Origin of the sequence: Mesorhizobium sp. WSM3879, from assembly GCF_002294915.1 — a bacterium.
In the GTDB taxonomy this organism is placed as follows: Bacteria; Pseudomonadota; Alphaproteobacteria; order Rhizobiales; family Rhizobiaceae; genus Mesorhizobium.
In genome coordinates this window covers 228,408-317,341 of sequence record NZ_NSFZ01000008.1, presented here as the reverse complement: position 1 = coordinate 317,341, position 88,934 = coordinate 228,408, and the positions used below count along the sequence as shown (strand labels likewise).

The following is an 88,934-nucleotide window of genomic DNA, read 5'->3' as shown; positions in this document are numbered from 1 at the left end:
GCACGGTGACGGTGACCATCACCGGCACCAACGACGCGGCGACGGTGAGCTCGGACTCGAAGTCCGTGACCGAGGGCAACACGGCAGCGGCGCTGAACGCCAGCGGCCAGCTGACGATCACCGACCCCGACACGGGTGAAGCGCATGTGGTGGCGCAGACCAACGCGGCCGGCACCTATGGCGACTTCTCGATCGACGCCGACGGCGCCTGGACCTACACCGGCAACGGCGCGCACAACGAGCTGACCGCCGGCCAGGTGGTGAGCGACACCTTCACGGTGACGAGCCAGGACGGCACGGCGACGGGCACGGTGACGGTGACCATCACCGGCACCAACGACAACCCCGATATTCATCTTGTGGGAACCGGAACTCCCGATACTGCGTCGGCTACTTTGACGGAGACAAACGCCGGCCTGACGGCCAACGGTACCTTGACGGTAACCGACGCTGATGTTGCAGACACGGTCAATTCCTCGGTCACGGCTGTCGTGGCCTCGGGAACGACGGCCGGTCTCGGCCTGACCAACGCCCAGCTTCTGGCAATGCTGGCAGTCTCGCCAACATCAGGCTTGGCCGCCAACCCGACAGACATCCACAACCTCAGCTGGACTTTCAATTCTGGCACGCAGGCTTTCGATTACCTTGCTGCCGGCCAGTCCCTAACACTTACCTATACGGTCCAAAGCACGGACAACCACGGCGCATCGGACACTCAAACCGTCACGATTACGGTGAATGGCACCGCCGAGGTCAGCTCAACGCTGATCTCCTCTGTCGTAGATGGCAAGCAGGGAAACAACTCAACGCCAAGTACCGTCACGATAACGTTCACCTCGGCAGTCAACGCAAATTTCGTGAACCTCTCCGACGTGATGCACGTTTCCGGCCTGGCCAATGTCAGCGTCATAGCCGGGTCGGGAAGCTTCAATGCAGCCCATACTCAATACACGTTCCAGGTGGACAAAGGCGCCGGGAGTAACAACGGCTCATCCTATACTCTTTTGATCGACAGCGGGGCTTTCTCGGATTCGGCTGGTAACACAAACGCCTCGACAACCAAAACCGGCCTCAAGCCCGCCGGCACCGCCGGCGAGCCGATCAACCTTGCACTCACCGACCCGTCGGATGGTCAGGCCGTCACTGTCATAGTGAAGGATCTGCCTTCCGGCTGGACCATCGACGGGGCCACGCAGAATGCCGACGGCTCCTGGACGGTGCAGTCCTCCGCGGTGCACGAGCTGACGGTAACAACGCCGGCCGATTTCGTGGGCGCGGCGGTGCTCGACGTCCAGATGACCTGGACCAATGCCGACGGCACCACGGGCACCAAGTTCATCGCCGACAACGTCGAGGCCTACGCGCCGGTTTCGCCGATCTTTGCCTGGTCGGGCGACGACGTGCTCACCGGCTCGAGCAGCAACGATCTCTTCGTCTTCTCGCAGCCGATTGGCAACGATACCGTGCACAGCTTCGATGCTGCCGCCGACCAGATCGACCTCATCGGCTACTCCGGCTTCCAGAGCTTCGCCGACGTCCAGGCGCATACCGCGGACAACGCCAGCGGCAATGCGGTGATCACGCTCGCCGACGGCCAGTCGATCACGCTGGAAGGCGTGCACTCCTCCGCGCTCGGCGCCGGCAATTTCGTCTTCGACCAGACTCCGGTAGTCAACAACGCCGGCACCATGACGATTGGCGACGGCGCCCTGCTGCCGCTGAGCGGCACGGTCAACAACAGCGGCATCATTGCGCTGAACTCGACCGGCGCCGAGACCCTGCTGCAGATCATCCAGCATGGCGTGACCCTTGAGGGCGGCGGGCAGGTCGTCCTGTCCGACAGCGCGGCCAACGTCATCTCCGGCACCGGTCCGGACGTCACGCTGGTCAATGTCGACAACACGATCTCGGGCGCCGGCCAACTGGGCGATGGCATGCTCGGCCTCGACAACAGGGGCACGATCATCGCCTCTGGCAGCAATGCCCTGGTCATCGAGACCGGCGGCAGCGTCGTCACCAACTCCGGCATGCTGGAAGCGACCGGTTCGGGCGGCCTGGTCGTCGCCGGCGGGCTGGCGAATTCCGGCATGCTCTCGGCCAATGGCGGCAACATTGTCATCCACGGCGAAGTCACCGGTGACGGCGATGCCACGATCGGCAACCTGTCGAAGCTGGAATTCGGCGCAGCCTCGTCGACGGATGTCACCTTTGCGCAGAATGCGGCCGGCACGCTGGAGCTCGACGACTCCTTCGACTACAGCGGACGGATCGGCGGTATCACCAACGACGACAAGCTGGACCTCAATGACATCCTGTTCGGTGTCGGAACGACGGTCGTCTATCAGGCGAGCCAGGATGGCAGTGGCGGCACGTTGACCGTCTCGGACGGCGCGCACAATGCCACGCTGCATTTGCTCGGCACTTACGATGCGAGCGGCTTCAAGCTCGCCGATGACGGCGAGGGCCATACGGTCGTGACCTACAATCCGGCGGAGTTCACCCTGACGGGAATCGGCAGCGGGACGAGCGAGCTGGTGTGAACCGACAGGCGGGCTGCCGGCAGCGGCGGCTCGCCCCTCTGAAAACTCGGCCTGACGTGTATCGAGTGGGGTTCTGGAATTGAACGGCAAGCCTAAAATCGTCAGGGAAGCGCTTGGCGCCTGCCGCCGCTATTTCCTGTTTGCGGCGGTGTTCAGCCTGGCCATCAACCTGCTCTACCTCGCGTCGCCGCTCTACATGCTGCAGATCTACGACCGGGTGGTCACCAGCGGCAGCGAGACGACGCTGGTGATGCTGACGCTGGTGCTGCTTGCGGCGTTCCTGGCGCTCGCCGGTCTGGACCTCGTGCGCGCCGCGATCCTGACGCGCGCCAGCGCGCGGCTCGACCGGCTGCTTTCGGCCAGGATCCTGGCGGCTTCCGTCGAGACCCCGTCGCAGGGTGCCTCGCCAAGCCAGCCGATCCGCGATTTCGACACCTTCCGGCAGGTGATCACCGGCAGCGGCATCCATGCCCTGTTCGACCTGCCCTGGTCGCCGATCTATATCGGCATCATCTTCCTCCTGCATCCCTGGCTCGGCTTCTTCGCGCTGGGCTGCTCGCTGCTCCTCATCGCCATGGCGGTGCTCAACGAATATATCGTGCGGGCGCCGCTGAAGCAGGCCAACGACCTTGCCACGGCCAACTACAATTTCACCGAAATGAGCCTCAGGAACGCGGAAGTCATCCGCGCCATGGGCATGATCGACGGCCTCGTCCGGCGCTGGGGGCGCGATCGCGGCCTGGCGCTCGGCCAGCAGGGGCGGGCGAGCGACCGGGCAGCGGTCATGTCCGGGCTGATCCGCTTCCTGCGCCTCACCATGCAGTCGCTGATCCTCGGCCTCGGCGCCTATCTGGTGATCGAGCGGCAGATCACCGGCGGCTCGATGTTTGCGGCCAGCCTGCTGCTGGGCAGGGGGCTGCAGCCGGTCGAGCAGATCGTCGGCCTCTGGCGCAGCCTGATCCTGGCGCGGGCCGCCCTTGGCAGGGTCGAGAGGCTGCTGGACGGCGGCGCGCAGGGCGAACGCTCGTTCAACCTGCCGAAGCCCACCGGCAAGGTCGCCGTCGAGCAGTTGAGCTTCGCCATTCCCAGCCTGCAGAAGGTGCTCCTGCGCGATGTGTCGTTCCGGCTCGAGGCAGGCGAGGCGCTCGGCATCGTCGGCCCTTCCGGCGCCGGCAAGTCGACGCTGGCGCGTCACCTCGCCGGCATCATGCAGCCGAGCCGCGGCACGGTCAGGCTCGATGGCGCCGACATGACGCAGTGGGGAAGGGAGGCGCTCGGCGACCATATCGGCTACCTGCCGCAGGACATCGAGCTGTTTTCAGACACGGTGGCCGCCAATATCGGCCGCTTCAAGACCGATGTCGACCGCGAGGTGATCGAGGCGGCACGGCTCGCCGGCGTGCATGAGATGATCATCCGGCTGCCGCAAGGCTACGAGACGCAGATCGGCGAGGGCGGGGCGGTGCTGTCCGGTGGCTACCGGCAGCGCATCGCGCTTGCCCGCGCCGTCTTCGGCATGCCGAACCTCATCGTGCTCGACGAGCCGAGCTCCAATCTCGATGCCGACGGCGATCGCGCCCTGGCCGACTGCGCGCTGGAGCTGAAGCGTCGCGGCAGCACGGTGATCATCGTCTCGCACCGGCCCTCGACTTTGGCCAATGTCGACAAGATCCTGCTCTTGCGGGATGGCGCGGTCGAAGCCTTCGGCATGAGAAACGAAATCGTGGCGCTGCTCAACCAGCGCGCGGCACCGATTACGATGGCGGCCCAATGACCGATATCGCCGCTTCCTATAGCAACCTCTCCGGCACCGAAGATGCGGGCGCCAATGCGGATTCGATCCGGGCACCGGTGTGGATCGGCCTGCTCATCATCACCGCCTTCTTCGGCGTGTTCGGCGGCTGGGCCGCGGTCGCGCCGCTCAATGGCGCGGTGCTTGCCGATGCGGTGGTGAAGGTCGAGGGCAACCGCAAGAGCGTCCAGCATTTCGACGGCGGCACGGTGAAGGAAATCCGGGTCAAGGACGGGGACATCGTCAAGGCCGGCGATGTGCTGGTGCTGCTCGACGACACCCGCGCCCGGTCGGAATTCAACCTCTATTCCCAGCAATATGCGCTGCTGCGCGCCACCGATGCCCGCATCCGCGCCGAGCTCGACGGCCATGAGGCGGTTGCCTTCCCGAACGACATCACCGCCGAGCACCAGGCCTATCTGCAGGACGCCATGGCCAACCAGATTGCCGACCTCGAGAGCCAGCGCGCCTCGATGGCCGGCGCCAGGCAGATCCTGCAGAAGCGCATCGCCGAACTCGACGAGCAGATCGATGGCAAGCAGGCGCGCGTCGAGTCCTTCCGCGCGCAGCTCAAGTCGACGATCGACGAAAAGGCGAGCCTCAACAAGCTGCTGAAGGCGGGGCTGACGACGAAGCCGCGCATCCTGGAGCTCGACCGCTCGGCCTCCGACCTGCAGGGCCTGATCGACCAGGCGCTCGGCGAGATCGCCGGAAATCGCCAGAGCAAGGCCGAACTCGAAAGCCAGATCGCGCAGCTCACCAACGAGCGTCGCGCAAAACTTTCGGCCATGCTGATCGACACCCAGTCGAACCTTGCCGATCTGGTGCCGAAGATGTTTGCCGCACAGGCCACGGTGGACCGCGCCGAAGTGCGCGCGCCCTATGACGGCCAGGTGATGGACTTGACCGTCTTTTCGACCGGCGCGATCGTCGCGCCCGGCCAGACCATTTTGGATATCGTGCCGACCAGGAATTCGCTGATCGTTCAAGCGCAGGTCAAGGTCGAGGACATATCCAGCCTGCGCGCCGACATGACGGCCGAGGTCCGCTTCACCTCGTACAAGCAGCGCACGACGCCGGTCATCCACGGCCGCGTCAGCCGCGTCTCGGCGGACCGCGTCACCGATGCCAAGACCGGCTTTCCCTATTACGTTGCCGACGTGGCGGTGGATCAGCAGGAACTCGCCGCCGCGCCGCAGATCCAGCTCTATCCCGGCATGCCGGCGCAGGTCATGATCGTCACCGAGGAACGCACCGCGCTGGACTACATTCTGGGGCCGCTGACCACGTCCCTGCATACGGCCTTCCGGCAGAAGTGAGGGAACTGCCCGTCAATGGGTAGCGCAAGCATTGGACGGCTGCAGTCCAAGCATTGCGGCGGTGCCGGCGGTCGATTCCCATTTCCCCACTAGCCCTACCTTGGCTGCTCAGCATAATCTCGCGCCCGTTTCCAACCCCCGAGTCCGCATGAGCAATCTCCTCTTCACCCGCGTTCCCTTCAACCCGGTCTCGCTCGGGCTTGTCTGCAACTTCATCGCTCACTATCCGCCATTCGACGGCTATGAATTCGGCCAGATGGTGAAGTCGCTTCGTTACCAGCTCGAGCAGCAGACGCATCTGATCGGCTCGATCGACGATGCCATCGTTGCCTATGTCGGCTGGATCGTGACCAGCAGCGAAATTGCTGAGGCGTGGGTCGCGAACAACGGTCCGCTCAATTCCGATCCCAGTGGCAACTCCGTTGCCGCTACGATAATGGTGACGCGCTCATCCTCGCACATCCTGCCCTTGATCAAAGAGGCGAAGCTGCTCAACCCCGACAAATCCGTCTACTGGAAGCGCGACTTCATCGATGCGCGCGGCTCCATGAAGCGCGCCGTCCGCAAGCGGGACGCGTGATGGACAAGGTAGTGTCCATTGAGGCGCTGACCCAGGAAATCCTCATCCGCCTTGGCGACCGCTATGCGTCGATGTTCGTGCGCATCTGGCAGCCGGCAGCCCAGCCGCGCGGCACCGTTTTTTGTCTGCACGGGTTCACCGGCAATGGAGCCGATTTCGACTATCTGGCGGCCTTCCTCTGCCGCAACGGCTATTTGGTAATTTGCCCTGACCTGCTCGGCCGTGGGCGCAGCGCCTATCTGGGGTCGGGTTACGACATCGAAGTCTATTCGAGGTGCTTGCGGGCGCTCGGTCAATTTGCCGGCAAGGAGAACCATTTCGTCGGCACATCGTGGGGCGGTTTGATCCTGATTCTGTTCCTGTACGCGAACCGGGGCCGCGTCGATAAGATTGTCCTCAATGATGTCCCAATGATCGGCGGACCGAGAGTCGACGCGCTGCGGCGAGAGGTGATCCAGGAAAGCACGCTCATTTTCGAGACGCGCGCTGCAGCGAGGGAATATCTTAGCGCCTCAAAGCCGAGCATGGTGCAGGTCGAACAGCCGTTTTTGGACCGTTTCATCGACAATAGAATTGCTGCAGGTCCGGGCGGCTTTCGATTTGGGTTCGATCCCGCCACGACCGGAAATTTCGAGGCGATGACCGGGCGCGAGTATGACCTGTTCCCAATGATGGCCAAGCTCGACGCCCGCGTGATGCTCATGTACAGCCGCGAGAGTGAGTTCGTTGAGAGGAAGGCCTTGGAACGAGTTCGTCGCGCCCGCCCTGATCTCTGTCTCGTCGACAATATTGATGCCGGCAACTCCCCGTCGCTGATGACGCCTGATCAGCTTTACCTGATCCTCGGCTTTCTCTCGGCAGCTTGAGCGAGGTCTACCCTGGCGAAACCACAAATGCACTTCGAGGAGGCGTATAGCAGGCTCCTTTCGACAGCTTTCGACCGACATGGTTCGTCGAGCAATCCGGCCAGGGTCTTGATCTGCACAACGCCGCGGACAGCCGGCCATACCTATTGTATGGTCATGCGGCATCTCGGGCTCGGCCTGCCGACCGAATACTTCCAGTGGCAATTTGCGGTGCCGCTCATGCGTCGTTGGACTGATGACGATACGATCGACGTCCTGGCACTTGATCGCCTGGCGGCCTCATACGGAAGGCAGCTTCTGGACAAGCGCTCGGTGAACGGCGTGTTTGCAGCCAAGCTGTTTGTCGGGAACCTGAATTTTGCCCGCCGCGCGGTCGGCGATGACGATGCCAACTCGTTTTATGTCTTCCTGAGCCGGCGGAACAAGTTTGATCAGACCGTCAGCCTGCTTTCGTTGCTCTATACCGGGCAACCATTCGATGGCGGAGAAACGCTGCCAGGAATCCCGGCGTTGAAAACCATAAGCCAGAAGGCCGTCCTCGACACAGTGCGACACATTGCGGACTGCGAGGTAAGGTGGCGGAGCTACCTTTCGAGGATCGATGCGGCGAGGATAGTCCATGTCGCCTATGAGGACTTTGTCGCCAGTCCATATGACAATGTCCGGGCGACAATGCGAAACTGGTTTCCGGCCCACGACCTGGATATCGCTCCCGTGGCCGAAAGTCGGCGCTATGGCAATGATGCGGCCGTAAAAACAATCATCGCAAGGCAATTCGGAGGCTTGATCCGGGAGCTTTGGCGCGACATGCCTGTCGGGGCGGATCAGAGCCCCTCAGCGCCTTGATACCGTTACCGACATGCCGCTCGCCGGGCGCAGCGCCAGTGCATAGTCGAAGCGGATAATATCGTCGGCACGGGCGAATTCGAATTGCCGCACCGCCGCGCGAACCGCCTGCTCCACTTCAAGGCGGCCGAGGCGCGCGCCTCCGCACATGCGCGGTCCGGTCAGAAAGGGGATGAAGGCGCGCCGGTCGAAACTGTTGTCGATGAACTCCTTGCGACTGGCATCGAAGGTCCGCGGATTTTCCCAGAAATCGGGATGCTGGTGCACGCCGACGACAGAAAGCATGACAAGCTGTCCGGCGCGCAATGCCGTGCCATCCAGAATGGTGTCGGAGCTCACTTCGCGCGTCAGGAATGGAATGGGCGGAAAATACCGCATCGTCTCATTGATGAAGCAGTCGGTAAATGGCGTCTGCGGCCCGTCGCCCAAGATTTCATCATGGATGCGCTCCTGCACTTTCTGGTTTACGCCGAGCCTGTCGACCACCCACAGCACCGTCGTCACGGTGGTCTCGACGCCGGCGAAGAGGTTCATTACGAACTCCTCGATCGGGGAAAAGCTTTCGATCCCTCGGGCTTTCTCGGCGAAGCGCCCCATCTCGGCCGCCGCCCGAGGCTCTGCCATCAGTTGCGAGCCGAAATCCGCAATGACGGCGCGGGCATCCTGGATGGCACTGTTTCGTTCGTCATTGCTCGGCGTGACCCAGGAATAGTACTGGAGACGACGCAGTACCTCACGCACCCGGTCAAGCAGCACCGCCGTGGGGCGGGCATCAGCAGCAAGCCCGAACGCTTGGTAGAAGATTTTCATGGCGCCCGCGAAGAGGGCTTGTTGGATGCCGACAAGCGAGGGCTCGGAGCCGGCAAGACAGTCGCTGAAGATCTCGTATACGCCTGCCTCGTGGGCGGGCTTGGCGGCAGTGAGATAGCGGTCCTGCGTGATCGCGCGCCTTGTCGCCCACTCCTCGTCATTAGTGTTGAAGCGGCTGAAGCCGAGCGCCGAGATCAGCGAGAAGTTCTTGCGGAACAGGGTTGCGGCTTTGACGATCTTGTCGACGCTGTCCGGATGGTCGAATATGACGAGGTTGCCGATCTCCTTGGGACCAGCACCTTCCCGGTCATCTTGTCCGCTTTGTGCGAACAGATTGTAGACGAGACTGTTGAGCATGCCTTCGATTTGCGTGGGATTGCTCACTCTACCTCCATGCCGGAACGCCCCACGACTGCGGCGTCCCTCCCAACCGGGCGATGTGCGCTATTGTTGCAAAGACGTGACAGTGACGCCGTAAAGTTGTTGGCGTCCCGCAGCGGGAATATGCCTTTATGAACTTGTCTGCAATAACACGCGGGCTGGATTCTGGGTGGGGATTGAAATGCATTCGCAGGGCAAGGGTAAACTATTGGCGACGATGGCGGCATCGGCCGCCTCGGCGACAACTATGGGCATGGCCACGGCTCACGCTACAGAGACGCAGCCGTCGGACCAGACCGTCATCGATTCGCGCATCAAGATGTCGTTCGAAGGTTCGTACTTCTGGAACAATGTCCATAAGGACGACAAGCTCAGCAGCGACAAGCTCGGCAACAGCAACGGCGACATCTCCGGGTCGGTCTCATTAACCAAGCAGATTTCCTCGGACTTGGATTGGCGTCTTGCCGGCGCTTTCCATATCGGCAAGGACCGGTCGGTCATCCTTGGTGAAGGACCAGTGACTGATCCAGACGGTATTTTGAGCCTTGGCTACGGCGACGGTTACACTTTCCAGGCTTTCGATTTCGACGTCGGCAAGCACGTGAAGGTTCAGCAAGCCGATATCCGCTTCTTCGGCGGCCTGCGGCTCGTGCATTCCGACGAAACGGTATTCGACGTGTCCAGCACATTCACGCCGACCAATCCTGCCGACAAGGGGGGCTCCGCCGACAAGATGGGCACGTCCGAATACTGGGGCATCGGTCCCCGGGCCGGTGCGGAGGCTTACTACCCTGTCGGCGAGAACTGGGGCCTGACGGGTGCCGTTTCGGGTGCCATCATGTGGGGCCGCCGCATCGACCGCGTCGGTCTCAATCTCTCGCAAACAAATCCGGACGCGCACGCTTCCGAGACGCTGTTCAGTCAGGGTTCGAGCGAAACGGTCTCGAACCTGGATGCATCGCTCGGTTTGAGCTGGACGCCGATAGTAAACACCACATTCACCGCAGGCTACAAGATCGAAGCGTGGCACAACCTGCTTGTGAACGCAGACCACGACAATCAGGTTTTCCAAGGCCCGTTCCTGCGCCTCGAAGTAAAGATGTGATCGTAGTCGGTTGACTAAGGTGACTTCGGACACAGGTTTTGAGTCGAAGTTCGCATCGAACGGCAAAATAAAGCTACATTACGTTGCGGCGGGCTCAGGCCCGCCGATCGTTTTTCTACATGGGTTTCCCGATCATGGTCTCGGTTGGCGCAGGCAACTGGAAGCTCTGTGCGGCAACTTCAGGGTGCTGGCGCCGGATTTGCGCGGCTTTGGGCGAAGCGACGCTCCGCGGGGACACGCCCACTACGCCCTGCTGCCGAACCTTGTGGAGGACGTCCTGTCCGTGCTCGTGGCGGAGCAACTTTCCCAAGCCTCGATCGTCGGTCATGACTGGGGTGGAACCATAGCATGGTGGCTGGCCATGCGTGTTCCGCAGGCTGTACGCCATCTGGTTGTTCTGGCTACGCCTCACCCCCGGAATTATCTTCGTGCCATCGTCGATCCGGCCAACGCCCGATATTTCGCCTATATGCGTCTCTTCCAGGAAGTTGGTGCGGCCGCCTTGCCGGCGCCTGACGAGCTTGCCGCATGGGTTGCCGACGAGAGCGACCGGCAGGCGCTCTCGGCGTCGCTCCGACATTCCGATCCCGAGGCTATGCTGGGCTACTACAGGGCCAATATTCCACTCGGCAGGGTGCCGGATATTGGCCAGTTGCCATTAGTCAAGGCGCCGACGTTGGTGATGTTCGGCGCCCAAGACCCCTATGTTCCTGCCAGCGCCTTCGATGGTACGTTCCGCGAGGTCGACAACGTCACATCGCTGCTGGCGCTACCTGGTGCGGGGCATTTCATCCATCACCAGGCCGCTGCCTTCGTCACCCGCGAGATCGAGGGCTGGGTGTCGCGGCCACCGTCGAGCTTCCGCAGTCTGGCTTAGAGCCACTCGCCGCCGAGCTCCTCGACATATCCCGGCATGATCACGTCGGTCCGACGGGATCTTGGCGCCATGTCTCGTATTCGGCGTGTCACTCCGAATCAGCCTACTCCGGCGCTCTTTAGACCTCGGATAGGTTTTGCCGGTATTTGTCGGAAAAAACGGAGCCGGAAAATCATGACCGAGATCTGGCACTCACTGCTGGCCAATCTTGCCCTGGTCTCCATCCTTATCGTCGCCTGGGACCTTGTGGCGGATTTCACCGGGCGTCTCTCGCGGCGGGCACAGTCGCTGCTTTTGGGCGTGGTCATGTGCGCGGGCGCGGTCATTTCCATGGCGACGGCCTTGTCCGTTTCTGGCTTCATCGTCGACCTGCGTGCCGCGTTTATCGGCGCGGCCGCGTTCTTCGGCGGATGGCCGGCGATGTTCATCGCCGCTGCCGGCTCCATCGCCTATCGTCTTCACCTGGGCGGTCAGGGCGCCGAAGTCGGCGTCATGAGCATCCTGATCACCGCCGTCGTCGGTCTGGCCTGGCACCACATCGTCGCGGTCCGCTCGCGCACCATGTTCGACATACTCGGCCTCGGCCTGTCGGTCGCGCTGGCCGGGCTGATCACGCTTCTGGTCATTCCCTCGCAGGTCGTGACCGGCTTCGTGCAGCAGAGCACGTTGCCGTCGCTCCTGTTCCGCTTCCTGAGCACCTTCATCATTGCCGTGCTGCTCGACCGGCAGCAGCGGCGACGCGATCTGGCCATGTCCAACATGATATTCCGTGCCATGGTTCGCGAGCTGCCGGACAGTCTCAACGTGAAGGATGCTCAGGGGCGCTTCATCGCGGCCAATCCAGCCACCGCCGAACTGGTGCGCGCCGCCTCCGTCGAGGACCTCATCGGAAAGACGGATTTCGATTTCTATCCCAAGGACGTGGCCGAGCGCTTCAGGCAGGATGAAATGGGCGCGCTGGAGGCCGGGCAGACGTTGCGCATCGATCAGCCCGCGCTCCTGCCTGACGGCAGGCAGGGCTGGCTTTACACGCTGAAGGCGCCGTTCCGCGACGAGGCCGGCAAGATCGTCGGCGTCATCACCTACAATCGCGACATCACCGAGCAGAAGCGAAACACCCAGCTCAAGAACGACTTCATTTCCACGGTCAGCCACGAATTGCGAACGCCGCTGACATCCATCCGCGGCTCGCTTGGCCTGATCGCAGCCGGCGTCGCGGGCGAGCTGCCGCCCAAGGCCGCCAACCTCGTCAACATCGCCCACAACAACAGCGAAAGGCTGGTTCTTCTCATCAACGACATTCTCGACATGGAGAAGATCGAGTCGGGCGTCATCACCTTCAAGATCAAGCAGATGCCCGTGCGTGCGGTGCTGGAGCAGGCCATCGCCGCCAGTTCCAATTACATGGCCGAGAGCGGGATACGCATCGTCCTGGTCGACGATGCCCCGCGCGCCGAAGCCAATATCGACCCCGATCGCCTGCACCAGGTGATGGCGAACCTGCTGTCGAATGCGATCAAGTTCTCCGATCCCGGCGGCACTGTCATGGTGAAGCTCCAGCGTCGCGAGCGCGACATGCTGCGCATCTCCATTATCGATGAAGGCGCCGGCATCCCGGAAGCGTTCCGCAGCCGCATATTCGGCAAGTTCGAGCAGGCCGATGCCTCCAGCACCCGCAAGAAGGGGGGCACCGGACTGGGCCTGAGCATCGTCAAGACCATCGTCGAAAAGCTCGGCGGCGCCGTGTCCTTCGAAAGCGAGGAAGGCAAGGGAACCTCGTTTCACGTCGATCTTGCCGAAGCGCAGAGACAGGCCGAGAAGCCGGTTTTGGTCGAGCGCCGGTTGCGAAAGCGCGATGGCCGCCTGCGCGTCCTCATCTGCGAGGACGAGCCCGACATCGCTGCGGTGATCGCAGCGCTTCTCGACGCCGACGGCTTTTCCAGCGATGTCGCCCCCGATATCGGTACCGCAAAAGCGCTCCTGAACTCCCGCGACTATGTGGCGATGACGCTCGACATCAAGCTGGCCGGAGAATCCGGCATCAAGCTCTTCCACGACATCAGGGTCTCACCGGTGAATTCCGAGATTTCGGTCATCGTCATCTCCGCCATCGCCGACGAAGCCAGGCGCTCGCTGAACGGAACCGCCATCGGCATCGTCGACTGGCTGGAGAAGCCGGTGGATTCGGCGCGCCTTCACGCCGCTCTCGCCAAGATCCTCGCCAGCAAGGTCGAGCGGAGGCCGAGAATCCTCCACGTCGAGGACGACGAGGGCGTCCTTGCCGTGATGTCAGCGGGGCTCGGTCCAGGCGTCTTGATCGCTTCCGCCAAAACGCTGCAGGAGGCGCGGAAGGCGGTGGCAAAGCATCGCTTCGACCTGGTCATCCTGGACATACTGCTTCCCGACGGATCGGGACTGGATCTGCTCATCGATCTGCCGCTGGAAACCCAAGTCATCGTGTTCTCGGCGGCCGAGCTGGATCAGAACCTCGGTGACCGGGTGCAGGCGATGATGACCAAGACCAAGGCGTCGGAGATCGATGTCGCCAGGCTGGTCAGGAGCATGTTGGTCTCATCGCTCGATAGCGCCAGACCCGCCTCCAGTGCCAAGGAGTGATGATTATGCCGGCAAGGATCCTCTATGTGGATGACGAGGACGACATCCGCGAAATCGCCCAGATGTCGCTGGAACTCGAGCCGGAATTCGAGGTGCGGTCCAGCGCCTCGGGCATCGCAGCGCTGACCGATGCCGCCGATTGGCGCCCTGACCTCATCCTGCTCGACGTGATGATGCCGGACATGGACGGGCCGGAAACACTGAGGCGCCTGGCCGATTCGCCGCTGACGGCCGCGATTCCGGTGGCGTTCATCACGGCGCGCACCCAGACGCATGAGGTGGAGCGTTATCTCGCCATGGGAGCCGTGGGAGTGATCGCCAAGCCGTTCGACCCGCTGGCGCTTGCGGGCGAGGTGAGAAGGCTGCTTTCCGGGCGTTCCGGCCCGGTTTAGCCGGCGAGAAAGCCGCGCAAAAGATGCCTGTCGGCAAAGTCGGTTTTGCGTTTGCCGCTCCTATACCATGGCCCAATATTCATCTAGTGATTGTGTCGAAATGCGGCCGCCGCGAATCGGCTTTATCTAAGATCGCGCGGCGTCATCACTCCGGGGGGCGACGGAACCGGAGCAGGACTGGTGGTGGATGGAGCGAAGGCAAGAGTTCTGATCTGCGATGATGATCCCTTGTTGCTCGAGCTGATGGAATTCAGGCTGAGGGCGAAGGGATACGAGGTCATCAAAGCGGTGGACGGCGCCGAGGCGCTGGCGAAGGCGGAGCAGGACGGCCCCGACATCATCGTGCTCGACGCGATGATGCCCAAGGCCGACGGCATCGAGGTGCTGGCGCGCATCAAGGGCGACCCGGTGCTGTCGAAGACTCCGGTGGTGATGCTGACCGCGCGCAAGGCCGAGAAGGACATCGTTTCGGCGCTTGAGAAGGGCGCCGACGATTATCTGGTGAAGCCGTTCATTCCCGAGGAGCTACTGGCCCGGCTGGCGCGTCTCATCGCCCGCAAGGGCGGGAAGCGCTGATGCGGCGCGGCCGGCACTCAGCCTTTGCCGCATGCCTGATCCTGGCGATCGCCGCCGCTCCCGGCGCGGCGCTGGCGCAGACTGTCGACGAGCTCTACGCATCCGGCGTCAAGGCCAGGCAGGCGCAGCATTTCGACGAGGCCGCCGATCTTTTCCGGCGCGCGCTGGCGTTGAAAGCTGACAATGCCGACGCTCTTGTGCAGCTTGGCTTCGCCGAGCTCGGCCGCAACGATCTGCCGGCGGCGCGCGACGCCTTTTCCACGGCGCTTTCCCTTGCCCCGGCCTATCGCGATGCGAGCTTCGGCATGGCCCAGGTCGAATTCCGCTCCGGCAATCTGGATGCGGCGCTGCCGCTCGCCGAGAAGGTCGCTGAGGCAGAGCCCGGCAATGCCGACGCGGCAGCGCTTCTAGAGAACATCCGCAAGGCCAAGCGGGCCAGCCAGGCGAAGCCGGTTCCGGCTGCCGCGGCGCCGGCGAAGAAGCCGCCCCACCGGCGGCCCGATCCCGTCGCCATCCAGTTGGAGCAGGGCAGGCGGTTGCGGGCGGCGGGAAAGCTGCCCGAGGCCGAGACCGCCTATCGCCGCGCGCTCAAGCTGTCGCCCAGGAACACCGACACCCTGGTCGCGCTCGGCCTCGTCGTGGGCTCCAGCCAGCGCTTCGACGAGGCCGGGCGGTTCTTCGACCGGGCGCTTGCGATCAGGCCCGGCCTTCTCGACGCGCGGCTGGGCAAGGTCCGCCTGGCGATCTGGCAGGGCGACGCGCCGCCGCGCGCCCGCGCCCTGGTCCACGATGTGCTGGCCTCGGCGCCGGACAATGTCGAGGCCCTCAACCTTGATGCCAGAATCGCCTTGCTCGAGGCCGACTACAAGCGGGCCGGGCAATCGTTGCAGCGCGCGCTGGCGCTCGATCCGCGCAATGCCGAGGCGCTGGTCGGGCTCGGCGATGTGCGCCGTGCCGAGGGCGACGACGAGGCCGCGCGGCAGGCCTACGGCCTGGCGCTCGCCATCGAGCCCGGTTCCGCCGATATCGAGCAAAGGCTGGCCGTGCCGCCGCCGCGCAAATGGCGGCTCGACCTCGGCAGCGAGGTGAGCGATCTCACCGACGGGCTTGGCGACTGGACCGACAGTTCGGCCGGCCTTTCCTATCGGCTATCGCCCCAAACGACGATCTCCGGCCGCACGCGGCTCGCCACCCGCTTCGGCAACACCGACGTCCAGATCGAGGGCCGCGTCGACCAGGCCTTCTCGCCGGCCTTCTCCGCCTATGCGCTGGCCGCGGCGACGCCGGATGCCGACTTTCTGGCGCGCTATTCGATCGGGGCCGGCGCTTCGTGGCAGGTCGTGGCGCCGGCGAAGGTCTTCGGCCCGCTTTCGCTCAACGTCGACGCCCGCTACGACAATTTCGCCGACGCCGACGTCACCAGCATCCAGCCCTGGCTGCAGGGCTATCTCCTCGACGGCCGTCTGGGGCTTTCCGCCCGCTGGGTGCATGCCGAGGACGATATCGGGACGCGCGCGGACGGCTATGTGCTTCGCGCCGACCTCGCGGTGACGCCGCATGTCAATCTCTTCGGCGGCTATGCCGACGCCCCCGAAATCTCCGACGGCACGCTGGTGCCGACGCGCACCGTCTTTGGCGGCATCTCCTTCGACGTCAGCGATCCGCTGACGCTGCGCGCCAGCATCGCGCATGAACAACGCCCGACATTCGACCGAAGCATATTCGGGCTCGGGCTGACCGCGCGGTTCTGACCATGTGGTACGTCTGGAATCTCTCCATACTGCTCAGCGCGCTCTCCCTGGTGATCATGCTGTTTTTGATCGCGCGCCGTTTGCTGCGGGAGCGCCGGGACGCCGCCAGAGCCGGACAGCGGCGGCAGCTTCTGACGGCGCTGATCGCCTTCACCGAAGACCGCGACCGCCAGACGCTGAAAACGGCCATTCTTTCGGTGCCGCCGGGCGTGGCGATCGAGGCCGGCTTCGAGTTCGTTTCGCTGCTGCGCGGCGAGGAGCGTGACGATGTCCTTGTCGCCTTCAACGAATGCGGCCTGCCGGCCCTCGTCGGCAGGCAGCTGGAACGGGGCAATGTGGCCGAACGCATCCACGCGGCCGAGATGCTGGCGGCGCTGGGGTCGCAGAATGCGACGGCAAGCCTGCTTTCGGCGCTGGACCAGGACCGCTCGCGCGAAGTCAGGATCGCCGCCGCCATCGCGCTCTGCGATCTCGGCAGCCTGCCCCTGCTCGGCGTCGCGCTGGACAAGATAGGCGTGGCGGGACAGCGCTCGCGACGCCTGATCGAACTGTTCAGGCGCTTTCCGCGCACGCGCTTCAACGAGCTTGCGATCCATGCATCGCGCGTCGACGCGGTGCCCTTCGTCAGGGCGGCCGCGATCGACGCGCTCGCCCGCGCCGGCGGCTTCGGCTTTGCCGCCTTCTTCGCCGGCTTGGTCGGCGATGCCTCGCCCGAGGTTGTCGCCGCGGCGCTGCGCGCGCTGGGCCTCACCGGACACGCCGATGCGCCGGCGATCCTGACGAGCGCGATGGCAAACGACGACTGGGACGTGCGCGCCGCCGCCGCCGAGTCCGCGGGACGCCTCGGCCTTCCCGAACTTGCCGCGCCGCTGTCCAGGCTGCTGGACGACGAGGTCTGGAACGTGCGCTATGCCGCCGCCAACGCGCTGCGCTCCTTTGGCCAGCCGGGCGAGCGGCTGCTGCGCCAGATCGCCGACAGCGAGGTCTCGCGCAGCCAGCGCACCGCCTCGCTCATTCTTGCCGAGGGGCCGGCCGCATGATTGCCGACTGGAGCGACGAGATCGTCCTTGCCGCCACCATCCTGTCCTGGTTCATCATCGCGGCGGGGCTGGCGCAGACGACAATCTATCTGCTGCAGCTCGTCCTCGCCGGCTATGCGCTGTCCAAGCGCCCGCCGGTGGCGCGCTCGGCGCTGCTCTGGCAGCGCTACGGCGAGGTCGCGCCGCCGATCGCGCTTCTGGTGCCGGCCTATAATGAGGAAGTGAATGTGGTGGAGAGCGTCCATTCCATGCTGGCGCTCGAATATCCGAATTTCGAGGTCATCGTCATCAATGACGGCTCGAAGGACCAGACCTTGCAGCGCCTGATCGAGGGCTTCAAGCTGGTGAAGTTCCACCGTCCCTACGAGGACGCGCTGGCGCACAAGCCGATCCGCGGCCTCTATTCCTCGCCGATGACCGAGCGGCTGTTCGTGATCGACAAGGAGAATGGCGGCAAGGCGGACGCGCAGAATGCCGGCATCAATGTCTGCCGCGCGCCGCTCTTTTGTGTGATCGACGGCGATTCCATCCTCGAGCCCGATGCGCTGATGCGCGCCGCCCAGCCCTTCATCGACGATCCCGAGCGCACCATCGCGGTGGGCGGCACGATCCGCATCGCCAACGGCTCGAAGATCGAGGCCGGCAGGGTGCGCGAGGTGCATCTGCCGCGCCGCCTGCTGCCGCTCTTCCAGGTGGTCGAATATCTGCGCGCCTTCCTGATGGCCAGGCTTGCCTGGAGCAGCGTCAACACGCTGATGCTGGTTTCCGGCGCCTTCGGCATGTTCCGCCGTGCCGAAGTGGTGGAGGTGGGCGGCTTCACCAAGGGCTCGATGGGCGAGGATCTCGACCTTGTGATCAAGCTGCACCGCCACATGCGCGACAAGAAGCGCAAATACCGCGTTCAGTTCATTCCCGAGCCGGTGTGCTGGACCGAGGCGCCGGAAACGCTGAGCGTTCTGGCGAGGCAGCGCACGCGCTGGCAGCGCGGAGCGCTCGAATGCTTCTTCCGCTACCGCGCCATGTTCCTCAACCCGCGTTATGGCCGCGTCGGCTTCCTCGGCTTCGGCCACATCTTCATCGTCGACGTTTTGGGGCCGGTGGCGGAGGTGCTGGGCTATATCCTGATCCCCGCCTTCTGGCTGCTCGGCATCCTGTCGGCCGAATATCTCCTGGCCTTCACCTCGCTGATCTTCACCTATGGCGTCTGCGTCAGCGTCTGCTCGCTCATCCTGGAGGAGGCCGAGCTGCAGCGCTTTCCGCGCGCCAGGGATCTCGCCGTGCTGACGGCGGCCGCCGTGATCGAGAATTTCGGCTACCGCCAGCTCAACAATTTCTGGCGCGTGAAGGGCTGCTGGCAGTTCTTGCGCGGCGACCAGGGCTGGGGCGAGATGACCAGGACCGGCCTCGGCGCCGCGAAGAAGTGAGCCGGGCTGGCGGCGTCAGGCCAGCGTCCGCTCGATCTCCGCGATTAAGGCATCGAGCGCCGCGCGGACATCGACGCCATCCGCCTGCTCGATGAGCAGCGTCTCCAGCTCTGACGCGCGCACGCTGATCTCCGCAAAGCCGAAAGTGCCGGCCGCGCCGGCGAGCGAATGGGCAAGCTTGGTCAGGTCGGAGCCGGGCAGCGTCTCGCGCGCCGCCTGCAGCTCCGCGAGCTGACCGGCGCAGCGGGTGAGGAAACGTTGGCGCAGGGGGGCGAAGGGATCGGTTGAGATGGAGATTCTCCCGAGAATGAGGAGATATTGAAACAGAAAGCGGGGCGAAGCGGAATGGCGAATGGGGCTACTTATCGCTCATCTGTCGCCTTGCTTGGCTGCGTCACCGGCCCCGCCGGTTACGCTGCGTTTAGCGCCGCCGTATAAGGAAGGGGATCCGGAGGGCAGCACGCCGATGTTGGACAATTACGAGGTGGACCGATTTGGCGTGATCCACCAGATCGACTTCACGCCGATCAAATACGACAAGCAATATATTTCCTATTACGAGGACCTGAGCGACCGGACGATCAAGCTCGGATATCAGCGGCTTGGCTGGGTGCTGGGATTGACCGGCGCGATCCCCCGCTCGGTGCTGGAAATTGGATACGGCACCGGCACGTTCATCGAAGCCGCGAAGATAACCGGGGTCGCCGATTGCGCCGGCTACGATATCGCCGAGTTCCCGCTCCCCGCGGGGGTCCGCTTTGTCGGTTGGGACGAGGCGCTGGCCAGTTCCTGGGATCTGGTCGCCATGTTCGACGTGCTCGAACACATCCCGGATCTGGGTTTCCTCGACCGCCTGCAGACCCGGCACCTGGCCGTCGCCGTCCCGTACTGCCGCTGGCGCGAGCTCGGCGCCGACGGCGACGCCTGGTTCCGAAGCTGGCGTATGCGTCTCCCCAACGAGCATTTGCACCACTTCGACCGCGACTCGCTGGTCACACTGCTCGCCCACAGCGGCTTCGACTGCGTGACGCTGAACTGCTTCGAGGACGGCATCAGGCTGCGGCCCGGCGAAGCCGGCCCGAACATTCTGTCCGGCTTCTTCAGCAAGCGATAGGGCAATTTCGCCCGCGCGCGAGGGCAGGGCCGGGCGAGGGGGCCGCGCTCATGCGCGATGGCCTTCAGCTCCGCCAACAGCCCAAGACCGTCGGACCAAAGCAACAAAGGAGCAGTCTGGGCGTTCTGATCAGCCGCTTGCGGAGCAGCCGAAGACATGACCATGCCGCAAATCCTATCGTTCGCCATCACCTTCGTGATGATGGCAGCGTTCGTATGGGGTCGCTATCGCTATGATCTCGTCGCTGCCGCGGCGCTGTTGCTCGCTCTCGCCGTTGGGATTGTGCCGTTTGACAAAGCCTTCAGCGGGTTTAGCGACGATATCGTGATCATTGTCGGCAGTGCCCTGCTGGTGAGCGCAGGCATAGCCCGATCGGGCATCATGGAACTCGCCATCGCCCGCTTTGCCCCGAAATTGTCGGGAGTTCGCTCGCAACTGGCGCTGCTGGTGATCGTGGTGACGTGCCTTTCTGCCTTCGTCAAGAATATCGGCGCGCTGGCGATCATGATCCCGATCGCCTTTCAGTTCGCGCGCCGGTCCGGCACCTCGCCATCGATATTTCTGATGCCCATGGCGTTCGGGTCATTGCTCGGCGGTCTCATGACGCAGGTGGGCACGTCCCCGAACATCGTTGTCTCCCGGGTGCGAGAGCAGCTGACCGGAACGGCGTTCACAATGTTCGACTTCGCGCCCGTTGGGGCTGCTGTCGCCGCCGCCGGAATGATCTTCCTGCTGTCTTTCTATTGGCTGTTGCCGGTGCGCGAAAAGCTCGGCGGGGCGCTGAATGAAGCGCTCGACATCAAGGACTACCTTACAGAGGCGCGAGTTGTCGGCGATTCCACCGTGCTTGGGAAAACCGTCGCCGACGTCATGAAGCTTGCCGGAGGCGATGCCGTCGTGACGTCGATCCTGCGCAATCGGACGATGCGGATGACGCCGCTGCCCGATGCTGTCCTGAAGGTGAACGACATCCTGTTGCTCGAAGGCGACCCGGCGGCGCTCGATCGCCTTGTCTCGCAAGGCAAGCTCAGCGTCACGGGCGATCGGGTGAATGAAGAGGTCACCACCAGCGAGATGGTAGCGATCGAGGCCGTGATTGGCGAAAGCTCGCCCTTGATCGGCTGGACCGCCCAGCGACTTGCCCTCTACGATCGCTTCAACGTCAACCTCCTGGCTGTCAGCCGTCGCGGCCAGCGCCTCGACCGCAGGCTCGCCAAGGTCGAGCTAAGGCTAGGCGACGTCGTCGTGCTGCAGGGCAATGCAACCACAATGCCCGAGACACTGCGCGGACTAGGCTGCCTGCCGCTGGCGGAAAGGCCCATCCTTCTTGGCAGCGTTCGCAAGGGTATCGTGCCCGTGGTCATCCTCGCCCTTGCCATGCTCACGACTGCCGTTGGTCTGCTCCCGGTTCCCGTCGCTTTCTTTGCGGCCGCGGTCGGGATAGTGCTTTTCAAGGTCATACCGCTCCGCGACGTCTACCAATCGCTGGATGGCCCAATCCTCGTGATGCTCGCCGTTCTTATCCCGGTGAGCGATTCGCTGCGCACGACGGGGGCGACCGCATTGGTCGCCGCGGAGCTTGCCAGGTTCGGGACCATTCTTCCGGCGCCCGGCGCACTGACGCTCATCCTCGTTGCCGCCATGGCCGTGACGCCGTTCCTCAACAATGCCGCCACCGTGCTTGTCATGGCGCCCGTCGCGTCGGAATTCGCCGCCGATCTGGGCTACAGGCCGGAAGCCTTTCTGATGGCTGTCGCCATCGGCGCCGGCTGCGACTTCCTCACGCCGATCGGGCACCAATGCAACACCCTTGTCATGGGGCCGGGAGGCTATCGTTTCAGCGACTATCCGCGTCTGGGGCTGCCGCTGTCGTTCCTTGTCGTCGTTGTTGCCGTGCCGATGCTGGCGATCGTCTGGCCAATGAACTGACAGGCCATGGACGGATACGAACGACTTGGCTGTACAAAAGCCAAAAAGTTCACCGCAAATTGCTCTTCGGAAACAGCACGCGATCGGGTTCTGCATTCATTCGCGCCAGCATTTCCTTGATCAAGCGTGTCTTGGTGCGGCCCGCTTCCTTCGGCGGCACGAGGTAGCGCACGATGGCTTCGAGCCAGGTATTTTCGCTGACGCGAAAATGAACCACCGGATGCTCCTTCACTTGCAGCTCGTCCACCGGCGTTTTCGACAGGATGTCCTTATAGACCTTCACCTTCTGGCTCATGATGTCGCCGATCTGCTCGTCCACGACCTCTCGCATGGTTTTCGCCACGAATTCCAGGTCGCTGTCGTAGGCGAGCTGGAACTTGATTTCGTTCCAGACATAGGGAAACAGCGGCCAGGAATAGTTGAAGACCGGCGTGTCGAACACCGTGGAGTTGGGGAACTTGATGACGCGTCCGCTCGGATGATCGGTCCAAAGATGTTCGCCGCCGAATTCCCATAACGTCGTGTCGAGATAGCTGACGTCGATGACGTCGCCATGGGCATCGCCGATGCGGATCCGGTCGCCGACGCGATAGGGCGCCCTGGCCAGAATATAGATCCAGGCGATGAAGCTGGAGATCGGCATTTGCAGCGCGAAGCCGAGTGTCAGTGAGATCAGCCCGAGCGAAACGACGGCGGCGTACCAGTTCACGAACAGCACCGAGATGGCCACGAAGACGACGGCGACCACGACGATCAATCGAAAAATTCGTTTCAGGTTGAAACGCGAAACGCGATTGGGAATTCGGCCGATGAGAAAGACTTCGACGATGTTCGCTATCGTCAGCATGACGAAAATGAGAAGGCCGCCCCAGACATAGTTCAGCACGCGGGCGCGCAAAGGCGCCTCAAACCATTCCACGCGCCAGTTGATGAGAAGTTGGACGGCAAAGAGCAGCAAGGCAGCGGTCGCGAAACCAGCCGTCCACCAGAGGTCTTCTTTCCGAAAGCTGAAGCGGAACTTTTCCTCGGGCTTTTTCGCCTGCTGCTGGATCGTTTTCGGATCGGCAGTCTGCTGCGCGGCCCGTTCCAGCCGGGAAAGATTCTCCTGTTCCTTGTCGCGCCGTTCCATGGATTCGCCATCCGATGTCGCATCAACATCGAGCAGCGGCTAATCGTTCCGCGACAGTGGCGTTCGATGAGGCGCTCGCGGCGCGTGAGACCGCGTCGCCATGCTCGACGTGCTCGAACCGGATCTGAGTGTCCTCGGCCGCCTTAAGACCCGTCACCTGGCCGCCGCCGTCCCTTGTTGCCGCTGGCGCGAGCTTGGCGCCGACGGCGACGCGTGGGCGGCCCGGCGGAGCGGGCCCGGCCATTCTGTTTAGGAAGCGATAGGCGAGTCTATGTTCGCCTGAGGCCGGGCGAGGGGCGGCTTATCTGCGATGGTCTTTATTCCGCGAATTGGATCCGACGCGCCAAATGTAAGCTGTTCCTGCAGATTTTTCTCGCAACCAATTTGATCTATCTTGACACCGGTTGCGATACCAATGTCATATTGGTCCTAAGAATCCCGAGATTGGTTTCAAATAGTTGCTAGAGGCAGCGAGCCGATGAACGTGACTGACAGCAAGGGATATCGAACCGTTTCGAGGAGGAGCGCCATAGACGGCGCCGTCACCGACGAAAGTGGGAGCGATGGTCACAGTCGCCTAACACTTAACGAACTCGCGCAGACGATGGACAGCCGGGGCCAGCCCCATGTTGAGAAGGTGCGATCTGAATGGAACCGAAGACGCCATGACATGGCCCCGGTTCTAAAGGTCCATGAACTCAGTAAGAATTTCGGCGCGGTCAGGATCCTTAACGACGTCACTTTCCAGATGGCGGAAGGGGAGGTCATATCCCTTATCGGCGCGTCTGGCTCGGGAAAGAGCACGTTGTTGCGCTGCATAAATTTTCTGGAGACGCCGACCTCAGGGAGGATCGAGGTGATGGGCGACGCAATCTCCATCACCACCAATCGACCGGGCAAGAGCGAAATCACCAACCGCGCGAAGATCCGGCTCTTTCGCCAGCGGACTGGCATGGTGTTCCAGAACTTCAATCTCTGGCCGCACCGGACCGTGATCGGCAACGTGACAGAGGCGCTCGTCTACGTGCTCGGGAAAGGAAGGCGGGAGGCCGAGGATATGGCGCTTTCGGCGCTTTCCAAGGTGGGGATGGCCGAATTCCGCGACCGCTATCCCAGTCAGCTTTCAGGCGGTCAACAACAGCGCGTGGCGATCGCACGGGTGCTGGCGATGCGACCAAAGATCATGCTTTTTGACGAGCCCACATCCGCGCTCGATCCGGAACTCGTGGGCGAGGTGCTGAAGGTGATCCGCACGCTGGCCGAAGAGGGGGCGACCATCCTTCTCGTCACCCATGAAATGCGGTTTGCGCGCGACGTGTCGAGCCGAATGATATTCCTGCGCAAAGGTATCCTTGAGCAGGACGATGCGCCGGAAGAGTTGTTTCGCAACCCTGCCTCGGAGGCGGTGAAACGGTTTCTCTCCAGCGTCATGCCAGCCGCCGCGTGATCGCGGTTTTCTTCAGCAGAACAAGAAAAGGGGTAACACTCATGCTTTCAGTTCAAACGTTTCGTTCGATTTTCGTATCCGGTTTCATGCTCGCCGCCGCAGTCGGTGCCGCGCGCGCCGAGGAAGGCGTCCTACGCGTCGGCACGGAAGGGGACGCGCCGCTGTTCAGCATGGCCGACGCCAACGGAAACGTCACCGGCTTCGACGCCGACGTTGCCAACGGTATCTGCGCCGAACTCAAGTTGAAGTGCAAATTCGTGGTGCAGGCTTTCAGTTCGCTGGTTCCCTCCATGGATAGCGACCGCTTCGACGTGATCATTTCCGGCCTTGGCATCACTGCCGAGCGCCAGAAGAAGATCGACTACTCCATCCCGTACGCCACCACGCCGCTCTATTTCGTGGTCCCCAAAGATTCCGCTCTTGCCGGGCTCAAGAGTCTCGAGGAGATCGAAAAGGCGCTCGCGGGAAAGAGTGTCGGCGTCGTGACAGGCACGACCTATGCCAAATTCATCGGCAAGCGGGCGACCAGCGCCGATCTCAAGACTTATGATGCCACCACTCAGCAGACCGCTGATCTTGCGGCTGGCCGCCTGGATGCCGCTTTCGGCGACTCCCCGACCTGGATGGATTTCCTCGCTACACCGGACGGCGCCAACTTCACGAAGATCGATGTGAAGATTACGGCGATGAGCGATCCTCAAACCCTCGGCCACGGCATGGGTGTCGGCATGCGCAAGGGGAATGCCGAACTCAAGGCTAAGGTAGATGCCGCGCTCTGCAACATGATCGATGGAGGTAAGATCAAGGAGTCTTCCCTCAAGTGGTTCAAGGACGACTACACCATTCCGTGCAAGAAGTGATCCTCTCGCAACAACTGGCCGTCGCAGCCCGCGGCGGCCCGACGGGTGTCATCCATGTTTGAAACTATCTGGTTGCTGGTTGTGGAGCAGGGCTGGGGACTCGCTTTGCTGCGCGGCGCCTTCGTGACGATCTGCATCGGGCTGGTCGGCATGATGATCGGGTTGATCGCAGCCGTCCCGTTTGCCATAGCGCGCTGGCAGCGGGTCCCGGTGCTGTCCCAGATGATCGATGTCTACAGCATCGTCGTCCGCGGCGTGCCGGGTCTTCTTGTGATCTATCTCCTGTTCTTTGGCTCTGTCGACTGGGTGCAGAAGATAGCCGTTGCCTTCGGCTACCGAGACACGGCTGAAAGTGCCTACCCGTCCATTATCGGCATCCTCGCCATCGCGACCATTTCCTGCGCCTATTCGATCGAGGTGATGCGAGGCGCTTTGGAAGCCGTTCCCAACGGTCTTCTTGAAGCCGCGAAATCTTTGGCGTTGCCTCGATCGGTCGCCTTTTTCAGAATCACGTTGCCGCTCGCGTTGAGGCTTGCTCTCGGCGGGATCAACAATGTCTGGCAGATGACGATCAAGGATACTTCACTCGTTTCCATCGTCGGCATGCAGGAACTCATGCGTATGGCGGCTATCGCGGCGGGCATCACGCGCTCGCCACTTCTCTTTTACTGCATCGCTGCCTCGCTGTTCTTCGCCATGACAGCAGTCAGCCAGACCCTGTTCGGCCTGGCTGAGCGCCATATCAATCGCGGCTTCAGCGGAGGTTAGAATGGATTTCACCATTATTGCCTATGCGATTCCGTTCCTTCTCACCGGCGCAAAGACAACGCTTCTGATCTCGGTGTTCGGCGTGGGCTTAGGACTGCCATTCGGCATCCTGGTGGCGCTCGCGCGCACTTCGCGCAATCGCTTGGTTTGCACGGCGGCCGACGCCTATTGCGCCGTCTTTCGCGGCACGCCCATGCTAGTGCAGATATTCGTGATCTACTACGGATTAGGGCAGGTCGGGTTCTTTCGCTCCAACCCGGTGATTTGGTGGCTGATCGGCGACGGCCTGCACGCAGCCATTCTCGCGGTCCTGTTGAACACCGGTGCCTACACAGCCGAAATCTTTCGAACCGCGTTTTTATCCCTGCCGCGCGGGCTGATCGAGGCGGCGGAAGCCTGCGGCATGTCGCCTTGGATTATCTTGCGCCGGATCAAGTTCCCGCTGGCTTTGCGACAAGCGCTGCCATCCTACAGCAGTGAGGTTGCCATCATCGTCAAAGAATCCAGCCTCGCTTCGACCATCGCTGTGCTCGAAATCACCGGTTGGGCCAAACGCCTGATGAGCGAAACCTTCGCCATTATGGACATCTTCATCATCACCTCCGTCTTCTACCTCACCCTCAATGTCGTCGGACTGACTGCCTTGAAGCTTTTGGAGCGGCAACTTTGGTTCGAACGGCGTTCAACGCGCAGAAAGGCCACATCCCTATGTCCAAGTTGACGTTCATCGACCAGAATGTGCTTCCGCGCCCACGCGAAGGGCAGCCTCTGCCCGACCGCCTTGTGGAGGGCGATCCACGTTTTCTGAGCTGGGATATCGCCCAGACCGCAGACGGCGCCGTGAAGGCGGGGGTCTGGGAGGTCACGCCTGGCGCCTATCGTTCGATTAAGGGCGAGACTTTCGAGTTCTGCTACATCCTTTCGGGTGTCTCCGAACTCACTGAGGATGGCTGCCCGCCGCGCCGCATCGCGGCTGGCGACGCCTTCGTCATGCATCCGGGATTCACCGGCGTATGGCGTGCTATCGAAACCACGCGCAAACTCTGGGTCTCACGTGATTGACCGGTTTGCGCTTGCCCGCCGATCCGACCAAAAGCTGGTATGTTCCCATGACCGCCGATTCCGCTGGCCCCTTCAAATCCACGCCCTATTGGTGGGAGGATTGCACCTTCTCTCCCCTCCCAGTCCGCCGGGTCGCCTCCAAATGCGACGTGGCGATCGTTGGGGGAGGCTATGCAGGACTTTCGGCGGCCATCGAGCTTGCTCGTCCCGGTCGCAGTGTTCAGCTTTTCGATCGCCAGTCGCTGGGGCAGGCGGCTTCCAGTCGTAATGGCGGCATGGCGAGCGGGAGCATTCGACCCGGGCGCAAGGAATTGATCAGAAGATTCGGCGAGGCCCGCGCCACCGAGATCCTGATGGAGGGAAAGGCCGCACGGGAAGACCTGTGGGCCTTTCTGAAGGAGGAGAAGGTGGAGTGTGACTTCCATCTCTCCGGCCTGTTCGTGGGCGCGATCAACGCTGATGAATGCGACGAACTCAGCCGCTCCGCCGATCTACTGCGGCGCTTTCTGGGCATCGAGGCTCATCCCGTTGGCCGGTTGGACGTGCCGACCTATATCGGGACGGATTTCTACACGGGTGGATTCGTGCGGATGGATACCGGTGGCCTGCATCCGGCCAAGCTGCTTGCGGGTATTATACGGGTGGCAATGGCAACCGGAGCGGTAATCCATGAGAACACAGCCGTTACGGGAACCATCGCCGAGGCCGGCGGGGTCCGTGTGAGAACGTCGCGCGGTGACGTTCTCGCCAGGAAGGTGCTGATCTGCACGGATGCCTATACCGACGGCTTCGATCCTTGGCTGCGACGCCGTATTGTGCCGGTGCGCAGCCGCATAATCGCTACCGAGCCATTGGCAGAAGGCGTGATGGACCGGTTGATGCCGAAGCGCATGATGTATGGCGATATGCGCCAGCTCAGCTATTACTATCGCCCTTCGGCGGACGGATCGCGCATCCTCTTCGGCGGCAGGGACGGCACCACGGCGGGTGACGCGCTGGCGCCGACCACCCATTTGCGCAGCGAACTTGGCCGAATTTTCCCCGAACTGAGGGGCGTCGGCCTGACGCATAGTTGGTTTGGCCAGGTCGCCATGCATCGCGACATGGTGCCTCGGATTTTCACCTCGGGCGATACGGTTTACGCCACCGGCTTCTGCGGCTCCGGAGTGGTCTGGGCCCGCTGGCTGGGCAAGAAGGCCGCCTTCAAGATCCTCGGCGAAACCGAAAAGGCGCAGTCCGCCTTCGATTTCGACCCCGCTCCGAAGGCCGTGCCGTTTTACCGCGGCAAGCCATGGTTCATCCCGCTTGTCTATTCCCTTTACGAATGGCGGGATAAACGTGCGATGCGCCGTCGCCAGCCCGAAGCAAAGAGGCGATAACCTTGCTCTTCCTTGGCGACGGGCCCGCCGCGTACAGGAACCTCATCTTGTCTGGATGGCGCGCACCGCGTCCGTCTTGAAAACAGTGTCAGATGCCCCGCCTTGAATAGAACGACAAGCGATTAGCGTTCGAACGCGCCATTCTGCTCGGTTCGGCAATCTCAAAATTTTGGCGATGAGGCCTACTCACCCCATTGTCTCCGATCCGAGTATGTTGGCTCTCGCGGTCAAGATATGGCTATGCATTCTTTGTTCGGCCTGCCCACCATCGCGGTCAGTGATCGCCTGTAAGATCGCGCGATGATGAGCCGTATACTCCTGCATACGCTCTTTCGTCAGAGACAGCTCTTTCATGCGCCCCCAAAGACGCCCCGCCCGAAGCGAGTGAATACCTTCGTAGAGCGAGGCCAGCAATCCATTGCGGGCCGCCACCACTACCAGTTGATGGAACGCGGCGTCCCAACGCTCGAACTCCGCCAGCGTCGCGGCGGTACTGCCATGCTGGATGACCTTGTGCATCTCTTCAGTTTCATAGGGGGTCGCCCGCAACGCCGCGAGCGCCGCCACCTTCGGCTCGATGATTAATCGTGCTTCGAAGACCTCAGCGGGATAGGTCCACAGTTCTTTCCGAGAGGCATCGTGTGCGCGATACGGAGCGCTCGCGGTTGCCCCTCGCTCGGCGACGAAAGTGCCACGCCCGACATGGCGAAGCAGGCGCCCCTCTTGCTCCATCTCGGCCAGCATGCGCCGGAGGGCCGTGCGGGGTAAACCTAGCTTGAGCGCGAGATCGCGCTCGGGTGGCAGCCGGTCGCCTGGCTGCAATCCAGCCGCCTCGATGAAATCCCTCAAAACGACGGTCATGCGGCCACTCCACTAAGAAACGGGCGGATTTCTCTGCAACCAATTTGATCTATATTGACACCGGTTGCAATACCAATTTCATATTGGTTCCAGCAATCGACAGACTGGTTGCGCATGTTTTCTAAAGCCGCGAGAGGATGGGTGTGAGTCAGACAGCAAGGGATATCGAATCGTTTTGCGCGGATGCTGCGGCTATCATTGCAAGCGCTCCTGTGGATCTGCTGGTGGGCGGCAAATGGACAAGTGCAACCGGCGGCAATCGGTTTGATGTCGCCGATCCATCCAACGGGCTCACGATCGCGTCTGTCGCAGACGGCGCAGTCGCCGACGCAATCCGGGCGATCGATGCTGCGGAGGCTTCTGCGACTATGTGGAGGCAAACCCCCTCACGCCGGCGATCGGACATGCTGATGCGCTGCCATCGGCTCATGCTCGATCGTGCCGAATGGCTGGCGCAACTGATATCTCTGGAGAACGGCAAGGCCCTCCCAGACGCTCGCGCAGAGGTAACGTATGCCGCGGAGTTCTTCCGATGGTACGCCGAGGAGGGGGTGCGTACTCTCGGCGACATCGGCCACGCGCCGGGCGGTGCAAACCGAATCGTGGTTCAATACCAGCCGATTGGCATCGCCGTTCTCGTCACACCCTGGAATTTCCCGGCGGCCATGGCGACCCGCAAGATCGCCCCGGCGCTCGCGGCGGGTTGCACGTGCGTACTGAAGCCGGCGGCTGAGACTCCACTGACCGCGTTGGCGATCGGTGCGATCCTCATGGAAGCCGGTTTGCCCGAAGGTGCCGTCAACATCGTGACGACCACGGCCGCGGGGCCTGTGGTGAGCGCGATGCTGCACGACAGTCGGGTGCGCAAACTGTCATTCACGGGTTCGACGGCCGTTGGGCGCATCCTGTTGCGTGAGGCCGCCAACCGGGTCATCAGCTGTTCCATGGAACTCGGCGGCAACGCTCCTTTCATCGTGTTCGATGATGCGGATCTGGACGATGCCGTGGCCGGCGCCATGGTCGCCAAGATGCGCAACGGCGGAGAAGCCTGCACTGCGGCGAATCGCTTCTATGTGCAGCGCGGCATTTACGACGCTTTTGTCCGCCGGCTTACCCAGGAAATGTCGTCGCTTTCAGTGGGGCCGGGTCTTCAAGCGACGACCCAGCTCGGGCCCCTTATTACCGCGACGGCCGTGGAGAAGGTTGATCGCTTGCTGAAGGATGCCGTTGCCCGTGGGGCGCGTATCGAAACGGGCGGCAAACCGCGGCCTGGCGAGGGCTTCTTCTATCCTCCGACAGTCCTAGCTGACGTTTCTCCCGATTCCGACATCGCGAAGGAAGAGATCTTTGGGCCGGTCGCAGCGGTCACGCCCTTCGATACGGAAGACGAGGCTGTCCGGCTGGCGAACGACACGGAGTATGGCCTCATATCCTACGTCTACAGTAGTGATCTCAGACGCGCCCTGAGGGTCGCCGAACGCATCGAAAGTGGAATGGTCGGCGTCAATCGTGGCCTGGTTTCGGACCCGGCAGCGCCCTTCGGGGGGATGAAGCAAAGCGGGCTCGGCCGCGAGGGAGGGCATCACGGCCTGCTCGAATATCTCCAACCAAAATACATCGCGACCAACTGGTAAAACCGCAAAATCGCTTCTCCGCCGAGTTGCGCCACATATCGGTCGTGCAGGTTTACGCTAGTTACTTCTGGGAAACCGACAAGTCTGCTTGCGGGCCCTTCCGGTTCATCGAGACTGGAACTTATGATAGCCCACGCACGTCAACGATTGGGCGAGCAGCCGCGTCGAGTCCTTTCCCCTTGCCAACGCCGCCACCTTCGCCTAATCTCCCTTCTGAGAAAACCTTTTCCCAACTGGCCTCGCGTGCGCTGACCTCACCCGTCATCTTCGCGCAGGGCGATAAGGGAAAACCTTTTCCCAACTCAGGGATGCGCCTCGAACTATGTCTTCCGACGCCGAGCCAGCGCCAGTTTCCGCCAAGCCGCCGGTCACGCTGCGCGAGGTGGCGGCTGCGGCCGGGGTCAGCGTGGCGACGGCGTCCAAGGCGCTGAACGGGCAGGGGCGCATGACCGCCGAGACGCGCGAGCGCATCCGTGCGGTGGCGCAGCGTCTCGGCTTCCGGCCGAACCATTTGGCGCAGAGCCTACTGCGCAAGCGTTCCTTCACCGTCGGCCTGCTCACCAATGATACCTATGGCCGCTTCTCGCTGCCGCTGATGGCCGGCGTTTCGGATGCGCTGGTCGACAATGGCGTCTCGGTGTTCCTGTGCAATGTCGAGGACGACACAAGGCTCGGCCAGCTGCATGTCGAGGCCATGCTCGACAAGCGCGTCGACGGCATCATCGCCACGGGAAAGCGCATCGACCGCCATCTGCCGATCGATCTCTCGAATCTGCGCATTCCCGTCGTCTATGCCTTCACCCAGCCGGATCCCGGCGCGGTCGGCCTGGTTTCGGACGACGCCGGCGGCGCGCGGCTGGCGGTCGAGCATTTTTTGCGGCTCGGGCGCCGCCGCATCGCCCATGTCACCGGACCGGCGGGCTTTGCCGTGGTGCACGCGCGGGCTGAGGCTTATCGGGAAGTGCTCGCGGCGCACGGCCTGCCGATCGGCGAGCCGCTGCTCGGCGCCTGGTCGGAAGGCTGGGGCCACGATGCGGTGGCGAAACTGTTCGGCAACGGCCGGGGCAGGGAAGGCTGGCCCGACGCCGTCTTCTGCGGCAACGACCAGATCGCGCGCGGCGTCATCGACGCGCTGCGCGAGCGCGGCATCCGCGTGCCCGACGATGTCGGCGTCATCGGCTTCGACAATTGGGAGATCGTGGCTGAGGCGACGCGCCCGCCGCTGACCTCGATCGACATGAATCTTTCGACGCTCGGCCGCGAGGCCGGGCTCGCTCTGCTTTCGCTCGTGGGCGGCCAGCCGGCCGCGCCGGGCATCAGGAAACTGCCGTGCCGGCTGGTGGTGCGTCAGTCATGCGGCCGTCCGCCGGACGGCTGAGGCATCGAACGAAACGGCCGTCGCGCAACGGCCAAATTGGGAGGAGAACAATGAGGAGGAATACCGTGAAAACCATGTTTGCCAAGCTGGCCTTGGCCGCAGCCGTGATCGGCGGCGGCCTGCAGGCGGCGTCCGCCGAGACCGCCAACATCTGGGTGCGCGCCGACGGCTCGAATTTCATGCCGCGCATCGTCGACGCCTTCAACAAGGCGCATAAGGACCAGATCAAGCTCGACATCATCCCGAACGCCGAGATCATCCCGAAATATGGCGCGGCCGCCGCCGGCGGCACCGCGCCCGATGCGCTGTCGCTCGACCTCATCTACACCCCGTCCTTCGCTGCCGCCGGCCAGCTGGAGGACATCACCGACTGGGCGAAATCCTTGCCCTATTTTTCGAGCCTCTCGCCGGCGCATGTGAAGACCGGCACCTATAAGGGCCGTATCTACGGCCTGCCGTTCTCGGCCGATTCTTCGGTGCTGATCTGGAACAAGAAGCTGTTCAAGCAGGCCGGGCTCGACCCGGAAAAAGGGCCGAAGACCTGGGCCGAGATCGAGGCCGACGCCGAGAAGGTCAATGCGCTCGGCGGCGACATCAAGGGCTTCTACTTCTCCGGCAATTGCGGCGGCTGCAACATCTTCACCTTCACGCCGCTGATCTGGGCCTCGGGCGGCGACATCCTCTCCGAGGACGGCTCCAAGGCGACGCTGGACAGCCCGCAGCTGCGCGGCGCGATCGACCTCTACCGCTCGATGGTCAAGAAGGGGCTGGTGCCCGAGGGTGCGCAGACCGACACCGGCGCCAACTTCTTCGCCGCCTTTGCCGGCGGCAAGATCGGCCTTTCGCCGTCCGGCGCCTTCGCCATCGGCGCGCTCAACACGCAATATCCTGATATCGACTACGGCATCACCTTCCTGCCGGGCAAGGATGGCGGCTGGTCGTCCTTCGCCGGCGGCGACAATTTCGTCGTCACCAAGGGCACCAAGAAGATCGCCGTGGTGAAGGAGTTTTTGGACTTCGCCTACTCGCTCGAGGGCCAGACCATCCTCGCCAAATATGGTAGCCTTCCGGTGCGCGGCGACATCGCCAAGGAGGCGCTGAAGGACCTCGATCCGCGCTACCAGGTGGCGGCCGAGGCGATGGCCAAGGGCCGCACGCCCTATTCGGTGGTGTTCAACGACCTGATCAACTCCGCCAACGGGCCGTGGACGCAGATGGTCAACGAGGTCTTCTTCGGCGACGATGTCGACGGCGCCATCGCCAATGCCCAGGAGACCATGCAGTCGATCATCGACCAGGCGCCGCAGAAGTAAAGCGCGGCCCTAAACCTCCCCTCGAGGGGAGGTCGGACCGCAGGTCCGGGTGGGGTCGCCCGCGAAGTACGCCGACGCTATCTCCCCGTAGGCGCACTTCACAGCGGACCCCACCCACGGCCTTCGGCCGGACCCTCCCCTCAAGGGGGAGGGGGACGCCGCGCTAAATGGCAGGATTATCGCGTTGAGAAAGCTCACTCATCATCATCGCCAAGTTGAGGCGCCGCGAGGTTCGCTCCCGCTTCTCCCCTTGTGGGGTGAGAAGCGGTCCGCGCAGCGGACGAAAAGCCAATTGCTTGGCTTTTCGAGCTTCGAACGCCCTGAGCCTGCGAAGGGCCGGGCGGTGGCCGATCCACCCCCGGCCGGGTCCCCGCTGCTTCGCAGCGTCCCGGCGTTCGCCGGCCTTTCATCGTGCCACTGGCACGATGAATTCACCTTCGGTGAACCGGCTGCTCACCCCACAAGGGGAGAAGGGGGAGCTCAGCCATGACCACCCTCACTGCAACCTCCGCGCCCGCCCGCGCCAGACGCATCGGCGTCAGCCGCCGGCAATGGGTGGGCCTGCTCTATGTCCTGCCAGCCGTCGCTTTCGTCACTGTCTTCTTCGTCATCCCGCTCGGCATGACGGCGTGGATGTCGCTGCACAACTGGCCGCTGATGGGCGAGCACGCTTTCATCGGCCTCGATAACTATGTCGCCATCCTGCGCGACACCCGGTTCTGGAACGCGCTCAAATTCACCTTCTACTACACGCTGATCGTCACCATCGCGATCTTCGCCGTCGCCTTCCCGCTGGCGATCTTCATTGAGCGGCCGCGCCCGCTCACCAATCTCTACCGCACGGCCTTCTTCATGCCGGCGGTGGTGGGCTTTGCTTCCGCAAGCCTGCTCTGGTCGTGGCTGTTGAATGTCGATTCCGGCCTGTTCAGCCCGGCCGCTTACGACCTTGGCCTGACCGAGAGGAAGGTCAATCTTCTGGCCACCTTCCAGCCGGCCTTCTGGTCGATCATCGCCATGGTGGTCTGGAAGGTCGCCGGCTTCACCATGATCATCCTGATGACCGGTCTGCAGTCGATCCCGCAGGATCTGCAGGAGGCGGCCGTGATCGATGGGGCAGGGCCGTTCGCGCGCTTCAGGGCCATCACCCTGCCGCTGATGCGCCGCACTTTGGCGCTGGCGCTGATCCTGTCGGTCGCGGGCTCGATCCTCGCCTTCGACCAGTTCTACATCATCCTGCGCGGCGGCCCGCGCAACCAGACGCTGACGGCGGTCTACTGGATCTTCAACCAGTCCTTCGTATCGTTCAAGCTCGGCTACGGCGCGGCACTTTCCATGGTGCTGCTGGTCATCCTGGTGGCGCTCAGCCTCATCCAGCTCTGGCTGCTGCGCAAGCCCGAGGGGCTCGACTGATGGCCGAGGCGATGTCGCAGCACCGCAAGGCGGCCTTTAGCCTCGCCAGGCATTCCACCGGCATCATCGCCTCGGTGCTGTTTTTGGCGCCGATCGTGTGGACGGTGCTCTCCACCTTCAAGCCGGCGCAGGAAGCGCGCCAGCCGCCGCTGCCGCCCTGGCCGACCACCGGCTTCTCGGTCGAGAACTATCAGACGCTGAACACCTTCGGCGACGGGCTTTGGGCCTCGGCGCAGAACAGCATCTATGTCTCGGTGATGACGGTGTTGCTCTCCGTGCTGGTCAGCGTGCTCGCCGGCTACGGCTTTTCGCGTTTCCGCTTCCCGTTCCGGGACTTCTTCTTCATCCTCATCCTGTCGACGATCATGATCCCGTTCCAGTCGATCCTGACGCCGATCTTCCTGGTGCTGACGAAACTCGGTCTGCACAACACGCTGACCGGCCTGGTCTGCGTCTATGTCACGCTGCAGCTGCCGTTCTCGATCTTCATGATGCGCAACGCCTTCGACGCGGTGCCGCGCGAGATCGAGGAGGCGGCGCGCATGGATGGCGCCAACAATGTCACCATGCTGGTCAAGGTGATGCTGCCTTTGGTCTGGCCGGGCGTCGTCACCATCGCGCTCTTCGCCTTCCTCGGCGCCTGGAACGAGTTCCTGGCCGCGCTGGTGCTGATGACCGACCAGTCGAAATTCACCCTGCCGGTGATGATGACCGCGCTTCAGTCCGGCCGCTTCGGCGCCATCGATTGGGGCGCGGTGCAGGCGGGCGTCACGGTGATGATGGTGCCCTGCCTGATCCTGTTCCTGGCGCTGCAGCGCTTCTACATCCGCGGCCTGATGGCCGGGGCCGTCAAATGATTTTCCCGCATTCGAATGGAGTGACGTTATGACCGCAGCACAATCCGCAACCGCAGCCCAGGCAGCCGCGACCGCGAAGCCGAAGCTTGCCTTCCGGCCGCTGCCCGTGCCGCAGGTCGATGTCCGCGGCTTCTGGGGCGACCGGGTCGACGCGGTCGCCGCCAAGACCGCCGGCATCCTCTACGACCGCTGCGTCGAGGCGCGCATGCTGGAGCAGATCGATCCCGACCGGCCGTCGCCGGGCGTCGTCATTCCGTTCCATTCGCCGTCGCCCGACGAGGCCGACGCGCAGGGCGCCGAGTTCACCGGCTCGACGGTGACGACCCAGATGTTCTGGGATTCCGACTGGGGCAAGACCATCGAGACCGCCGCCTATTCGCTTTACCGGCGCCGCAATCCGGAGCTGGAGAAGAAGATCGATGCCGTCATCGACATGTACGGCAAGCTGCAGCAGGAGGACGGCTATCTCTCCAGCTGGTACCAGCGCATCCAGCCGGGTCTCCGCTGGACCAACCTGCGCGACTGCCACGAACTCTACTGCGCCGGCCATCTGATCGAGGGCGCCGTCGCCTACTTTCAGGCGACGGGAAAGCGCAAGCTGCTCGACATCATGAGCCGTTACGCCGACCACATCGCCTCGATGTTCGGCCCGGAGCCCGGCAAGAAAAAGGGCTATTGCGGCCATGAGGAGATCGAGCTGGCGCTGGTGAAGCTCGCGCGGGCGACGGGCGAGAAGAAGTACATGGATCTGGCGAAGTACTTCATCGACCAGCGCGGCCAGCAGCCGCATTATTTCGACGAGGAGGCGCGCGCCCGCGGCGCCGACCCGAAGGCCTATCATTTCAAGACCTACGAATACAATCAGTCGCACAAGCCGGTGCGCGAGCAGGACAAGGTCGTCGGCCACGCTGTGCGGGCGATGTACCTCTTCTCCGGCATGGCCGACATCGCCACCGAATATGGCGACGACAGCTTGCGCGCTGCGCTCGACAGGCTGTGGGACGATCTGACCACCAAGAGCCTCTATGTCACCGGCGGCCTCGGGCCGTCGGCTCACAATGAGGGTTTCACCAGCGACTACGACCTGCCCAACGAAACCGCCTATGCCGAGACCTGCGCCTCGGTCGGCCTGGTGTTCTGGGCGAGCCGGATGCTGGGCATGGGGCCGAACCGCCGCTATGCCGACATGATGGAGCGGGCGCTCTACAACGGCTCGATCTCGGGCCTGTCGCTCGACGGCTCGCTGTTCTTCTACGAGAACCCGCTGGAAAGCCGCGGCGGCCACCACCGCTGGAAATGGCACCGCTGCCCCTGCTGCCCGCCCAATATCGGCCGCATGGTGGCTTCGATCGGCAGCTATTTCTACGGCCTCGCCGACGACGCGCTGGCCGTGCACCTCTATGGCGACTCCACCGCACGCTTCGAGATCGCCGGCCGGTCGGTCAGCCTGGTCCAGACCAGCAACTATCCCTGGGACGGCGCGGTCTCGATCGAGATCGGGGCACAGACACCGGTGGAATTCACGCTTTACCTGCGCGTGCCCGCCTGGTGCCGCAACGCGGCGCTGAAGGTGAACGGCAATATGCTCGATCTCGATGCGGTCACGGTCGACGGCTATGCCGCGATCCGCCGCGAATGGCAAAAGGGCGACCGCGTCGAGCTCGACCTCGAAATGTCGATGGCGCGCCTCTTCGCGAATCCGGAGGTGCGGCAGGACATCGGCCGCGTCGCGCTGTCGCGCGGCCCGCTGCTCTACTGCGTCGAGGAAACCGACAATGGCGGTGGCCTGCACCGCATTGCGCTGCCGCGCACGGCCAGGCTGGAGGCGCACAAAGAGCCGAACCTGCTCGGCGGTATCGTCACGCTTTCGGCGATCGGCAGCCGGGCCGAGGCGAAGAACTGGGGCGGCGATCTCTACCGCCCCGAGCCGCCGGAAACCGAAGAGACGACGCTCAAGGCAATTCCTTACTTCGCCTGGGACAACCGCGATCCCGGCGAGATGCTGGTCTGGCTCAGGGAAGGGTAGGGCGATCGCTCGATCTACAGATGCACGAAGGCGGTCAGCGGCAGGTGGTCGGACGCCACGCGCGACAGCGGCGTGTCATGCGCTTCCACCGCCGACACCATGCCGTCGCGGTTGCCCATGATCCGGTCGAGCGCCAGCACCGGGAGGCCCGACGGAAAGGTGGGCACAGCGGGCAGCGAGGGGCCGAAGGTGGTGTGCAGCGTGTTGAGCGCGGAGCGGTTGCCCAGCCGCCATTCGTTGAGGTCGCCGAGCAGGAGCGTCGGCCTTTCGTCGGCGCTGCTCATGATATCGAGCACGACGCGGGCCTGTTCCGAGCGCGAGCGGCGCAACAGGCCGAGATGCGCGGCGATCACGCGCAGCGTCCGGTTCTCGTCGAGGTCGATCTCGGCGACCAGCGCCCCGCGCGGCTCCAGGCCGGGCAGCTTGATCTGGTGCACGTCGCGCACCGTGCCCCGCTTGAACAGAAGCACGTTGCCGCGCCAGCCATGTGCCTTGCCGTTTCCGGTGACCGGCACCGGCACCAGCCCCGTTTCGATTTCGAGGCGGTTGAGGTCGAGCAGTCCGGCGCGGTCGCCGAAGCGGTTGTCGGCCTCCTGCAGCGCGATCACATCGGGGCTGATCTCGCGGATGACGCGCGCGGTCCGCTCGGGGTCGAACTTGCGGTCGGTGCCGATGCATTTGTGGACGTTGTAGGAGGCGACCACCATCTCGGCGCCGCCGACCCGTTTGGGCGCCGTGGCTTTCGCTTTCCGCATCTTTCTGCCGCGGATCGACAGGAGCACGGTTTCGGGGAGGGTGCGTCCGTTTCTCTCCATGGTTCCTGCTGCTCGTCTTCCTTGCCTACAGATAGGGCGATCCCAGCCACAGCAATCGGTCGAGGACACGAATGACGAAGGCTCTGGCCCGCAGCATCTCGAGTGTCACCGGTTTCGCCGACGCGATCGCCGCGTCGATACGCGCCTCGATCGCCCGGGCGAAGTTGGCATCCAGGACCTCCATGTCGATCTCGAAATTCAGCCTGAGCGACCGGGCGTCGAGATTGGACGAGCCGACATAAGCCCATGCGCCGTCGATTGCCATAAGTTTCGAATGATCGAAGGGGCCTTGGTGGCGCCACACCCGGCAATAATGCTTCAGCACCTGGTCGAACTGTGCCGTCATGGCGCGGTCGACGAGGAAAAGATTGTTCACTGCCGGCACCACGATGTCGATCTCGACGCCGCGCGCGCCGGCCGTGGTCAGCGCGCTGATCAGCTCGCGGTCCGGCAGGAAATAGGGCGACATGATGCGGATCGATTTGCGGGCGACCGAAAACGCCCCCATCAGCAGCTTGTGGTTGGTTTCGTTCGCGGCATCCGGTCCTGTCGCCACGGCTCTGACCAGCATCGGCTGGCCGGGCGGCGGGGCGGCTCGCTCGACTTGCCAGGCGTCGCCCTTCAGCGCCTCGTTGCTGGCGAAGCGCCAGTCCTCGGCGGCGACTGAGAACAGGTCGACCACCACCGGCCCGGTGACCTCGAAATGCGTGTCCCTGGAGCTGTCGGAACCGGCGAATTCGGCCGAGAACCCCTTGCGGATGTTCATGCCTCCGGTAAACGCCACCGTCGCGTCGATGACCAGGACCTTCCTGTGGGTTCTGAGATTCGCATAAGGAAGTCTCAAGCCCATGACGATGTTGCCGTTGAAGAGATCGACGGCGACGTTGGCCTCCCTGAGCTGCTTCAGGATGCTGGGTACCGAATAGCGCACGCCGACGGCGTCGATCAGCACGCGCACGGCAACGCCGCGTTCGACCGCGGCGGAGAGCGACTGCACGAACATCTGTCCGACGGCGTCGTTGTCGAAGATGTAAGTTTCGAGAAGCACGCTCTTTTGCGCGCTGTCGATCGCCCGGCACATCGCCGTATAGGCCTCGTCGCCGGTCTCGAGCACGGCGATCGTGTTTCCCGAAGTCAGCGGACGCCGCGCCACCCTGTCGCCCAGCGTCTTCAATCCGACGAAGCGCTGGCCGAATTGGGCCTCGATCAAGGCTTCGACGGCGACGTCGCGATTGTGCCCCTCATCCGCCGAACCGGCGCTGGGCCGCATGGCGCTGATCGTCGCGCGGCGGATGCGGTTGATGCCGGCGATGGCGTAGATGATCGCGCCGAGGAAGGGCGACAGAAGCATCACGCCGACCCACCCCGTGGCGGCGCGCACGTCTTCCTTCGTCATGATGGCATGGACGATGCCGGCCGCCGCCATCGCCAACGACAGGAGAAGGATGAGCGTCGACCAGTGACTCGCTATCGCCTGGAACATCGGCCCGACTATTGTGCGAGCCGGCGCGGAAGGCAATCCGCCAGGTCAAGGCGATGCGGACTCGCATGCAGCTCTTCCAGAGGCACGGCGAAATAGCTGTTATGTCCGCACCCGCCTCGATGCCGAAGTGTCGGAGCTCACGCGGGAACATTCGGCGATCCGATGCGTTTGGTTTTTCGTTGCCGAGCGGGAATGGGAGATGCGCATCGAAAGCCTTCAAGGAACCGAGGGGTTTATCCGTACCCCGCAGGACGCCGTCGCCCTGCAAATTCCGCCTGACTTCATCGAGACGCTGCCCATTGCGATCTACGCTTGCGACGCGCAAGGCCGATTGCTTTGGTTCAACAAGCGCGCCGCCGACTTGTGGGGGCGAACGCCCTTGCTTGGCTCGGATTCCGATCTTTATTGCGGATCCCACAGGCTCTATCTCGATGGACGCGAGATCGCGCGCGCCGAAACCCCGATGGCCGCGGTGCTGCGAACCGGCATTCCCGTCAGGGGGGTTGAAGGCAAGCTCGAGCGCCCCGACGGGACGGCGATATGGGTAATGGTCCACATCGAGCCGATCGAAGACGAGGACGGTCGGGTCGTCGGAGCCATCAACTGTTTCCATGACGTCACGGACCGGCGTCTGAGCGATGAGATCATTGGGCAACAGGAACAGCGGCTCGCTGCGACTTACCAGCATGCGGCGATTGGCATCGCTGAAGTCAACGCCAAGGGCGAACTTGGGCGCGTCAACGGCTACCTGGCCGACCTGCTCGGCTATTCGGCCGATGAACTTGTGGGTAGGTCGGTGTTCGATGCCACTCTGGCGGAGAATGTCGACACGGACCAGCGTCAGTTCGAGCGTCAGGTGCGAGGCGAGATCGACAGCTACCGGCACGAGAAGCGCTTCATCCGCAAGGACGGAGCAAGAGTCTGGGTCGCGGTCACGTCCTCGAGCGTAAGGGACTCCGAAGGCCGCTTCTTGTATGCGGTGCGCGTCCAGCAGGATATCACCGCGCGCAAGAAGGCCGAGGCCGCGCTCGTCCGGCATCTGGAGCAGCAGGCGGCGCTTTACGAATTCACGGACAGCCTTCAGCGCGCGGCGAATCTCGGCGAGGTTCGCGAGATAGCCCTTAGCACCATCATTCGAGCATTGGGTGCGGACCGGGCGTCCATACTTTTTTTCGACAACACCGGCTTCCTCAGATTTGCTGCCTCGCGAGGCCTGTCGCAAGCTTACAGAAAGGCCGTCGAAGGCCATTCCCCCTGGTCGCGAGACACACGCGATCCCGAACCAATCGCTATTGCAGACGTCGAGCAAAGCGGGTTGCCGGACGACCTCAAGGCGGCTGTGCGGGACGAAGGCATTGCAGCGCTGGCTTTCATTCCGATCTCGGTGCGCGGTCAGTTGCTCGGCAAGTTCATGACCTATTACGATCATCCGCACGATTTCGCGGAGTCCGAGCTTCGTTTTGCGCTGACGGTGGCCGGACAACTCGGCTTCGCGGTCGACCGCGTGCGGCTCGAGACCGCCCGCCAGACGACGGAGCGCGCCGCAAATCAGCTGGTGGCCATTGTCGAATCCTCTCACGACGCGATCATCAGCAAGGATCTCAACGGCATTATCGCCTCATGGAATGCCAGCGCGGAGCGCCTGTTCGGCTTCACGGCCGACGAGGCGATCGGCAGGCACATCACGATGATCATCCCCGATGACCGGCTGGGCGAGGAGCCGGAAATCATCAGGCGATCAGCAGCGGCAAAAGCGTCGATCACTTCGAAACGGTGCGTCGCCGCAAGGACGGCAGTCTCGTCGATATTTCCCTGACGATTTCGCCCATCCGCAACAGCCAGGGCCGCATCATCGGCGCCTCGAAGATTGCGCGCGACATTACCGACCAAAAGATGGCGGAAGCCAAGCTGCGGGCGAGCGAGCGTCAGCTGCGCGACCTTCTGGCGGCAATTCCGGCCGCGATCTACACGACGGACGCCGACGGCACGATAACCTTTTTCAACGAGGCGGCCGTCGAGCTTTCCGGGCGCGTTCCGCAGATCGGCAAGGATAAGTGGTGCGTGACGTGGAAACTGTTCTGGCCGGACGGAACCCCGCTTCCTCACGACCAGTGCCCGATGGCGGTCTCCCTGAAGGAGGGGCGTCCGATACGCAACGCTGAAGCCGTCGCCGAGCGCCCGGACGGCGTGCGCATTCCCTTCATCCCGTATCCGACGCCGCTGCGCGATGAAGATGGCAAGATCGTCGGCGGCATCAACATGCTGGTCGATATCAGCGAACGCAAACAGGCCGAAACACAGCAGCGGCTGCTCTTCAATGAGCTGAATCATCGTGTGAAGAACAACATGCAGATGCTGCAGTCGCTGCTGAGCTTGGCCGGTCAACGAGCAGCGAACCCGCAAGCGCGAGAAATCCTGCGTGAAGCCGGCAACCGCGTCGCGGCCATGGCCGCTGCTCAGCAGGTCCTGTACGAGACGGTCGATTCGACGCAGTTCAACGCGAAGGGTTTCTTGCTTGCGGTCTGCGGGACAATAAAACAGACCTTCCCGAAGGAACTCGCGGTTGAGTTCGAGGCTGACGATTCAAAGCTTTCGAATGACGTTGCAATGCCGCTGGCGCTGATCCTGAACGAGCTTCTGACCAACGCCATAAAATATGGAACTCCCGACGGAGTCGGCACAATCCGGGTCGGGCTTCGGCGCGATGCGGACGGCTTCCAGGTATTCGTCGAAGACAGCGGTCCCGGCTTTGACCTGGCTTCGGTCCGCGACCGTTCGTCCGGATTGAAGCTGGTTCAGGGCTTGGCGCGGCAGCTGCACGGCAAGCTTGTCGTTACCAAGGAACCGAAGACGCGCTGCAGCATTCGGTTCTCATGAAGCTCTCGCCGGCACTTCTTCACTTCCTGGATCGCTCTCGATGACCGAGCTTGCTGCTCCACACGGTCGCCGTCGGCCAATCCCAACGAAAGCCGCGTCGGCCGAGCCTGTGGCGGCCGCATTGCCCACGCGGATCTTGGTCGTCGAGGATGATTTTCTCATCTCCCTCGAGATGGAGAGCACTCTGACCGCGGCCGGTTTCGAGGTCCTAGTCGTCGGCTCGGGCGAGGAAGCGCTCGATAGCGCAGCTGCGGACCGGCCTGATCTGGTTGTGATGGATATCCGGCTGTCCGGCGCCATGGATGGAATTCAAACTGCCCTGGAGTTGTTTCGAATTTACGGTTTGCGGTCGGTTTTTGCGACGGCGCATTCCGATTCCGACGTCCGCGCCCGGGCAGCGCCAGCGGAGCCGCTGGGCTGGCTGGTAAAGCCCTACACGCCGGCATCCCTGCTCTCAGCCATCCGCTCCGCGCTTAAGTCCGGCAGCTCGTCGGCAGGTTGAAGCGCCGAATCCGCCGCCCCTCTGGCGAGCAGCCGCAGCCAGGGCGCGAGGTGGAAGGCAGCCATCAGGAAATACATCGGCGCCATGCCGCTGAGCACGGAGGCTCCGGGTCCGGACATGCACATCGCGTCCGGTCCGCTATCGGCGGCCGTGAGCAACGCCATGACGGCAAAGGTCGGCGCCGCCGCGAGACACAACCAGTCGGCCAGGCCGAATCCGCTCAGGCCTGCCGGGCGAGGGGCGGGATTGTCGATGCTCATGATCTCCACCTTCCAACTGCTTTCAGGAAAGTTCGGCTCTGGCGGCGGGGCGACGCCGCCAGAGTCGCTTCGCGCTCAGGCGTTCTTGTTGCGAAACGCCGCTTCGCCGGCATCCGACACCTCGACCCATCGCTGGTCGGGCGCGGCGCCTTCCTCATAGTTGTCGTGCCAGTTCCACCACTTGTAGGTCTGGGTCTGCGGATAGCCCTCGGGCGAATCCTCCCACACCTCCTGGCGGCCGAGCGGGGTGACGTCGAGATAGCTCCACACCGTGCCGAACGCCTCGTCACCGCGGTTGTTGACGAAATAGGTGCGGAAGATGCGGTTGCCGTCATGGATGAAGACGTTGTGGCCGTGCCATTCGTCGACGCCGAAATCCTTATCCCAGCTGTCGGTGATGGTGTACCAGGGCATCTTCCAGTCCATCCGCTGCTTCAGACGCTGAATGTCGGCCTGCGGCGCGCGGGACGCATAGGCAAGCGTGGTGTCGCGGGCGTTGAGATGGGCGAGGTTGCCGACCATGTCGGCGCCGAGCGAGCAGCCGCGGCAAGCGTGCTCCGGCCAGCCATAGACGCCGGGCTCGAAGAAGGCGCGGTAGATGACGAGTTGCCGGCGGCCTTCGAAGAGGTCGAGCAGGCTTGCCTTGCCGTTTGGGCCTTCGAAGACATAGTTCTTCTCGACAGGCATCCACGGCATGCGGCGGCGTTCCGCAGCCAGCGCGTCGCGGGCGCGGGTGAGCGCCTTTTCCTTCACTAGCATTTCTTCATACGCGCCTTCCCAGGCTTCCGGCGAAACGACCGGTGGTGTCTTCATGTGTTGGGTCATTGCTCTTGTCCCGTTCTTGCGTTTGGTTGGGGTGACAAGGGAAACTTAGAGCCGGACGGCGCGATGGTGAGAGTTACAAGTGTGACGCGATTTGATCCGGCAGACCCGGAAGGGGGCATCGGGGCGGGCATTGCATGGACTCGATGATCAATGCCGCCGGCCGCGCGCTCGCGACCGGTGATCCGCTGGGCGCCCTGAAGCGCGTCGCGCTGCGCGACGATGCCCCGGCGCTGGCGCTGCGCGGCATCGCGATGGCGCAGCTCGGCGATTTCGCCAAGGCCAAGGCGCTGCTGAAGAGCGCCGCCCGCGCCTTCAGCCCGAAAGAGGCGGTTGCGCGCGCCCGCTGCGTCGTCGCCGAGGCCGAGATCGCGCTGGTGTCGCGCGATCTCGGCTGGCCGGACAAGGCATTGCGAGCCGCCCGCACGACACTTCAAGCGCATGGCGATCGGGTGAACGCCGCTTATGCCGGCAGTCTCGAAGCGCGTCGCCTTATCCTGATCGGCCGGCTCGACGAAGCCGAGCGGCTGCTTGCCAGCTTCGATCCGGGGCCGTTGCCGCCGGTCGCGCGCGTCGCGCACGAGCTCGCGGCCGCGGGCATCGCGGTCAGGCGCCTGCGGACGAAGGCCGCGCGCGCCGCGCTTGGCCGGGCCGCGCTCGCAGCCTACGAAGCCAATATCCCGGCGCTGAAGGCGGAGGTCGAAAGCGCATCGCACGTGCTGAACATGCCCGTCGCGCGGCTCGTGTCGAACGGTTTGGAGACTCCGCTGCAGCTCGACGAGGTTGAGGCGCTGCTCACCTCAGGCGCCCTCGTCGTCGATGCCTGCCGCAATGTCGTGCGGATAGCCGACATGGTGGTCTCGCTGGCGACGCGGCCGGTGCTGTTTGCGCTGGCGCGCACGCTGGCCGAGGCCTGGCCCGCGGATGCGTCGCGGGAGGCGCTGCTGAAGCGCGCCTTCCGCGCCAGGCACGCCGATGAATCGCATCGTGCGCGGCTCAGGGTTGAGATGGGCCGGCTGCGCGCCGAAATGAACGCGCTGGCGGAAATCAACGCGACGGCCGCCGGTTTTGCGTTAACGCCGCTGACCGCAGCCGAGGTCGTGGTGCTGGCGCCGCCTGTCGAGGAGGAGCATGGCGCAGTGCTCGCCTTCCTCGCCGACGGCGAGTCCTGGTCGAGCTCGGCGCTGGCAATCGCGCTCGGCGCCAGCCCGCGCACCGTGCAGCGGGCGCTGGAAGCGCTTTCGGCCGACAACAAGGTGCAGGCGGTCGGCCGCGGCAGGGCGCGCCGCTGGATGACGCCGCCGGTGACCGGATTCCCGACTGTCTTGTTACTTCCGGGTCCGCTGCCGAGCGACTAGTCTGCGGCCATTGTTCGAATGGAGATCGAAAATGAAACGAGCCGCTGCCGAGATCCTGCGCGAATACGGCCCCTTTCCGGATGCCGAGCGCATCAATGGCGTCACCTATGACGGCAAGAATGTCTGGTTCGCCACCGGCGACAAGCTGAAGGCGCTTGACCCGGAGAGCGGCGCGATCGTGCGGTCGATCGACGTTGCCTCCGATGCCGGGACCGCCTTCGACGGCGAGCATCTCTACCAGATCGGCGAGGACCGCATCCACAAGGTCGACCCTAGTACAGGCAAGGTCGTGGCCACCATTCCCGCCCCCGGCAATGGCGGCGACTCCGGGCTGACCTGGGCCGAGGGGTCGCTCTGGGTCGGCGAATACAGGGCCCACAAGATCCATCAGATCGATCCTGAAACGGGCAAGGTGATCCGCACCATCGAGTCGAAGCGCGTCGTCACCGGCGTCACCTGGGTCGATGGCGAGCTCTGGCATGCCACCTGGGAAGGCGATGAGGGCGATCTCTTGCGCATCGACCCCCAGACGGGCGATGTGCTGCAGGAGCTGGCGATGCCCTCCGGCGTGTCGGGATTGGAATCCGACGGTGGCGGCTGCTTCTTCTGCGGAGGCGGCAGCAGCGGCAAGATCAAGGCCGTGCGCCGTCCTGGGTACAACCATGACAAGGACACGACAGTCGGCAGATAGCCGGCCCTAGCCAGGCTTTGCACGGCGGTGGTCTTCAGTCTAAGACCAGTCCATTGACAAAGGTCTCGCCCCATCGCTCCATTAGGCGTTCCTAAAAAGGGAGGCAGCGATGGCGTATACGTATCGGTGCAAGGACTATCCGGGAATGGAAGCCTGTCCCGGGAGCTTCACGGCAGAAAACGCGGAAGAGGTGATGAAGCACGTTGAGCTTCATGCCCGGTCCGCGCATGGTGAAGACCCGAGCCAATGGTCCCAAGAGGACCGGAAGCAGCTACAGGCGATGATAATCGGAAGCTAGGCGCGCTTCTGCATCAAGCCGCCTCGCGCGCCGGCCGGGCAACGCCCTTGTTTGAGATCTGGCCGGCAGTCGGCCTGTCGACATGCGCCCAGGCCGGTCGCTCGAACAGGAAGGTTCCGAAGCCGGTGCGCTTGACGATGAAGTAGAGAACGACCGGGCTGATGACCGAGACGAGCAGCACCGCGAGGCTGAGCATGCCGGTATCGGTCAGAAGGCCGCTTGCCAGCATGGTCCCGCGGAAGATCGACATCGGGATGGTGAAGGCGACATAGACGACCAGCGAATGCTCGCCGAGCCAACGCAGCCATTCCATCGCGGCGAATTTCGACAGGAAGCCGCCGGCGACGCAGAGCGCCACCGCGCCGGCGACGGCCAGCGCAAGATGCAGCGGCGGCCATGCCGCCAGGCCCATCTGCATGCCGACCGGCTCGACGGCGTAGCCCGGCGAGTAGACGAGCAGGCCGTTGACGATGGCCCACACGATCAGCCCGGCAGCGGCGATCGCCGGACGAGCTTGCGTCCACGCCACCAGCCGGAACACCAGCGGCGCCATGACGAAGCCGAGATAGAAGAACACGAAATAGGCGGCGAATTGCGTGAGCGCATAGCTGTCCGAATGCGGCGCCCACATCTGCAGCGCGGCGGCAGCCGAGATGACGATCCAGTGCGGCACGCCTAGCTCGCGCAGGATGCGCGCCACGAGGCCGAACACGGCCAGCATGTAGATGAACCACAGCACGCCATAGGGCTGGACGACAGCCACGGCGAGGTCGTGCAGCATGCCGGCGGGATCGCGGCTGAAGATGCCGATCTTCAGCCCGATCGAGATGACCGCCCACAGGACATAGAAATAGAGGTAGTGGACGACGCGCCGGTCGATATAGCGCCGCCAAGGCCGGTCGATCACCTGCGACAGGAACAGCCCCGAGATCAGGAAGAATTCCGGCATCCGGAACGGGGTCGCGAAGCCGATGACATAATGCAGGAAGCCGACGCCGCCGGTATATTCGCCGGTGTTGTAGGCGGAATACATCATCACCACCAGGATGATCGAAAGACCTTTTGCCGTGTCCACCCACGGCATGCGCGTCGAATTGTTCATGAAAAACCCCGCAAAGGCACCCAGCGCCATAGTACCGGACAGGCGCGTCTCTAGCAGCATGAAGCTTCGGATATCGTAAACGCGGCGCTGTCGGGCTGGAGCTCGGAGCCGGGTCAGCGGCTGGTCTCTCGCATCGCCACCGCCACGATTACACCCGAGAGGAAGGTCAGCGCCGCGATCGCCGCGATCGCCGCGGCGAAGCCGAAGAAGTCGGCGATGAGGCCCGCCGACAGCGCTCCGATTGCGTAGCCGAGATCGCGCCAGAAGCGATAGACGCTGAGCGAACGCGCCCGCCACGACGGATGCGATGCGTCCGACACCGCCGCGATCAGGCTCGGATAGACCATCGCCGTGCCAAGGCCGAGCAGGACGCTCGCCAGCAGCCACCAGCCGAAGTCGCGCGTCATGGCGGTGAGCAGAAGGCCGGCAGCCTGCACCCACATGCCGGCGACGATCAGGCCCTTGCGGCCCCAACGGTCGCTCAATGGCCCGGTTGCGACCTGTAAGACGCCCCAGACGGCGGGATAGACCGCCTTGAGGATGCCGATGCGCTCGACGCCGAGCCGGTTGGCGACGAAGAAGAGCGGAAACAGCCCCCAGCTCATGCCGTCGTTCAGATTGTTGACCAGGCCCGCCTGCGAGGCCGCGAACAAATTGCGGTCCCGGAAAGAGGTCAGCATGAAGATCTCGCGAAAGCCGAGCGGGGAGACAGCTTTCTGATGGTTGGCCAGTTCCAGCCGCACATGCTCGCGCGTGTCGCGCACCAGAAGGATCGACAGCGCGGCACCCAGGATCGCATAGCCGATGCCGAGATAGATCGGCACCGGGCGCAGCCCGTAGCGGCTGGCCAGATAGCCGGTGAAAAATGCGGTGACGCCGACGGCGAGGTAGCCGGCGAACTCGTTGAGGCCGACGGCGAGCCCGCGCGATTTCGGCCCGACCAGATCGACCTTCATGATGACGGTCATCGACCATGCAAGTCCCTGATTGATGCCGAGCAGCGCGTTGGCGGCAATGATCCACCCCCAACTCGGCGCCCAGATGATCATGAAGGGCACCGGGAGGCCGAACAGCCAGCCGAGGATCAGCACGCGCTTGCGCCCCCATGTGTCGGCAAGCTGGCCGGAGACGAGATTGGCGCAGGCCTTGACCACGCCGAAGCTGACGATGAAGGAGGTGACGAGCGTCGTGGAAGCAACATGGAATTCCTCCGCGCCGATAAGCGGCACGACGGTTCGCTCGATGCCGACCATGCCGCCGACAAAGGCGTTGATCAGCACCAGCAGCGCGAACTGTTTCCAGTTGACCTTGAGGCCGAGCGCGACGGCAGGCGCCGCTGCGCTCACGATCGCGATCCGGCGTTGGCGGCGCGGTTCCGGGCCGCGTCCGGCGGCGGGGGAGGGATGTCGGCGGTCATGGCGGCGATGAACTGGCCCTCGTCCTCGATGCGGAAGGCCTTGTTGAAGCGCCGCTCGAAGCCGATGGTCGATGTCGGCTTGCCGCTGAGCGAGCGGCCGCACACCGAGCCGGAATAGGCGCCCGGCAGCACCTCGATGTGATCGGGCAATTCTTTCAGCCGGCGCACGCTGGCATAGAGCGCGCGGGCTCCGTCCTCGGCGCTCGAAGCAAGCTCGGTGCGACCGAGATCGCCAACCATCAGCGTGTGACCGGTGAGTACGAACCAGGGTTCGGTCGATCGCGTTCGGTCGGTGACTAAAAGGCTCAGATGCTCCGGCGTGTGGCCGGGCGTGTGCATGACGGTCGCCGTCACATTGCCGAGCTCCAGCACCTCGCCATCCTTCACGGGACGGAACGGGAAGCCCGCCTCGGCGCCTTCGAACAGCACGTATTCGGCGCCCGTCGCTTCGGCGAGCGCACGGCCTGCCGAGATATGGTCGGCGTGGATATGCGTATCGACGACATAGAGGATGCGCATGCCTGTCGCGCGCGCCGCCTCGATATAGGGCGCGATCTCGCCGACCGGATCGACCACGGCAGCAGACGCCTTGCCGCCGCAGCCGAACAAATAGGAGGCGGCGACCGGGTCGGTGTGCAGGAGCTGTCTGAGGATCATCGCTTTTCTCCCAAGGCAACTGCGAGCCGCTTGGCTTGACGGCAGGTCGAAACCATCATTCAATAATTACATTGAATGACGATGGGTCGCAGAAAGGTCGATGTCAATCCGCAATCCGAAGCAGGCGCTGTACGAACAGTTCGCGATCGTCGCCAAGGCGCTCGGGCACCCACTGCGCTTGGAAATGATCGAGCATCTGGCGCAAGGCTCGCGCAGCGTCGAGGCGCTTGCTGCGAAGCTCGGCCAGCCGATCGCCAACATCTCCCAGCATCTGCAGGCGCTGCGCCGCGCCGGCATCGTCTCGGCCGAGCGCGACGGCAAATACGTGCGCTATTCGTTGAGCGATGCGAGCGTGCTGTCAGCCTTTGCCGCGGTGCGCGGCGTTGCCGAGCGGCAGCTTGCTGAGGTCGATCGCATTGTGCGCGACTGTTTCGAGGCACGTGACGACATACAGCCGGTCACGCGCGGCGAGCTTCAGGCGCTGATGCGCGACGGGCTGGTGACGCTGATCGACGTGCGCCCGCCGGACGAGTTCGCGCTTGGCCACGTGCCCGGCGCGGTCAATGTTCCCCTCGGAGAAGTCAAGGCCTGGTCCCAGGGTGCCGACCCCGGACGGGAAATCGTCGCCTACTGCCGCGGCCCATGGTGCGTGATGTCCTTCGAGGCGGTGGCCGCGCTGCGCTCGCTTGGCCATTCCGTGCGCCGCCTCGAGGACGGCATGCCGGAATGGAAAGCCGCTGGCCTGCCGGTGGAAATGGCGGCCTGACGGTGTCGCTAACAAATGCATGTCGCCCAAAAATGGGCAGCGGTTCCGGGGCAAGAGGCGCGAGCAAGTTTTGGGCTCGCAGCCGACGCAAATTGGGCGTATCGTGACATATCGTCGGTTGCTAATAAATGAGCCGGCGACTGAGAGCGCAAGACTCCCGCACCGGACTGGGCGCTAGCATCCACACCACTCGTCGCGCCCACAAGACCACCTGCCTCTGTCGAAACCTCTTTTGCTCGGTTCCGGCCAGAATTGCCCTTCGCAATTCGGAATGGGAGCGTTCCGATGCAGCAGATCACGCAAACCCGCCGACGATTCCTAGCCGGTGCTGCCCTGGCAGGCGCTGCCGGTGTCGTCGTCCTTCCGAGGTCACTCCATGCGGAACCGCCGCTGGAGCGAGAGCTGAAGATGTGAGCAAGCGGCAAGCCCAGAGCCCGCCATGCAGGTACGGCCGACTGTGCACAACACAGCATCCACGGGTCAGCGTTCTCAGTGTCGCACTGGCCACCATCTGGAAAGGAGGTTCCCATGCATACCGTATATCCCGGACGGTTCAGTCGACGGAGGTTCCTGCGTGGGATTGCGCTGGCGGGGACGGCGGGGCTTCTGGGCTGGCACCCCAGGCGCGCCGCTGCGGAGCCACCGCCTGAGACGAGGCGGATCCGGCTCGTCCGGATTCCCAGCATCTGTCAGGCCCCCCAGTATGTAGCCGAAGAACTGTTGCGCAGCGAAGGGTTCACCGAGGTGCACTACCTCCAAAGAGAGGGGACGGCAGACATCGCGCCGGCCCTCGCCTCCGGTGAAGCCGACCTCAGTGCGCATTTCGCCGCCCCGCTCCTTCTCCGCCTGGAGGCGGGGGATCCCATCGTCATCCTGGCAGGTCTCCACGTCGGCTGCTTTGAACTGTTCGGGACCGATCGCATCCAGTCGATCCGCGATCTCAAGGGGAAGACCGTGGCCGTGCCAGCGCTAGATTCCAGCCGATACGTCTTTCTCGCCACTATGACGGCGTATGTCGGCCTGGACCTCCATAAGGACATTCACTTCGTCATGCATCCGGGACCCGAGTCCATCCGGCTCCTGAGTGAGGGGAAGATCGATGCCTATTTGGGCTTTCCCCCCGAACCGCAGGAGATGCGGGAGCAGCAGATCGGCCATGTGGTGATCAGCAGCACCGTGGACCGGCCCTGGTCGCAATACTTCTGTTGTATGTTGGCTGGGGAGCGGGAGTTCGTCCGTACGCATCCGGTGGCCACCAAACGCGCCCTCCGCGCCATCTTGAAAGCGGCAGATTTCTGCGCCAGCGAGCCCGAGCAGTCCGCCCAGTTCTTGGTGCAGCAGGGTTATACTAAGCGCTATGACCATGCCCTCCAGGTCATGAAGGCGATCCCCTACGGTTGGCGTGAGTATAGCGCTGAGGACACCCTGCGCTTCTACGCCCTGCGTCTCCACGAGGTCGGGATGCTGAAGAGCACCCCCCAGAAGCTGTTGGCCCAAGGCACCGACTGGCGTTTCTTCAACGAACTGAAGCACGAGCTGAAGACCTGACTAGGCGGCCAGCCGCGTGCCCATTTACCACGCGAGGGAGAACCCCATGCAAATCATCCAGAACCGTCGCCACTTCATGGCCGGAGCTGCGGCAGCAGGCGCTTCAGCTCTCATCGGCACAACGACTGACGCTTGGGCCGAGGCACTCCCTGAAACGACCTCCGTTCGCTTGCCGCGGTGGATCGATGGTGCCTACTGCTGGGCAGGCATGTACCTGGCCGGAGAGTTCCTCAAAGCGGAGGGCTTCACCGACATCCGCTACGTGCAGGGCGACGAAAAAGTCGATCAGGCGGTGTGGATTGCGCGCGGCGACACGGATTTCAGCATGAACTACGCGCCGGTCCATGTCGCGTCGATCGACGCGGGCGTGCCAATCAGGGTGCTTGGCGGTCTGCATTCCGGGTGCCTCGAGCTGATCGCCAACGACAGCATCCAAGGCATCCCGGACCTCAAGGGCAAACGGGTAGGCATGCATGACATCCATGCGCCGTCGCGCGTGCTGGTCGCCCTGATGGCCGCCTATATTGGCCTGGATCCCGTCAACGACATCGAATGGGTCGAGGAAAGCAAGCCGGTGGAAGCCTTCGCCGACGGAAAGTTCGATGCATATCTCTTCACGCCTCCGGAGACGCAGCAACTGCGCGCCAAGAAAATCGGCCACACGATCCTCAACACGACCCTGGATCGCCCTTGGTCGCAGCACTTCTGCTGCATGACCTCGGCCGCTGCGGACTACGTGAGCAGATACCCGGTGGCGACCAAGCGCGTGCTCAGGGCCATCCTCAAGGGCGCCGACCTATGCATTTCGGACCCCGCATGGAGTGCAGCGCAAATGGTCGATCGAGGTTTCGTCCCCAGCTACGAAATCGCCCTGCAAACGCTGAGCGACACGCGGTACGACGTATGGCGGGACTACGATGCCGAAGCCTCGATGCGCTTCTACGCGTTGCGCATGCAGGAGACGGGCATGATCAAGTCGAGCCCACAGCAGATCATCGCCGAGGGAACAGACTGGCGATTCCTGGAGCAGCTGAAGCGCGAGCTCAAGACGTGAGCGTATTGGCGGCCCGTATCTTGCTGCTGGCGCTGATGGCCGGGCCAGCGCAGGCGCATGATGCGCAGCACGATGAGCGATTGCCGGCAATCGGACCGGCTCCAGACTTTACGCTGACGTCGCAGGACCGGGAGCGCGTCTCGCTGCACGACTTTCGCGGCAGGGTGATCGCCATTGCATTCATCTATACGCACTGTACCGACGTCTGTTCCATGCTGACCGCCCAGATGGCCAGCGTGCAGGAAAAGTTGGGCAGTGCGTTCGGACCCAAGATCGCCTTCATTTCGATCACGGTCGACCCGGAGCGCGATACGTCCGATGTTTTGAAGCAATATGCGCAGAATTTTGGCGCCGATCTGAAGGGCTGGTCGTTTCTTACCGGCGATCCGGCGACTGTCCATGAGGTTGGACGGAAATATGGGGTCTTCGCGAAGCAGGCGGCGAACGGTGATGTCGACCATACCTTGTTGACCTCGCTCGTAGACCCGAATGGCATCTTGCGAGTACAATATCTTGGCGTCCGGTTCGACTTGGAGGAGTTCCGGGGTGACCTTCTCGGCCTCTTGGACGAAACCAAATAGCATAACGAACTGGCTCGTTGGCTGGGTTGCCCGGCTGCCGGCGCGCGTCCAGACCAAGCTCTTGATCGCGTTCCTGTCGATCGTCGGCCTGCTCATCGTGCTCGGTGCCGTCGGGTTGCAGGTGCTGAGTGGGGTCAACGATCAGACCAACGAGCTGATCAAGCTGCAGCGCAGGATCGCGGCCTACCGCCAAGTACAGCACGATACGACCACCCAGCTCTACGGTATCTCCACCGCCTTGTTGCTACAGGATAACCGGATGCTGGATACGGCGCTGCGCCAGCTCAATCAGTTCGGCTACGACCTCGAGCGCATGGAGTTCGTCGCCAAAGCCGAGGTGGAAGTGCTTGGCCAGGTCAGGCAAGAGTACGAAAAACTGACGGCCGGGGTGACGCACGTGGCAGAGCTTGTCCGCGCGGGCCGTACCGAGGAGGCGCGCAAGGTTCAGCTTGATGAAATCATACCGTCGGCTGATCGCCTCGAGCGGCTGACAAACCAGCTGGTCAACATGGCCGAAGCCGACATGGTGGCGGCCATCGAAACGACCGAGGGTGCGTACGGCACGTCCAGACTGATCGTGGTTTCGTTTGCCGTCGGCAGTATCCTGCTGGCGTTGGGGCTCGGTTACATCATCTCCTGGTCCTTGATCGAACCGGTCAAGAAGATCGAGACGCGTCTCAGCCAGATAGCGGCCGGCGACTTCGCGCAACGGGTTGCCGTCGTCAATCGCGACGAACTTGGAGTGCTCGCCGCTAACGTCAACCAGACCTCCGACCAACTGGGGCGCCTGTATCAGGAGATTGAGACACGCACCCAGCAGCTCGACGAAGCCCTTCAGCAGCAGACAGCCACTGCAGACGTTCTGAAGGTCATCAGCCGCTCTACCTTCGATTTACAGGTGGTGCTCGATACGTTGGTGGAATCGGCTGTCAGGCTCTGTCGCGCCGACAAGGGTGGCATCGTGCAGTTGCTTGATGGCGTATTCCGCTATGTGTCGACGCTTGGCTACCCCCCCAGTTTCCGTGCCTATGTCGACGCCAACCCACTTCCAGCGCTTGCCGCTGGGCGAGGCTCCGCCGTAGGGCGCGTAATCGAAGAACGGCGGATCGTGCAAATCGAAGACGTGACCGCTGATCCGGACTACCGCGTCGCCTTGATCGCTGAGGCAGGCGGATTCCGCACCGTCCTCGCTGCCCCGCTGTTGCGGGAAGGTGATCTCGTTGGCGTATTCGTCATGACGAGGGCTGAACCGCAACCGTTCAGTCCCAAAGAGATCGCGCTCGTCGAGACATTCGCCGACCAGGCCGTGATCGCCATCGAAAATGCGCGGCTCTTCGAGGCGGTGCAGGCACGGACGCGCGAGCTTGCGGCGTCGGTCGGTGAGCTCGAGGCGCTTGGCGAAGTGAGCAAGGCGGTCAATTCGACGCTGGATCTCGACACGGTGCTGAAGACGATCGTCGCCAAGGCGGTCCAGTTGTCGGCGACGGATGCTGGCACCATCTACGTGTTCAGCAGCACGCGGCAGCAATTCCGTCCGCGCGCAAACTTTGGGATGAGCGATGAGCTTATCGCCGCAGTCTCGCAGCAGACGATCGGGCTGGCCGATATGGGTATTGGCGACGCGCCTGGACGGTGCATGCCGGTGCAGTTTCCCGACCTCAGCAAGGAAACCTCATCCTTCCTTGTGAGAAAGACGATCCTCGACGCCGGATATCGCGGCATCCTGATCGTTCCGCTGCTGAGGCCCAACAAGATCGTCGGTGCATTGGTCGTCAGGCGCCACAAGCCAGGCGCCTTCGATGAGCAAGTTGTTCACCTGTTGGAGACCTTCGCAGCCCAATCGGTGGTCGCGATCCAGAATGCCAAGCTGTTCCGCGAGATCGAGGAGAAAGGGGAGGAGCTGGAAGCAGCCAGCCGCCACAAGTCCCAGTTCCTGGCGAATATGAGCCACGAACTCAGGACGCCGCTCAATTCGGTTCTGGGCTTCACAGAACTGCTGGTCGACGGCATCTATGGCGAACTCCCGGACAAGGCAAAGGCGACCGTCGCGCGAGTGCAGGCAAACGGCCGTCACCTCCTCGGGCTCATCAACGACGTGCTCGACCTGTCCAAGATCGAAGCCGGCCAGCTCACGCTGGCGATCGAGGACTACTCCGTCGCGCAGATTGTCCGATCGACCCTTACGGCGGTCGAGCCGCTGGCACGGGCGAAGGGTCTTGAGCTTTCAGCGACTGTTGCCGAGAACCTTCCAATCGGCCGTGGGGACGAACGCCGTTTGACGCAGATTCTGCTCAATCTCGCAGGCAATGCCGTCAAGTTCACCGAAACGGGTGCGGTAGATATTCTTGCCGATGCAGTCGATGGGCGCTTCGAGATCGCCGTCCGAGACACCGGTCCCGGAATTGCGTCCAAAGACCAGGCTCTTATCTTCGAAGAATTCCAGCAAGTCGACAACAGCAGCACCAGGCAGAAGGGTGGCACAGGTCTTGGCCTGGCGATCTCGAAGCGCATCGCCGAAATGCATGGCGGAACCTTAGACGTCGAGTCCGTGATCGGGTCAGGGTCGACATTCCGTCTGAAGGTCCCGATCCGGATGAATGAGGACGTGAGGGCCGCATGAGCAAACGAATCCTGATGGTCGAAGACACCGAGGACAACCGCCAAATCATCCGCGATCTCATTGCCACCACCGAATACGAACTGATCGAGGCGGCGGACGGCGCCGCCGGCATCGCTGCAGCCGGAGCACACAGGCCAGACCTGATCCTTATGGACATTCAGCTCCCGGTGATCGACGGGTATGAAGCGGCCCGCCGCATCAAGGCCGACCCGGCGCTCCGGCACATTCCGATTATCGCCGTCACCTCCTACGCGTTGTCGGGCGACAAGGCGAAAGCCCTTGCTGCTGGGTGCGATGGTTACATTGCCAAGCCATTCAGCCCACGCCAGCTGCTTTCCGAGATTCGCGGTTTCCTTTCTTGAGGGAGGCAACACCTTGCACGATCCGCCTCGCATTCTCGCGGTCGACGATACTCCGGAAAACCTCGAGATCCTGCGCATGCGTCTCGAAGCGAATGGCTATGAAGTTGTAACCGCCGCCGATGGTGAAGAGGGGCTTGCGAAAGCCCGCGAACTCACGCCGGATCTGATCCTGCTCGACATCATGATGCCGAAGCTCGACGGCATCAGTGTGGTCCGCATGCTCAAGCAGGATCACTCGCTGCGATCGATCCCCGTCATTCTGGTCACCGCGAAAGCCGACACGCGCGACGTGGTCGAGGGGCTGGACGCCGGTGGCGACGACTATCTGACAAAGCCCTTCGAGCACAGGGCGCTGCTGGCGCGGGTGCGCTCGATGTTGCGCCAGAAGGCGCTTCACGACACTGTCGCGAGCCAAGCCAAGCGCCTTGAGGACCAAGCCGCGCAACTTTCCGACTGGAACCGCTCGCTCGAGGAAACCGTCGCCGGCCAGGTGACGGAGCTCGAGCGAATGGCGCGGCTCAGGCGGTTCCTGCCCGAACAGGTCGCCGACCTCATCGTTGCGGCGGGCAATGGAGATGCGCTCTTGCAGAGCCACCGCCGCGAGGTGACGGTTGTCTTTTGCGATTTGCGCGGCTTCACGGCGTTCGCAGAGACCGCCGAACCCGAAGAAGTCATGACAGTTCTGGCCGAGTATCATTCCTGTCTCGGCGAACAAATCGTCCGTCACGAGGGGACGCTCGAGCGGTTCGTGGGCGACGGAATCGTCGTGGTTTTCAACGATCCAATGCCATGTGCCGACCACAGCGAGAGAGCTGTCTCGATGGCTGCCGCAATGCGCGAAGCGATTGACGAGCATTCCGAGCGATGGCGCAAGCGGGACTATTTGCTTGGCTTTGGGATCGGCATTGCCAGGGGCCACGCAACCATCGGGCGCATCGGTTTTGATCAGCGCTCGGATTATGCCGTCATCGGCACTGTGTCGAACCATGCCGCCCGTTTATGCGAGGAGGCCAAATCGCGCCAGATTCTTGTTAGCCAACGGGTCCTCGGAGCTGTCGAGTCGCTGGTCGAATCCGTTCCTGTTGGCGAACTGACGCTGAAGGGCTTTCGCCGCCCGATGCCTGCCTATGAAATCGTGCGGTGGATCGGTCGGCCAATCTAGCGTTGAGCGCACTCCGGCTTCGTTCGAGGGATGTGGTGCGTCGAACCACCGGCGCCGCGGCGCGGATCTGCCGTTCACGTCGCGGCAACCGCAAATCCGCTTCGGGTCAGAGCCTCACGCCCAGACGGCGGACAAACCGTGCTGACGATAGGCCCGCCTGGCCGCAGGCGAGCTGTGATAGTTGACTGCTGTACCCTCAGTCCTTGGCGCGCTCGACATAGGAGCCGTCGGCGGTCATCACCACCACGCGCGTGCCGGTCGTGATGTGCGGCGGCACGGCCGTGCGCACGCCGTTGGAAAGCACCGCAGGCTTGTAGGACGAAGACGCCGTCTGGCCCTTGGTGACCGGCTCGGTATCGACCACCTCGAAGACGGCGCGCTGCGGCAGCGTCAGCGAGATCGGCGCGCCGTTGAACTGCGCCAGCTGCACCGCCATGCCTTCCTGCAGGTAGGGCGCCATGTCGCCGACCACGCTTTCGGAGGCTACGACCTGGTCGTAGCTTTCCGGGTTCATGAAATGGAAGCCTTCGCCGTCGGAATAGAGGAAGGTGTGCTCGCGCTCCTCGACATAGGCGCGCTCGACCATCTCGGTCGTGCGGTAGCGCTCCGAGATCTTCACCCCGTCGCCGATGCGGCGCATGTCGAGCTGGGTCACCGGCGTGCCCTTGCCAGGGTGGATGTTTTCGGCAAAGAGGATGACATAGAGCTTGCCGTCCTTATCGACGACGTTGCCTTTGCGTAAGGAACTGGCGATGACCTTGACCACGATATTCAATCCCAATCGAGTTTTTCGGCCTGCAAGCGTCTTTGCCCACGAAGCGGCGACGGCGGCCATCGCGTGCGCCGTAGCGCATCTTGCGACGAACCGCCAGCCTCATCGGCGATTTTCCCGCCCATGACCGCCGCTTCGCCCTGGTGGAGGCCGCATGTACACGCCGATCGCCGGCCAAGGCTGATGGCGCGCAACGCTATTGCCGCCGCCCTGCGCGGCTGGTTCGCGGAGCGCAATTTCGTTGAGGTGACGACGGCCGCGCTGCAGGTTTCGCCCGGCAACGAAGCGCATCTTGCGGCCTTCGCCACCGAGGCGATCGCGCCGGACGCATCGCGCCAGCCGCTCTACCTTCACACCTCGCCGGAATTCGCCTGCAAGAAGCTGCTTGCCGCCGGCGAGAAGCGCATCTTCAGCCTGGGCTCCGTTTACCGAAACCGCGAGCGCGGGCCGCTGCATCATCCCGAATTCACCATGCTCGAATGGTACCGCGTCGGCGAGGCCTATGAGCGCCTGATGGCCGACTGCGCCGAATTTCTTGCGCTCGCCGCGGAAAAGGCCGGGGCCAAAAGCTTTCGTTTCCGTGGCCGCGAGGCCGATCCCTTCGCCGAGCCGGAGCGGCTGAGCGTGGCGGAAGCATTCATGCGCCATGCCGGCATCGACCTGCTGGCGACCGTCGGCGCCGACGGAAGCACCGACCGCGAAGCGCTCCACCAGGGCCTGGTCCGCGCCGGCCTGCGCACCGCGCCCGACGACAATTGGGCCGACCTGTTCAGCCGGGTGATGGTGGAAAAGGTCGAGCCGGCGCTGGGGCAGGGACGGGCGACAATCCTCTACGGCTACCCAGTCTCCGAGGCGGCTTTGGCACGGCCGAGCGCGGAGGACCCGCGCGTCGCCGAACGCTTCGAGCTTTATTGCTGCGGCGTCGAGCTTGCCAATGCGTTTGGCGAGCTCACCGATCCGGCCGAGCAGCGCCGCCGCTTCGTCGCCGAGATGGACGAGAAGGAGCGCATCTATGGCGAGCGCTATCCGCTGGACGAGGATTTCCTCGCCGCGCTTGCCATCATGCCGCAGGCGAGCGGCTCGGCCCTCGGCTTCGACCGGCTGGTGATGCTGGCAACCGGCGCCGCCAGGATCGAAGATGTGATCTGGGCGCCGGTGGCCGGCTAATTCGCACTGTTCATGCGGTTGCGGCGGGGCAGTGCGCTGCGAAGGGCCGCGATTGCCTTGAGATTGCCGCATCCGCCATTGCACAAGCGGTGGTGGAACAATAGATGGTGCAGCAGCATCCAAGACGATTGTGCGGGCTTCCAGAGATGGCGGCCCGGCATCCATGGATGTGCGGTAGCATCTGCCCTCCCGCACAGCTTGAACAAACAGGACCAACCGCATGACCGACACGCTCGACGCAGGGAAACTGACCGACCGCGTCGCGGCGCTCGTCGAGGCGGCCAAGCGCGCCGGGGCGGACGCCGCCGACGCGGTCGCCGTGCGCGGCCGTTCGGCCGGCGTGTCGGTGCGGCTGGGCAAGGTCGAAGGCACCGAATCGTCGGAAAGCGAGGACGTGTCGCTGCGCGTCTTCGTCGGCCAGCGCGTGGCGAGCGTCTCGGCCACCGCCGCCTCCGACCCGAAGGCGCTTGCCGAGCGCGCCGTCGCCATGGCGAGAGTCTCCCCCGAGGATCCGTTCCAGGGCCTTGCCGACCCAGCGCTGCTCGCCCGCAATTTGCGTGATCTCGACCTCTTCGATCCGACTGAAGTGTCGGCCGATCAGCTCAAGGAGGCGGCGCTGGCAGCGGAAGCGGCGGCCCTTGCCGTCAATGGCGTCACCAATTCCTCCGGCAGCAGCGCCAGCGCCGGCCTTGGCGGCCTGGTACTTGCGACCTCGCATGGCTTTGTCGGCCAATATGTCGCGTCGCGCTTTTCACGTTCGACCAGCGTCATTGCAGGCCAAGGCACGGCGATGGAACGCGACTATGAATTCTCCTCGCGCCAGCATTTCGCCGATCTCGACGCGCCGGAGGAGATCGGCCGCAAGGCCGGCGAACGCGCCGTGCGCCGCCTCGGCGCCCGCAAGGCGGCGACCGGCCCGGTCGACGTCGTGTTCGACCCGCGTGTTGCGCGCGGCATTGCCGGCCATCTCGCCGGCGCCATCAACGGCGCCGCGGTGGCGCGCAAGACCAGCTTCCTGCGCGACATGATGGGAAAGCAGGTAGCCTCAAGCGCGATCATCGTCACCGACGAGCCGCTGCGGCGTCGCGGCCAGGCGTCGCGGCCGTTCGACGGCGAAGGCGTCGAGGGCGACAAGCTGTTGATGGTCGACAAAGGCGTGCTCAACCATTGGTTCCTGTCGACCTCGGCCGCGCGCGAGCTTGGTCTCGTCACCAACGGCCGTGGCTCGCGCAGCGGCTCTTCGGTTTCGCCGTCCTCCACCAATCTGGCCATCGAGCCCGGCGATCGCGCGCCGGAGGAGCTGATCGCCTCGCTGCAGCGCGGCTTCTACGTCACCGAGGTCTTCGGCCAGGGCGTCGACATGGTGACCGGCGAATACAGCCGTGGCGCCTCCGGCTTCTGGATCGAGAACGGCGCGCTTGCCTATCCGGTGGCCGAGGTGACGATCGCCTCCAATTTGAAGACCATGTTCCTCAACATGGTGCCGGCGAGCGATCTCGACCGCAATTTCGGCACTGCCGCGCCGACGCTGCTGATCGAGGGGATGACCCTTGCCGGTGCCTGACATGGTCATCCCAGCCGAGACGCACGAAGACCTCGCTCTGCTGCGCGACGCCGCCCGCGAGGCGGGCACCATTGCCATGCGCTATTTCGGCCAAAACCCCCAGGTGTGGATGAAGGGCGGGACCTCGCCGGTCAGCGAGGCCGACCATGCGGCCGACGCCTATCTGCGCGAGACCCTGCTCAAGGCGCGGCCGAATTATGGCTGGCTGTCCGAAGAAACCGCCGACGATCATGCCAGGCTGTCGGCCCGCCGCACTTTCGTCGTCGACCCTATCGATGGCACGCGCGGCTTTCTCGATGGCCTGCATTCCTGGTGCGTCAGCGTCGCCGTGGTCGAGGATGGCCGCTCGCTGGCCGGCGTGCTCGAATGTCCGGCCAAGCGCGAGACCTATTGGGCGCTGCCGGGCGAGGGCGCGTTCCTCAACGGCAAGCGCATCCAGGTCCGCCAACTCGGCGATACCGTCGAGATCGGCGGGCCGAAGCCGCTGGTCGAGCGCATGCCCGCTTCCTGGCAAGCCCGGATGCGCCGCGTCGCTTACATACCCTCGCTCGCCTATCGGCTGGCGATGATCGCCAACGGCAAGCTCGACGCGACCTTCGTCAAGCCCAACGCGCATGACTGGGACATCGCCGCCGCCGACCTTGTCCTCCGCGAAGCGGGCGGCGCCTTGCTCGACCGTACCGGCAAGCCGCCGCGCTATGCCGGCGAGGTGATCAACCATGGCGCGCTCGCCGCCGGCAGCGGCGAACTGCTGGGCGTCCTGGCCGGCGTCATTGCCGGAGCTGACCAAGGGTGAGTCGGCCCACGGTTTCAAAATCGGCGGCTTTGGTCTAAACGTTTCACAAAATTCATGAATCTGCGAAGGATCGGCATGGCCGTGGAAGACGGAAAGAAACAGCTTTTGCACCTGGTGTTCGGCGGCGAGCTGAAAAAGCTGGGTGGAACCGAGTTCCGTGATCTGGATGCGCTCGACATCGTCGGCATCTACCCCGACTATCAATCGGCGCACGCCGCGTGGAAGGCGAAGGCGCAGGCCAGCGTCGACAATGCCCATATGCGCTATTTCGTCGTTCACCTGCACCGGTTGCTTGACCCGGATACAAAGGCAGCCGGTTGACATCGATGGAACATGAAGCGGTGAAAGGAGCGACGGGGCGCGCCGCCGGGCGGGGCGGGACTCGCACGCTGTGGCGCCGCATCCGAGAGCCGCTCGCCCAGTCGCGATTCGTCAAGAATTTCATCGCCAGCCTGTTCGCCTGGTTCGTGCGGCTGATTCGCATCACCAGCCCGCTGGTCAAAGGGTCGACGCAGGTCGCCGGCGGCGCCTATGCGCATCTCGAACCAGGCATCATCGCGCTGTGGCATGGCCAGCATCTCTTGACGCCGGCTTATTATCCCAAGGGCCGGCCGCTGGTCGCCATGGTCTCGCGCAGTGCCGACGCCGAGCTCAACGCGCTGATGCTGAACAGATTCGGCATCGAGGCGGTGCGCGGCTCGGGTGGCCGCGACAGTTCGAGGCATCTCGACAAAGGCGGCGCCAAAGCCTTGATCGCGCTCAAGAAAGCGCTCGTGGCCGGCAAGAATGTCGCGATGATCGCCGACATTCCGCACGGCACGCCGCGCGATGCGGGGCTGGGCATCGTGCTTTTGGCCAGGCTTTCCGGGCGCCCGATCCTGCCTTCGGCGATCGCCACCAGCCGCCGCAAGGTGCTGGAAAAGAGCTGGGACAAGACCACCATCAACCTGCCGTTCGGCCGCTCCGCCGTTGTCGTCGGGCAGCCGGTGTTCGTGCCGTCCAACGCCGACGACGCCGAGATGGAGCGAAAGCGCCAGGAGGTCACCGCCTCGCTCAACGCCGCAACCGCCGAGGCCTACCGCCTCGTGGACGGCGACGAATGAGCGAGCGCTGGGCGCGCGCGGCCCTGACCGCCTACCGTTACGCCGGGGCCGTCGCCTATCCGCTGATCGGACCCTATGTCGCCTGGCGCGCCTCGCGCGGCAAGGAAGACCGCGTTCGCCGTCGCGAGCGCTACGGCGTCGCCGGCCGTCCGCGTCCGGAAGGACCGGTCATCTGGATCCACGCCGCGAGCGTCGGCGAGACGATCGCCGTCGTGCCGCTGGTCGAAAGCATCCTCGATTACGGCGTCAACATCGTGCTGACGACCGGCACCGTGACCTCGGCCAAGGTCGCCGACGAGCGGCTTGGCAGCCGCATCATCCACCAATATGTGCCGCTCGACCTCAAGCCCGCTGTAAGCCGCTTCCTCGATCACTGGCTGCCGGAGCTGGCCATCATAGCCGAATCGGAGATCTGGCCGATGACCATCCTGGAACTCGGCGCGCGCAACGTGCCGCAGGTTCTGGTCAACGGGCGGCTGTCGGACCGTTCGTTCCGGTCGTGGAAGAAGCGCGCCGGCGTCGCCGAGGCGCTGTTCGAGAATCTTGCCCACGTCGTTGCCCAGTCGGATGTCGACGGCGAGCGGTTCCGCGTCCTCGGCGCCCGGCCGGTGACCGTTTCCGGCAACCTCAAGGTGGACACCAACCCGCCGCCGGTCGACGAGCGGGCGCTGGCGATCCTGCAGCGCCAGATCGGCTTACGCCCGACCTGGGCGGCGATCTCGACCCATGACGGGGAGGAGGTCGCCGCGGCGGAAGTCCATGCGACCCTGCACAAGCGCCACCCTGGACTGTTGACCATCGTCGTGCCCCGCCATCCCGACCGCGCGGACGCGCTGGCCGCGCAGATATCCGGCATGGGGCTGAAAGTCGCGCGCCGCAGCAAGGGCGACCGCATCACGTCCGACACCGATATCCTGCTCGGCGACACGATCGGCGAGATGGGACTTTATCTAAGGCTGACCGAGATCGCCTTCGTCGGCCGCTCGCTGACCTCCGAGGGCGGCCAGAATCCGCTCGAGCCGGCGATGCTCGACACGGCGGTGCTGGCCGGCCGCAACGTGCAGAATTTCCGCGAAGCCTATCAGCGCCTGCTCGATCGCGGCGGCGCCAAGCTGGTGCGCGACCGCGACATGCTGGCCGGCGCCGTCAATTTCCTTTTGACCAACGAGGCGGTGCGCCACGAGATGATGGCGGCGGGCGCGGCGACCGTCGACGAGATGCGCGGCGCGCTTCAGCGCACGCTGAAGTCGCTCGAACCCTACATCCAGCCGCTGGTCGTCAAGGCGCGCCTGAAAGGCGCCAACGGGCGCTAGCGCATGGCCCAAAAATTCGGATCCGATCTTTGGAAAGGGTCATGCGCCATGGAAGTCGCGCCATGACCAGCGAAGCGCCGCCCTTCTGGTGGGAAAAGCCGGACTGGCGCGTGCTGGCGCTTTCGCCGGTATCCGCGATTTATGGAATGGTGGCTGGGCGCCGCATGCGGCACGCGCCGCGCGAGAAGGTCGCGGCACCTGTGCTGTGCGTCGGCAACTTTACCGTCGGCGGCAGCGGCAAGACGCCGGTCGCCATCGCGCTGGCGAAACAGGCAAAGCGCATGCAGCTCACGCCCGGCTTCCTGTCGCGCGGCCATGGCGGATCCTTCGCCAAGCCGCATGTCGTCGATGCGCATCACGACGCGGCCAAGCATGTCGGCGACGAGCCGCTGCTGCTTGCCGAACATGCGCCGGTCGCGGTGACGGCCAACCGCGCCGCCGGCGCCAAACTGCTGATGGCAGAGCATGGCTGCGACTTCCTGATCATGGATGACGGTTTCCAGTCGGCGCGCATCCACATCGACTACGCGCTGGTCGTGGTCGACGCGCGTTTCGGCATCGGCAATGGCCGAGTCATTCCGGGCGGCCCGCTCCGGGCCAAGATCGTCGATCAGCTGGTCTTCACCGGCGGCTTGCTGAAGATGGGCGAGGGGAGCGCCGCCGATACGGTGGTGCGCCAGGCGGCGCGCGCCGGCCGGCCGATCTTTTTGGCCCATGTCGAGCCGGCGAACCCGGCGCGCTTTGCCGGCGGGCGCTTCCTTGCCTTTGCCGGCATCGGCCATCCGGAAAAATTCTTTGATACGCTGCGCGGCGTCGGCGGCGAGGTCGCGCTGTCGCGCGCTTTTCCCGATCATCATTTCTACGCCGCGGACGAGCTTGCCGATCTGGCGGCGCTTGCCAAGCGCGAGGGGCTTCGGCTTGTCACCACGGCAAAGGATGCCGCGCGGCTTCGCCACGGCGCCGCACCCGCCGGCTTCCTGGAGCAGCTCGACGTGCTTGAGATCGACGCCGTGTTCGAGATCGACCACGTGCCGGAGCGCATCATCAATGAGACGCTGGATGCATGGCGGCAGCGCAAGATGACCGTCCTTAGCCTAGGGCGACGCGAAGCGGAGCGCAGGCCATAGGATCCAAGCCGCACGTCGGCGAAGTGCAGCAAAGCCAAGAGGTACGCGATCGCGGTAAGCTATTCTCAGCCGTCGGAGCACTGCTGCGCGCTCACGGCCCATGATCTCCGCGACGCCGCTTCGCTCCTGCTCCGACCTGGGATGACGAAGTGGGGGTTCTACCCCCGCTTGCGCAGTTCCGGATGCGCCTCGATCTCACGCCGCAGCGACGCTGCCGCGTTCACATATGGCTCCTGCCTGGCGACGCTCCAGTATTTGAGCTCGTCCAGCGGGATGCTCTCGCCGGTCACCGCGCAGCGCACGAACGCGCCGGGGCTCGTCACCTGGAAGTCGCCGTCGAGATAGCGGATGCGCGCTTCCTTGCCGCCGGGGCCTTCAAAACGGTTCATCATGGAATGGCGCATAGGTTCATAGGGGTTCAATCGCCACAAATCGAAGGCAAGGTCAAGCTTGGCGCAATGCTCATGTAGTATGCCGGTTGGCACAATGGTTGTCGGGAAGCGCCATGGACATCACCAACGCCAGCGTGACGTCGCTGCTGAAAGAGGCGCTGGCGCCGCAGCCGGTGCCGTCGCCCAAGGCCGAACCTGCGACCGCGGCGCTGGTCAAGGCGCTCGTCCAGCCGCCGGCGCCGTCCGTCGTGTCCTCCGCACAGGTGGCCGCGCATGCGCTGAACGGCACGTTGCCGGCCGCTCAACCAACTCAGCGTCTGTCCTCGGCCGAGATCGAGAACGCCTACAGAGCCGTCCTGGAATCCGATGCCGGCACTAATGGCGCCTCGACGAAGTCTCCGGCTGGCAGGTCGGCGGCTGACGCCGATCAGCCTTCGCGGGCGCTGCCCCAGGTTCCACCGCCGGCCGCCGATGGCACCGCAAGGGTCGTGGCGGCGCCCTCTTCGTTCTCGCCGGTGCTTGCGTCCGGAGTGCTGGTAGCGGCCAACGCCAATGCGCCGCCGCGCGGCGGCGTTCGCAGACCCGGCCATGCCCCGCGATCCGAACCCGGCCAGACGCCGCTGTGGATGATATCGATCGTGACGGCCGTCGTCTCGGCTGCGACCACCACGATCGTGCTGATGCTGCTTCGCTGATCCGGGCGATCTAGTCCTCGTCCTGCAGGAAGGCTTCGAGCTTCTCCGGCGCCAGCCCCGCCTGTTCGGCGATGCGTCGGGCGAGATCGGCGGCGGCCGCGCGCGGCCGTCCGATCGGACGGTCGAGCCAATAGGACACCGGATTGAGCGCGACCCGCTCGTCAACGGGAACAATCCGGCCCGACTTCAACTGGTCTGCCGTCAGCGGCGGCCGCGCCAGCGCGATGCCGAGGCCGTGCGCCGCCGCGTCGAGCACCAGATTGTAGTCCTCGAAGCGCCGGTCCTGCGGGCGCGGGCGATAGTCGACTTCCTGTGCCGCGAACCAAGCGCGCCAAGCGGACGCGTCGGAATCGTTGATCAGCGGGAATTTGAGCAGCCGAGCCGGGTCGCCGTGCCCGATCTCCTTCGCCAGTTCCGGCGAGGCGATCGGGAAAATGTGCTCCTCGAAAAGCTGCACCGAGACGCGGCCCGGAATGCGGCCGCGCCCGCAGCGCACCGAAAGGTCGATGCCTTCGTCGGCAAGGTCGGCCTGGCGGTTGTCGACGTCGAGCACGATGCGCAGCCGGGTCGGGTTGTTTTCGAGCGCCGCCATGCGCGGCATCAGCCAAAGGCCGCTGACCGAAGGGATCGAAGCCAGCCGCACCACCGCGGTGCCGCGCGGCTCGACCCAGCGATCGGAATTGACCGAGATCAGCGCGAAGGCCTCGGTGGTGCGCAGGTGCAGCCGGTTGCCCTCATTGGTCAGCGTGACGCCGCGCGCGTTGCGCTCGAACACCTTGAGCCCGAGCCAGTCCTCCAGCTTGGCGATCTGACGGCTGATCGCGCCATGGGTGAGGTTGAGCCTTTCGGCCGCTGCGGAAAAGCTTCCCGTCCGCGCCGCCGCGTCGAAGGCGCGCAAAGTCTCGAGCGGCAATAGCTGGTCAGAGCTGTGAGGCATGCTCACAGCTGACCCTCGAATTGCTCGTTTGTCAATCGGCGGGCAATGACGTTTTCTCTCTCTATGGCACTGAGAGACGAGGATTCGGCAATGAGCGCTTACACCGGCACGTTGAATGAGACACAGCGCATGGACACCACGGCCGCGATCGCGGTGGCGCTGACGGTGGTCGGCTGGGCGTCTGCCTTCCCGGCGATCCGCGCCGGCCTTGCCGCCTTCCAGCCGCTGGAGCTCGGGGCGCTGCGCTTCGCCATCGCGGCCGTGCCGGCGGCGATCTTCCTTGCGGTCAAGCGTCCGGCGCTGCCGAGGATCGATGAGCTGTGGCGTTTCGGCTTCGGCGGTGCCATCTTCGTCGCGCTCTACACCGCCATGCTCAATTTCGGCGAGCTCACCGTCTCGGCGGGCGCCGCCGGCTTCATCATCAATGTCAGCCCGATCTTCACGGCCATCATGGCCATGGCGTTGCTCGGCGAGCGCTTTTCCGGCATGGCCTGGCTCGGCACGGTGATCTCGTTTGCCGGCATCGGCATCATCGCGGTGGCGGACGGCCATGGCCTTCATTTCAACACCGGCGCCTTGCTGGTGCTGGGCTCCGCCCTTTGCTCGGCCGTCAACACCATCGTCCAGAAGCCGCTCTTTGCGCGCCATCATCCGCTGACGATCGCCGCTTCCAACATGGTGCTCGGCGCGCTCTGCCTGTCGCCCTTCCTGGCGGAAGCGTTTGTGCAGGCCGCGGTCGCCGACATGGCCGGCCTCGGCGCCGTCATCTATCTGGGCATCGTGCCCAGCCTGATCGCCTATGCCGCCTGGGCCACCGCGCTGTCGCGCCTGCCGGCCGCGCGCGCCTCGAACTTCCTCTATCTGGTCTCGCCGACCTCCGCCCTGATCGGTTTCTTCTGGCTCGGCGAAGTGCCGACACTCTTCGGCATCCTCGGCGGCGCACTGGCGCTCGGCGGTGTGATCGTGGTGAATTTGAAGCGGTAAGTCAGAGGGTCGAGGCCGGTTCCTGACTCAAGAAAAGCGCCGCCTCGAGCGGACCTTTATCTGGCCGCTACGCGGCCACGAGAACAGGTTGGTGCTGGCGCTGAAGGTCTCCTCTCCCCATCGGGAGAAGTCAGCGGAAGTGAAGCGGAGGCTGGGTGAGGGCTTTGGTGCGCTCACCTTCGCCCGAACAATCTTTCAATGTCGGCGAGTTTCAGCTCGATATAGGTCGGCCTGCCATGGTTGCAGGTGCCGGAGCCGGGCGTCGCCTCCATTTGGCGCAGCAGCGCGTTCATCTCCTCGGCCTTGAGCAGGCGGCCCGAGCGCACCGAGCCGTGACAAGCCATGGTCGCGGCTATTCTGTCCAGCCGTTCCTTCAGCGTCTCGACCGTGTCGTTGTCGGCGATCTCGTCGGCGAGGTCACGCACCAGTTGCTGCACATTGGTTTCGCCGAGCATCGACGGCGTCTCGCGCACCGCCACCGCGCCCGGGCCGAAGCGCTCCAGGCCGAGGCCGAATTTGGCGAGCGTCTCGGAATGCATCGCCAGCCGCTCGGCATCCTCTTCCGGGAGGTCGACGATCTCGGGCAAAAGCAGCATCTGCGAAGGCACGGCGCGAGAGTGCAGCGCGTTCTTCAAGGCCTCGTAGACGAGGCGCTCATGTGCGGCATGCTGGTCGACGATGATCAGCGAATCCCGGGTCTGGGCGACGATATAGTTCTCATGCACCTGAGCGCGCGCCGCGCCCAGCACAGTGCCGTGCAGCGCCTCGGCCGGCTCGGCGATGCCCGCCCGCGCGTCGGCGCTTGCCAGCGGCCCGGTGTCGAAGGCAGCCTGATCGTTCTCGGCGAAGCCGCCTCGCGCCGGCCGCGCTTCGCCCATGTCGAGCGGCCGCTGCGGCGAGCGCGCCAAAGTCGAACCATGATCAAAGCTGGAGCCGGAGGCGCGAAAAGCGGCCTCATAGCTGCGGTGGCCATTGGCCGGCCCGGGATGCGAATAGGACGCCGCGCCGGGCCGGAAAGCCGCCATCATGCCGGCCGCGCCGGTGGTCGCGGCGCGGATGCCGGCGTCGGCCATCGCCTCGCGGATGGCGCCGACAATCAACCCGCGCACCAGGCCGGGATCGCGGAAACGGACATCGGCCTTGGCCGGATGGACATTGACGTCGACGGTCGCCGGATCGAGCGAAAGGAACAGCACGGTCACCGCATGCCGGTCGCGCGGCAGCACATCGGCGAAGGCGCCGCGGATGGCGCCGGCGATCAGCTTGTCGCGCACCGGCCGGCCGTTGACATAGGCATATTGCTGCAGCGCATTCGCCCGCGTGAAGGATGGAATGGAGACGTGGCCGGCAAGATGCACGCCATCGCGCGTGGCATCGATGGGGATGGCATTGTCGGGGAAGTCGGCGCCCATCACTTGCGCGACGCGTTGCAGCCGGCCTTCCGGACCATCGCCGGTCGCCGGCAGTTCCATCGTGGCGCGGTCCGTGCCGGCAAGCGTGAAGCGCACGGCGGGGAAGGCGATGGCGATGCGCTTGACCACATCACTGGTCGCCGAGCTTTCGGCCCGCTCGCCCTTCATGAATTTGAGCCTTGCCGGCGTGGCGAAGAACAGATCCCGTACCTCGACCGTGGTGCCGCGGTTTGCGGCCGCCGGCTTGACGGCCGAGACGCGACCACCCTCGATGCCGATCTCTGCGGCGCTGTCGCCGGATGCCGTGCGCGAGCGGATCGACAGCCTGGCCACCGAGCCGATCGACGGCAGCGCCTCGCCACGAAAGCCGAGCGAGCGGATGTCATGGATGTCATCCGAAAGCTTGGACGTGCAGTGGCGGGCGATCGCCAGCGCCAGTTCGCGCTCCGGGATGCCGGAGCCGTCGTCGGTGACCCGGATCAGGGTCAGCCCGCCGCCGGCGGTGACAATCTCCACGCGCGACGCGCCGGCATCGAGCGCATTCTCGACCAGTTCCTTCACCACGCTCGCCGGACGCTCGATGACCTCGCCGGCGGCGATCTGGTTGATCATCGTTTCGGATAGCTGGCGGATGGGCATCCGGAGATTATAGTCGGATTCGACAGCGTTGGGGGAGGGGCAGGATGAGGTTGGCAACAACTGATGGGATTGTGCTGCCCGGGTATGGCAATGGCCGGATATTGCACTGACTTGGGTCAACTCCCATGTTGATTGTGCGGTTATCGCCTTGATTTAGTGGCTTTGTAGCCTGCAATGAGAGGGCTTTGTCGTGGACGTAATTTTAGATTTCATGATGGTAAAATGGGCGGAGTGGATAAAAAAGAGAAGGAATAGAACGGTTCGGATAGCGCTATTTTCGGTCTGGGTTGCGGTTTCCGCCTGCCTAACTGCAATGTTGTTTTACATTTTGTACGTGAAAGGTCTGACCATATAGACGCCCGGTTGTTCCGTTCGTTAAACTCACGCCTGCGCCACCAGCCAGTCCCTGACCCTTCTCGCATTGTCACGCAGTTCGCGGTTCTTCGGCCAGATGACGTGGAAGCCGATGCCGGTTCGCATCACGTGATCGGTCACCGGCACCAGCAGCCCGGAAGCCACTAGGCGCTCGACCAGATGCCGCCAACCGAGCGAGATGCCCTGGCCTTCCATCACCGCCTGGATCACCAGCGCATAGTCGTTGATGCGCAGTCCGTGTTCGGCGTTGCGCAGGCTGGTTCCGGCTGACGCGAACCATTCGTCCCAGTTCGGGGCCTCGCGGTAGGGCTCCTCCAGATGGATGAGCCGGTGCGTGGCGAGTTCCTCGACCGTTTTCGGCTTGCCGAATTTGGCGAGGTAGTTGGGTCCCGCGACCGGGAAGATCTCTTCCTCGGACAGCGGCAGCGAATGATAGTCCGGCCAGTCGCGCGGCATGCCGCCGCGCACGCCGAGCGGAATGCCTTCGGCGATGATGTCGAGGTCGCGGTCGGCGGTCTGGATGCGCAGATCGACGCCCGGCAGCTCGTCGCGGAATTGCTGCAGCCGCGGCATCATCCAGAACGAGCCGAAGGCGGTTGAGGCGGCCAGCGTGACATGGCCGCCCGTCGCCTGCAGGCGCAGGTCCTCCGCCGATTTGCGGATATGCGAGAGGCCGAGCGAGACGTCGGCGTGGAAGCGCTCGCCGGCCTCCGTCAGGAGCACCTGGCGATGGCGGCGCTGGAACAGCTTGGCGCCGAGCTGCTCCTCCAGCCCGCGCACGGCGTAGGACACGGCCGCCTGCGTCATGCCGAGCTCGCGCCCGGCGGCGGTGAAGCTCGACAGCCGGCCGGCCGCCTCGAAGACGATCAGGCTGCCCGCGGAGGGCAGGAGGTGGCGCAGGCTTCGCATAAGCAGAGTTTATACAAGCGATCAGGATTTTCCAGCGTCACAGCCATATCCCCTGTCGCTAAGTTGGCGGGCTATCGGAGGATGAGTTTGCCATGAATGGACCGGCCGTTGCAGTGACCGAACATGCCAATCGCAGAAGCGGTGGTCGACTGGGGCGCAAGGCGATACGGGGCGCTCCCATAGCCTCGTTTCCGACGCTGGTGCGTCAGATCCCCGCCTATCAGTTGGTCCCCGACGAGGCGGTGGAGCTGATCCACCAGGAATCGCTCTCGATCCTCGAAGAGGTGGGTTGCGAGTTCCGCGACGACGAGGCGATCGCCCTGTGGAAGGCCGCCGGAGCCGATGTCTCAGAGACGCGCGTCCGCATCGACCGTGCGCTGTTGATGGAGCTGGTTTCCAAGGTCCCATCGGAATTCACCCTCAATGCCCGCAACCCCGAGCGCACCGTTCGCGTCGGCGGCAAGAACTCCATCTTCGTGCCGATGTATGGCGCGCCCTATGTGCGCGACCTCGACAACAACAGGCGCTACGGCTCGCTCGCCGATCTCAACAATTTCCACAAGCTCGCCTACATGGCGCCGGCGCTGCACTCGTCGAGCTCGGTCATCTGCGAGCCGATGGAAATTGCCGTCCCGAAGCGGCACCTGCACATCATCCATTCGGCGCTGAAGCACTCCGACAAGCCGTTCATGGGCATCGTGACGTCGAAAGAGCGCGCCGAAGACACGATGGCAATGGCCGGCATCGTGTTTGGCGAGCAGTTTGTCCGCGACAATTCGGTTCTGGTGTCGATCACCAACTGCAACTCGCCGCTGGTGTGGGACGCCACCATGCTGGACGCCATGAAGGTCTATGCGCGCAGCAACCAGCCGCTGATCCTGGCGCCCTTCGCGCTCTGCGGCGCCTCGACCTCGGCCTCCGCCGTTGGCGCAGTCGCGCAGGTCAATGCGGAAGCGCTTGCGGGTGTGGCGTTCACGCAGCTCCTGCGTCCCGGCTCGCCGCAGATCTACGGCCAGTTCATGGTCACCGTCGACATGAAGACCGGGGCGCCGATGGGCGGCACGCCGGAGGCGGCGCAGATGATGTATCTGATGGGCGCGCTGGCCAGGAAATACAAATTGCCCTGGCGCACGTCGGGCTTCCACGTCGGCTCCAAGCTCAACGATGCCCAGGCCGGCTACGAGGCGAACATGCTGATGCATGCCGCCATCCTCGCCGGCGCCAACTACATCTGGCACTCGGCCGGATGGCTTGAGGCGGGGCTGACCTGCGGCTATTCGAAATTCGCCACCGACTGCGAGCAGCTTGTCGGCTGGTACAAATATGCCGGCGGCCTTCCCTTCGACGACTTCAAGGAGGCGATGGCGGCGATCCGCGAGGTCGGGCCGCAGGGCCATTTCCTCGGCACCCAGCACACGCTCGAACATTTCGAGTCCGCCTTCTTCATGCCCTCGATCATGGACTTCAATTCGTACGAGCAGTGGAACGCCGAAGGCGCGAAGGATCACGACACGCGCGGCCGCGAAAGGGCGCGCAACATGCTCGCCGACTACCAGGAGCCGAAGCTCGACGAGGACATTGCCGAAGGTCTCAAGGATTTGATCGCGCGGCGCGAGGAAAAGCTGCCTGATACCGTTAGTTGACAAAAATGGGCAAAGGCCGTCGGCAATCGTGACTGACAGCAAGCCAATGGCTCAGCCAGCGCGCACCTTGCCGTTCGCTAGGTGTTTCTGAAGCGATTGACAGGCGTTCATAATATGATCGTAGACCAACTTTGCGGCCTGTTCGGTCTCGCCAGCGCGACAGGCGGCCAGGATTTCGCGATGTTCTCGATCCGCAAGCTCATGACCGCCGGAAATCGTCAGCTGAACTCGCAGATAGCGTTCGATGCGATCGTTAACCGACCGGATCATGCGGAGCAGATATGGTCGCCCGGCGTCTAGATAAAGACTGGAATGGAACTCCCAATTTAGTTCCGCCCAGCGGCCGACGTCGGTTTCCTTCGCAAAGGAGTCGCAACTTGCTTGCGCTTTATCGAAGGTCTTCTCGTTCATGTGGGGGAGGGAAAGCCGAATTGCGTTCGATTCCAGCATGGCTCGGACCTCGAAAATCTGCACGATCTCCGGTTCCGACATGCTGGCGACAATTGCGCCCTTGTTTCGCTGAAATGCCACGAATCCCTCTGCCTCGAGCCGCTTCAAAGCTTCGCGCACCGGAATCTTGCTGATGTTGAACATGCGGGCGACGTCGTCTTGCCTGATCGGTTCGCCCTCATCAAGCGACCCGGATATGATTGCTCCGCGGATGAACTTCAAAACCACGTCGGAAGCGGTGGGGGCGGCACCCAAATCGGGAATGTCGGCAAATGCAAATGGCACGTGTAGAGTCTCCGCACGGAGCGTCAGATCTGCAAACATAGATATCGTAGACGATGTTCGCGATCAAATACGCTCGCGATTCTGCTCAACCCGAGTGTCTGCATGGCCTGAGCCGGCGTGGGCTCTTTTGAGCCCGGCCGATCAGCAGCGACTGGCGCATTTCCCTTCAATCGAGCCTTGACGAGAGCCGAAGATCGTATACGATATTCAATCGGCAGCCGCGGCTCTGGGGACTCCCGAATGCGAAGCACGAAAGTCATCCATGTTGTTTCCTGCCACGCGGAGGGCGAAGTCGGGGATGTCATCGTTGGCGGGGTGTCTCCTCCGCCGGGAGACACCGTCTGGGACCAGCGCAAATGGATCGCAGAAGACAACGGACTTCGTAACTTCGTTCTCAATGAACCGCGCGGCGGCGTCTTCCGGCACGTCAACCTTCTGGTCCCTCCCAAGCATCCCGACGCGCAGATGGCTTGGATCATAATGGAGCCGGAGGATACGCCCCCGATGTCCGGCTCCAATTCGATTTGCGTCTCCACGGTAATTCTGGACACCGGGATCATCCCCATGCAGGAGCCGGTAACCGAAATGGTGCTCGAGGCGCCGGGCGGTCTGGTACGCGTGCGGGCCGAGTGTGCCGGAGGAAAGGCCCAGCGCATCACCGTCGAAAACGTACCATCATTCGCCAGCAGGGTCGGTGTGCCGCTTGAGGTCGATGGCCTCGGTACCATCACGGTCGACACGGCCTATGGAGGCGACAGTTTCGTCGTCGTCGACGCACCTACCCTTGGGTTAGCGCTTGAAACCGACGAGGCTCGTGATCTCGCCGAACTTGGGGTGCGCATTACCGATGCGGCCAATCGACAAATGGCGTTCTTCCACCCTGAGCGTCCCGATTGGCGCCACCATTCGTTCTGTCTTTTTGCCGGCGCCATCACCCAGGATGGCAACCGCCTCCGCGCAAAATCGGTCGTTTCGATAAAACCTGGCAAGCTCGACCGATCGCCGACCGGAACGGCGGTGTCGGCCCGCATGGCGCTCTTGCACGCGAAGGGTCAAATGACAGCCGAGGATTGGTTCACCGGTGTGTCCATCATCGGGTCAGAATTTCACGGCAAGATTCTCGGCACCACGCAGGTTGGCGGTATGCCCGCCATACGCCCTCAGATCAGCGGTCGCGGTTGGATCACCGGCATCCATCAGCACATGCTGGATCCTGAAGATCCTTGGCCGGCGGGCTATCGCGTGGCGGACACCTGGCCGATGAAGCGTGCGAAGGTGTGAAGGTGGTTCTTCGCCCGGCATCTTTCTCCAGCTCATGCCCCAAGAAGCTTGACGCTCAACAAGGCTCGTATACGATATTCGAAATGCCGCAGGATGGAGCGAGTTCTCACTATCTCAGGCAAGGCAGCGTCTCGACGCACGCTCACGCTGCAGGCGCCATCTACAGCTGAAAAAAGTGCACCAGGATGGCCAATGTTTCGCAACATGGGAGGAAAAAATGACAATCTTCAAAAGCAACGGTGATCGCGTTCCTGCCGCCATCGAGGCGATGGCTAAAGAAGCGCGCGCGGGCCGCGTGGACCGGCGCGAATTCCTGGCGCTGGCAAGCGCCTTCGGCGCCTCGACGGCTTTCGCCTATGGCATGATCGGCCTTGCCGCACCGACAAAAGCCCTGGCGCAAGAGCCGAAGAAAGGCGGAACGCTGCATGTCGCGATGTCGGTCAAGGCGCAGAAGGACCCGCGCACCTATGACTGGACCGAGATGGCGAACGTCACCCGCACCTGGCTGGAGCCGCTCGTGCGCTACACGCACCAGTTCACTTTCGAGCCGGTGCTGCTCGAAAGCTGGGACGTCAACGACGACGCCACCGAATACACGCTGCATCTGCGCAAAGGCGTCACCTGGAACAACGGCGATGCCTTCAACGCCGATGACGTGGTCTTCAACCTCAATCGCTGGTGCGAGAAGGGGGCTTCCGGCAATTCCATGGCCGCCCGCGTCGGCGCGCTGGTCGATGCCAAGACCGGCAAGGCAAGGGATGGCGCGATCACCAAGGTCGATGACCATACGGTCAAGCTGAAGCTGTCCGAGGCCGATATCGCGATCATTCCGGGTTTCACGGACTATCCGGCGCTGGTCGTGCATCGCAACTTCGACAAGGACGGCGCCGATCCGATCAAGAAGCCGATCGGCACCGGGGCTTTCGAGCTGGTGTCTTACGATGTCGGCCAGAAAGCCGTGGTCAAGCGCCGCGAGAACGGCAAGTGGTGGGGTGGCGAAGCGCCGCTCGACGGGGTCGAGTTCATCGACTACGGCACCGACTTCAACGCCACGCTGAATGCCTTCGATTCGGGCGAGATCGACCTCGATTTCGAAACGCCGGCCGACTTCATCGACCCCCTCGACAAGATGGATCTGGTGAAATCGGAAGTCGCGACGGCGACCACGCTCGTGGCGCGCACCAACATCACGCACAAGCCTTACGATGACAAACGGGTGCGCAACGCGCTGCAGATGGCCGTCGACAATAACCAGGTCATGCAGCTCGGCTACGCGGGCCGCGGCACGGTCGGCGAGAACCACCATGTCAGCCCTATCCATCCGGAATACTATCCGCTGCCGAAGAAGGAACGGGACGCGGCGGGCGCCAAGAAGCTGATGGCCGACGCCGGGCAGGCCGACTTCGAGCACGAGCTGATCACGGTCGAGGACGAATGGCAGAAGAACACCGGCGACGCGATCGCCGGCCAGTTGCGCGATGCCGGCATCAAGGTGAAGCGCACGGTGCTGCCCGGTTCGACCTTCTGGAACGACTGGACGAAATATCCTTATTCCATGACCATCTGGTACATGCGCCCGCTCGGCGTGCAGGTGCTGGCGCTGGGCTATCGCACCGGCGAGGCCTGGAACGAGACCGCGTTCTCGAACCCGGATTTCGACGCCAAGCTCACGGAGGCGCTGTCGCAGATCGACGTCGCCAAGCGCAAGGAGGTGATGAAGGACGTCGAGCAGATCCTGCAGGACTCCGGCGTCATCATCCAGCCGTTCTGGCAGAAGCTCTACTGCCACATGAACAAGAAGGTGAAGAACTACGCCATGCACCAGACCTATCAAATGGACTTCCAGAACGTCTGGCTGGAAGCTTAAGCCGCGCAGCGCAAGGACTTCATGCGCCGTGAAAAAGCCGATATGCAGGATGCGTGGTGGTGATCGTGCCACCACGCCGCCGACCATCCGGAGATCCTGCATGAGACCGATGATGCTGGCAGTTGCCATCTCGATCGCCTTGCCTGCCGCGGCGCTCGCCGGGCCGGCTTCAAACGCCGTGAAGTTCTTCTATGTGCCTGAAGTGAAGTTCGAGGCGGACGCGAAATACCGCGACCGCTTCACCGAGCCGGTCACCAAGCTCTTCGAAGCCAACGACAAGGCGCGCAAGGAGAAGCCCGACGAGGTATCCTGCATCGACTTCGACCCAGGCCTCGACGCCCAGGATTTCGACCAGAAGACCGTGTCGAAGACGCTGAAGCTTGCCGAGGCCGTCAATGGCGACACCGCCGAGGTGACGGCAAGCTTCAATCTTTTCCCGGAAGGCGATGACTCCAAACGCGAAATGGTGTGGTCGCTGAAGAAAGTGGACGGCAAGTGGAAGATCGCCGACATCACCTCCAAAACCAGCGACTGGACGCTCAGCGCGCTGGAATGCGGCTCCTCGACGGAGTGACGCCGTGCTTCGGCGTCTGGTCCTCGCGCTGTCGAGCTTGTCGATGCTGACCGCGGGGCTGAACGGCGGCGCCTACGGGCAAGGACTGTTCGGCTCGCCGCCGCCGAACGCGTCCTCAGGCGACAATGCGCCTGCGATCGAGAAGTCGGCGCCGGCCACATCGCCTGAAAGCAAGCCGGCCGAACCGGCGCCAGCTGCGCCCGTCCTGCCCGGATCGCCGACGGCGGTGGTGAAGCCCTTCTACGAGCATCTCGGGCTGGAATTGGACCCCGGCCAGCGCAAGAACTTCAGCGATCCGGCGAAGAGCGTGCTCGACAAAGCCGACGCGCTGCGCGCCTCGGGTCAGGGCGAGTGCCTCGATCCCAACATGGCGCTCGACAATGCCGATTACGACAAGCTCGCCATCGACAAGAGCCTGCGCACCATCGAAGCGATCAATGGTGACGAGGCCAAGGTGGTGGTCGTCTTCGTCGTCGAAGGCCACCAGCACCGTCTCGAATGGAAGCTGAAGAAGGTCGGCGGCGACTGGAAGATCTCCGACCTCCTGTCGGTCACCGGCGAATGGGCGCTCAGCCAGTACCAGTGCGAATGAATATGATTGAACTTCGGCGCCGGCGATCCTTCGCGCCCCCCTCTGGCCTGCCGGCCATCTCCCCCACAAGGGGGGAGATTGGCAGCTTCGGCGACCCGCCTACTTTGCCACGATGGAGATTGGCGAAAGCCGGGGTGACGTCCGATCTCCCTCCAAGTGGGGGAGATGTCCGGCAGGACAGAGGGGGGCGCTGTCCCGCCAGCCTTTCGCAACAAATTTCACCCGCGCCCGCGATATGGCGGCACCCCGGTGTCGGGCAGCCAGGCGCCTTCAGGCGGCGCGCCGGTCTGCCAGAAGACGTCGATGGGAATGCCGCCCCGCGGGAACCAGTAGCCGCCGACGCGCAGCCAGAGCGGCTTGGTCGCTTCGACGATGCGGCGGCCGATCATGACGGTGCATTCCTCGTGAAAGGCGCCATGGTTGCGGAACGAGGTCATGAACAGCTTCAGCGACTTCGATTCCACCAGCGTCTTGTCGGGCGCGTAGTCGATGACGATGTGGGCGAAGTCGGGCTGGCCGGTGACCGGGCAGAGCGAGGTGAATTCCGGGCAGGTGAAGCGCACGATCGCGGGCGGGCCGTCGCCTCGCTCGAACGGCACGGTCTCCAGGACTGCCTGTTCGGGACTCTGGGGCGTCTCGACGTGTTTGCCGAGCTGGGTCAGGTTTTTTGCGTCGGTCATCGATGGCTCCTCGCTGCCGCCGATGATTGCAAGGGCGGCAGGTGCAATCAGTTGAAAGTGCGCCGCGATCGAACGGACGCGGCGTGTTTGGCGGCTCATTAGCATTGGAGCGAAAGCCGCGCAGCGGTTTTCGGATGAATCCGATGCGTGAAATGGAAGCGGGAGCAGCTCCCGCGCAATTTGATACGGCAGGAAGACGATGACCAGCAACGACCCGCTTCTCCAACCTTATCAGCTCAAGCACCTGACGCTGAAGAACCGGGTGATGTCGACCAGCCATGAGCCGGCTTATTCCGAGGACGGCATGCCGAAGGAGCGCTACCGGCTCTACCACGCCGAGAAGGCCAAGGGCGGCATGGCGCTGACGATGACGGCGGGCTCTGCCATCGTGTCACGCGACAGCCCGGCCGCCTTCGGCAACCTGCATGTCTATGACGACGCCATCGTGCCGTGGCTCGCCGAGCTTGCGGATGCCTGTCATGAGCATGACTGCAAGGTCATGATCCAGATCACCCATCTCGGTCGCCGCACCGGCTGGAACAAGGCCGACTGGCTGCCGGTGCTTTCCGCCTCGCCGGTGCGCGAGCCGGCGCATCGCGCCTTTCCCAAGACCATCGAGGACTGGGACATCGAGCGCATCGTTGCCGATTATGCTTCCGCCGCCCAGCGCTGCCAGGCGGCCGGCCTCGACGGCATCGAATTCGAATCCTACGGCCATCTGATGGACGGCTTCTGGTCGCCCGCCACCAACCATCGCGACGATGATTTCGGCGGCTCGCTCGACAACCGGCTGCGCTTCACCAACATGGTGCTGGATGCGGTTCGCGCCGCGGTCGGCGAGAAATTCGTCGTCGGCATCCGCATGGTCGCCGACGAGGATTTCGAAAAAGGCCTGTCGAAGGAGGAGGGCGTCGAGATCGCGAAACGTCTGGCTGGCTCCGGCAAGGTCGATTTCCTCAACATCATCCGCGGCTCGATCGAGACCGACGCGGCGCTGACCAAGGTCATCCCGGTGGCCGGCATGCGCTCGTCGCCGCATCTCGATTTCGCCGGCGAGGTGAGGGCGGCGACGAAATTCCCGACTTTCCACGCGGCGCGGATATCCGATGTCGCGACCGCGCGTCATGCGATCGCCTCCGGCAAGCTCGACATGGTCGGCATGACGCGCGCCCATATCGCCGATCCGCATATCATCAGGAAAGTGATGGAAGGGCGCGAGCACGAGATCCGGCCTTGCGTCGGCGCCACCTACTGCCTCGATCGCATCTATGAAGGCGGTGAGGCGCTCTGCGTCCACAACGCCGCCACCGGCCGCGAAGCGACGATCCCGCATGTCATCGCGAAAAGCGAAGGGCCGAAGAGGCGGGTGGTGGTCGTCGGCGCCGGGGCGGGCGGTCTGGAAGCTGCGCGTGTCGCCGCCGAACGGGGCCATCAGGTGACGGTCCTCGAAGCGTCCAGCCAGGCCGGCGGCCAGGTGCGGCTCGCGACGCAAAATCCGCGCCGCAAGGAGCTGATCGGCATCATCGACTGGCGGCTTGCCGAGCTCGATCGCCTCGGCGTCGAGATCCGCTACGACACATGGGCCGAAAAAGACGATGTCCTCGCACTTTCGCCGGATGTGGTGATTGTCGCCACCGGCGGCCTGCCGCAGAACCCGCCGCTGGCAGCGGGCGACAATCTCGTCACCTCGAGCTGGGACATCATGGCCGGCAGCGTCAAGCCGGCCGAGAGCGTGCTGCTCTATGACGACAATGGCGGCCATCAGGGCATGGGCGCGGCGGAATTGATAGCCAACAGCGGCTCGAAGCTGGAGCTGGTCTCACCGGAGCGCTTCTTCGCGCCGGAAATGGGCGGCCTGAACCACGTGCCCTATATGCGCGCTTTTCACGAGAAAGGCGTCACCGTCACCATCAACGCCCGTCTGCGCTCCGTGCGACGCGAGGGCAACCAGCTCATCGCCGAGCTGGCGTCGGACTTCGCCGATGGCTGGCGCGGCGAGCGGCGCGTCGACCAGGTGGTGGTCGAGCATGGCACCGCGCCGCTCGACGATCTCTACCTCGCGCTGAAGCCGCTGTCGAAGAATGGCGGCGCGGTCGACTACGAGCGGCTGGTAAGCGGCGGCGACATTTTTCCGCCGCGCAATCCGGAAGGCGGCTTTGTTCTGTTCCGCATCGGCGACGCAGTCGCCTCGCGCAACATCCACGCGGCCATCTATGACGGCATCAGGTTCGGCATCCGGATCTGAAGCTGGGTCGTCCATTGGCCAGGCTAGACCTGACAGATCTTATTTGCAATTTTCGGGCGCGGATTCCGAGGGCTGCAATTCGGGTCGCATAGTCGGGGGCTTGCTTGACCGGAAAAGACCTGTTCGTTCCGCGCCAGACCAATACGGCGCTCTATATCCAATTGCACGAGGCCGGGCACGCATTGGACGATATCGTACGCGTGCAGAAGGCCTATCGGGTGGCGTGCGCGATGTTCAACGGCCGCTACCGAAAGTCGGGACGGCCCTTTATCTGCCATGCGGTAGGCGCCGCCTCGTCGGTGGCGCATTTCGAAAGGGATATCGATTTCGTCGTCGCGGCGATGTTCCACGCTGCCTATGACAGCGGCCAGTATCCGGACGGCAGGTCCAGTCGGCGCAGCGAGGCGCACCGGAAATGGCTGGAGGCGCGGATCGGGCCGAGGACTGAAGGCCTCGTCGCTCGCGTCGGCGCCATGAAATTCGACACCGGCGACCCCGAGCGCCTTCTGCAGGAGGGCGTGCCGGCCGGCGATGAGGACATCCTGTTCCTGCAGCTTGCGCACGAGGTCGACGACCTCGCCGACGGCGGCTTGGCATTCGCACCCAAATATGGCCGCTCGATCGAAACGCGGGTCGCGGCCTGCGCCATCCTGGCCAGGCAACTTGGCCGCGAGGATCTCGCCGCGACGATCGAAACATATGGCGGCTGTTATGAAGCGCTTGGCTGGGCGGCAGCGCTTCAGGACGTCAGGCTGGAAGGTTTTCGCATCGCGCCCAACATGCGCACCTACATAAAGCTGCGACGGGAAAAATTACGCGGCGGTTCCGTTGAGGTGATCTGATGCACCGGTCACGGCCGCACCGAGGAAACGCACCGGACCTTCACAAGGAGAGCCACCTGCCGCGTTGGTCCGGTGCGCCGCGCGCGGCCGCCGGCCTGCACCGGTACCGCGCGAGCCGTTGACGGGTCAGAACATCCTGGCCGTGGCCATGCACAACACGGTGATGACCAGCAGCCCGCCGGCGAGGCGTTCGCCTTTGGTCATTTTCGCGCGCAACTGCGTTTGCGTCGCCGCATCGGCGCCCGCCAATCGCCCGCTGGAAGAGGCGACAAGGGCGCCCTGCACGCCGGCGGCGATCAGCGCCGTCGCAATCCCCAACGCCAGCACCATCTCCATCGAGCCGAAAGCGCCTTCGTGGAAGAAATACCAGAGCAGCAGACCGGTCAAAAAGACCATGCCGGAGGCGCCGAGTTGCGGCCGGATAAAGCGCTCCGCCTTGATCTCCGGATCACGGGCAACCGCAATGGTCGTGCCGGCCCAGAAGACGCCGGCCATAACATGCAGGCCGATGACGACGATGTAGACATATTGCATGACTGCATTCCTCTCGTTCGCCCCGCCACCGGTGTGACGCTTTGCCTGTCGGTTTTGCCTATCGGCTGGGTCCGACAACGTTAATAAGACAAAGTTAGATATCTAACAGTTAGATGTCAATGCTTCATGCGAAGTTTCGCCAACCCGTTGCTTGTTCTAGTGTCCGGCCATGACGCCATTTGATCGCCCGCCCATCGGCATGAATCTCGCTCGCACCGCCAAACTGGTGGCGCAGGCCTTTGACGCTGCCTTGGTGGAGGCTGGCGGAACGCTGCCGGTCTGGGTGACCTTGCTCTCGGTCAAGTCGAAGGATCTGGCCAACCAGCGCGAGCTTGCCGGCATGATCGGCATCCAGGGCGCGACGCTGACGCATCACCTCAACGCCATGGAGGCGCAAGGGCTGCTGACGCGCCGCCGCGATCCGCAGAACCGCAGGGTGCATCGGGTGGCGCTGACCGAAACCGGTGAAGCGCTGTTCGAGAAGTTGCGCCTCGCGGCCGTCGCCTTCGACAAAAGGCTGAGAGCCGGGCTGCCGGACGAACGACTTGCGGAATTCGCTGAGGTGCTGGCGGCGCTTCGGGCGAATGTGGGCGGTTAGGCCCGGCTGCCCTGCAGCACCTTGAGCTTCGCCTTCTTCGGGCTGCGCGCCGTAAGCCATTCGCGCGCCTTGTCCTGAGGCATCGGGAAGGCGATTGAATAGCCCTGCACCTGGTCGCAGCCGATCGCCATAAGCGAGTCGAGCTCGGCCTCGGTTTCCGCGCCCTCGGCGACGATCGAGATGCCGAGCCCGCGGGCAAGCTCGGTGATGGCGCGCACGATCTTGGTGTTGTCGCCGTTCTCGTTGATGTTCTGGACGAAGCGGCGGTCGATCTTCAGCCGATCGATCTCGTTCGGGTTGACATGGCTGAGTGAAGCATAGCCCGTGCCGAAATCGTCGAGCTCGAGATGGACGCCCGCCGCGCGGATATGCCTGAGCTTGGCGGCGATGCCGGTCTTCTCGTCGTCGAGGATGACGGATTCAACGATTTCCAGCGACAGCTTCTGCGGCGCAAGCCCTGCCCGCTCCAGCGTTCCGAACAGGAAATTGTCGAAATCCGGCTCGCGCAGCTCGGTGCCCGAGACATTGACGGCGATGCGTCCGAAATCGATGCCGGCGCGATCCCATTCGGCGGCTTCGTTGATCGCCTTGCTGATGACGATGCGACCGATATCCGGCATGAAGCCGCACTTCTCCGCCACCGGGATGAATTCGCCGGGCGAGATCATGCCGCGCGTGGCGTGCTTCCAGCGCACCAGTGCTTCGATACCGCTGATCTTGCCGCTGGTGAGCGACACTTGAGGCTGGAAATAGACCTCGAAGGTCTTTTCCGCGATCGCCGTGCGGATGTCCTGCTCGAGCTGCTTGCGGTAGTCGAGCTCGCGCCGCAGCTCTTCGGAGAAGAAGGAGAAGCTGCCGCCGCCGAGCTTCTTGGCCGAATAGAGGGCGAGATCGGCATGGACGAGCAGGTCCTGCGCGTTGTCGGCGTCGACTGGATAGACGGCGATGCCGGCGCTGGCGCCAGGCATTATGGTCGTGCCCTGGAAGGTGATCGGCTCGTTGATGTTGGCGATGATGCGCTTGGCCAGTGCATGGATGTCCTCGGTGCTGCCGGCGCCGTTGAGGATCATCACGAACTCGTCGCCGCCCAGACGGGCGCAAAGATCCGATGCGCGGCAGGAATCGCGCATGCGTTGCGCGGTGACGACAAGCACATAGTCGCCGGCCGCATGCCCCAGCGTGTCGTTGATCTGCTTGAAGCGGTCGAGGTCGAGTTGGATCACCGCCAGCCGCTCGCGGCGACGATGCGCGCCCTTGATCAGCGTGTCGAAATGATCGGTGAGGAAGGTGCGGTTGTGCAAGCCGGTCAGGCCGTCATGCACGGCGATGAAGGCCATCGAATTGCGGGCGTCGACCAACTCATGCGTCTTGCGCAGGATGGCCTTGGACATCGGCCGGAAGATGAATAGCGCGACCAGCACGATGACGCCGATGGTGCCAAAGAACAGCGTGCGGTGCAGGCTGAGCATCTCATCCGACCGCTCGGTGGCGAAGGCGCTGATGCGCTGGCCGAGCGCGGCATAGCCGGACAAAGTCGCATTGGCGACGGAGGCGTCGAGGCCGACGCGCTCGCCGCCGCCCTTATAGCCGTCGCTTTGCATGCCGAGCTGGGATGCAAATGATGAAACCAGTCGATCGCCGTTGGCGATAAGCCCGACGGAGAAATAGTCGAGATGGAACGGCTTGCTGAACAGCACATATTCGATCGATTGCGGATCGTTGCGCGCCGGCGATAGCGGATCGGCGCCGGTCTCCTTGAGCAGCCGGTCGTAGTTGGTCTCGAACTCGCCCGTTGCCTGCTTGAGCGCGGTGACCAGCGCCGGCTGCTTGTCGCGCGGGGCCGCACCGGTCGCGCTGGCCAAGAAGACGATGCGCTGCGACAGCGCCTTCTGCGTGGAGACGATGTTGAGCAGTGCGTCATTGTGCTGCTGCTGCGCCATCAACTGCTGCAGCAGGATGAAGGAAGCCATCACCATGGCGGCGATGATCAGCAAGGCCAGCCAGTAGCCGCTCTTGATCAGCAGAATCAGCTTGCGCGAAACGCTGTGCACCGGCTGCTGCGACATAACTGAGTGACCCCTCCCGATCGACGGATTCCTGCCATGAATATGCGGCGCCAGAACCCTTGACGTGAAAGGGTTAACAGCTCGGCAAACCGGCACGGTGCCGGAGCCGGCGGCGCGACAAAGCTGACAGGATGGTTATTATGTCCTTTCGCAGATCGTCGCATTTGAACACATCCTTGTCCGGCTGCGCTGAAGGAGCTGCGGCGCGGCTTGCGCAACGCCACCGAAGCGGTCGTTTTTGCGATGGATTTTTCTTGTCCGCAGCGCGACAGTCCGCATCAAACAAACAGGGCCAGACCATGAGCGCAGCGTTTCTCTCCCACATCGACAACGAGCTTGAAGGCCTGAAATCGGCCGGGCTCTACAAGTCCGAGCGGGTGATTTCCTCCACGCAGTCGGCCCTGATCGAGGTCGCCGGCCAGAAGGTGCTGAATTTCTGCGCCAACAACTATCTCGGCCTCGCCGACAGCCCCGAGCTGCGCGATGCGGCGAAGCAGGCGCTCGACCGCTACGGCTACGGCATGGCGTCGGTACGCTTCATCTGCGGCACCCAGGAAGAACACAAAGAGCTCGAAGCCACCATCTCATCCTTCCTCGGCATGGACGACACCATTCTCTACGGCTCCTGCTTCGATGCCAATGGCGGCCTGTTCGAGACGCTGCTCGGCGAGGAGGACGCCGTCATCTCGGACGCGCTGAACCACGCCTCGATCATCGACGGGGTGAGGCTCTCCAAGGCCAAGCGCTTCCGCTACGCCAACAACGACATGGCCGACCTCGAGGCGCGGCTGAAGGAGGCGAAGGACTGCCGCTTCCGGCTGATCGTCACCGACGGCGTGTTCTCGATGGACGGCATCATCGCCAACCTGCGAGGAGTCTGCGACCTCGCCGAGAAATACGACGCCATGGTCATGGTCGACGACAGCCATGCCGTCGGCTTCGTCGGCAAGAACGGCCGTGGCTCGGCCGAGCACTGCGGCGTCGAGGGCAGGGTGAACATCATCACGGGCACGCTCGGCAAGGCGCTGGGCGGCGCATCCGGCGGCTATACCGCGGGGAAGAAACAGGTGGTCGACTGGCTGCGCCAGCGCTCGCGGCCCTATCTCTTCTCCAACACGCTGATGCCGGCGATCGCCGGCGCCTCGCTGAAAGTCTTCGAGCTGATCCGCAATGGCGATGCGCTGCGCCGCCGCCTGTATGCCAATGCGGAACGCTTCCGGTCTCAAATGGGCAAGCTCGGCTTTACGCTTGCCGGCGCCGATCATCCAATCATCCCGGTGATGCTGGGCGACGCCGCTCTTGCGCAGGAGATGGCGGCCCGCATGCTGAAGCGCGGCATCTACGTCATCGGTTTTTCGTTCCCGGTGGTGCCGAAAGGCCAGGCGCGCATCCGCACCCAGATGTCGGCGGCGCACTCCGGCGCCGATATCGATCGCGCCGTCGAGGTATTCGGCGAGGTCGGGAAGGAACTGGGTGTAATCGCTTGACGGTGCCGCCGGCAATGGAAGTGGACCATGGCGATCGATGTGACGAGCAGTATCGAGATCGCCAGGCCGCGCGCGGTTGTCGCCGCCTTTTCTTCCGATCCGGACAATGTTCCGCGCTGGTACGTCAACATCAAATCGGTGGAATGGAAGACTCCCCGACCGGCCCAGATAGGATCGAGAATTGCATTCGAGGCGCAGTTCCTCGGACGGCGGCTCGCTTATACCTACGAGATCCTGGATCTCGTGCCGGGCGAGAGGCTGGTGATGCGATCCGACGAAGGACCGTTTCCGATGGAGACGAGCTATGGATGGCGGGATTCCGGCGAAGGCCGCACGCATATGACGCTCCGGAATCGCGGCTCGCCGGCCGGCTTTTCCCGTCTCATGACCCCGCTCATAGCCCTGGCTGTCCGACGTTCGACCAATCGCGATCTGCTGCGGCTGAAGAACATCCTGGAAGCGGCAGGTTGATGATCCGTCAGGACAGGGAAGATTTTCTGGAGAGTGTTCGATGTCCAACATGATGAAGGCGCTGGTGAAGGCCAAGGCCGAGCCGGGCATCTGGATGGAAGAAGTGCCGGTGCCGGAAATCGGCCCCAACGACGTGCTGATCAAGGTCAGGAAGACCGCGATCTGCGGCACCGACGTCCACATCTACAATTGGGACCAGTGGGCGCAGAAGACCGTGCCGGTGCCGATGGTGACCGGCCATGAATTTGTCGGTACCGTCGCGGATTTCGGCGCGGCCGTCACCGAATACAAGGTCGGACAGCGCGTCTCGGGCGAGGGCCACATCGTCTGCGGCCACTGCCGCAACTGCCGCGCGGGGCGAGGGCATCTCTGCCGCAACACGGTCGGCGTCGGTGTCAACCGGCCCGGCGCCTTTGGCGAGTATGTAGCGATCCCGCAGCACAATGTCGTGCCGATCCCCGACGACGTGCCGGACGAGATCGCGGCGATCTTCGATCCATTAGGCAATGCTGTCCACACCGCACTGTCCTTCGACCTAGTCGGCGAGGATGTGCTGGTCACCGGCGCCGGCCCGATCGGCATCATGGGCGCGCTGGTCGCGCAATGCGTCGGCGCGCGGAAAGTCGTCATCACCGACATCAACCCGGTCCGGCTGGAACTGGCGCGCAAGCTCGGCG

At 63.7% G+C, this 88,934-nt stretch carries 81 protein-coding genes (1 of these 81 only partly in view); 61 read left to right on the top strand and 20 right to left on the bottom strand.

Translation table 11 applies throughout. The features are described from left to right. The 6 genes from CK218_RS20105 to CK218_RS20080 form a co-directional block, all read left to right on the top strand. On the top strand, nt 1–2,540 hold a 2,540-nt coding region (locus CK218_RS20105; RefSeq protein WP_210201072.1), incomplete at its 5' end, for a VCBS domain-containing protein. Between the two features lie 79 nt (nt 2,541–2,619). Then, a complete protein-coding gene (locus tag CK218_RS20100) occupies nt 2,620–4,314 on the top strand; it encodes a type I secretion system permease/ATPase (protein WP_095828639.1) in 1,695 nt (564 codons plus the stop codon). After that, nucleotides 4,311–5,651, top strand: coding sequence for an HlyD family type I secretion periplasmic adaptor subunit (locus tag CK218_RS20095; RefSeq protein WP_095828638.1), 1,341 nt, complete (start codon nt 4,311–4,313; stop codon nt 5,649–5,651). The genes CK218_RS20100 and CK218_RS20095 overlap by 4 nt, the downstream gene beginning before the upstream one ends. A 148-nt stretch (nt 5,652–5,799) precedes the next feature. Continuing rightward, complete coding sequence (locus CK218_RS20090; protein WP_095783143.1) at nt 5,800–6,231, top strand: hypothetical protein; 432 nt, start codon at nt 5,800–5,802, stop codon at nt 6,229–6,231. Continuing rightward, a complete protein-coding gene (locus CK218_RS20085; RefSeq protein ID WP_095828637.1) occupies nt 6,231–7,097 on the top strand; it encodes an alpha/beta hydrolase in 867 nt (288 codons plus the stop codon). The genes CK218_RS20090 and CK218_RS20085 overlap by 1 nt, the downstream gene beginning before the upstream one ends. Before the next feature lie 27 nt (nt 7,098–7,124). Further along, entirely contained in the window at nt 7,125–7,943 is an 819-nt protein-coding gene (locus CK218_RS20080; protein ID WP_143749661.1) for a hypothetical protein, read from the top strand. Here CK218_RS20080 and CK218_RS20075 read toward each other — a convergent pair. Next, entirely contained in the window at nt 7,932–9,137 is a 1,206-nt protein-coding gene (locus CK218_RS20075) for a cytochrome P450 (RefSeq protein WP_143749660.1), read from the bottom strand. The two genes, CK218_RS20080 and CK218_RS20075, sit on opposite strands and share 12 nt — an antisense overlap. A gap of 178 nt (nt 9,138–9,315) precedes the next feature. Here CK218_RS20075 and CK218_RS20070 point away from each other — a divergent pair, with 178 nt between their 5' ends. The 8 genes from CK218_RS20070 (at nt 9,316) to CK218_RS20035 (ending at nt 18,915) form a co-directional block, all read left to right on the top strand. Continuing rightward, nucleotides 9,316–10,239 (top strand): Lpg1974 family pore-forming outer membrane protein, encoded by a 924-nt coding sequence (locus CK218_RS20070; protein WP_143749659.1) that lies wholly within the window; start codon nt 9,316–9,318, stop codon nt 10,237–10,239. Nucleotides 10,240–10,258: 19 nt separating this feature from the next. Further along, nucleotides 10,259–11,116: an alpha/beta hydrolase gene (locus CK218_RS20065; protein ID WP_179294544.1), complete on the top strand. Its 858-nt coding sequence runs from the start codon at nt 10,259–10,261 to the stop codon at nt 11,114–11,116. Nucleotides 11,117–11,290: 174 nt separating this feature from the next. Beyond that, nucleotides 11,291–13,732: an ATP-binding protein gene (locus CK218_RS20060; RefSeq protein WP_095828632.1), complete on the top strand. Its 2,442-nt coding sequence runs from the start codon at nt 11,291–11,293 to the stop codon at nt 13,730–13,732. A 5-nt stretch (nt 13,733–13,737) separates the two neighbouring features. Beyond that, entirely contained in the window at nt 13,738–14,124 is a 387-nt protein-coding gene (locus CK218_RS20055; RefSeq protein ID WP_082980640.1) for a response regulator, read from the top strand. Between the two features lie 183 nt (nt 14,125–14,307). Continuing rightward, nucleotides 14,308–14,700: a response regulator gene (locus CK218_RS20050; protein ID WP_067000929.1), complete on the top strand. Its 393-nt coding sequence runs from the start codon at nt 14,308–14,310 to the stop codon at nt 14,698–14,700. After that, a complete protein-coding gene (locus CK218_RS20045) occupies nt 14,700–16,451 on the top strand; it encodes a YaiO family outer membrane beta-barrel protein (protein WP_095828631.1) in 1,752 nt (583 codons plus the stop codon). The genes CK218_RS20050 and CK218_RS20045 overlap by 1 nt, the downstream gene beginning before the upstream one ends. Nucleotides 16,452–16,453: 2 nt before the next feature. Beyond that, nucleotides 16,454–17,491 carry a HEAT repeat domain-containing protein gene (locus CK218_RS20040; RefSeq protein WP_095828630.1) on the top strand — a complete coding sequence of 346 codons (1,038 nt, stop codon included), beginning with the start codon at nt 16,454–16,456 and terminating at the stop codon, nt 17,489–17,491. Further along, nucleotides 17,488–18,915 (top strand): glycosyltransferase family 2 protein, encoded by a 1,428-nt coding sequence (locus CK218_RS20035; protein ID WP_179294543.1) that lies wholly within the window; start codon nt 17,488–17,490, stop codon nt 18,913–18,915. Before CK218_RS20040 ends, CK218_RS20035 begins: the two co-directional genes overlap by 4 nt. Nucleotides 18,916–18,930: 15 nt before the next feature. Here the strand turns inward: CK218_RS20035 and CK218_RS31175 are convergent, their stop codons facing one another. Next, nucleotides 18,931–19,182, bottom strand: a complete 252-nt coding sequence (locus tag CK218_RS31175) for an Hpt domain-containing protein (RefSeq protein WP_280950830.1) — start codon at nt 19,180–19,182, stop codon at nt 18,931–18,933. An 85-nt stretch (nt 19,183–19,267) separates the two neighbouring features. Between CK218_RS31175 and CK218_RS20025 the strand changes: the two genes are divergently transcribed. Beyond that, nucleotides 19,268–20,029, top strand: a complete 762-nt coding sequence (locus tag CK218_RS20025; protein ID WP_245435098.1) for a class I SAM-dependent methyltransferase — start codon at nt 19,268–19,270, stop codon at nt 20,027–20,029. 156 nt (nt 20,030–20,185) lie between these two features. Further along, entirely contained in the window at nt 20,186–21,958 is a 1,773-nt protein-coding gene (locus CK218_RS20020) for an SLC13 family permease (RefSeq protein WP_095828627.1), read from the top strand. Between the two features lie 49 nt (nt 21,959–22,007). Here CK218_RS20020 and CK218_RS20015 read toward each other — a convergent pair whose 3' ends face one another. Next, nucleotides 22,008–23,087 carry a mechanosensitive ion channel family protein gene (locus CK218_RS20015; RefSeq protein WP_095828626.1) on the bottom strand — a complete coding sequence of 360 codons (1,080 nt, stop codon included), beginning with the start codon at nt 23,085–23,087 and terminating at the stop codon, nt 22,008–22,010. 670 nt (nt 23,088–23,757) lie between these two features. On the opposite strand from CK218_RS20015, the gene CK218_RS20005 reads away from it, so the two are divergent. The 6 genes from CK218_RS20005 (at nt 23,758) to CK218_RS19980 (ending at nt 28,603) form a co-directional block, all read left to right on the top strand. Further along, the gene (locus CK218_RS20005) at nt 23,758–24,534 is read left to right on the top strand and encodes an amino acid ABC transporter ATP-binding protein (RefSeq protein WP_067330146.1); all 777 of its coding nucleotides are present in this window, start codon (nt 23,758–23,760) and stop codon (nt 24,532–24,534) included. Between the two features lie 86 nt (nt 24,535–24,620). Further along, a complete protein-coding gene (locus CK218_RS20000; RefSeq protein WP_095828625.1) occupies nt 24,621–25,394 on the top strand; it encodes a transporter substrate-binding domain-containing protein in 774 nt (257 codons plus the stop codon). 54 nt (nt 25,395–25,448) lie between these two features. Continuing rightward, nucleotides 25,449–26,162, top strand: a complete 714-nt coding sequence (locus CK218_RS19995) for an ABC transporter permease subunit (protein WP_095779996.1) — start codon at nt 25,449–25,451, stop codon at nt 26,160–26,162. A gap of 1 nt (nt 26,163) precedes the next feature. After that, nucleotides 26,164–26,883 carry an ABC transporter permease subunit gene (locus tag CK218_RS19990; protein WP_067329696.1) on the top strand — a complete coding sequence of 240 codons (720 nt, stop codon included), beginning with the start codon at nt 26,164–26,166 and terminating at the stop codon, nt 26,881–26,883. Continuing rightward, nucleotides 26,871–27,224, top strand: coding sequence for a cupin domain-containing protein (locus CK218_RS19985; protein ID WP_067329699.1), 354 nt, complete (start codon nt 26,871–26,873; stop codon nt 27,222–27,224). The genes CK218_RS19990 and CK218_RS19985 overlap by 13 nt, the downstream gene beginning before the upstream one ends. Nucleotides 27,225–27,271: 47 nt before the next feature. Next, nucleotides 27,272–28,603, top strand: coding sequence for an FAD-binding oxidoreductase (locus CK218_RS19980; protein WP_095828660.1), 1,332 nt, complete (start codon nt 27,272–27,274; stop codon nt 28,601–28,603). Nucleotides 28,604–28,789: 186 nt separating this feature from the next. Here the strand turns inward: CK218_RS19980 and CK218_RS19975 are convergent, their stop codons facing one another. Next, nucleotides 28,790–29,464, bottom strand: coding sequence for an FCD domain-containing protein (locus tag CK218_RS19975; RefSeq protein ID WP_095783156.1), 675 nt, complete (start codon nt 29,462–29,464; stop codon nt 28,790–28,792). Nucleotides 29,465–29,628: 164 nt separating this feature from the next. On the opposite strand from CK218_RS19975, the gene CK218_RS19970 reads away from it, so the two are divergent. The 6 genes from CK218_RS19970 to CK218_RS19945 all read left to right on the top strand — a co-directional run bounded on the left by CK218_RS19970 (nt 29,629) and on the right by CK218_RS19945 (nt 38,082). After that, nucleotides 29,629–31,098, top strand: coding sequence for an NAD-dependent succinate-semialdehyde dehydrogenase (locus CK218_RS19970; protein WP_245435104.1), 1,470 nt, complete (start codon nt 29,629–29,631; stop codon nt 31,096–31,098). A gap of 322 nt (nt 31,099–31,420) precedes the next feature. Then, on the top strand, nt 31,421–32,476 hold the full coding sequence (locus CK218_RS19965) for a LacI family DNA-binding transcriptional regulator (protein WP_095828624.1): 1,056 nt from the start codon (nt 31,421–31,423) through the stop codon (nt 32,474–32,476). Between the two features lie 65 nt (nt 32,477–32,541). After that, complete coding sequence (locus CK218_RS19960; RefSeq protein ID WP_095828623.1) at nt 32,542–33,789, top strand: sugar ABC transporter substrate-binding protein; 1,248 nt, start codon at nt 32,542–32,544, stop codon at nt 33,787–33,789. 486 nt (nt 33,790–34,275) lie between these two features. Continuing rightward, a complete protein-coding gene (locus tag CK218_RS19955) occupies nt 34,276–35,199 on the top strand; it encodes a sugar ABC transporter permease (protein ID WP_095780001.1) in 924 nt (307 codons plus the stop codon). After that, nucleotides 35,199–36,056, top strand: a complete 858-nt coding sequence (locus CK218_RS19950; RefSeq protein ID WP_067000383.1) for a carbohydrate ABC transporter permease — start codon at nt 35,199–35,201, stop codon at nt 36,054–36,056. Before CK218_RS19955 ends, CK218_RS19950 begins: the two co-directional genes overlap by 1 nt. A 28-nt stretch (nt 36,057–36,084) precedes the next feature. Continuing rightward, complete coding sequence (locus tag CK218_RS19945) at nt 36,085–38,082, top strand: glycoside hydrolase family 127 protein (RefSeq protein WP_095828622.1); 1,998 nt, start codon at nt 36,085–36,087, stop codon at nt 38,080–38,082. A 14-nt stretch (nt 38,083–38,096) separates the two neighbouring features. Here CK218_RS19945 and CK218_RS19940 read toward each other — a convergent pair whose 3' ends face one another. After that, nucleotides 38,097–38,897, bottom strand: a complete 801-nt coding sequence (locus CK218_RS19940) for an endonuclease/exonuclease/phosphatase family protein (protein ID WP_095828621.1) — start codon at nt 38,895–38,897, stop codon at nt 38,097–38,099. A 25-nt stretch (nt 38,898–38,922) separates the two neighbouring features. Further along, nucleotides 38,923–40,380, bottom strand: a complete 1,458-nt coding sequence (locus CK218_RS19935) for a phospholipase D-like domain-containing protein (protein WP_095828620.1) — start codon at nt 40,378–40,380, stop codon at nt 38,923–38,925. A 199-nt stretch (nt 40,381–40,579) separates the two neighbouring features. Between CK218_RS19935 and CK218_RS31170 the strand changes: the two genes are divergently transcribed. Genes CK218_RS31170 through CK218_RS19925 form a run of 3 tightly spaced genes read left to right on the top strand, consistent with a single transcriptional unit; the run spans nt 40,580 to nt 43,759 of the window. Continuing rightward, nucleotides 40,580–42,196 carry a PAS domain S-box protein gene (locus CK218_RS31170; RefSeq protein ID WP_245435096.1) on the top strand — a complete coding sequence of 539 codons (1,617 nt, stop codon included), beginning with the start codon at nt 40,580–40,582 and terminating at the stop codon, nt 42,194–42,196. Further along, the gene (locus CK218_RS31165; protein ID WP_245435094.1) at nt 42,154–43,257 is read left to right on the top strand and encodes a PAS domain S-box protein; all 1,104 of its coding nucleotides are present in this window, start codon (nt 42,154–42,156) and stop codon (nt 43,255–43,257) included. The genes CK218_RS31170 and CK218_RS31165 overlap by 43 nt, the downstream gene beginning before the upstream one ends. Nucleotides 43,258–43,297: 40 nt before the next feature. After that, complete coding sequence (locus tag CK218_RS19925) at nt 43,298–43,759, top strand: response regulator (protein ID WP_095828619.1); 462 nt, start codon at nt 43,298–43,300, stop codon at nt 43,757–43,759. Here the strand turns inward: CK218_RS19925 and CK218_RS19920 are convergent. Continuing rightward, complete coding sequence (locus CK218_RS19920; protein ID WP_179294542.1) at nt 43,690–44,019, bottom strand: hypothetical protein; 330 nt, start codon at nt 44,017–44,019, stop codon at nt 43,690–43,692. The two genes, CK218_RS19925 and CK218_RS19920, sit on opposite strands and share 70 nt — an antisense overlap. Before the next feature lie 75 nt (nt 44,020–44,094). Then, entirely contained in the window at nt 44,095–44,844 is a 750-nt protein-coding gene (locus CK218_RS19915; RefSeq protein ID WP_095828618.1) for a DUF899 family protein, read from the bottom strand. A 134-nt stretch (nt 44,845–44,978) separates the two neighbouring features. Here CK218_RS19915 and CK218_RS19910 point away from each other — a divergent pair, with 134 nt between their 5' ends. The 3 genes from CK218_RS19910 (at nt 44,979) to CK218_RS19900 (ending at nt 47,188) form a co-directional block, all read left to right on the top strand. Then, entirely contained in the window at nt 44,979–46,199 is a 1,221-nt protein-coding gene (locus CK218_RS19910) for a helix-turn-helix domain-containing protein (protein WP_095828617.1), read from the top strand. Between the two features lie 31 nt (nt 46,200–46,230). Then, entirely contained in the window at nt 46,231–46,890 is a 660-nt protein-coding gene (locus CK218_RS19905) for a DUF5074 domain-containing protein (RefSeq protein ID WP_095828616.1), read from the top strand. 109 nt (nt 46,891–46,999) lie between these two features. Further along, nucleotides 47,000–47,188, top strand: coding sequence for a DUF1059 domain-containing protein (locus tag CK218_RS19900; RefSeq protein WP_067000403.1), 189 nt, complete (start codon nt 47,000–47,002; stop codon nt 47,186–47,188). A gap of 13 nt (nt 47,189–47,201) precedes the next feature. On the opposite strand, the gene CK218_RS19895 is transcribed toward CK218_RS19900, so the two are convergent. From CK218_RS19895 to CK218_RS19885, 3 genes are read right to left on the bottom strand one after another with little or no spacing between them, the layout of a single operon-like run. After that, nucleotides 47,202–48,350, bottom strand: coding sequence for an acyltransferase family protein (locus tag CK218_RS19895; protein ID WP_245435092.1), 1,149 nt, complete (start codon nt 48,348–48,350; stop codon nt 47,202–47,204). Nucleotides 48,351–48,403: 53 nt separating this feature from the next. Then, entirely contained in the window at nt 48,404–49,645 is a 1,242-nt protein-coding gene (locus CK218_RS19890; protein WP_095828658.1) for an MFS transporter, read from the bottom strand. Next, a complete protein-coding gene (locus tag CK218_RS19885) occupies nt 49,633–50,364 on the bottom strand; it encodes an MBL fold metallo-hydrolase (RefSeq protein WP_095828615.1) in 732 nt (243 codons plus the stop codon). Before CK218_RS19885 ends, CK218_RS19890 begins: the two co-directional genes overlap by 13 nt. A gap of 100 nt (nt 50,365–50,464) precedes the next feature. Between CK218_RS19885 and CK218_RS19880 the strand changes: the two genes are divergently transcribed. The 7 genes from CK218_RS19880 to CK218_RS19845 all read left to right on the top strand — a co-directional run bounded on the left by CK218_RS19880 (nt 50,465) and on the right by CK218_RS19845 (nt 58,457). Next, nucleotides 50,465–51,130, top strand: a complete 666-nt coding sequence (locus CK218_RS19880; RefSeq protein ID WP_095828614.1) for a metalloregulator ArsR/SmtB family transcription factor — start codon at nt 50,465–50,467, stop codon at nt 51,128–51,130. 528 nt (nt 51,131–51,658) lie between these two features. Further along, nucleotides 51,659–52,678, top strand: a complete 1,020-nt coding sequence (locus tag CK218_RS19870) for an ABC transporter substrate-binding protein (protein ID WP_095828613.1) — start codon at nt 51,659–51,661, stop codon at nt 52,676–52,678. Between the two features lie 46 nt (nt 52,679–52,724). Next, complete coding sequence (locus tag CK218_RS19865; protein ID WP_095828612.1) at nt 52,725–53,732, top strand: ABC transporter substrate-binding protein; 1,008 nt, start codon at nt 52,725–52,727, stop codon at nt 53,730–53,732. Next, a complete protein-coding gene (locus tag CK218_RS19860) occupies nt 53,729–54,313 on the top strand; it encodes an SCO family protein (RefSeq protein ID WP_179294541.1) in 585 nt (194 codons plus the stop codon). The genes CK218_RS19865 and CK218_RS19860 overlap by 4 nt, the downstream gene beginning before the upstream one ends. Next, nucleotides 54,279–56,933 carry a GAF domain-containing protein gene (locus tag CK218_RS19855; protein ID WP_179294540.1) on the top strand — a complete coding sequence of 885 codons (2,655 nt, stop codon included), beginning with the start codon at nt 54,279–54,281 and terminating at the stop codon, nt 56,931–56,933. The genes CK218_RS19860 and CK218_RS19855 overlap by 35 nt, the downstream gene beginning before the upstream one ends. Next, nucleotides 56,930–57,295, top strand: coding sequence for a response regulator (locus CK218_RS19850; RefSeq protein WP_067000427.1), 366 nt, complete (start codon nt 56,930–56,932; stop codon nt 57,293–57,295). Before CK218_RS19855 ends, CK218_RS19850 begins: the two co-directional genes overlap by 4 nt. A 13-nt stretch (nt 57,296–57,308) precedes the next feature. Continuing rightward, on the top strand, nt 57,309–58,457 hold the full coding sequence (locus tag CK218_RS19845) for a response regulator (protein ID WP_095780015.1): 1,149 nt from the start codon (nt 57,309–57,311) through the stop codon (nt 58,455–58,457). A gap of 196 nt (nt 58,458–58,653) precedes the next feature. Here CK218_RS19845 and efp read toward each other — a convergent pair whose 3' ends face one another. Next, nucleotides 58,654–59,223 (bottom strand): elongation factor P, encoded by a 570-nt coding sequence (gene efp / locus CK218_RS19840; RefSeq protein ID WP_067000944.1) that lies wholly within the window; start codon nt 59,221–59,223, stop codon nt 58,654–58,656. A gap of 129 nt (nt 59,224–59,352) precedes the next feature. Here efp and epmA point away from each other — a divergent pair, with 129 nt between their 5' ends. From epmA to lpxK, 7 genes are all read left to right on the top strand, one after another. Continuing rightward, nucleotides 59,353–60,396: an EF-P lysine aminoacylase EpmA gene (epmA, locus tag CK218_RS19835; protein WP_095780017.1), complete on the top strand. Its 1,044-nt coding sequence runs from the start codon at nt 59,353–59,355 to the stop codon at nt 60,394–60,396. Between the two features lie 220 nt (nt 60,397–60,616). Beyond that, nucleotides 60,617–61,960: a TldD/PmbA family protein gene (locus tag CK218_RS19830; protein WP_095828609.1), complete on the top strand. Its 1,344-nt coding sequence runs from the start codon at nt 60,617–60,619 to the stop codon at nt 61,958–61,960. 1 nt (nt 61,961) lies between these two features. Further along, nucleotides 61,962–62,756, top strand: a complete 795-nt coding sequence (locus CK218_RS19825; RefSeq protein WP_095828608.1) for a 3'(2'),5'-bisphosphate nucleotidase CysQ — start codon at nt 61,962–61,964, stop codon at nt 62,754–62,756. A 75-nt stretch (nt 62,757–62,831) separates the two neighbouring features. Next, nucleotides 62,832–63,077, top strand: coding sequence for a DUF4170 domain-containing protein (locus tag CK218_RS19820; protein ID WP_095828657.1), 246 nt, complete (start codon nt 62,832–62,834; stop codon nt 63,075–63,077). Nucleotides 63,078–63,082: 5 nt separating this feature from the next. Beyond that, entirely contained in the window at nt 63,083–63,859 is a 777-nt protein-coding gene (locus tag CK218_RS19815; RefSeq protein WP_095828607.1) for a lysophospholipid acyltransferase family protein, read from the top strand. Continuing rightward, nucleotides 63,856–65,172 (top strand): lipid IV(A) 3-deoxy-D-manno-octulosonic acid transferase, encoded by a 1,317-nt coding sequence (gene waaA, locus CK218_RS19810; protein ID WP_095824794.1) that lies wholly within the window; start codon nt 63,856–63,858, stop codon nt 65,170–65,172. The genes CK218_RS19815 and waaA overlap by 4 nt, the downstream gene beginning before the upstream one ends. Nucleotides 65,173–65,234: 62 nt before the next feature. Further along, entirely contained in the window at nt 65,235–66,299 is a 1,065-nt protein-coding gene (gene lpxK / locus CK218_RS19805; protein WP_095828606.1) for a tetraacyldisaccharide 4'-kinase, read from the top strand. A 158-nt stretch (nt 66,300–66,457) separates the two neighbouring features. Here lpxK and CK218_RS19800 read toward each other — a convergent pair whose 3' ends face one another. After that, a complete protein-coding gene (locus tag CK218_RS19800) occupies nt 66,458–66,691 on the bottom strand; it encodes a DUF2093 domain-containing protein (protein ID WP_067000947.1) in 234 nt (77 codons plus the stop codon). 113 nt (nt 66,692–66,804) lie between these two features. Between CK218_RS19800 and CK218_RS19795 the strand changes: the two genes are divergently transcribed. Further along, nucleotides 66,805–67,386, top strand: a complete 582-nt coding sequence (locus CK218_RS19795) for a hypothetical protein (protein WP_095828605.1) — start codon at nt 66,805–66,807, stop codon at nt 67,384–67,386. Between the two features lie 10 nt (nt 67,387–67,396). Here the strand turns inward: CK218_RS19795 and CK218_RS19790 are convergent, their stop codons facing one another. Beyond that, the gene (locus CK218_RS19790) at nt 67,397–68,323 is read right to left on the bottom strand and encodes a LysR family transcriptional regulator (RefSeq protein WP_095828604.1); all 927 of its coding nucleotides are present in this window, start codon (nt 68,321–68,323) and stop codon (nt 67,397–67,399) included. 90 nt (nt 68,324–68,413) lie between these two features. Between CK218_RS19790 and CK218_RS19785 the strand changes: the two genes are divergently transcribed. Further along, nucleotides 68,414–69,307 carry a DMT family transporter gene (locus tag CK218_RS19785; protein ID WP_095828603.1) on the top strand — a complete coding sequence of 298 codons (894 nt, stop codon included), beginning with the start codon at nt 68,414–68,416 and terminating at the stop codon, nt 69,305–69,307. Nucleotides 69,308–69,480: 173 nt separating this feature from the next. Here CK218_RS19785 and mutL read toward each other — a convergent pair whose 3' ends face one another. Both mutL and CK218_RS19775 read right to left on the bottom strand, forming a co-directional pair. Next, nucleotides 69,481–71,358 (bottom strand): DNA mismatch repair endonuclease MutL, encoded by a 1,878-nt coding sequence (gene mutL / locus CK218_RS19780; RefSeq protein ID WP_095828602.1) that lies wholly within the window; start codon nt 71,356–71,358, stop codon nt 69,481–69,483. A 381-nt stretch (nt 71,359–71,739) separates the two neighbouring features. Continuing rightward, nucleotides 71,740–72,642: a LysR substrate-binding domain-containing protein gene (locus tag CK218_RS19775; RefSeq protein WP_095828601.1), complete on the bottom strand. Its 903-nt coding sequence runs from the start codon at nt 72,640–72,642 to the stop codon at nt 71,740–71,742. A 92-nt stretch (nt 72,643–72,734) separates the two neighbouring features. On the opposite strand from CK218_RS19775, the gene CK218_RS19770 reads away from it, so the two are divergent. Next, entirely contained in the window at nt 72,735–74,285 is a 1,551-nt protein-coding gene (locus CK218_RS19770) for a trimethylamine methyltransferase family protein (RefSeq protein WP_095828600.1), read from the top strand. Nucleotides 74,286–74,336: 51 nt separating this feature from the next. On the opposite strand, the gene CK218_RS19765 is transcribed toward CK218_RS19770, so the two are convergent. Next, nucleotides 74,337–75,020: a GntR family transcriptional regulator gene (locus tag CK218_RS19765; protein ID WP_067000956.1), complete on the bottom strand. Its 684-nt coding sequence runs from the start codon at nt 75,018–75,020 to the stop codon at nt 74,337–74,339. Nucleotides 75,021–75,260: 240 nt separating this feature from the next. Here CK218_RS19765 and CK218_RS19760 point away from each other — a divergent pair, with 240 nt between their 5' ends. The 4 genes from CK218_RS19760 (at nt 75,261) to CK218_RS19745 (ending at nt 79,334) form a co-directional block, all read left to right on the top strand. Next, nucleotides 75,261–76,301: a proline racemase family protein gene (locus tag CK218_RS19760; protein WP_095828599.1), complete on the top strand. Its 1,041-nt coding sequence runs from the start codon at nt 75,261–75,263 to the stop codon at nt 76,299–76,301. Nucleotides 76,302–76,518: 217 nt separating this feature from the next. Continuing rightward, nucleotides 76,519–78,168: an ABC transporter substrate-binding protein gene (locus tag CK218_RS19755; protein WP_095828598.1), complete on the top strand. Its 1,650-nt coding sequence runs from the start codon at nt 76,519–76,521 to the stop codon at nt 78,166–78,168. Between the two features lie 100 nt (nt 78,169–78,268). Then, nucleotides 78,269–78,742, top strand: coding sequence for a DUF3828 domain-containing protein (locus CK218_RS19750; protein ID WP_067000473.1), 474 nt, complete (start codon nt 78,269–78,271; stop codon nt 78,740–78,742). Nucleotides 78,743–78,746: 4 nt separating this feature from the next. Beyond that, nucleotides 78,747–79,334, top strand: coding sequence for a hypothetical protein (locus tag CK218_RS19745; protein WP_095783185.1), 588 nt, complete (start codon nt 78,747–78,749; stop codon nt 79,332–79,334). 218 nt (nt 79,335–79,552) lie between these two features. Here the strand turns inward: CK218_RS19745 and queF are convergent, their stop codons facing one another. Beyond that, the gene (gene queF / locus CK218_RS19735; RefSeq protein ID WP_095778694.1) at nt 79,553–80,014 is read right to left on the bottom strand and encodes a preQ(1) synthase; all 462 of its coding nucleotides are present in this window, start codon (nt 80,012–80,014) and stop codon (nt 79,553–79,555) included. Between the two features lie 199 nt (nt 80,015–80,213). Between queF and CK218_RS19730 the strand changes: the two genes are divergently transcribed. Beyond that, nucleotides 80,214–82,259 (top strand): NADH:flavin oxidoreductase, encoded by a 2,046-nt coding sequence (locus CK218_RS19730; RefSeq protein WP_067000479.1) that lies wholly within the window; start codon nt 80,214–80,216, stop codon nt 82,257–82,259. Nucleotides 82,260–82,363: 104 nt separating this feature from the next. Beyond that, the gene (locus tag CK218_RS19725) at nt 82,364–83,101 is read left to right on the top strand and encodes an HD domain-containing protein (RefSeq protein WP_067000482.1); all 738 of its coding nucleotides are present in this window, start codon (nt 82,364–82,366) and stop codon (nt 83,099–83,101) included. A 126-nt stretch (nt 83,102–83,227) separates the two neighbouring features. Here CK218_RS19725 and CK218_RS19720 read toward each other — a convergent pair whose 3' ends face one another. Next, on the bottom strand, nt 83,228–83,635 hold the full coding sequence (locus CK218_RS19720) for a hypothetical protein (RefSeq protein WP_067000486.1): 408 nt from the start codon (nt 83,633–83,635) through the stop codon (nt 83,228–83,230). Nucleotides 83,636–83,804: 169 nt separating this feature from the next. On the opposite strand from CK218_RS19720, the gene CK218_RS19715 reads away from it, so the two are divergent. Next, nucleotides 83,805–84,233 carry a MarR family winged helix-turn-helix transcriptional regulator gene (locus tag CK218_RS19715; protein WP_095828597.1) on the top strand — a complete coding sequence of 143 codons (429 nt, stop codon included), beginning with the start codon at nt 83,805–83,807 and terminating at the stop codon, nt 84,231–84,233. Here the strand turns inward: CK218_RS19715 and CK218_RS19710 are convergent. After that, nucleotides 84,230–86,299 (bottom strand): EAL domain-containing protein, encoded by a 2,070-nt coding sequence (locus tag CK218_RS19710; RefSeq protein WP_095828596.1) that lies wholly within the window; start codon nt 86,297–86,299, stop codon nt 84,230–84,232. The genes CK218_RS19715 and CK218_RS19710 overlap by 4 nt on opposite strands. Nucleotides 86,300–86,598: 299 nt before the next feature. On the opposite strand from CK218_RS19710, the gene CK218_RS19705 reads away from it, so the two are divergent. The 3 genes in view from CK218_RS19705 to tdh are tightly spaced (at most 40 nt apart) and all read left to right on the top strand, a layout consistent with a single transcriptional unit that may run on beyond the window. After that, nucleotides 86,599–87,786, top strand: a complete 1,188-nt coding sequence (locus CK218_RS19705) for a glycine C-acetyltransferase (protein WP_095828595.1) — start codon at nt 86,599–86,601, stop codon at nt 87,784–87,786. A gap of 27 nt (nt 87,787–87,813) precedes the next feature. Further along, nucleotides 87,814–88,257 (top strand): SRPBCC family protein, encoded by a 444-nt coding sequence (locus CK218_RS19700; RefSeq protein ID WP_095828594.1) that lies wholly within the window; start codon nt 87,814–87,816, stop codon nt 88,255–88,257. Between the two features lie 40 nt (nt 88,258–88,297). Next, nucleotides 88,298–88,934, top strand: the 5' portion of a protein-coding gene (gene tdh, locus CK218_RS19695) for an L-threonine 3-dehydrogenase (RefSeq protein ID WP_095828593.1). The gene runs 398 nt beyond the window's last position; only the first 637 of its 1,035 coding nucleotides appear in the window; it begins with the start codon at nt 88,298–88,300; its stop codon lies beyond the right edge, outside the window.

What these genes read in the sequence shown, in the direction of transcription:
- CK218_RS19955 (WP_095780001.1), top strand. Translation starts at nt 34,276, where the DNA reads ATGACCACCCTCACTGCAACCTCCGCGCCCGCCCGCGCCAGACGCATC.
- CK218_RS19830 (WP_095828609.1), top strand. Translation starts at nt 60,617, where the DNA reads ATGACCGACACGCTCGACGCAGGGAAACTGACCGACCGCGTCGCGGCG.
- CK218_RS20055 (WP_082980640.1), top strand. Translation starts at nt 13,738, where the DNA reads ATGCCGGCAAGGATCCTCTATGTGGATGACGAGGACGACATCCGCGAA.
- CK218_RS20080 (WP_143749661.1), top strand. Translation starts at nt 7,125, where the DNA reads ATGCACTTCGAGGAGGCGTATAGCAGGCTCCTTTCGACAGCTTTCGAC.
- CK218_RS20025 (WP_245435098.1), top strand. Translation starts at nt 19,268, where the DNA reads ATGGGGCTACTTATCGCTCATCTGTCGCCTTGCTTGGCTGCGTCACCG.
- CK218_RS19880 (WP_095828614.1), top strand. Translation starts at nt 50,465, where the DNA reads ATGTCAATCCGCAATCCGAAGCAGGCGCTGTACGAACAGTTCGCGATC.
- CK218_RS19885 (WP_095828615.1), bottom strand. Translation starts at nt 50,364, where the DNA reads ATGATCCTCAGACAGCTCCTGCACACCGACCCGGTCGCCGCCTCCTAT.
- CK218_RS19730 (WP_067000479.1), top strand. Translation starts at nt 80,214, where the DNA reads ATGACCAGCAACGACCCGCTTCTCCAACCTTATCAGCTCAAGCACCTG.
- CK218_RS20045 (WP_095828631.1), top strand. Translation starts at nt 14,700, where the DNA reads ATGCGGCGCGGCCGGCACTCAGCCTTTGCCGCATGCCTGATCCTGGCG.
- CK218_RS20015 (WP_095828626.1), bottom strand. Translation starts at nt 23,087, where the DNA reads ATGGAACGGCGCGACAAGGAACAGGAGAATCTTTCCCGGCTGGAACGG.
- CK218_RS19980 (WP_095828660.1), top strand. Translation starts at nt 27,272, where the DNA reads ATGACCGCCGATTCCGCTGGCCCCTTCAAATCCACGCCCTATTGGTGG.
- CK218_RS19770 (WP_095828600.1), top strand. Translation starts at nt 72,735, where the DNA reads ATGAATGGACCGGCCGTTGCAGTGACCGAACATGCCAATCGCAGAAGC.
- CK218_RS19800 (WP_067000947.1), bottom strand. Translation starts at nt 66,691, where the DNA reads ATGATGAACCGTTTTGAAGGCCCCGGCGGCAAGGAAGCGCGCATCCGC.
- CK218_RS19790 (WP_095828604.1), bottom strand. Translation starts at nt 68,323, where the DNA reads ATGCCTCACAGCTCTGACCAGCTATTGCCGCTCGAGACTTTGCGCGCC.
- CK218_RS19850 (WP_067000427.1), top strand. Translation starts at nt 56,930, where the DNA reads ATGAGCAAACGAATCCTGATGGTCGAAGACACCGAGGACAACCGCCAA.
- CK218_RS19925 (WP_095828619.1), top strand. Translation starts at nt 43,298, where the DNA reads ATGACCGAGCTTGCTGCTCCACACGGTCGCCGTCGGCCAATCCCAACG.
- queF (WP_095778694.1), bottom strand. Translation starts at nt 80,014, where the DNA reads ATGACCGACGCAAAAAACCTGACCCAGCTCGGCAAACACGTCGAGACG.
- epmA (WP_095780017.1), top strand. Translation starts at nt 59,353, where the DNA reads ATGACCGCCGCTTCGCCCTGGTGGAGGCCGCATGTACACGCCGATCGC.
- CK218_RS19815 (WP_095828607.1), top strand. Translation starts at nt 63,083, where the DNA reads ATGGAACATGAAGCGGTGAAAGGAGCGACGGGGCGCGCCGCCGGGCGG.
- CK218_RS19795 (WP_095828605.1), top strand. Translation starts at nt 66,805, where the DNA reads ATGGACATCACCAACGCCAGCGTGACGTCGCTGCTGAAAGAGGCGCTG.
- CK218_RS19715 (WP_095828597.1), top strand. Translation starts at nt 83,805, where the DNA reads ATGACGCCATTTGATCGCCCGCCCATCGGCATGAATCTCGCTCGCACC.
- CK218_RS19940 (WP_095828621.1), bottom strand. Translation starts at nt 38,897, where the DNA reads ATGGAGAGAAACGGACGCACCCTCCCCGAAACCGTGCTCCTGTCGATC.
- CK218_RS20070 (WP_143749659.1), top strand. Translation starts at nt 9,316, where the DNA reads ATGCATTCGCAGGGCAAGGGTAAACTATTGGCGACGATGGCGGCATCG.
- CK218_RS19945 (WP_095828622.1), top strand. Translation starts at nt 36,085, where the DNA reads ATGACCGCAGCACAATCCGCAACCGCAGCCCAGGCAGCCGCGACCGCG.
- CK218_RS20095 (WP_095828638.1), top strand. Translation starts at nt 4,311, where the DNA reads ATGACCGATATCGCCGCTTCCTATAGCAACCTCTCCGGCACCGAAGAT.
- CK218_RS19705 (WP_095828595.1), top strand. Translation starts at nt 86,599, where the DNA reads ATGAGCGCAGCGTTTCTCTCCCACATCGACAACGAGCTTGAAGGCCTG.
- CK218_RS19865 (WP_095828612.1), top strand. Translation starts at nt 52,725, where the DNA reads ATGCAAATCATCCAGAACCGTCGCCACTTCATGGCCGGAGCTGCGGCA.
- mutL (WP_095828602.1), bottom strand. Translation starts at nt 71,358, where the DNA reads ATGCCCATCCGCCAGCTATCCGAAACGATGATCAACCAGATCGCCGCC.
- CK218_RS19785 (WP_095828603.1), top strand. Translation starts at nt 68,414, where the DNA reads ATGAGCGCTTACACCGGCACGTTGAATGAGACACAGCGCATGGACACC.
- CK218_RS19775 (WP_095828601.1), bottom strand. Translation starts at nt 72,642, where the DNA reads ATGCGAAGCCTGCGCCACCTCCTGCCCTCCGCGGGCAGCCTGATCGTC.
- CK218_RS19900 (WP_067000403.1), top strand. Translation starts at nt 47,000, where the DNA reads ATGGCGTATACGTATCGGTGCAAGGACTATCCGGGAATGGAAGCCTGT.
- CK218_RS19870 (WP_095828613.1), top strand. Translation starts at nt 51,659, where the DNA reads ATGCATACCGTATATCCCGGACGGTTCAGTCGACGGAGGTTCCTGCGT.
- CK218_RS20005 (WP_067330146.1), top strand. Translation starts at nt 23,758, where the DNA reads ATGGCCCCGGTTCTAAAGGTCCATGAACTCAGTAAGAATTTCGGCGCG.
- waaA (WP_095824794.1), top strand. Translation starts at nt 63,856, where the DNA reads ATGAGCGAGCGCTGGGCGCGCGCGGCCCTGACCGCCTACCGTTACGCC.
- CK218_RS19825 (WP_095828608.1), top strand. Translation starts at nt 61,962, where the DNA reads ATGGTCATCCCAGCCGAGACGCACGAAGACCTCGCTCTGCTGCGCGAC.
- CK218_RS20060 (WP_095828632.1), top strand. Translation starts at nt 11,291, where the DNA reads ATGACCGAGATCTGGCACTCACTGCTGGCCAATCTTGCCCTGGTCTCC.
- CK218_RS19950 (WP_067000383.1), top strand. Translation starts at nt 35,199, where the DNA reads ATGGCCGAGGCGATGTCGCAGCACCGCAAGGCGGCCTTTAGCCTCGCC.
- CK218_RS19755 (WP_095828598.1), top strand. Translation starts at nt 76,519, where the DNA reads ATGACAATCTTCAAAAGCAACGGTGATCGCGTTCCTGCCGCCATCGAG.
- CK218_RS19750 (WP_067000473.1), top strand. Translation starts at nt 78,269, where the DNA reads ATGAGACCGATGATGCTGGCAGTTGCCATCTCGATCGCCTTGCCTGCC.
- CK218_RS20085 (WP_095828637.1), top strand. Translation starts at nt 6,231, where the DNA reads ATGGACAAGGTAGTGTCCATTGAGGCGCTGACCCAGGAAATCCTCATC.
- CK218_RS19920 (WP_179294542.1), bottom strand. Translation starts at nt 44,019, where the DNA reads ATGAGCATCGACAATCCCGCCCCTCGCCCGGCAGGCCTGAGCGGATTC.
- CK218_RS20040 (WP_095828630.1), top strand. Translation starts at nt 16,454, where the DNA reads ATGTGGTACGTCTGGAATCTCTCCATACTGCTCAGCGCGCTCTCCCTG.
- CK218_RS19915 (WP_095828618.1), bottom strand. Translation starts at nt 44,844, where the DNA reads ATGACCCAACACATGAAGACACCACCGGTCGTTTCGCCGGAAGCCTGG.
- CK218_RS20035 (WP_179294543.1), top strand. Translation starts at nt 17,488, where the DNA reads ATGATTGCCGACTGGAGCGACGAGATCGTCCTTGCCGCCACCATCCTG.
- CK218_RS31170 (WP_245435096.1), top strand. Translation starts at nt 40,580, where the DNA reads ATGCGCATCGAAAGCCTTCAAGGAACCGAGGGGTTTATCCGTACCCCG.
- CK218_RS19905 (WP_095828616.1), top strand. Translation starts at nt 46,231, where the DNA reads ATGAAACGAGCCGCTGCCGAGATCCTGCGCGAATACGGCCCCTTTCCG.
- CK218_RS19820 (WP_095828657.1), top strand. Translation starts at nt 62,832, where the DNA reads ATGGCCGTGGAAGACGGAAAGAAACAGCTTTTGCACCTGGTGTTCGGC.
- CK218_RS19895 (WP_245435092.1), bottom strand. Translation starts at nt 48,350, where the DNA reads ATGCTGCTAGAGACGCGCCTGTCCGGTACTATGGCGCTGGGTGCCTTT.
- CK218_RS19990 (WP_067329696.1), top strand. Translation starts at nt 26,164, where the DNA reads ATGGATTTCACCATTATTGCCTATGCGATTCCGTTCCTTCTCACCGGC.
- CK218_RS19985 (WP_067329699.1), top strand. Translation starts at nt 26,871, where the DNA reads ATGTCCAAGTTGACGTTCATCGACCAGAATGTGCTTCCGCGCCCACGC.
- CK218_RS20000 (WP_095828625.1), top strand. Translation starts at nt 24,621, where the DNA reads ATGCTCGCCGCCGCAGTCGGTGCCGCGCGCGCCGAGGAAGGCGTCCTA.
- CK218_RS20020 (WP_095828627.1), top strand. Translation starts at nt 20,186, where the DNA reads ATGACCATGCCGCAAATCCTATCGTTCGCCATCACCTTCGTGATGATG.
- CK218_RS19760 (WP_095828599.1), top strand. Translation starts at nt 75,261, where the DNA reads ATGCGAAGCACGAAAGTCATCCATGTTGTTTCCTGCCACGCGGAGGGC.
- lpxK (WP_095828606.1), top strand. Translation starts at nt 65,235, where the DNA reads ATGACCAGCGAAGCGCCGCCCTTCTGGTGGGAAAAGCCGGACTGGCGC.
- CK218_RS19995 (WP_095779996.1), top strand. Translation starts at nt 25,449, where the DNA reads ATGTTTGAAACTATCTGGTTGCTGGTTGTGGAGCAGGGCTGGGGACTC.
- CK218_RS19935 (WP_095828620.1), bottom strand. Translation starts at nt 40,380, where the DNA reads ATGTTCCAGGCGATAGCGAGTCACTGGTCGACGCTCATCCTTCTCCTG.
- CK218_RS19975 (WP_095783156.1), bottom strand. Translation starts at nt 29,464, where the DNA reads ATGACCGTCGTTTTGAGGGATTTCATCGAGGCGGCTGGATTGCAGCCA.
- CK218_RS19910 (WP_095828617.1), top strand. Translation starts at nt 44,979, where the DNA reads ATGGACTCGATGATCAATGCCGCCGGCCGCGCGCTCGCGACCGGTGAT.
- CK218_RS20090 (WP_095783143.1), top strand. Translation starts at nt 5,800, where the DNA reads ATGAGCAATCTCCTCTTCACCCGCGTTCCCTTCAACCCGGTCTCGCTC.
- CK218_RS19720 (WP_067000486.1), bottom strand. Translation starts at nt 83,635, where the DNA reads ATGCAATATGTCTACATCGTCGTCATCGGCCTGCATGTTATGGCCGGC.
- CK218_RS19965 (WP_095828624.1), top strand. Translation starts at nt 31,421, where the DNA reads ATGTCTTCCGACGCCGAGCCAGCGCCAGTTTCCGCCAAGCCGCCGGTC.
- CK218_RS19700 (WP_095828594.1), top strand. Translation starts at nt 87,814, where the DNA reads ATGGCGATCGATGTGACGAGCAGTATCGAGATCGCCAGGCCGCGCGCG.
- CK218_RS19710 (WP_095828596.1), bottom strand. Translation starts at nt 86,299, where the DNA reads ATGTCGCAGCAGCCGGTGCACAGCGTTTCGCGCAAGCTGATTCTGCTG.